Source organism: Aquitalea pelogenes (assembly GCF_041914625.1).
Taxonomy (GTDB): Bacteria; Pseudomonadota; Gammaproteobacteria; order Burkholderiales; family Chromobacteriaceae; genus Aquitalea; species Aquitalea pelogenes.
In genome coordinates, this window is sequence record NZ_JAYSDA010000018.1 from 1 (window position 1) to 81451 (window position 81451).

The following is an 81451-nucleotide window of genomic DNA, read 5'->3' on the forward strand; positions in this document are numbered from 1 at the left end:
CCGATGACCCGCGACGAGCTGAAAGACCTGGCTTGCCTGGGCTTCTCCGCCGACCTGGTGATGCAGTCCTTCTGTCACACTGCCGCTTATCCGAAGCCGGTGGACGTGAAGATGCACAAGGAACTGCCTGCCTTCATCTCCACTCGTGGCGGTGTTGCACTGCGTCCGGGCGATGGCGTGATCCACAGCTGGCTGAACCGTCTGCTGCTGCCGGATACCGTGGGTACCGGTGGTGACTCCCACACCCGTTTCCCGATCGGCATTTCCTTCCCGGCCGGTTCCGGTCTGGTGGCTTTTGCCGCTGCTACCGGCGTAATGCCGCTGGACATGCCGGAATCCGTTCTGGTGCGCTTCAAGGGCGAACTGCAACCGGGCGTCACCCTGCGTGACCTGGTAAATGCCATCCCGCTGTACGCCATCAAGCAAGGTCTGCTGACCGTGGCCAAGGCCGGCAAGAAGAACATCTTCTCCGGCCGCGTCCTGGAAATCGAAGGTCTGCCGGACCTGAAGGTTGAACAGGCATTCGAACTGTCCGACGCTTCTGCCGAACGTTCTGCTGCTGGTTGCACCGTGCATCTGAACAAGGAACCCATCGTCGAATACATGCGCTCCAACATCACCCTGATGAAGACCATGATCGCTGACGGCTACGCTGATGCCCGTACCCTGGAACGCCGCATCAAGAAGATGGAAGAGTGGATTGCCAATGGCGAACTGCTGAAGGCTGATGCCGACGCCGAATACGCAGCCGTGATCGAAATCGATCTGGCCGACGTGAAAGAGCCTATCGTGGCCTGCCCGAACGACCCGGACGATGTGAAGTTCATGTCCGAAGTGGCCGGCACCCCGATCGACGAAGTGTTCATCGGTTCCTGCATGACCAACATCGGTCACTTCCGTGCCGCGTCCAAGCTGCTGGAAGGCAAGCGCGACCTGCCGGTGAAACTGTGGCTGGCTCCGCCGACCAAGATGGATGCGCAGCAGCTGACCGACGAAGGTCACTACGGCGTGTTCGGCATGGCCGGTGCCCGTACCGAAATGCCGGGCTGCTCGCTGTGCATGGGTAACCAGGCACAGGTTCGCGAAGGTGCTACCGTGATGTCCACTTCCACCCGTAACTTCCCCAACCGTCTGGGCAAGAACACCAATGTGTTCCTGGGTTCGGCTGAACTGGCCGCCATCTGCTCCAAGCTGGGCAAGATTCCGACCGTGGAAGAGTACAAGGCCAATATCGGCATCATCAACGAGAAGGGTGCTGAAGTGTACAAGTACCTGAACTTCGACCAGATCAAGGACTACCAGGACATCGCCGCTACCGTGGCTGTGAACTGATCCTTCCCGTGATCGACAAGAACCCCGCCTGGTGCGGGGTTTTTCATTCTTGTCTTATCAGCCGGTGTCATGCAGTTTGCTGGCAAATAAGGGTACAATCGACGGTTTGAATTGCCCTGTTCTGTCTTGTCGCCTGCATGCCGCTGGCGGCAGGCGGTGATGAATGACGAAAGAGGTTGCAGATCGTGTGGTTTGTGCTGGCACTGATGGGTTTGGGTGTGGTGGGGGGGGTTGCCTGGCGCAAGCGGGGAGGGCAGTGGCCTTCGGTCAAGGACCTGCTGCAACAGCGTGGTCGCTTGCTGGGCAGGCTGGATCGCCTGCTGGGCGCCAGTCATGATGAGGAACTGGATATCACCCCGGCTGCGTTTCGCGAACGCAGGCGCGAACCGGTAGCCATTCGCTTCGATCTGCCGCAAGAGCAGCCCGCCACGCCACCGCTGGAAGATTCGCCTGTTGCACCGGTGCTGCCTGACCGTGCGCCAGCTGCAATGGCCCAGGCCACTACGTCGCCGCTGAGTCGGCCTCAGCCTGAAGTTTCGCCCCGCCCGCAAACAGCGCCAACGCGTGCCGCTCCGCCGGCTGACCTGCCCCATGTGGAACTGGAACGTACCTACCGTCGCAGCAAGCCACAGCCCAAGCCAGCGACGGCTCCGGTCAGCGGCAATCTGCCGGTCATCGGTCTGGATGAGCTGCAACACAATATGCATCATGGCACGCGTCGCCGGCAGGCCGAGCGCAAGGCTGGTGCCATGCCGCAGTCTGAAAGCCGTGCGCTGCCGGTGATCGACCCGCATGAAGTGCGCGCCCAGGTCAGTGCCTTGCACAGCAAGCGTCGCAATGCCGAGCCGTCAACGCCCAAACCGCAAGTCATCTTGCAGCCGGTGCGTTCGGCCCCGCTCAAGATCAAGACCCAGACCCCGCCGCCACGGCGCGAAACTCCGCCGGTGGAGCCGCCCATCGTGCGGCACGAGCAGCAGGCCAGAAGCAAGGCCTACGAAGGCTGGATTCGCCCGCCGGAAAGCCGTCCGCCGCAAGCCAAACCCGTCGCGTCTGCCCCGCAGCCAAGCCCTGTGCATGCGCCGGGCTTGTCGCTGGCCGATATCCCGGATGCACCGTCTGCCAGCATGCCCTTGCCTGGCCTCGCCGGGCGCTTGCTGGAGCAGCCGGAGACCCCGCTGGCGATTGAGCCGGATGTTGTCTTGCCGGAAGCTGCCAGCGTCTTTGCCGAGGCAAAAGATGTTGCTGCTGATCAAGCACCTGTCGTCGACGCAGCCATGCCCGCAGAGCTTGCACCGCAGGCCATGGAAGAGGTGAGTGCGGCGCTTGACCAGGTTAATGCTGACCTGGCAGAGCCATTACCGACGGAGCCGGCAGTAACCATGTCTGAGCCGCCGCAGGTCCAGCCTGACGCTGCGCCCATGCCCCATGTCACGCCGGCCGTTTCGTCGGCAGTACTACCGTCAGAGCCGGTAATCCAGCCAGTTTCCCAGCCAGTTATCCAGTCCGTGGTTCAACCTGCCCCGCAGCCAGAGCGGCAGCCCTGGCGCTGGCCGGAGCAAAGACAGCAGGCAGCGCTTGTCGGTACGGCAGCAGCGCTTGGCAGCAGCGCAGCAGCCAGCAGCGCAAGCAGTTTGCCGTGGGCGATGATCAGCGAGCGCACCCCGCAAACCCAGCCTGCAGCGCCGCGTCCGGACAGCACGCTGGTCTGGCACTTGCTGGACGATTCCTCATCAGCGGCTCCGGTTGCAGGGCAGGCTATTGAGTCTGCTGCTGTCGCTGCCGAGAGCACCGTGCAAGTAGAAAACCAGCCAGACTCCATCGCCAGCAGTCCGCTTGATGATGCGGCCTCGCCGTCGCCGCTGGGCACGCAGGCCGATGCGGCCTTGCCCTGGGCGCTGCCTGCCCCGGCGGCGGCACATCGCTCCAGCCTGCCGGTGATTTACGGCGAAGACTGCCTGCCTGGGCTGGATTTGCTGCGGCCGGCCGAAGAAGCCACCACCGTGGTGTCGGAAGACGAATTGCTGGAACGCGGCATCCTGATCGAGGAAAAGCTGGCCGAGTTCAAGGTCAAGGTCAGCGTGGTGGATGCCTATGCCGGGCCGGTAATCACCCGTTACGAAGTAGAACCCGCTGTCGGTGTGCGCGGCAATCAGGTGGTCAACCTGATGAAAGACTTGTCACGCGCACTGGGGCTGGCGTCCATCCGGGTGGTGGAAACCATTCCCGGCAAAACCTGCATGGGCTTGGAGCTGCCCAATGCCAAGCGCCAGATGATCCGCCTGTCGGAAATCTTTTCGGCCGATGTGTTCCAGCAGCCTTCATCACGCCTGACCATGGCGCTGGGCAAGGACATTACCGGTCAGCCGGTGGCCATTGACCTGGCCAAGGCGCCGCACCTGCTGGTGGCCGGTACTACCGGTTCCGGCAAGTCGGTGGGCGTGAATGCGATGATTCTGTCCATGCTGTACAAGGCCACGCCGGACGAAGTGCGCTTCATCATGATCGACCCCAAGATGCTGGAACTGTCGGTGTACAACGACATTCCGCATTTGCTGGCCCCGGTGGTGACCGACATGAAACTGGCCGCCAATGCGCTTAACTGGTGCGTGGGCGAGATGGAACGCCGTTATCGCCTGATGAGTGCGCTCGGCGTGCGTAATCTGGCCGGTTACAACGACAAGGTGCGCGAAGCCGAGGAGGCGGGTCGTCGCCTCACCAACCCGTTCAGCCTGACGCCGGAAACCCCGGAGCCGCTGCACAAACTGCCCTTTATCGTGGTGGTGGTAGATGAATTTGCCGACCTGATGATGGTGGCGGGCAAGAAAATTGAAGAGCTGATTGCCCGTTTGGCACAGAAAGCCCGCGCTGCTGGCATTCACTTGATTCTGGCTACTCAGCGCCCGTCGGTGGACGTGATTACCGGTCTGATCAAGGCCAATATCCCCACGCGGATTGCCTTCCAGGTGTCCAGCAAGATAGACAGTCGGACCATTCTGGACCAGATGGGGGCCGAAAGCCTGCTGGGCCAGGGTGACATGCTGTTCCTGCCGCCGGGTTCAGGCTATCCGCAGCGGGTGCATGGTGCTTTTGTCACCGACGACGAAGTGCATGCCGTGGTGGATTTCCTCAAGCAATGGGGCGAACCGGACTACGTGGAAGGCTTGCTGACCGGCGAAACCGAGGCGGATGAAGAATCCGCCGCGGCCACAGCCAAGGTGCAGGCTGCTACCGAAAGCGACCCTTTGTACGACGAAGCGGTGGAAATTGTGCTGAAAACCCGCAAGCCTTCCATCTCCGCCGTGCAACGCCATTTGCGTATCGGCTATAACCGGGCGGCGCGACTGATCGAACAAATGGAAGCGGCCGGCATTGTCAGTGCCATGGAAAGCAACGGCAACCGTACCGTGCTGGTTCCGCAGCGTGAGTTCTGATTGCACTCAGGAGAACTGGCCAGATCAAGCCGGATAACAAAAAAGGCAGCCGAAGCTGCCTTTTTTCTGCTTGCCTGACCCTGATCAGTAACGACGCTGGCGGGAGCGGGGTTGTTCTTCATCGCGACGGATGCGGATGGGAACCAGCTCGCGTTTTTTCTCCAGCGGGCTGACGAGCATGCCCAGCACAACGGCAAAGGCGGCGATCAGTGCGATCATCAAAATGGTTTCCATGACGTTGCTCCTTTGGCAGTGTGGGGCGTGTTGTGCTGAAGGCTTGATTCATTGTCGACATAAGCTGCCGATTGCTCAAGCAGAATTTGTGGCAATCTGCGATTTTTTCAAGCATTTCCTGATTATTTCTCGGTATCGGCAGTAACACTCCATACATCATCTATAAAGTAGGGCATGAAATCGAATTCTGAGTGCCGGAGACACCTTTGACCGCGCCATCACAAGCACAGCCAGATCAATCCGCCGGATTGTTTTCCAATGTATTCCACCAGGTGGACGCGGCGCTATTGGTACTGGATGAGGCCGGCATCATCACCCTGAGCAACCCGGCGGCCGAGCGACTGTTGGGCATAGCTGGCGATGTCCTGTGCGGCCATCACATCAGCACGGTATTGCTGTGCGAAGCGAAGGCCATGGCATCCGGCGGGCTGCAGCCTGCATGTTCCAGTCAGGCCCGGGATTTGCTGGCGCTGTTTGATGCCGGGCTGATGCCGGGGCATGGCTTGCCTCGTGAATGGGTGGTGGCAGACAGGGACGGCAGCAGGCACATGGTGAGCATTTCTGCATCGCCACTGGCCCAGGGCAATGCCACTGGCCATGTGCTGGTGATTCAGGATCTGACAGAAATGAAACGCATGCAGCAATTGCTGCATCGCCAGCATGCGCTGTTTGCCAACGGGCCGATGGTGGCCTTCTCCTGTAGCCCGTCCAAGCCGCATGAGGTGCAGGAAGTCAGCCCCAATGTGGCGGAAATCCTGGGTTACTTCCCTGAAGACATCCTGCTGGACCCGCTATGGTGGCAACAAAGACTGCATCCGGATGATCAGGCCGCCCTGGCCGATGGCCGCTGGCGGCTGGCGCAAAGTGAAGGGTTTGCCACTTGTCGCTACCGCTTTTTGCATGGCAGTGGCCGCTGGTGCTGGCTGGAAGAGCATGTGCAGCTGTTGCCCGACGATGTGGTGCAGGGCTACTGGATTGATGTCAGCAAGCAGGTGGAAGGCGAAGACCGGCTGGCCAAGATAGCCAGCAATATTCCCGGCATGCTGTTCAAGTACACCATCAACCCCTACGGGGTGGGGCACTTTGTCTATGTCAGCGAGGGCGTGCGCAACCTGTTCGGCATTTCACCGCAGCAGGCCCGGGACAATGCCGAACTGGTAGCGCAGCGGATATTTCCGGACGACTTGCAACGGGTGCGGGAAGAGGGTGAAGCCGCCTTGCGCTATCACCTGCCCTGGATATGCGAGTTCCGCATCCTGTTGCCAGATGGCCGCATGATCTGGGTGGAAGGGCGTGCCACGCCGGAATTGCAGGATGACCAGTCCGTGCGCTGGCACGGGCTGATTTCCGAGATTACCCAGCGCAAACGCACGGAAGAGGCCTTGCGGGAAAGCCAGGAGCGGCTGGACATGGCCATGCGCGGGGCCAATATCGGCTTGTGGGACTGGCATGTGGCGCTTGGCAAGCTGGACTTCAACCAGCAATTGGTGAACATGCTGGGCTACGACTATCACACCCTGCATGACAACCCGTCGCAGTGGCAGGCATTGGTACATCATGAAGACTTGCCCATGGTCCGGCGCAATATCAGTGCCTTGCTCCGGCGCGAGGCCAGTCAGTACCGCATTGAATACCGCGTGATACGTCGTAGCGGCGAGGTGATCTGGGTGCTGGACAAGGGCCAGGCCACCGAGGTGGATGGCAATGGCAATGTCTGCCGCATTGTCGGCACGGTGCAGGACATCACCACCCACAAGCAGGCGCAACGGCTGCTGGAGGATAGCGAAGCGCACTTCCGCATGCTGTTCCAGAACCATGGCGCGGTGATGATCCTGATCGACCCGGAGCAGGGCCGCATTGTCGATGCCAACCCCTCAGCCGAACGCTTTTATGGCTATTCCCATCAGGAACTGGTAGGCATGCCGCTGGGCCGCATCAACCAGATGGCCGAGGAGCGCATCCACGGCACCATTGGTGTTGCCTTGCTGCAGGCGCATAACCATTTCACCTTTACGCATCGGCTGGCCAGCGGGGAATTACGCACGGTCGATGTGCATTCCTCACCGGTTGAATCCGGCGGACGCACCCTGCTGTTTTCCATCATTCACGACATTACCGCCCGGCGCGAGGCCGAGGAAGCGCTGGCCACCCTGCAGCGGCAGTTGCTGGCTATCATCGAGCACTTTCATGGCGCCATGCTGCTGGAGGATCAGTCTGGCGAGGTGGTGCTGGTCAACCACCAGTACTGCGAAATGTTCATGCCTGACATGACGCCAGAGCAGCTGAAAAAGGAAAATCGCCTGCGGGTGGCCGCCCGTGCGGCTTCCTGTTTTGCTCATCCGCAGCAGTTGCTGCAGCGAATGGAAGAATTGCAGCAGACACGGCAGGTAGTGCTGGGAGAAGAGTGGGCACTGAAAGACGGGCGCATGCTGGAGCGCGACCACGTGCCCATTTATGTGGAGGGCAGGCTGCGCAGTGTGCTGTGGGTGTACCGCGACATCACCAGCCGCAAGCAGCAGGAAGAAACACTGCGCCAACTGGCCACCACTGATGCGCTCACTGGCATTGCCAACCGGCGCAGCTTCATGGAAAAACTGGCCGATGAATTTGCCCGCTTCCAGCGTTTCAGCAATCCGGTTGCGGTGCTGATGCTGGATATCGACCATTTCAAGCGGGTAAACGATACCTGGGGCCATGCCGTGGGTGACAAGGTGCTGCACGATTTTGCTGTCATCTGTCAGCAAGTGGTGCGCAAGGTGGATGTGGTGGGGCGTCTGGGTGGGGAGGAGTTTGCCGTCCTGCTGCCCGGCTGCGGTATGGCCGGAGCGCTGGCGCTGGCCGAACGGCTGCGCGAGGCGGTGCGCAGCCATGTCATCCAGGTGGGGGATGCCAGTTTGCAGGTACGCACCAGCATCGGCGTCAGCAGCTTTGCCCGCAGCCAGCAGGACGCCAGTGTCGCCCTGGCATTGGCCGACCAGGCCTTGTATGAGGCCAAGCTGGCCGGGCGCGATCAGGTCCGGGCCTTCGACGGCCATGGCCAGCACTTTCCCCCGTCAAGCTAGGGGGCCAGTAAGGCTCCCCCTTGTTTCAGGCTGCGCATGGCACGGTCCACGCCTTCCAGGGTGAGCGGAAACATGCGCTGTTGCATCAGTTGCTGCATCAGTTGCAGGGACGGGGTGTAGCCCCAGTATTGCTCGGCCACCGGGTTGAGCCAGGCGGCATGGCGGAAGTGGCTCAGCAGGCGCTGCATCCATACCGCGCCGGCTTCCGGGTTCATGTGCTCCACGCTGCCACCCGGATGGCTGATTTCGTAAGGGCTCATGGTGGCATCGCCCACCAGGATCAGCTTGTAATCCCTGCCAAAGGTATGCAGCAGGTCCAGCGTGGACAGGCTGCTGCCTTGCCGCCGCCGGTTGTCCTTCCACACCGTTTCATACACACAGTTGTGGAAGTAGTAGTACTCCAGGTGCTTGAACTCGGTCTTGACGGCGGAGAACAGTTCTTCCACCGCCTTGATGTGGTCGTCCATCGAGCCGCCGACATCAAACAGCACCAGTACCTTTACCGTATTGCGCAGGGTGCGGCGCATGCGCAGGTCCAGCAGGCCGGCCTTGCGGGCGGTGCCGGCAATGGTGGCTTCCAGGTCCAGTTCTTCGTCGGCACTGTCACGGGCAAATTCGCGCAGCCGGCGCAAGGCCAGCTTGATGTTGCGGCTGCCCAGCTCGGCGGCATCGTCGAAATTGCGGAATTCGCGCTTGTCCCACACTTTCACCGCACGGCGATGGCGCGATTCTGCCTGGCCGATGCGGATGCCTTCCGGGTTGTAGCCATAAGCACCAAACGGGCTGGTGCCGCCGGTGCCTATCCATTTGTTGCCGCCCTGATGCCGCTCTTTCTGTTCTTCCAGCCGCTGGCGCAGGGTTTCCATCAGTTTGTCCCAGCCCATGGCCTGCAATTGCTGCTGTTCTTCCGGGCTGAGGAATTTCTCAACCTGCTTGCGCAGCCAGTCTTCAGGGATGTCTTGTTGCAAGTCATCCAGATTCAGCGTCTTGCCTTCGAAGTAATGGCCGAACACCTGATCGAAGCGGTCGTAATGCTTTTCGTCCTTGATCAGCGTGGCGCGCGACAGATAGTAAAAAGCATCCAGGCTGCCAAAAGCCACGTTCTGCCTGAGTGCTTCCAGCAGGGTCAGGAATTCCTTGAGTGATACCGGCAAGCGGGCATCGCGCAGGGCATAAAAGAAATCGATCAACATGATGGATACACGGGTGACAGAGGAAATTTCTGATGCTATTCTGGCTTTAGAGTCGTGGCTCTAAACGACCGTTTGCCGGATGGAACAACACGAGGATAGCACAATGCCTGTCATGCCGATGCCGCCAGACACCGAACAGGGTCTGCAGCAGGCCTATGCCGCCATGCGCCATGCCGCCGACGCGGCAAGGTTTCCCGATCTGGCCACGCGCCGTGGCTGGTTGACGGCGCTGGAACAGTTGATACAACAGAACCGCACTGCCTTGATCGAGGCGGTGAATGCCGACTTCGGCCAGCGCAGCAGTGTGGAAACCCGCTTGCTGGAACTGTTTCCCAGTCTGGAAGAGCTGCGCAGTGCACGACGCCAGCTGGGCCGCTGGATGCGGCCGCAACGCCGTGCCGTTTCGCTGTGGTTCCGCCCGGCGCGCAATCAGGTGATACCGCAGCCACTGGGCGTGGTGGGTGTGGTGGTGCCGTGGAACTACCCGCTGTTTCTGACATTTGGCCCCTTGATTGGTGCACTGGCGGCGGGTAACCGGGTGATGATCAAGATGTCCGAGCTCACCCCGGCCACCGGTGCGCTGCTGGCCAGACTGGTGGCGCAGTATTTCGAGCCGGGGCTGGTGACGGTGGTCAATGGCGATGCGACGCTGGCACAGGCCTTTACCCGCCTGCCGTTTGACCACCTGCTGTTTACCGGTTCCACCGCGGTGGGACGCCATGTGATGCGGGCGGCGGCGGATAATCTCACCCCGGTGACGCTGGAACTGGGTGGCAAGTCGCCCGCCCTGGTGGCGCGCGATGCCGACTTTGCCCGCGCTGCCGAATCCATCGTGGCAGGCAAATTGCTCAATGCCGGTCAAACCTGCGTGGCACCGGATTATGTGCTGGTGAATGCCAAGGACCGTGACCGCCTGCTGGCCATGCTGGATGCCGTTGCCACTCGCGCCTATCCCACGCTGGCGCATAACCCGGACTACAGCAGCATCATCCATCCGCGGCATTACCAGCGCCTGCAACAATGGCTGGACGAAGCCATTGCTGCCGGGGCGACGGTTCGGCAGATCAATCCGGCCGGGGAAGACCTGGCCGCAGTGCGCAAGCTGCCGCTGACGCTGGTGCTGGATTGCCCGGCCCATTGCGCGCTGATGCAGGAGGAAATCTTCGGCCCCATCCTGCCGGTGGTCAGTTATGACCGCTTTGACGAGGCGCTGGAGTACATCAACGGCCGGCCGCGCCCACTGGCACTTTACCTGTTTGATCGCGACCCGGTGCGCATCGACAAGGTGCTGCAACAAACCGTATCCGGTGGCGTATGCATCAATGAAACCATCCTGCACGTGGCGCAGGACGACATGCCGTTTGGCGGCGTGGGGCCTTCCGGCATGGGGCATTACCACGGCTACGAAGGTTTCCTCACTTTCTCCAAGCTCAAGCCGGTATTCACCCAAAGCCGCTGGGCCGGCAGCTGGCTGACCCGTCCGCCATATGGCCGGACGGTGGAATGGCTGCTCCGACTGATGTTGCGAGGCTGACATGCTTACCCGCCGCAAACTGATCAAGACCGGCATGGCCGGCAGTGTGGTGCTGCTGGCCGCAGGCCTGCTGGCCACTCCGCAGGCGGACTGGCCGGCTCACGCCGAACCGGCGCTGCATTTCCTGCAGCCGGTCGATGCGCAAGTAATCCGTAGCATTGCGCCGGTCATGCTGGGCATGTCCGGCCTGCCCGTGAACGACATCGTGCGCGGGGTGGATGTGGCAATAAGCAATCTGCTGCCCGCCATCCAGCAGGAGTTGCGCCAGTTGTTCGACCTGCTGGCCAATCGCTGGGCGCGGCGCTGGCTGGCCGGCGTGCGCAAGCCCTGGGCGCAGGCGACGGACAGCGAGCTGACTGCTTTCCTGCGTAGCTGGCAGCACAGCCCCTTGTTATTGCTGCGCTCGGCGTACCAGGCCTTGCATGCGCTGATCAATGCCGCCTGGTTTGGCAACCCGGCCAGCTGGAGCGCGATGGGGTATCAGCAACCACCACAAATCATGAGTCTGCTGCCATGACGACACCGATGAGCTTGCCCGATCCGATTGCCCAGGGCGTGGCCGACGGCTGGCGCGTGCTGGACGGAGCCACCCGGCAGCAGGACTTGCAACTGCATTGCGACGTGCTGATCATCGGCACCGGTGCCGGCGGCGGCATGACGGCCGAAGTGCTGGCCCAGGCCGGGCTGGACGTGCTGATGGTAGAAGAGGGAGCCTTGCGGACATCGCGCGACTTCCGCCTACTGGAAGCCAAGGCCTATCCCGAGCTGTATCAGGAGGCCGCCAGCCGCAAGACCGCCGACAAGGGTATCAATATCCTGCAGGGCCGTACCGTGGGTGGCAGTACCACGGTCAACTGGACCAGCGCCTTTCGCACGCCTGCCGACACGCTCAACTGGTGGGGTGAACGCTATGGCCTGCACGGGCTGAACCCGCAAGCCATGGCCCCGTGGTTCGACATGGCCGAAGCGCGGCTGGGCATTGCCGACTGGCAGACCGATCCCAACCCCAACAACAGCGTGCTGGAACAAGGCTGTCAGGCGCTGGGCCTCAAGCATGGCCGCATCCGGCGCAATGTGCGCGGTTGCTGGAACCTGGGTTATTGCGGCATGGGCTGTGCCACCAATGCCAAGCAATCCATGCTGGTGACCACCATTCCTGCCGCCTTGCAGCACAAGGCTGGCTTGTTGACGCGGGCTCGCGTGGAGCGGCTGCTTCCCACGGCCGACGGCAAGGCCTTGCAAGGGGCGGAAGGTGTGCTGCTGGCGGCTGATGGCCACAGCCTCACCGGTCGTCGTTTCCGGGTGAGTGCTGGCCATGTGGTGCTGGCGGCAGGTTCCATCGGCACGCCAGCCATCTTGTTGCGCAGCGGCCTGGCGGACAGCCATGTTGGTAAGCGCACCTTTCTGCATCCGGTCGCCATTTGCGGTGCGGTGATGCCGCAGCGCATCGAAGCCTATAACGGCGCACCGCAAACCGTGTATTCCGACCACTTCATGCACACCCAGCCACTGGACGGTCCGCTGGGTTACAAGCTGGAAGTGCCGCCGGTGCATCCCTTGCTGGTGGGGGTGACGCTGTCAGGTTTTGGTCAGAAAACTGCCAGCCTGATGCAGCAACTGCCGCATCTGCATGTGATGCTGGCCCTGCTGCGCGATGGCTTTCACCCGGACAGTCAGGGCGGGGTGGTGCGCTTGCGCGCCGATGGTTCGCCCGAGCTGGATTACCCGCTGAACGATGTGCTGTGGGATGGTGTGCGGCGCAGCTGGCTCACCATGGCGGAACTGCAGTTTGCCGCCGGTGCGCGTCAGGTACAGGTGATTCACGAACAGGCCCCGCTGCTTTCCAGCTGGAAGGAAACGCGGGAAATGATAGCCGGCTTGGCGCTCAAGCCCTTGCTGGCACGTCTGGTCAGTGCCCATGTGATGGGTGGAGCCGCCATGAGCAGTCAGCCGGACAGCGGGGTAGTGGACGAATACGGCCGCCACTGGACGCTGCGTAACCTGAGCATTATCGACGGTTCCATCTTCCCCACCAGCATCGGCGCCAATCCGCAATTGTCCATCTATGCCTTTGCCCTGCGCGCCGCACATCAGTTGCGCGCGGCATTGAAAGCCTGAATTTCTAGAGCAAAAGCCCGAAAATGCCGCGTATCTGGCATTTTCGGGCTTTGTATTGTCTGTCATCCCGTTTTTGCTTCGGTTTGACTGATCAAGCGCAACAACCGGCCATGCAGTTGCAATATACTGAAGTCATTATTGATGAATGAGTGTTCATTACTTCAATGGCATTTTCAGGCAAGTTTTTACCGCTGTGGCTGGGGTTGTCTGTATCGAGTTGCCCGGTGCTGGCAGAATCATTGCAGCAAGCCTGGCAGCAGGCCGAACAATACAGTCACAGTCTGCGCGCCGAAACACGAAAGGTGGATGCCGCCCGCCTGCAAGAGGATGCCGCTCATGCCGCAGCCGGGCCGGCTTTGACGCTGGACGCCGGTGTCAGCCAGCTGGACAGTACGCCGACCGCGCGGCTGGACATCAGCCCGCTGACGCAAGGTCTGGGTGCGCTGGGCCTGCATCTGCCGGCCTCGGTGGATGCACCGCTCAGTAACCGGGATGTGCGCTATGCCAATGCCCGGCTGGGCCTGCCCCTGTATACCGGCGGCAGGCTCACCGCCCTGCAGCAATCGGCTGCGGCAGCAACATCGGCCAGTCGCTACGCGCAGGAGCAGGTACGCCAGGCCTTGCGCCTGCAAGTGGCGGAAGCCTATGTCAATGTGTTGCGCGCGCGCCATGCGGCAGCCGTGGCCAGCCAGTATCTGCACAGCCTGCAAGCCTATCAGCGAGATGTGAACAATTTCTTCCGCAAAGGCGTGGTGGCACGGGGTGATGTGCTGGGGGCAGCGCTGGCGGTGGCGGATGCCGAGCAAAAGCTGATTTCGGCCCGGCAGGCAGAGACGCTGAGCCAGGCTGCCTACAACCGCCTGCTGGGGCGTGACTTCAGCCAGCCGGTGAAGGTGGATGAACTGGAACTGGCCGGTGACGGACGCAGTCTGGCTGCCTTGCAGCAGCGCGCCATGCAGCAAAGGCCGGAACTGGCGGGCCTTGCAGAATGGTCCGAATCCTTACAGGCCACTGCCCGCAGTGTGCGCGCGGAAAGCCAGCCGCAGCTGGGGGTGTATGCTGCCTACAGCTACCTGAACAATCCTTATCTGGTGAATAAGGGCGTGGGTTCGGTCGGACTGGGAGTCAGCTGGAGCGTGTTCGACAGCGGCCTGATCCGCGCTCGTGCCGGCAGTGTCAGCGAACAAGCCAGCGCGGTGCAGGACCAGTTGCAGGAGGCTCGCAGCCTGATTGCGCTGGAAGTGGAGCGCAGCCATAGCCAGCAAATCGAAGCCACAGCCCGCATCCGCGTGGCCGAGGCCGCCTTGCAGTCGGCAGACGAATACCTGGCCATCCAGCGGGACCGCTATCGCAATGGTCTGGCCAATCAGACCGAAGTGCTGGCCGCCGAAGTACGGCGCGCAGACAGCCAGCGCAATCTGTTCAACGCCCGTTACGACCACGCCCTGGCGGTGGTGGCCTTGCAACGGGCCATCGGTGAGTTGTGACATGAAAACAAGCAGAATCGTGATGGCAGGTGTGGTGCTGGCACTGGCCGGGGCGCTGGCTTACGGCATCTGGCAGGCGCGAGACCGGGGCCTGCCGGAAGGATTGATCCAGGCCAACGGCCGACTGGAGGGCGACAGCGTGCTGGTGGCCAGCAAATATCCGGGACGGCTGGAGAGCGTGCTGGTGCGCGAAGGGGATATGGTCAGCAGCGGTCAGTTATTGGCCCGCCTGCATTCGGATGAGGTAACTGCCCGCTTGCGGGCTGCGCAAGCCAGTCTGGCCGCCGCCCGTGCCCAGCAGCAACGTGCTGCTGCGGCTTCGGCCCAGGCGGACAAGGACGCCGCCCGTTTTGCCGACTTGCTGGCGCGCGGCTCGGTAGACCGCATGCATGCCGAGCAGATGCAACTGGCGGCCGTCAGCGCGCGCAGCCAGGCTGTACAGGCGGCCGAGCAAATCCATCAGGCCGAAGCCGCGGTGGCCGAAGCCACTGCCGTGCTGCGCGAATTGCAATTGACCGCGCCTTCCGGTGGCATGGTCAGCAATCGCCTGCGCGAGCCGGGTGAAATGCTGGCAGCTGGCGGCGGGGTGGTGGAACTGGTGGACCTGAACCACCTTTACCTCAAGGTGTATGTGCCGGAAAACCAGATCGGCAAGATCCGCCTTGGCCTGCCCGCGCAAATCAGCACGGATGCCTTCCCCGCGCATCCGTTTGACGCCACCGTCAGTCATATTGCCGCCCGTGCCGAATTCACCCCCAAGGAAGTACAAACGCCTGACGAGCGGGTGAAGCTGGTGTATGCGGTCAAACTCAGCCTGAGCAGCAATCCGCAATTGCGCCTGACGCCCGGCTTGCCGGCCGATGCCGTCATCCGCTGGAAGGAAGGCGTGGCCTGGCAAGCCCCGCGCTGGTAGCCATGAGCGATACCATCATCAAGGCCAGCGGCTTCGGCAAGCAGTACGGTGGCCAGTTTGCCGTACAAGGACTGGACCTCGAAGTGCGCCGTGGCGAGCTGTATGGGCTGATCGGCCCGGACGGAGCCGGCAAATCCAGCCTGATGAAGGCGGTGGCCGGCGTGTTGTCCTACGAGCAGGGCCAGCTGGAGGTGTTTGGCCAGTTGCTGGACAGCGAGCGCCATGCCGAAGCCATCAAGGGGCGCATCGGCCTGATGCCGCAAGGCCTGGGGCAGAACCTGTATGGCGATTTGTCCATCGAGGAAAATGTCGACTTTTTTGCCCGGCTGCGGCTGGTGCCACGGGAAGAGGCCGCTGCCCGCAAGGAACAACTGCTGGCCATCACCCGCCTGGCGGCGTTTCGTCATCGGCCGATGAAGCAGCTATCCGGTGGCATGAAGCAGAAGCTGGGGCTGGTGTGCACGCTGATACACGCGCCACAGCTGATCATTCTGGATGAGCCCACCACCGGGGTGGACCCGGTATCGCGCCGCGACTTCTGGGCCATTCTGGCCACGCTGATCGCCGGGCAGGGCCTGACGGCGCTGGTGTCCACCGCCTATATGGACGAGGCCAGCCGCTTTACCCGCATGAGCCTGCTGCACCAGGGCAGCAAACTGGCCGAGGGCAGCCCGGCGCAAATCCTGCAACGGGTGCCGGGCTGCATCGTGCAGTGCCGGGTGCAGCCGCAGTTGAGCGCCATGCAGCGGCTGACGGCGCGCTGGCCGCAGTGCGAAGCCATGGGGCCGGAGATCCGCCTGTTTGTGCCTGAGCCAGATCAGCCTGTTGCCCGCCAGCAGGTGGTCGATGTGCTGCAAGGGCTGGAGTGCCAGCAGCTGGATGTGCTGGATGCCGAGCTGGAAGACGTGTTTGTCGCCATGCTGGGCGGCAAGCAGACGGGTACCACTGCACCGGACACCATGGCGGCACCGGCAGCACCCGTTTCGGCCAGCCAGGAGCTGGCTATCGAGGCCAAGGGGCTGGTCAAGCGCTTTGGTGATTTTGTCGCGGTGGGCGATGTCAGCTTTCAGGTGCGGCAAGGGGAAATTTTCGGTCTGTTGGGGGCCAATGGTGCTGGCAAGACCACGGCCATCAAGATGCTCACCGGCATCCTGCCACCCAGCAGTGGCAGCGGGCGCGTGGCCGGTGCCGACATGAAGCAGGCCGGTGCGCTGATCAAGTCACGCATCGGTTATATGTCGCAGGCGTTTTCCTTGTATCTGGACCTGAGCGTGGTGGAAAACATCCGCCTGTATGCGGGTATCTATGGTCTGGACCGCAAGGCCCGCGATGTGCGCTTGCAGTGGATTCTGGACATGGCGGGCCTGCATGGTCACGAAAACGATCTGGCCGCCGCCCTGCCCATGGGCTTGCGCCAGCGGCTGGCACTGGGCTGCGCGCTGGTGCATCAGCCACGGGTATTGTTTCTGGATGAACCCACCAGCGGGGTGGACCCCCTGGGGCGGCGCGCCTTCTGGGACATCCTGTTCCGCCTGTCACGGCAGGATGGCGTGGCCATGCTGGTGACCACCCATTACATGAGCGAGGCTGAACATTGCGACCATCTGGCACTGATGTTTGCCGGACGGGTGGTGGCGGATGCCTCGCCGCAGCAGATGAAGCAGCAGGTACTGGACGAGGCCGGCCAGCTGTACCGGGTGTATGCCGACAATGCGGCAGCCCTGGTTTCCCCCTTGCAGGCCGCCGGTTTTGCCAATGTGTCGCCTTATGGAAGTGCCTTGCATGTGCTGACCCCGGATGTGGAGCGGCTGCAACAGGTGCTGCGCGGGCTGGGTGTGGCGCGGCCGCCGCAAGCCCGCCCCATCGCCATGGAGGATGTGTTCGTGCAGCGTGTCAGCCAGCTGGAAGCGCAATCACATGCCACCGGGAGTGCCGCATGAATCTGCAGCGTGTAGTGGCCATTGCAGGCAAGGAATGGCGTGAAATCGTGCGCGATCGCCTGTTCTTCACCCTGGCCTTTGTGGTACCGGCCTTGCTGATGCTGTTGTTCGGCTACGGCCTGTCGCTGGATGTGGAAAACATCCCGTTTGCCGTGGTGGACCACGACCGCAGCGCCGCCAGCCGCGACTATGCCTACCGCTTTATCGATTCGCGCTATTTCCGGTTTCGCGGCTATGCCGGGGATGAGCGCGATGCGGCGCAGTTGATTGGTTCCGGCGCAGTGCGGGTGGTGCTGGTGATTCCGCCGCAGTTTGGCAAGACGCTGGCCCAGGGCCGTCCGGCTGCCATCCAGACCCTGGTGGATGGCAGCTTCCCCAGCCGCGCCATGACCACCAAGGGCTATGTCACGGCCATCAATGCCGCCTTCAGCCTGGCGGCGGTAGCCCAGGCGGTGTCGCATGCCACCGGCCTGTCGCAACAGGATGCTCTGGCGCAGCTGACGCCCATCGCGCTGGAATCGCGCTATCTGTACAACCAGAGCGTGTCCAGTATCTGGTCGCTGGCACCCAAGCTGATCATGGTCATCCTGATGCTGTCACCACCATTCCTCACTGCGCTGGGCGTGGTGCGGGAGAAAGAGAACGGTTCCATCTTCAATATCTATGCCTCCAATGTCAGTCGTGGCGAGTTTCTGGTGGGCAAGCTGGCTCCATATGTAGCCATTTCCAGCGTCAACATCCTGTTGCTGTGGCTGCTGGCGGTATTGCTGTATCAGGTGCCATTCAAGGGCAGCCTGCTGTTTTTCCTGCCTGCCACACTGGTGTACGTGCTTTGCACCACCGGCATCGGCCTGCTGGTGTCTGTGCTGGTGCGCACCCAGGTGGCGGCGATGATTGTCACCATGGTGGTGACCATGATTCCGGCGGTACTGTATTCCGGCCTGATCATTCCCATCGTGTCGCTGGGGGCTGGCGCGCATGTGGTGGCACAGCTGATGCCGGCCATGTATTACACCGAGATCGTGGTGGGCTGCTTCCTGAAAGGGGTGGGGCTGATGTCCTTGTGGCGGCCGCTGGCGGTGCTGGCGCTGTACGCCTGCCTGCTGTTTGCCGCCGGCTACCAGCTGTTCAGCAAGAGGCCGAACATATGAAAGCAGAATGGCAACTGGCCTGGCGGCGCTTTGCCGTCATGCTGATGAAGGAACTGAAGCAGTTGGGGCGTGACCGGGTATTGCTGGCCTTTATCGTCTATGCCTTTACCGCGGATATCTTTCTGGCGGCGTCCGGCGTGTCCTTGTCCCTGAACCATGCCGCCACGCTGGTGCAGGACCTGGACCGCAGCCCGCAGTCCCGCGAACTGCTCTCCCGCTTCCAGCAACCGTATTTCCGTATCGACGGTACGGTGTCGCAGGATGCTGCCGCGCTGGCTGCGCTGGATCAGGGCCGCGCCATGCTGGTGCTGTCGGTGCCGCCGCAGTTTGGTCGGGATCTGGCCAACGGCCGGCCCACCAGCCTGGCCATGCAGGTGGATACCACCAATTCGGTGCTGGGGTTCCTGGCTACCAGCCATGCGCAGCAGATTGTCAGCCAGTACGGGCTGGAAAGTGCGATGCAGCGGCTGGGCATGGGGGAGGCGGCCACCCGCAATCTGCCACAAGTACAGAACGATATCCGTGTCTGGTACAACCCCAATCAGGAAGACAGCTGGTTCATGGGGATATCGGAAATGCTGAACATTGCCACTGTGTTTGCCGTATTGCTGCCCGCGGCCGCCATGGTGCGCGAGAAGGAGCGTGGCACGGTGGAGCAGCTGATCGTGTCGCCATTATCCCCGTTCGGCATCTTGCTGCCCAAGGTGGTGTCGATGACCGGGGTGATTCTGTGTGGCGTGGCGCTCAGCCTGTTCCTGGTGCTGATTCCGGTATTTGCCATTCCGGTAAAGGGCAGTCTGCTGCTGTTTTTTGCCCTGTCCGGCCTGTATGTGTTCACCACCGCCGGGCTGGGGCTGTTTGCCGCCACCATTGCGCGCAATCTGGCGCAGGCAGGCATGCTGTCGATTCTGATTCTGGCACCCATGCTGTTTTTGTCAGGTGCCTGGACGCCGCCGGAAGCCATGCCCGGCTGGCTGCGCGGCCTGATGTTCGCCTCGCCGCTGCATTACTACCTGGACATTGCCTTCGGGATTTTGCTCAAAGGGCAGGGTCTGGCCGACTTACAGAGTGCCATTCTGGGCATGGGCGGCATTGGCGTACTGGTGTTCGGGGCGGGCTTGCTGCTGTTCCGTCGTCAGTTTGATTGAGCCTGACCGGCGGGGCGATAAGCAACAAGGCCGTTTCCATGCGGAAACGGCCTTGTGTTTCACCCGGTTGCTGTTCAGCCGGCGTGGCGTGCCTGCAGTTGCTGGAAGGCAGCCATGAAGTCCGGCTGCACATAAGGCTTGAGCAGTGCCATCACCTGACGTACACCGCGATGGCCGGAAGCCTCGGTAATGGGCGACTTGGGTCGCGAAGTCTGCTCGAAGGCAAACCAGAATTTCACCACCAGCCAGATATTGATGCTGACGGCCTCGATATCTTCTTCGTCCATCTTGAGCAGGCCAAGACGGATGAACTCGCGGAAATGTTCGCCCAGAATGCTTTTCAGTTCGGTATTGACGAACTGGTGGTACTCCGACTGCAACTGCGGGCTGCGCGCCAGCATGCCCGGCAGGTCGTAGAACATGAAGCGGAACTGCCACATCGCGAGGAAGGCGGTGTCCAGATAGTTCACCAGGTCCGCTACCGTCATGTCTCGCTCTTCCGGCACGGCCAGACGCTGATTGATGAAGTCGCGGTACATCAGGAAGATCTGGTAGACGATCTCTTCCTTGTTGCGGAAGTGGTAGTACAGATTGCCCGGACTGATGCCCAGATGAGCCGCGATATGATTGGTGGTGATATTGCGTTCGCCCTGTTCATTGAACAGTTTCAGGCTTTCCTGAATGATGCGGTCGTAGGTCTTGATGCGGGGTTTGCTCATGAGGCACCGAAGCAATGGGGCAAGCGCAGATTATAACTACTGTTTGGAGTTTAAGCTCTAATTATTTGACTGGCTTGCGGTTTGCCCTGCCGTGGCCGTATCGGGATAGCAGGCGGCCATGAACTGATAAATGATGGCCTGCTCGATGCGCTGCCGCTCCTTGGCCGGAATGGCGATACGCAGAATCAGCTGGTAGCGCTTTTCGTCCACCGCCTGCATGCCGATGCGCGGCTCCACCGACGGAGTGTCCACCAGGTAACGTTCGGCCATGCGTTCCATGTGTACCTTGGCGGCTGCCACGTGCTGCTGGCAATGTTCTTCTGCCGCCGTCAGCAACAGGTGCTGGGCGCGGGTAGGGGGAATCTGGTAACCCACCGGCACATTGATGATGTGCATTACATAGTCGCCCATGTAATTTTCCCGGATTACCGCCTGCGACAGCAGCAGGCTATTGGGAAAGGTGAGGGCGCGGCCGGTCATCTGGTGGGCATTGTGCTGCGGCCCTATCTCCATCACCGTGGTGGACAACAGGCCGATATCCACCACCCGGCCGCGAATATTGCCCACCTCGATATGATCCCCCAGGCTGTAGCTGTTCGACGCATGGCGCACCACGAAGCCCGACACGCACAAAATCAGCTCCTTGGTGGCCAGGATCAGCGCCGCGGCAAAGGCCAGCATGGACACCGCGATGGTTTGCAGCTCTTCCGCCCAGATCAGGCCTATCCCGGCCAGGCCGGAAATGAACAGCACATTGCGGGTGGAGACCGACCAGCGACGGCGCTCCTCCACCGGCACGTTGACATTGCTGGACAGGATATGGCCGACCACCAGCCGGATCAGCAGCAGCACGGTCACCAGCATCAGCGAGCGCACGATTTCGTGGCTGTAATCGGTGCGCAGCTGACGTAGCAGGTCGATCAGGTCGGACATGGCGCTGTCAGGCTCAGTCGTTCAGCTTGACCGCGTGTTCACGGGTTTCGTGGAACACGATGTCCGGCCAGCGTTCCTGCGTCAGTTGCAGGTTGACGCGGTTGGGGGCCAGATAAGCCAGGTTGCCGCCGGCGTCGGTGGCAATGTTCATTTGCAGCGCCTTGACGAATTCGTCCAGCTTCTTGCGGTCGTCGCAGGTAAACCAGCGCGCCGACCAGATACTGGCCGATTCAAACACCGCATCCACGCCGTATTCGGCAGCCAGACGTGACGCCACCACTTCATACTGCAGCACGCCCACGGCACCCAGGATCAGGTCGCCGCCGCTGTGCGGCTTGAATACCTGTACCGCGCCTTCCTCGCCCAGCTGTTGCAGGCCTTTTTGCAGCTGCTTGAGTTTCAGCGGGTTCTTGATGCGTACCGAGCGGAACAGTTCCGGGGCAAAGAAGGGAATGCCGGTGAAGGCCAGTTCTTCGCCCGAGGAAAAGCTGTCGCCAATCTGGATATTGCCGTGGTTGGGGATGCCGATGATGTCACCGGCAAAGGCTTCTTCCACAATCTCGCGGTCGTGCGACATGAAAGTCACCACGCTGGAGGCGGCAATGTCGCGGTTCAGGCGCAGGTGCTTCATTTTCATGCCGCGCTCGAACTGGCCGGAACACACGCGCAAGAACGCAATACGGTCGCGGTGCTTGGGGTCCATATTGGCCTGGATCTTGAACACGAAGCCGGAGAACTTGCCTTCGGTGGGGTTAACCATGCGCACGGTGGCGTCACGGTCTTGCGGAGCCGGGGCCCAGTTGATCAGTGCATCCAGGATTTCGCGCACGCCAAAGTTGTTGATGGCGGAGCCGAAGAATACCGGGGTGAGTTCGCCAGCCAGGAATTCTTCCAGATTCCATTCGTTGGAAGCGCCCTTGACCAGTTCGATTTCCATGCGCAGATTGTCCATTTCCAGCGGAAACAGCTCGTCCAGACGCGGGTTGTCGATGCCCTTGATCACTTCGATATCGGTAATCAGCTTTTCGCTGCCGGCTTCAAACAGGATGACTTCGTCGTTCAGCAGGCTGTACACGCCGCGGAAGGTCTTGCCCATGCCGATAGGCCAGGTAATGGGCGCGCAGCGGATCTTCAGCACGTTTTCCACTTCGTCCAGCAATTCCAGCGAATCGCGCACTTCACGGTCGTACTTGTTCATGAAGGTGACGATGGGCGTATTGCGCAGGCGGCAGACATTCAGCAGCTTGATGGTTTGCTCTTCCACGCCCTTGGCAGCGTCAATCACCATCAGCGCACTGTCTACGGCGGTCAGTACGCGGTAGGTATCTTCGGAGAAGTCCTGGTGGCCCGGAGTGTCCAGCAGGTTGACGGTGTGCTCGCGATAATCGAACTGCATTACCGAGGAAGCTACGGAAATGCCACGTTGCTTTTCGATTTCCATCCAGTCCGAGGTGGCAAACTTGCCGCCCTTCTTGCCTTTTACCGTACCGGCCATCTGGATGGCGCCTGAAAACAGCAGCAGTTTTTCGGTGAGCGTGGTTTTACCGGCGTCAGGGTGGGAAATGATGGCGAAGGTGCGGCGGCGCGCCACTTCCTCGGCAATGCGGGACAATTCTGCGGACATGGATTAGGAACAGGCTTGATCTTGAGAAGGCGGTGATTTTACAGGATAGCTGCGCACAACAAAACCTCGGGCGCTGCAAATAGTTTGCGCCGGTTTTTCTTTTTCACATCAGCAGGATAGCGGCACTTGTCACCATGAAGGGCTGTCCGGAGAGGGAAAGCGGGTCGGCAGCGTGGCATGATTTGGTTATCATCAGTGTTTCGCTGCCGGTATTGACCGGCAGGCAGGACAGAACAGGAGCAGGCATGTTTACCGGTATCGTGCAGGGCATGGCCGAGGTGGTGGCCATCGAGGAAAAGCAGGATTTTCGTCGTCATGTAGTAAGGCTGCCGCAGGCATTGACCGGCGGTATCGAGCTGGGTGCGTCCATTGCGCATAACGGCTGCTGCCTGACCGTGACCGAAGTGAATGATGACCTGGTGGCCTTCGACCTGATGGCCGAAACCCTGCGGCTGACCAATCTGGGTGCTTTGCAAGTGGGCGACAGGGTGAATGTGGAGCGCGCGGCGAAATTTGGCGATGAAATCGGCGGCCATGCCATGTCCGGTCACATCATTTGCCTGGCGCGGGTGGAAGAAGTCATCCGTACACCGAACAACTGCACGGTATGGTTCAGCCTGCCGGCAGAATTCACCAAATATGTGTTTGCCAAGGGCTATATCGGTATTGACGGTTGCAGCCTCACCATTGGTTCTGTGGATGGCAACCGCTTTTGCGTGCACCTGATACCGGAAACGCTGGAGCGCACCATCATCCAGTTCCGACAGCCGGGGGATGCCATCAATATCGAGATCGACCCGCAAACCCAGGCCATTGTCGATACCGTGGAGCGGGTGCTGGCGCAGCGTCGGCCGGTGTAGCCCTGGTTTTGCCATGAAATTTCGTTCCGGCGGCTTGATGCCGGACCGATTGGCTCCATGTTCAACAAGATATGCCAAGAGGCAGGACCGTGAACCGGTGTGAAGACGCAACCGCCGGGCTACGGCCAAACAGCTTTCTGTCGCCCGTGCGCAATCGTCGTGCGGCACGCACTCTATAAAAAGGATGCAGCAAATGGTTATTTCTCCGGTGCAGGACATCATTGCCGATATCAAGGCAGGCAAGATGGTGGTGCTGGCTGATGCGGAAGACAGGGAAAACGAAGGCGATATCGTGATGGCGGCCGAGTTCGTCACACCGGAAGCCATCAACTTCATGGCCAAGCATGCGCGCGGCCTGATCTGCCTTACTCTGACCGAGCAGCGTTGCAAGCTGCTGGAGCTGCCGATGATGGCAGCCAATAACGGTACTTCCTTTGGTACCAACTTCACTGTTTCCATCGAAGCGGCTGAAGGCGTCACCACCGGCATTTCTGCCGCCGACCGCGCCCGCACCGTGCAGGCCGCCGTGGCGCGCAATGCCAAGGCCAGTGATCTGGTACAGCCTGGCCATATCTTCCCGCTCAAGGCGCAAAACGGTGGTGTGCTGATTCGTGCCGGCCATACCGAAGCGGCCTGCGACCTGCCGATGCTGGCTGGCCTGGAGCCGGCCGGGGTGATCTGCGAAATCATGAATGACGACGGCACCATGGCGCGCATGCCGGAATTGCTGGAGTTCGCCAAGACTCATGGCCTGAAGGTGGGCACCATCGCCGACCTCATCCACTACCGCAGCCGTACCGAATCACTGGTGGAAGAGGTGGGTCAGCGCCCGGTGGAAACCCCGTTCGGTGCGTTCGATCTGCACGTATTCCGCGACGTCACCACCCGCGAAACCCATCTGGCACTGGTCAAGGGCCAGTTGGACGAAAACGAGGAAACCCTGGTGCGCGTGCACGAGCCGCTGTCCATCATGGATGTGCTGGACCCGACTTCGCGTCCGCATTCCTGGACGGTTCCCGGTGCGCTGGAAGCCATCGATGAAGCCGGCAAGGGCGTGGTCATCCTGCTGTATCGCGATGAAACCGGTGACGACCTGCTGCAGCGTGCGCTGGGGCAGAACGTGAAGCGCTCGCCATGGGATGGCAAAACCTTCGGCGTGGGTGCGCAAATGCTCAAATCACTTGGCGTGGGCAAGATGAAGCTGATGTCGCCGCCGCTGAACGTACCGTCGATGGCCGGTTTCAATCTGGAAGTCACCGGATTTTGTCAGCCTGAACACTTTCATATCGAAATCGGTTAAAATAACCGGTTTTCCGTCATGACCATCCCCTGATGGCGCCGCTAGCCCGGCTGTCAGGGGCTTATCTGATTGCCTTATCTGATTTTTGCCGTGAGGACTCACATGCTTGAAGCTATCCAGCGCATTGCCCCCGATTTCAACGGTCAAGGCCTCAAGGTCGGTATCGTTCAGGCCCGCTTTACCGAAGAGGTTTGCCATGGCTTGCGTGATGCTTGCCTGGCCGAGCTGAAAACGCTGGGTGTGGCCGCCGCCGATGTAACCCTGGCCACCGTGCCGGGTGCTCTGGAAGTGCCGCTGGTGCTGCAAACCATGGCCAAGAGTGGCAAGTTCGACGCGCTGGTGGCGCTGGGTGCCATCATTCGTGGCGAAACCTACCACTTCGAGCTGGTTTCCAATGAATCCGGTGCTGGTGTGACCCGTGTCGGTCTGGACTTCGACATCCCCATCGCCAATGCCATCCTCACTACCGAGAATGACGAGCAGGCTGAAGTACGCATGCTGGAAAAAGGCCGCGACGCAGCCCGCGTTGCGGTGGAAATGGCCAATCTGCACAAAACGCTGCGCGGCTGACCCTTGCGGGCTTGCCGCTCACTTGCTCTTTTTAGGAAACCGATATGAAAACCGCCCGTCGCCGTGCCCGCGAATTTGCCGTTCAGGGCATTTATGAATGGGAATTGAATCCGGATCGTCCGGCTTCGCTGATTGAAAAGCACCTGCGCGAAAACGAATACTTCGCCAAGGCGGATGAAACCCTGTTCCGCGCAGTGCTGTACGGTGTACTGAAGGATGTGCCGCTGCTGTCCGGCCAGATCCGCCCGTACTACGAACGCAACGAAGAAGAAGTCAGCCCGGTGGAACGTGCCGTGCTGCTGATGGCTGCGCTGGAACTGACCCAGCATCCGGAAACGCCGTACCCGGTCATCATCAACGAAGCCATTGAAATCACCAAAACCTTTGGTGGCACTGACGGCCACAAATTCGTCAATGGCGTGCTGGACAAGCTGGCTGCTGATGTACGTGCTGACGAGGTTGCCTCGCAGCGTTCGCGTCGTCAGGGCTGATGACGCTGATGTCTGATGCTGACACCCGCTACGGCGGGTGTTTTTGCATCCAGACCCGGAATCTATCTACATGAACGAATTCGACCTGATTCGCCAGTACTTCACCCGCCCGGCCCCCTCCGCAGTGCTGGGTGTTGGCGATGATGCCGCCATCCTGCGCCCGACGCCGGGCCAGGACCTGCATGTTTCTGTCGACATGCTGGTGGAAGGACGGCATTTCTTTGCTGATGTCAGCCCGCAGGCGCTGGGGCACAAAGCCTTGGCAGTGAATCTGTCAGATATGGCTGCCATGGGTGCGAAGCCGCGCTGGGCTTTCCTGTCGCTGGCCTTGCCGCAGCTGGATGAAGCCTGGGCGCGTGATTTCAGCCGCGGGCTGTTTGCGCTGGCCGGGCAATATGGCGTGGATCTGGCCGGTGGCGACACCACGCGCGGGCCGCTGACACTGTCCGTCACCATCATGGGTGAAACACCGCAAGGCCAGGCCTTGCGGCGCGATGCTGCGCAAGTGGGCGATGATGTGTGGGTGAGTGGTGAGCTGGGCCTGGGTGCCATCGCCGTTGCCGTGCGTAATGGGCTGCTGGCAGACGCTGGCTTGAGTGAGGATGTACTGGCGGCTTGCCAGTGCAAGCTGGATTTTCCGGTGCCGCGGCTGGAGCTGGGGCAGGCCCTGCTTGGCGTGGCGCATGCGGCAGCTGATGTGTCTGACGGGCTATTGGCCGATCTGGGGCATATCCTGACTGCTTCTGGTGTGGCGGCGGAAATCCGGGCCGACAGCCTGCCATCCTTGCCGCAGCTGGAGGCCGAGCGCGCGCGCTGGCTGGACTATCTGGCAGCCGGTGGTGATGATTACGAGCTGTGCTTTACCGCGCCGCAGGCTGCGCGTGAGGCAGTGGAAGCCGCAGGCAAGGCGGCAGGTTGCCGGGTGACGCGTATCGGCCATATCGTGGCTGGCAGCGGTGTGCGCCTGCTGGATGGGCAGGGCGTAGCGATGACATTGAAAAAGGCGGGTTATGACCACTTCGCATAAGCAGGCTCCGGCCTTCCGCCCGGACTGGGCGTTTTTGATGCGCCATCCGGCGCATTTGTTGGCTTTTGGCTTTGGCAGCGGTCTGGCCCGCAAGGCACCGGGCACCTGGGGTACGCTGGTGGCCTATCCGCTGTTTTTCCTGTTGCTGGCACTGGGTGCGGGGCCGCTGCTGATCAGTCTGCTGTGCCTGCCGCTGTTTGTGCTGGGGGTGTGGGCCTGCCAGAAAACCGGCGATGCGCTGGGTGTGCACGATTACGGCGGCATTGTGTGGGACGAGGTGGTGGCCATGCTGTTGGTGCTGGCCTGGGCACCGGCTGCTTGGGCAGGCTGGCTGCTGGCCTTTGCGCTGTTCCGTCTGTTTGATATTGTAAAACCCTGGCCGATAGGCTGGTTCGACCGGCGCGTGCATGGTGGTTTCGGTGTGATGCTGGACGACATCATTGCTGCCGGTTTCGCCCTGGTGGTGCAGGCGCTGCTGGCAAGCTGGCTGCCGGTCTGATTTTTGCAAGGAGAGCTTCATGCGTTGGGATGGCAATCGCGAAAGTGACAATGTCGAGGACAGGCGCGACGAAGAAAGCGGCTCCTCTGGCGGCTTCAGTCTTGGTGGCGGCAGCATAGGGCTGGGCACGGTGGCCATTGGTCTGGTGGCCTGGCTGGTGTTTGGTGCCAACCCCTTGCAGGTGATTTCCGCCCTGAGTGGCGGCGGCCATCAGCAGGTGCAGACCCAGCCGCATCAGCCCAAAGTGCATTCGGCGGAAGAGGAACGCGAGGCCAAGCTGGTGCGGGTGGTACTGGCTGATACCGAAGACGTCTGGGGGCAGATTTTCCAGCAGCGTGGTGGCAGTTACGAGCGGCCCAGGCTGGTGATGTTCAGCAACAGCACGCCCACCGCTTGTGGGCGCGGTGAGTCAGCCATGGGGCCGTTTTACTGCCCGGCCGATCGCAAGGTGTATATCGACCTGGCGTTCTATCGCACGCTGAACCAGCAGCTGGGTGCGCCCGGTGAGTTTGCCGAGGCTTATGTGATTGCCCATGAAGTGGGTCACCACGTGCAAAACCTGCTGGGCATTTCCGGCAAGGTGGATGCAGCGCGGCGTGGTGCTTCCGAGCGCAAGTCCAATGCGCTGTCGGTACGGCTGGAGTTGCAGGCCGATTGCTTTGCCGGGGTGTGGGGTAGTCATGCCGACAAGGCGCGCCACATTCTGGAGGCGGGCGATCTGGAAACTGCGCTCAATGCGGCGTCGAAAATCGGTGACGATACCCTGCAGCGTTCTACGGGCCATGCGGTGGTGCCGGACAGCTTTACCCATGGCAGCAGCGAGCAGCGCGTGCGCTGGTTCAAGCGTGGCTTTGACAGTGGTGATATCGCGCAGTGCGACACCTTTGCGGCCAATCCCTTGTAAGTATTGGTCTGTGGCTTATGCGATGCGCTTAATTGCACGTGCCGCAGGCCGGTCTGCCCCATCTGCTGCGGCTTTGTGGTATTCTTGCGCCCCTCTTGATTGTGACCCGTCACCCATCCAATGAAAGATCCCTGCGATCACTACACTTTTGACCTGATCGGCGGTGTGCAGAAAAAACCTGGACGCAAGCCTCTGGGTGAGCGTGCCATGACGGTGGCCGAGCGCAAGCGCCGCAGCCGCGAGCAGCGCCGTAACCGCCTGCAAGAGCTGTCGGTGACAGTGGAGCTGAGTCGCGATGCGCAGAAGTCGTTGGACAAGATGATCGAGTGGTGGGGGGTGAGCAAGAAAGAAGCGATCAACCGTGCCTTGCAGATTGCCTGCCAGTCGCAAACCGGTCGCACCGGCATGCTGTTTGGTTTTGAACTGCCGCCGGGTGGAAAAAAAGCCTCACGCAAACGGCAAGGCTGATACGGTTCGGGATAGTAAAAAAGGCTGCTCCAGTGGGGCAGCCTTTTTGTTTGGGCGTCAGCCGTAACGTTTTCTGGCTTCGATGGCAAGACCACTGCCGATGCTGCCAAACAGATTGCCTTCCACATGGCGGGCATTGGGCAGCTGGTCCTGCACGCACTGGCGCAGCGCCGGTACGCCGCTGGAGCCGCCGGTAAAAAACACGGTATCGATCTGGCTGGCCTGGATATCGGCATCCTGCAGTAGCTTGTCGATGGTCTTGCCGATTTGTCCCAGCATGCTGGCAATGCTGCTATTGAAGTGTTCGCGCAGCAGTTCGGCATACAGGCCGTCTTCGATCAGTTCCAGGTCAAGGCGGTGACTGTCGTTGCCGGAAAGGGCAATCTTGGCTTCTTCCACCTGCATGGCCAGCCAGTGGCCGGCACGTTCCTGGATCAGCTTGAACAGGCGGTCGAAGGCGCGCGGGTCTTCCACGTCGCGATGAATATCCTGCAAATCCATCCACGCCTTGCGGGTGTAGGCAAAGTTGATGGTGTGCCAGGTCGCCAGATTGAAGTATTGCGCCGAGGGCATTTCGGCATTGTTGCGCAGACGGCTCTTGAAACCGAACAGCGGCATCACGCCGTGCAGGCTCAGTTGCTTGTCGAAGTCCGTTCCGCCGATGTGTACGCCACCGGTGGCCAGGATGTCGGCACGGCGGTCATCCAGCAGGCGGCGCTCCGGCGACAGGCGTACCAGGGAAAAGTCCGAGGTGCCGCCACCGATATCCACGATCAGTACCAGTTCTTCGCGGGTGATGGAGGATTCGTAGTCGAATGCAGCAGCCAGTGGCTCAAACTGGAAGGAAATGTCCTTGAAGCCTACCTGGCGGGCAATCTGGGCCAGGGTTTCTTCAGCCAGAGCATCAGCTTTCGGGTTGTCGTCGACAAAGAACACCGGGCGACCCAGTACCACTTGCTCGAACGGGCGACCAGCAGCGCGGTCAGCACGTTGTTTGACTTCCTGGATGAACAGGGTAAGCAGGTGGCGGAACGGCAGCGCGCGTCCTTGCACTTCGGTCTGGCTGTCGATCAGGCTGCTGCCCAGCAGGCTCTTGAGGGAGCGCATCAGGCGGCCTTCATAGCCTTCGGTATATTCCAGCAATGCCTTGCGGCCAAACACCGAGTGGTCTTCTTCGTAGTTGAAGAAAACAACCGAGGGCAGGGTGATCTTGCCGTCTTCCAGTGCAATCAGCGTGTCTGTGCCGGGGCGCAGCCAGCCAACGGTGGAGTTTGAGGTGCCAAAGTCGATGCCGCATGCCCGCGCAGCGCTGCTTGTATTCATGATTCCATCCCGAAAAGCGAGGCGGGATGGTACGCGGAACCGGCCATTTTGGGAAGGGGCCTTAGGGTGTGTTGCTGTCCGGCGGTGTGCTGGACTCCGGATTTCCGGCAGGTTCGGTGGTGGTTTTGCGGTCCTGCATACGGTGCAGGCCGGTGGCTGCGTGGCGGGCATCGTCTTCGCTGTGCAGGTAGCGACGGGTGGTCTGGATGCTGGCGTGACGCAGATTCTGGCTCACCATCAGCAAGGGGATGCCGGCATCCAGCTGATGACTGGCGGCGGTGTGGCGCAGCCAGTGGGTGCTGGCTTGTATCAGGCGGCTGCGTACCGCTTCGTCAGCGCTTTGGCTGGCGGCGCGTTGAAATATTTCACGGCAGATCAGATAAATGGCCTTGTCGCTGATGGGCTGCAAGGTCTGGTTTTTTTCTCCGGGCAGCTTGCATGCCAGCGGTGTGTCCTCCTGATGCTCCGGCTGTGCGCTCAGTCCCAGGCTGTTTCGATAAGCGGCCATGGAAGTCATCAGTTCGTCAGAAACCGGAATGTCGGCATGGCTGCCGCCCTTGCCCTGTACGCGCCACCACCATTGCTGACGGCGCTGGCTGAAGTCGCCCATTCTGGCCTGTGCAACTTCCTGGCGTCTTGCGCCGGTCAGATAGAGCAGGGTAATCAGCCAGCGCGCACGTGCTGCCTGCTGCTGGTCGCGGCGCGATTCGCCGGGAAGTGTGTCGATGGTGTGCAGGATGGCCTGCCAGCTTTGCTGGTCGAAAAAACGCTCCACCGGCAGTGTTGCTGCCTGTTGGCGCTTGCGCACCAGTTTGAATGGGTTGCCGCGGCGGTAGCCTGCCTCGCTCAGGTAGCTGAACAGTGCGGACAAAATGGTGAGTGCCTGCCGGATGCTGCCAGGCTGCAGTGGGCCGGTGAACGGCTTCCAGTGCGGGTGCTGGCGCGGGCGTGCCGGGCCGATCCAGCGTTCCGGCGGCCATGGGGCTTGCAGAAAGCGTTGGTAGTCCAGCACGTCTTCGCGCTGCACCTGCTGCAATTGCTTGTTGCGGTCGCTCAGCCACAGCAAGAAACGTTCGGTTTCCTTGCGGTAGCTGCGCAAGGTGGCGGGCCGGTCCATGAATTCGCTGAGCCACAGCAGGACGGCCTGTTGGTCGGACTGGGCTGCGATCAGTGGCGGGCTTGCTGGGAGTGCGGGAAGGGTGTCTGGCATGTTGTGCCCGATTCTAGAAGCAGGCAGTGCTTGCGACAAGGATTTTGCATATCAGTCCGGGCCTGGCCTGCTGACCCGGTGATAGCATGAATCTTCCCTGATGGAGTGAGCAAAATGATGCAGCAAACAAATCGGCCGGTCATTTTTATTACCGTGCCTTTGGCGCCAGCCTTGATGGCACAGCTGAGTGCGCAGTTTGACTGCCTGCATGGCTGGGAATTGCAGGACGCCTTGTTGGCGGGTGAGGTGTGGCCAGCGGTGCGGGCGGTAGTTACAACCGGCGCTGCCGGGGCTGCGCGCCAGTTATTGCAGGCGCTGCCTGCTGTCGAGCTGGTAGCTTGCGTAGGTGTGGGGTTTGATGCCATTGATCTGGATTATGCGCGAGAGCATGGTATTGCCGTCACCACCACGCCGGGCGTGCTGGACCACTGTGTGGCGGATACTGCGCTGGCACTGCTGTTGGCGGTGCTGCGCAGGGTGGTTCAGGCGGATCGCTTTGTGCGTGAGGGGTGCTGGTTGCAGGGCGGTTTTCCGCTGGCAAGCAGTCTGTCGGGCAAGCGTTGCGGCATTGTCGGGCTGGGTAATATCGGGCGGGCCATTGCGCGCCGTGCTGAAGCCTTTGATATGCAAGTGAGCTACCACGGCCCCGGTCGCAAGGTGGATGTTGCTTATCCCTACTATGCCGATCTGCTTGAGATGGCTGCTGCGGTTGACGTGCTGGTTCTGGCGCTGCCGGGTGGCGCGGCTACGCACCATGTGGTGGATGGTCGGGTGCTGGATGCGTTGGGGCCGGAGGGCGTGCTGATCAATATCGCGCGAGGTTCGGTGGTGGATCAGGCTGTGCTGGTGGAGCGCCTGCTGGATGGGCGCCTGGGTGGAGCCGGGCTGGATGTGTTCGAGCAGGAGCCGCAAGTGCCCGAGGCATTGTTTGACTTGCCCAATGTGGTGCTGACGCCGCATGTGGCCAGCGCTACCGTGGAAACGCGGACGGCCATGGCCCGGTTGATGCTGGATAACCTGCTTGCCCATTTCTCGGGTCGGCCTTTGTTGACTCCCTTGCGTCTGTCATGAGTCCAATTGCAGTGACTGGCTTGTATTGTGTGCACTTGCCCAGCTATAGATCAAAGGGTGATTGCTTTACATCAAAAGGGTGCAGGGGGTCTGATGAGTGAAAAACCAACAATACTGGTGGTCGATGATGTGCTGATTACCCGGCGCTTGATGAAGGCCGGCCTGTCGCATTGCTTTGAAGTGGTGGATGCGGAAAGTGGCGAGCAGGCGCTGGAGCTGCTGCCGCAGCTGGAGCTGGCGGCAATTGTGCTGGATGTGGAAATGCAGCCCGGGATGGATGGCTTCGAGACCTGTCGTCTCGTTCGGGCGGATGAGCGCTTTGCGCATGTTCCGGTAGTGTTTGTCTCGGCGCGCGAGGCGGTTGAAGACCGTTTGAGCGGCTATGAAGCAGGTGGTGAGAACTATATCGTCAAGCCGTTCTCGGCACTGGAGCTGGAAGCAAAGTTGCGTCGCCTGATCGAGGCGAGCAGCGAGCGGCGGCGGCTGGATGGTCAGGTGCGTGACGCCAGCTCGGCGGCCATGACGGCCATGGTCAGCATGAGTGAAATGGGAGCCTTGCTGGAGGTGATCAAGCAGCTGGGTGCGGCTGGCAGCATGGCTGAGTTGGCTGATGCCCTGGTGGCTGGCTTGCGCCTGTACGGCTTGCAAGGGTGTGTGCAGTTGCGTGCCGGTGCGGGCGTTCTCAATCGCAGCAGCGATGGGGACGCCAGTCCGCTGGAGTTGTCGGTGCTGGAGCATCTGGCGGGCATGGGGCGCATGGTGCAGTTCAAGAATCGCATGATCATCAACTATCCCGAGGTTTCCTTGTTGCTGCGCGACATGCCGGTTGAAGATGAGGATAGATGCGGGCGGCTGCGGGATCATCTGACCATGCTGGTGGAGGCTGTCAATGTGCATGTGGGATCCCTGGCTGTGTTGGCTGCGGCGCGGCAGCGTGACAGGCAGGTGGTGGCTGTGGCCATGCGCATGATACAGACCCTGGGGGAGGTGGATCGGGCGCAGCGGGATAATCAGGTGGCAGGACGTATTGCGCTGGAGGATATTCGTCAGCGTATTGATGAGGCTTGTGTTTCCATGTTGTTGACCAATTCGCAGGAGGTGCTGCTGCATCGAGCGCTGGATGAGGGAATCGAGTCCATGCTGGGTTCTCAGTCAGATACTACCCAGCTGCAGGATCGCCTGTCGCAAATGGTGCAGGAGCTGCGGCAGGTGGCTGGCGTGCATGGTGAATGAGTTTGCTGGCTGTCGATGAGTCGGCTGGGTGGCAGGTGAGGAGTGAGTCCGTCATCGAGGATGAGTAGGAGTGGTAAAGAAAAGCCCGGCGCAAGTCGGGTATTTTTTTGCTCTCTTGGTGGTGGGTGTGTTTTTTAGGGTGGCACGAACGGTATATTCAGGCATTTACTTCCGATAAGTATAGTAATCGGAAAAATATTGCTATGAGTGTATAAATATAATGTAATACGTAATAAATTATGAATGTGCAATTGTGTTATATTGTCTGTATTGAACTGTTGGCGAGGTGGCAAGATGGCAGCTGATATTTATTCCCGTATCAGGCAGGTGGCGTTGGAGCTGGTGGGTGAGGGGGTGTGGCCTACCGTGGTGGAAGTGCGTGCCCGGCTAGGGACCGGTTCCAACACCACCATCAACAACACCCTGAAAGAATGGCGGCAGGATTTTTTGTCGCGCATGGCCAGCTCGTCGCGTCACCCGGATTGGCCGTCTGGCCTGGCCGAAGCGTTTGGCATGATCTGGCAGAAATCCTGCGAGGCGGCAGAGCAGCAATGGGAGGCCGTGCGGGAGGAGGCGGAGGCGGAAGTCGCGAGTGCCAGGCAGGCGCAGCAGGCCATGCAAGTGCAGTTGGAGGGGGTGGAGTCTTCCTTGCAATCCGCCTTGCGAGAAATAGCGCTGCGCACCGAGCATCAGCAGGCTCTGGAGCTAAAGCTGCAGACCTTGACGCAGCAATATGCACAGCTTGAGTCGCGCTGTCAGGGGCTGGAGCAGCAACTGGTACAGGAGCGAGCCGCTGTCCAGCAGGCGAGGCAGGATAGCGATGCGCGCCAGGCTGAAACAGAAGCCCGCCATGAATTGCGCTTGCAGGAAGCAAGGCAGGAGGCGGAGCGGCGTGAGTCGCTGGCGTATGAGCGGCTGGAAGGTTTGCGCTTGCGCCTGTACGAACAGGTGGAGGAAGAACGGGTCACCATGAAGCAGGCGACTGCCTTGCTGAATGAGGAAATGCAGGCCTTGCGCCAGCAAGCGGCACAGGCGGAGCAGCAATGGCGTGAACGGCTGGCAGACCGGGAGCGTGAAGCTGGCAAGCAGCAGGCGCGGCTGGAAATGCTGGAGCAGCGAAATCTGGAGCTGCAAGAAGCAACAGAGCGTCAGCAGGCCATCAATGAGCAAGGCAATGCGCGCTTATTGGCCATGGCCGGTGAGAACGCAAGGCTGGCTGCCGAGCTGTCAGCCGGTGTGGCGCGGCAGGTGACCCGGCTGGCGCAAGCCATGCAAGAGGCGGGGGCTGGGTTGCTGGAGCTGGATGAGGCTGGCAAAGAGGCCTGGCTCAGTCAGCAGCTATCACCTTGATGAGTCGCCCGCTGTAAGAAAAACGGATGCCACGGCATCCGTTTTTTTGATGGTCACCACTCGGAATGCATTCAGAACAAATGTTGCACTGCCTGGCAGATCTGTTCCAGATAGCGGGCGTCGGTGGAGTCAAACTGGTCGAGACTGCTGGAGTCAACGTCCAGTACAGCCACCACTTCACCCCGGCTGTTGTGTACCGGCACCACGATTTCCGAGCGGGCACTGGATGAGCAGGCGATATGGCCGGGGAATGCATCCACGTCCGGCACCACCAGGGTGCGGTTCTGCGCCCAGGCGCTACCACATACGCCTTTGCCGTGGGCAATGCGGGTGCAGGCGATCGGCCCCTGGAATGGTCCCAATACCAGTTGCTGGTTTTTTACCAGATAAAAGCCGGTCCACAGCCAGTCGAATGTGCTGTGCAGGGCGGCGGTCAGGTTGGCCAGCGCGGCAATCTGGTCGTCTTCGTATTGCACCAGGGCTTGTGCTTGCGGCAGCAGTGTCTGGTACTTTTCTTCCTTGGTTTCGCCCTGAATGGTCAAATGTTCAGCCATGTTGTGCTCGGTTGTATTGCAAGGTCGACAGCATAGCAGAATGTTTCTGCCAGAATTGCCAATAAAAAACCCGGCTTGGAGCCGGGTTTTGTGTCAAGCCTTTCTGTGGCTTGTTACATCATGTGCTGACCACCGTTGATGGCCAGGTTGGCACCGGTCATGAAGCCGGATACATCGGATGCCAGGTAGTTGATCAGCCCGGCAATTTCTTCCGGCTTGCCCAGGCGACCTACCGGAATGTTGGCGATGATCTTGTTGCGCACTTCCTCCGGCACAGCCATTACCATGTCGGTCGCGATATAGCCCGGGGAGATTGTGTTGACGGTTACGCCCTTGCGTGCAACTTCCTGTGCCAGCGCCATGGTAAAGCCGTGCATGCCGGCCTTGGCCGCGGAGTAGTTGGTCTGGCCGAACTGACCTTTCTGCCCGTTAATGGAAGAAATATTGATGATACGACCAAAGCCACGCTCCACCATGCCATCCAGTACCGGCTTCACCATATTGAACAGCGAATCCAGATTGGTCTTGATGACGGCGTCCCAGTCATCCTTGGTTTGCTTCTTGAACGTGCCATCGCGGGTGATGCCGGCATTGTTCACCAGTACATCCACGGCACCCACTTCAGCCTGTGCCTTGGCCAGCATGGCGGCGCAGGCTGCGGTGTCGGTGACATCACACTGATAGGCATGGATGTCGTCAAAACCCATGCCCTTCATGTCGGCCAGCCAGGCCTGTTCCTTGCCCGGCTTGCTGTAGGTGGTGATGACGGTGTGGCCGGATTCGGCCAGAGCCTTGCAGATGGCGGTTCCAATTCCGCCCATGCCTCCGGTTACGAGTGCGATGCGTTTTGTCATGATGCTGGCTCCTTGTCTTTGTCGGGGTAAAAGTCGCTGATCTCAGTCTGATGTAATTTTTCTTACCAGAATATGAGTCCTACAAAGAATTGTAAACAGCTTGGATGACAAAACGTTTTATGCCAATTGATTTAACAATTCATTACTCAAACGTTGGAGTAAATCCAGTCTTTGTTGCGCGATCAAGCCATCTGCGGCGGCTTGCTTGACGGCGCAGTCCGGCTCTTTGCGGTGCGTGCAGTTATGAAATCGGCATTGGCCGATCAGCGGGCGCATCTCCGGGAAGTAGTGCAGCAGGTCGCTGGCCTGCAAATGCTTGAGGCCGAATTCCTGCAAGCCGGGGGAGTCGATCAGGTCGCTGCCGGCAGACAGATCGTGCAGGTGATAGAGCGTGGCATGGGTGGTGGTGTGACGGCCGGAATCCAGTGCCTCGGAAATATCACCGATGCGTGCGTTGGCCTCGGGTAGCAGTGCATTGGTGAGCGTGGACTTGCCCATGCCGGACTGACCGACAAACACGCAGGTTTCGCCATCCAGCAGCGGCAGCAGGGGAGTCATGTCCTGCTTGGCTGACAGGGTGATCATCTTGTAGCCAAGCTTGGCGTAGGGCTGCAGTTTTTCCACCAGTGCAGGTGTCTCGGGCAGGTCAGCCTTGTTGATCAGGATGACCGGGTCGATGTCGGCTGCTTCGGCGGCAATCAGGCAGCGGTTGAGCAGTTCTTCACTGGGGCTGGGGACGGCGGCAATCACGAACAGGATGCGGCTGACGTTTGCCGCAATGACCTTGGTTTTCCATTCGTCCTGCCGGTACAGCAGGCTGCTGCGTGGCAGGCTTTCTTCAATGACTGCCTGTTCCTTGTTCTGGATGAGGATTTCCACGCGGTCGCCACAGGCAAAGTCCACGCGCTTGCCGCGGGTGGAGCAGCCATAAGTCTGGCCCTCTGCCTCAACGATGAAACGCCGACCGTGGCTGCGGATGATCTGTCCGATGGCTGCTCTCATGCGCGTCCTTGCAGTGCTTCGGTTTTGGCCGCGCAAATGAAGTCATTCAGGGTCAGGCCGCCGGCATCGTGCGTGCTGAAGCACACCACCACGCGGTTGTAGTGCACCGACAGGTCGGGGTGGTGATCTTCCTGATGGGCAATCCAGGCCAGGGCATTCACAAAGGCCATGGTCTGGTAGTAGTCGGCAAAACGGAAGGTCTTGCACAACTCGATACCCTTGATTTCCCAGTCTGGCAGTTTGGCCAGAAACTGGCTGGTGGTGTTGGCGTCCAGCGGGCTCAGGCCGTGGGCGGTTTCGCAGTGCAGTTCGAGCAGATTCATGTGCTGGCTCCTTTCAGGTGGGCGATGCGCAGGCTCGCCGGTGGGTGGGAGTCGTAAAAGGCGGAGTGCAAAGGGTCCGGGGTCAGGGTGGACGCATTGTCACGGTAAAGTTTCACCAGGGCATCAATCAGATGCTGGGCTTCCGCCTGGCTGGCGGCAAAACTGTCTGCTTCGTATTCGTGGCGGCGCGACATCAGGCTGGACAAGGGTGTCAGCGGGAAGGTGAAGGCGGGTACAGCCATGAAGAACAGGATCAGCGCCATCGCCGTGCTGGGGGTGCTGACACCCAGTGCGGTATAGAACCAGCTGGCATCCAGCAGCTGTCCCAGAATGAAGAGGAAACTCAGCGACAGGGCAAAGGCAAAGCTGATGCGCTTGACGATGTGCTTGCGCTTGAAGTGGCCCAGTTCGTGGGCGAGCACTGCTTCAATTTCTTGCGGTGCCAGTTGTTTCAGTAGTGTGTCGAAAAACACGATGCGCTTGGCGCTGCCAAAGCCGGTGAAGTAGGCATTGCCGTGGCTGGAGCGGCGTGAGCCATCCATCACGAACACACCCTGGCTTTTAAAGCCGGTGCGGGCAAGCAAGGCCTCGATGCGTTGTTTGAGTTCAAGGTCTTCCAGCGGACTGAAGCGGTTGAACAAGGGGGCAATCAGCGTGGGGTAGAGCGCTACCATCAATAGCTGGAAGGCCGACCATACCAGCCACACCCACAACCACCACAATGGTCCGGCCTGTGCCATCAGCCACAGTACCAGCGCCAGCAAAGGCAGGCCGATGATGGCGCCGATCAGGCTGCCCTTGATCAGGTCCAGCACGAACATGCGCAAGGTCATTTTGTTGAAGCCGTAGCGGGCTTCAATGCGGAAAGTGCTATACAGCGAAATGGGCAGGCTGATGGCCGAGCTGATGATGGTGACTGCCACCACCAGCAATATGCCGCCCAGCATGGCGCTGGTATGCAGTTGCTGGATTTGCCGGCTGATCCAGTCCAGCCCGCCGCCCAGTGTCAGGCACAGGATCAGGCCGGTATCGATGACGGCCGACAACAGGCTCAGCCGGGTTTTGGCCATGCTGTAATCGGCAGCGTGCTGATGTTGTTGCAGGGTGATGCTGCCGGCAAAGTCGGCCGGTACGCTGTGGCGGTGGCGGGCGATATGGCGCAGATGGCGCAGGCCCAGCCATAGCTTGAGTGACAGGGTGACCGCCAGTGCGGCCAGAAACAGGGTGCAGAATGCCTCGGTCATGATTTACGCAGGTGGGTTTGCCGCCAGGGCGGCAATGAAGGAAAATACGCAGACACGTAAAGATTGGACAGTATGGCACAAGATCAGAACAACCTCATCTGGCTCGACATGGAAATGACCGGGCTGAATCCTGAAACCGACCGCATCATCGAAGTGGCAATGATTGCCACCGACAGCCAGCTCAACATCCTTGGCCAGTCGCCGGTATTGGTGATTCATCAGCCGGACAGCGTGCTGGACGGCATGGATGACTGGAACAAGAACACTCATGGCAAGAGCGGCCTGATTGACAAGGTCAAGGCGTCCACCCTGACTGAAGCCGAGGCCGAGGCCACTTTGCTGGCATTCATGGCTGACTATGTACCGGCCCGTACCACGCCGATGTGTGGCAACACCATTCATCAGGACCGCCGCTTCATGGTGCGCTGGATGCCGCAGCTGGAAGAGTATTTCCACTACCGCAATCTGGATGTCTCCACCCTGAAGGAGCTGTGCAAGCGCTGGAAGCCGGAAGTCGCCCGCGGTGTGGTGAAGCGCGGCAAGCACGAGGCGCTGGCGGATATCGAAGAATCCATCGAAGAACTGAAGTACTACCGCGAGCATTTCATCAAGTTGTGATGTAGTGTGCGCGCTACAAATGGTAATATGCATTCTGCAAGGGGACGCCAGTCCCCTTTTTCTTGTCAGTTCCCGCCATGCGCCCATGGCGGCCAATGCAAAACCGATTATCCATTTTTGATTGCAAGCCCTTCACGACCATGTTTGACGACAGCAAAGCCGGTATCAATCACAGCCCGATCTGGGCCAAGCTCCACCAGCATCAGCGCGCTACCCGTTTCATGCAGATGCGCGAACTCTTTCATGCAGACCCGCAACGTTTCAAGCGTTTTTCCTTGCAGCTGGATGGCTTGCTGCTGGATTACTCGAAAAACCGCATTACCGAACGGACGCTGGAGCTGCTGATTGATCTGGCTCGTGAGGCGGATCTGCCAGGCTGGATGACTCGCATGCGTGAGGGCGAACGCATCAATGTCAGCGAAAAACGTTCGGTACTGCATACCGCCTTGCGCTTGCCACAGCAGGAAAGCCTGCTGCTGGATGGCGAGGACGTGGTGCCGGCGGTGCATGAGGTGCTGCAGCGCATGCGGGTGTTTACCGACAAGGTGCGCAGTGGCCAGTGGCTGGGTTATACCGGCCAGCCCATCCGTGCGGTGGTGAATCTGGGTATTGGCGGGTCTGACCTGGGGCCGCTGGTGGTGCAGGAGGCGCTGGCTGCCTATTCCCACCCGGATCTGACCGTGCATTTCGTTTCCAATGTCGATGGCCAGCACATTGCCCGTACCCTGCAGCAACTGGACCCGGCCACCACCCTGTTCGTGATTGCGTCCAAATCCTTTACCACGCCGGAAACCCTGCTCAACGCCGAGGCGGCCAAGGCCTGGTTCTTGCGTTCGGCCAGCCAGGCGGACATTGCCCGCCATTTCGTTGCGGTGTCCACCAATGCCGCTGCGGTGTCGGCCTTCGGCATTGATACCGAGCACATGTATGGTTTCTGGGACTGGGTAGGTGGCCGTTATTCGGTATGGTCGGCTATCGGTTTGTCGGTGATGCTGTCCATAGGCTATGACAATTTCCGCGAATTCCTGGATGGCGGCTACGCTATGGATCAGCACTTCTTCGGTGCGCCGCTGGATGGCAACATTCCGGTGCTGCTGGCGCTGATCGGCATCTGGTACAACACCTTCTACCAGGCGCATACCCACGCCATCATGCCTTACGACCATGGCTTGCGCCGCTTGCCTGCCCATATCCAGCAACTGGACATGGAGTCCAATGGCAAGCGGGTGGGGCGTTTTGGCGAGCCGCTGGATTTTGACACCGGTCCGGTCATCTGGGGTGAAGAGGGTGCCAACAGCCAGCATGCCTTCTTCCAGCTCCTGCATCAGGGTACCCGCCTGGTGCCTTGCGACTTCATCGTGCCGATGAACAGCCATTACGGGCTGGAGCAGCAGCATCGCGTGCTGGTGGCCAACTGCTTTGCCCAGTCCGAAGCGCTGATGCGCGGCAAGAGCGAGGCGGAAGTGATGGCAGAGCTGCCGGACCTGCCGGGTGAAGAGCTGGACATGTTGCTGCCACAAAAACTGTTCCCCGGTAATCAGCCTTCCAATACCATTGCGCTGGAGAAGGTGACGCCCTACAACCTGGGCATGCTGATGGCCATGTATGAACACAAGGTGTTTGTGCAGGGGGTGATCTGGGGCATCAATTCGTTTGATCAATGGGGTGTGGAGTATGGCAAGCAGCTGGCGCGGCGCATTCTGCCGGAGCTGGATGCCGCCGCCGTCTCCTCGGCCGAGCACGACAGCTCCACGCTGGGGCTGATTCGCCATTTCAGGAAAACGCATGGATAAGGAACTGAGCACGCTGTCTGCCCGCCTGGGGGCGGCCTTGCTGGCGCGTGGTGAAACAATGGCTACTGCTGAATCCTGCACCGGCGGCATGATTGCTGCCGCGCTGACCGATATTGCCGGCAGCTCGGCCTGGTTTGGCTATGGCATGGTCAGCTACAGCAATCAGGCCAAGCAGGATTTGCTGGGCGTCAGCGCTGCTACGCTGGAAGCGCATGGTGCGGTCAGCGAGGCGGTAGTCCGGGAGATGGCTGCCGGTGCCCGTCAGCGTGCGGCGGCAGACTGGGCGGTGGCCGTGTCCGGCGTGGCCGGGCCGGGTGGCGGCTCGGCGGAAAAGCCGGTTGGCATGGTGTGGCTGGCGGTGGCAGGGCCGGATGGCTACTCACGCGCCTGGGTCAGCTATTTTGCCGGCGACCGTGCTGCAGTGCGACGGCAGACAGTGATTGCCGCATTGAATACCGTGCTGGAGATGCTGGCCGGGCAGCCGCTCAGTGCCTGAGTGACTGGCCAGCCATGCAAAAAGGGAGCCAATGGCTCCCTTTTCCGGCTGCTGACGAAGTGATTTGGTACGGTGGCACTGGACCCGGCAAAGCCGGGCCTTTCGGCTAAGTTATTTCTTCCGCAGCCTTCCCGTCTATTCCCTATCCCCCCGCCCTTTCCCTGAAAGGGAGCCTCGCTTTCTTTTCAGAACGCGAGAGGAGTTTGTCAATAAGCTGAAAAGGGAGCCAATGGCTCCCTTTGCTATTTTATCTGCGCTGATCGGCTGGCAGGCGCAGCCAGTCTGCCGTATGGCGGATCAGCCGGTAAGCCACTGACAGCTGGGCTGGAATGGTGGGCAGGGCATCAATGTGATACCAGCCGGCGTCTTCGATTTCGCCTTCTTGCGGACGGATTTCCCCACCATCGTATTCGGCGGTGAAAGCCAGCATCAGCGAGTGCGGGAAAGGCCAGGATTGCGAGCAGACATAGCGCAGGTTCTTTACCCGCACGCCCACTTCTTCCTGTGTTTCGCGGTGAACGCATTGCTCAAGTGTTTCACCCGGTTCGACAAAACCGGCCAGTGCGCTGTACACGCCAGGAAGGAAGTGCGGACTGCGTGCCAGTAACAGCTCCTGTCCGCGATAAACCGCCACCATCATGGCGGGGGACAGGCGCGGATAGTAAAGCTGGCCGCAACTGGGGCAGTGCTTGCCCTGATCGTGGCTGTGCTGTTGCAAAGGGCTGGCGCAATGTCCGCAAAAACGGTGGGTGTGCTGGAACTGGCGCAGCTGGGCGGCGCGGGCAATGCCGTCGGTCTGTTCCGGCGGCAAGGCCATCAATGCGGCGCGTAAGGGCAGCCATTCGCAGTCGGCAGGTGGAGTGCCAACCAGGTCCGCAGCATACAGATTGCAGCCTTGTTGCTGGTCGATGAACAGGCGGTTGGCCAGCGGCCAGTGCCGGGCTGCATCTCCGGGCAGGGCCTGGTTTTGCAATAGCAGGCGCGGGCCATCGAAAATGCACCAGCGGGTTGGCAGAGCGGGATTGAAATGTTCGGGCAGTTCGAGCGGCATGATGGGGTTTCGGGACGCTAAGCTGCCAGTGTAGCGGCAGACACGGTGGATTGTCTGCTGGATTTCCCCTGCTCAGTCCGGTTGATCGTGCATCCAGTAGTTGCTTTGCCGACGTACCACCTCGGAAAGCGAACCGCTGTCCTGATACACATCGCGCAGCCATTGGCTGTCGGACTGGCGCTTCAGCACCCGCGCACGCAGTGCGGCCAGTTCCGCTTCGCAGCCAAGTGCGACGGCATGTGCCTGCAGCTGGTTCAGGGTACTCAGCAAGTCTTCCTGCACGCTGGTTTGCTGGCCGCTGCCGCTATTGACCAGCACACCGTCAAAGCCGAAACGACAAGCCTGAAAGCGGTTGTAGCTGTAAGTCAGGTAGTGTGCGGGGCTGATGTCATGCCATTCCTGCTCCATGCAGTGCCGGGCCAGCATCTGGGCGTAAGCGGCCAGCAAGGTGGGCGTGACGATGTCCAGCGGGGTGTCGCAGATGCGGATTTCCACCGTACCGTATTCCGGTTTGGGGCGGATGTCCCAGTAAAAGTCTTTCATGCTGGCGACAATGCCCAGTTTCGCCATGTCCTGAAAATATTCATTGAACTGGTCCCAGCTTTCCACGCAGGGCATGCAGCCGGACAAGGGGAAGGCATTGACACTGGTCAGGCGCGAAGTTTGAAACCGGGTGTCCATGCCCTGATAAAACGGTGAGGCGGCGGACAGGGCAATGAAATGAGGGATGTAGCGCGCCAGGTAGTGTCCCAGGCGGATGGCGCTGTCGCCGTCCGGGCAGCCGATGTGAATGTGCTGCCCGTAGACGGTGAATTGCTTGGCCAGATAGCCATACAGTTCCGAAACCAGCTGATAGCGTGCCTTGGGGTAAATCTGCTGCTCGCTCCAGTGCTGAAAAGGGTGGGCGCCGCCACCGGCCAGGCCAAGATTCAGTTTCTCCGCGTTGCGGGTCAGCAGCTGCCGGATGGCTTGCAGTTCCTGCAGCATCTCGCTGCAATGGGTGTGAATGGCGGAGCCGATTTCAATCATGCCCTGGGTGATTTCCGGCTTGATGTCATAACCATGTGGCTGACGGTCGATCAGCAGCAGCAAGTCGTCCGAGCCACGGGTCAGGTTGTAGTCGCGGCGGTTGACTATCATCAGTTCCAGTTCCACGCCCAGGGTCAGTGGTGTGCTGTTGTTGAATTCCAGCATGTCAGTGCTCCTTGCTCAGTTCGCCTGCCTGTTGCAGGGCCAGTCGGCACAGCCAGGGGCCGGCCAGTTCGCTGATGACCAGCACTGCCATCAGGCAGGCCGCGGCGTTGTTTGCCTGTGCGCCCAATGCCAGCGAACCCATGCTCAGCAGCATGGCACTGCCGCCCGACAGCGGGTTGAGTGCCAGCCCCAGCCACAAGCCGCGTCGACGGGTGAGGCAATTGGCGGGTGCCAGTGCAAGCCAGAACAGCATGGCAATGCCGGTACGCAACAGCAGGTAGGCGATGGCCAGCGGCCAATGGCTTGCCAGCGCTTGTGGTTGCAGCCAGGCGCCGGCTGCCACGAAAAAGGCGACAAAGAAAAAGTGACTGCCAGTCAGCAGGTCGGGCTCGCTGATGCTTTCGCCGCCGCGCAAATTGCGGGTGGCCAGGCCAAATACCAGCAAGGCCAGCGATGGTAGTGTGCCCAGCATCACGGCCAGGCCCACCAGCAGGGTGATCAGCCCGAACAGCAGTACAGTGCGGTGCTGGCGCTGATGTCCCAGCCAGTGGTTGAGCGCAATGGCCAGTACGCCGGCCAGCAGGCCCAGCAAACTGGAGCCCAGAATCAGCCAGGCCGGGGTGAGCAGACTGTCTGCTGATGGCTGTTGCCGGAACAGGTGGGCCGAGCCAAGCGCAATGGCAAAGACCAGTAGCGACAGCAGGCTGGACAGGGCGGTGGCCGTGGCCAGCCGGTCGCTGACCTGACCTTCGGCGCGCCCCTCGCGCATCATTTCCAGAATGACGATGGGTGAGCTTGCCATGCCGATGGCGGCCATGGTGGTGCTGGTTTGCCAGTCCAGTCCGGCAAAAACCAGCAATGTATACAGTGCAGCAAATACCAGCAGGCAGTAAGTCAGCGTGCTGAGCAGCAAGGTGCGCTCGGCACGCAGCCAGCGCAAATCGACCCGGCGCCCGCTTTCGAATAGCGCCAGACCCAGTGCCAGATTGACAAACAGGTCGGCGGCACGCAGCAGGTCTTCGTTCAGGATGTGCAGGCTGGCCGGGCCGATGATCAGGCCGATCAGCACATAGCCGGTCATGGCGGGCAGGCGGGCAATGCGATTGGCAATATGGCCGCCCATCACCCCCAGGGTGAGGAGGATGCCAAAGGCGGCCAGCGGGTTAAGGGCAATGTTCTGCCAGGGAAAGTTTGGCATGGGCGTCTCCGTGGTCTGGTGGAGTGGGCTGCACAGGTGCAGGTCAAGGCCGGGAGTGGCGCGGATTGGCAAGGGGTTGGCAGGTGGCGTGTTACAAGGTTTGATTAATAAGGGACTGCTGATGTAGCTGTATGGTTCCTTGCTATTTAAATTTTTATGCAACTGGCTATGTGATCAGGTTGTGGCAGGAAATGAAAAACGGCCCGTATCGGGCCGTTGGCGAGGTGCGCACGGGTGGATCAACGCCGGCTGCGATCCTGCCATAGCAGATAGCCACCCAATGCCATGCCCATGATGCACAGGGCGAGCACATAGCGTGCCGGTGCCAGCGGGTCGTGCTGTTGCCACAGTGTCACCACCATGGGGGTCAGGCCGCCGAAGATGGCATACGACACATTGTAGGAAAACGACAGCCCGGTGAAACGGATGGCTGGCGGGAAAGCGCGCACCATCACATAAGGCACCGCACCGACAATGCCCACGCACAGTCCGGTCAGTGCATATAGCGCATACAGCTGGCTCGCGTCATGCGCGACAGTGGTATAGAAATGATGACTGCTCAGCCCCAGCAGCAGGCAGCCCAGAATGAAGGTTGGCCCGCTGCCCAGTCGGTCGATGATGCGACCGGCCAGAATGCAGCCTGCGGTCAGGGCAATAATGGCCAGGCTGTTGGCCTTCAGTGTGGTGGTGGCCGCCATGCCGAACTGCTTTTGCAAATAAGTCGGTGTCAGCAGGATGACCACCACGATGGCAGCGGACAGCAGCCAGGTCAGCAGCATGGAGACAATGATGGCGGGCTTGTGCTGGTTCAGGACGGTCTTGAGTGGCAACTCTTCGGCCAATGCCTTGCGGGCCTGCATTTCGGCGAAAACAGGGGTTTCTTCCAGCCATTGGCGCAAATACATGGCCACCAGGCCGAACACGCCGCCAATCAGGAATGGCAGTCGCCATGCCCAGTCGGCAATCTGCGCGGGGCTGAAGCTGCTGTTGATGAGCGTGGCCAGCAAGGAGCCCAGCAAGATGCCTGCAGTCAGGCCTGCGGTCAGGGTGCCGCAAGCGTAGCCGGTGTGACGGGCAGGGACGTGCTCGGCGACAAATACCCAGGCACCGGGCACCTCGCCACCGATGGCGGCCCCTTGCAGGATGCGCAAGGCAAGCAAAGCCAGCGGGGCGACAATGCCGATGCTGGCATAAGTGGGCAGCATGCCCATCAGCAAGGTTGGTACCGCCATCAGGATGATGGATAGGGTGAACATGCGCTTGCGTCCCAGCTTGTCACCAAAGTGGGCCATGATGATGCCGCCCAGCGGGCGTGCCAGATAGCCGGCAGCGAAAATGCCGAAGGTCTGGAGCTGACGCAGCCAGTCCGGCATGTCCGGCGGAAAAAACAGCTTGCCGATGACCAGGGCGAAAAACACGAAAATGATGAAGTCGTAAAACTCCAGTGCGCCGCCCAGGGCGGCCAGTGCCAGGGTGCGGTAATCCTGGCCATTGAGAGGGCAGGGTGGGGTGTCCTCAAGCAGGTGCGGGGTGGTCATGCGTATTCTCTTGGTAAATGAACAAGGCGGCCGCTCTGTGGCGGCCTGCGGTCTGCCTGTGGGCAGGGTAGTGAGAATACGAGATAGAAGGAGTCAGGGCAATGCAGCAAGCCGCCGTGCAGTGGTAGCTTGTTGCGTCATGGCGGGTAGTTTGTTGAGTTAATGCATTCAATCAGCCAGATATTTCATGAAAGATGCGCAGAAAATCTTTTGTCATGAATTGCTGTACGGTGCGGCCGTTGTGCTGTGCAAGGCATTCAGTCGCGATAGCTGGTCTTCGGCCTCCTGCATCACGCGCAAAAAGAGTTCAGCCACGCCAGGAATGTCGTCAATCAGGCCTTGCACCTGGCCAATCAACTGCACCCCTTGTTGATGATTGCCTTCTTCAATGGCAAGGCGGATGGATTCGGTGGCTGCGCCAAACAAGGCCAACTGGCGCAATTCCTGCGGTTTTTTCAGCATGCCGCCCAGTGCCACCTTCAGTACCGGCAACTTCAACTTGCGGGCAACGGCGCTGGCCTTCCAGCCGGCCATCAGCAGGTTCATCGGCTTGCGACAGGCGGCGCGCGCGGCCGGGGTGTCCATCATGCGGCACCACAGGCCATCAAAATTTCGCGAATACAGGGTGTCGCTGACACTGCGCTGACGAATCATCTCCTTGCTGGTGGCGTGTACCGGGCTTTCACGGGTCATGGCTAGGCGGCTGCCCATGGCGACGGCATCGGCACCCAGTGCCAGTGCGGCCAGCAGACCGGCCCCACTGCCAAAGCCGCCGGCGGCGATGATGGGAAGCTTGCTCACCTTGCGAATGGCTGGAGTCAAAACAAGCGAAGTGACTTCGCCGCCATGCGCGGCCGCTTCGTGGCCGGTCACCAGCAGGCCGTCCACACCGGATTTCTCTGCCGAGATGGCGTGTTTTTCCGTTACGACGGTGGCAATCACCTTGCCGCCGTAGGCGTGTGCACGCTTTACAATCCAGTCGCCCTTGCCCAGGGAGAAGTTGATCACCGGCACTTGTTCTTCCAGTGCTACCACGCAATTGTCATGTGCGCAGGGCATCATCAGGGTGCAGCCAATGCCAAAGGGTTTGTCGGTCAACTCGCGAATGCGGCGGATGGCGGCGCGGGTTTGTGCGGCATTGAGCGGCCCTGTCGCCAGAATGCCCAGGCCGCCTGCGTTGGCAGTGGCGGCCACCAGTTCGGGGGTGGCGATGTAGCTCATGCCAGGGCAGACAAGAGGCAATTGAATGCCGAAGGTTTCGGTAAATCGGGTTTGCATGATGATGGCCGCCGGGTGGTTTACACTATGGCGCTATTGTTCAGGCTTTTTCCGAAAAATTCAAACGGTTGTTTGATTATGTATATGGTATTGATTGGCTGGCTCTACGTGGTGCTGATGCTGGCAGTGGCACAGAACAGTCTGTGGGCAACATTCTCCATTTTGTTCTTCCTGGGCTTTTTGCCCACCCTGTTTATTGCAAGAATGACACGCCGTCGCCTGCGCAAACGGCAGGAATTGGCGCAAGAGCAGGCAAATCAAGGCAAGGCGCTTGAGTGAGGCGGCTTTGCGGTGCTAGAATCCTGCGTCCTCTGCATTGGGCAGGGGAAACACTACGCACATCCGCGCCAAAGGGTGCCGCCAACGCAAAATGGCGGTTGTCTGCGCGGATGGAGGCTTAACCCTTTAAGGAGTTTTTGCATGTCCACCAACGTTACCATGCGTCAAATGCTTGAGGCCGGCGTTCACTTCGGCCACCAAACCCGTTTCTGGAACCCGAAGATGGCTCAGTACATCTTTGGCAGCCGCAACAAGATTCACATCATCAACCTGGAAAAGACTCTGCCGCTGTTCATCGGCGCCCAGGAATATGTGCGTCGTCTGGCTGCCAACAAGGGCACCGTAATGTTTGTTGGTACCAAGCGTCAGGCGCGTGAGATCGTCCGTGAAGAAGCTGCCCGCGCTGGCATGCCGTTTGTTGATCACCGCTGGCTCGGCGGCATGCTGACCAACTACAAGACCGTGAAGCAGTCCATCAAGCGTCTTGAAGAAAAGCGTGCCATCCTGGAAGGCGCTGATACCGGTTACAACAAGAAAGAACTGTTGGACCTGCAACGCGAAGTTGACAAGCTGGAACGCTCGCTGGGCGGTATCAAGGATATGAAGGGCCTGCCGGATGCCATCTTCGTTATCGACACTGGCTACCAGAAAGGTACCATCGTTGAAGCCAAGAAACTGGGTATCCCGGTAATCGGCGTTGTTGATACCAACAACTCGCCGGATGGCATCGACTACGTTATTCCGGGCAATGACGACTCCAGCCGTGCCATCCGCCTGTACGCTCGCGGCATCGCCGACGCCGTACTGGAAGGCCGCGCCCAGTCGCTGCAAGAAGTCGTAGCTGCCGCCGAAACGGCCCAGGCTGAGTAAGCAGACTCGAAAGGGGGCGCAAGCCCCTTTTTTCAGACCTGATTACCCTTACGTATCGAATACAGGAGTTACAAATGGCGGAAATCACCGCAAAAATGGTTTCGGATCTGCGCGCTGCTACCGGCCTGGGCATGATGGAATGCAAGAAAGCCCTGGTTGAAGCTGAAGGCGACGCTGCCAAGGCTGAAGAAATTCTGCGCATCAAGTCCGGCAACAAGGCTTCCAAGATGGCTGGCCGTCTGGCTGCCGAAGGTATCATCGGTTCTTACGTTGCCGGCGGCGTTGGCGCCCTGGTTGAAGTGAACTGTGAAACCGACTTCGTTGCCAAGGACCCGACTTTCGTTGCGCTGGCCAATGCTGCTGCTCAGGCTGCTGCCACTGCCAACCCGGCTGATGTTGAAGCCCTGTCCGCTGTTGTGATCGACGGCCAGTCCGTTGAAGACATCCGCAAGGCTGCCATCGCCAAGCTGGGCGAAAACATGACCATCCGTCGTTTCGTTCGTTACGAAACCACCGGTACCATCGCTACTTACCTGCACGGTGCCAAGATCGGCGTGATCGTTGACCTGAAGGGTGACGAAGCGCTGGGTCGTGACATCGCCATGCACATCGCTGCTTCCAAGCCGATCTGTGTTTCCAAGGATCAGGTTCCGGCCGAAACCCTGGAACAGGAACGCAAGATCTACACCGCTCAGGCTGCCGAATCTGGCAAGCCGGCCGACATCGTCGCCAAGATGGTTGAAGGCCGCGTCAACAAGTTCCTGGCTGAAGTGACCCTGGTTGGTCAGCCTTTCGTCAAGAACCCGGACGTGACTGTAGAAAAACTGCTGGCTGAAAAATCTGCTTCCGTAAATGCATTCGCCATGTTTGTTGTTGGCGAAGGCATCGAGAAGAAGGTTGTAGACTATGCTGCTGAAGTGGCTGCTGCTGCCAAGCTGTAAGTCTGACAAGACTGTATGATCGAACGGCACCCTGCCTGCAGGGTGCCGTTTTGCAAACTGAATGCCCCAAACACACCCAACTCGAGGTTACCATGAGCCAAGCTCCTTCCTATAAACGCATTCTGCTCAAGCTGTCCGGTGAGGCCCTGATGGGCGACGATAACTACGGCATCAACCGCTCGACCATCGAGCAGATTGTCGGTCAGATCAAGGAAGTGGTAGAGCTGGGCGTACAGGTTGGCATCGTGATTGGTGGTGGCAACATCTTCCGCGGCGTCTCCAGTGCTGCCAGCGGCATGGACCGTGCCACGGCCGATTACATGGGTATGATGGCCACCGTGATGAATGCGCTGGCGCTGAAGGATGCCATGGGCAAGGTGGGTGTGGTGGCGCGTGTGCAGTCTGCCCTCACCATGCAGCAGATTGCCGAGCCCTATGTGCGTGGCAAGGCCATGCAGTATCTGGAAGAGGGTAAGGTGGTGATTTTTGGTGCCGGTACCGGCAACCCCTTCTTCACGACAGATACCGCCGCAGCGCTGCGCGGCATGGAAATGAATGTCGACATCATGCTCAAGGCCACCAAGGTGGATGGCGTGTACACGGACGACCCGAAGAAAAACCCGGATGCCGTACGCTATCAGACCCTGACCTTTGACGAAGCCATCGGCCGTAACCTGAAGGTGATGGATGCTACCGCTTTCGCGCTGTGCCGCGACCAGCACCTGAACATCAAGGTGTTCAGCATCTTCAAGCAAGGCGCACTCAAGCGCGTAGTGCTTGGCGAAGATGAAGGCACGCTGGTACACTGCTGAGCTTGATGAATACCAAGGGGCGGAAACGGCTGGAAGCCGCTTTCCGCCTTGTTTTTCAAAGTACCGATTTTTGGAGCAAGCATGATTAATGAAGTCAAGAAATCCGCCGAGCAGAAGATGACCAAGTCTCTGGAGGCGTTCAAGACCGACCTGACCAAAGTACGTACGGGTCGCGCCCATACCGGCATTCTTGATCATGTCATGGTCGACTACTACGGTAGCGACGTGCCGGTAAACCAGGTAGCCAATGTCAGCCTGATTGATGCCCGTACCATCGGTGTACAGGCATGGGAAAAGAACATGGTGGCCAAGATCGAGAAAGCCATTCGCGATTCCGATCTGGGTCTGAACCCGGCTTCCATGGGCGACATCATCCGCGTACCGATGCCGATGCTGACCGAGGAACGTCGCCGTGACCTGATCAAGGTGGTGCGTAGCGAGGCTGAAGGTGCTCGCGTGGCTGTGCGCAATATCCGTCGCGATGCCAACAACGAATTCAAGAACCTGATCAAGGACAAGGCCATTACCGAGGACGACGAGCGCCGCGGCCAGGACGACATCCAGAAAATGACCGACAAGTACATCGCCGAGATCGACAAGGCGCTGGCGGCCAAAGAAGCGGACCTGATGGCGGTATAAAGGAAATAGCCTTGTTTGGAAGCTCCACCAAGGACGTGCCGGAGGTGCGCTGCGTACCCCGGCATATCGCCATCATCATGGATGGCAATGGCCGCTGGGCCAAGAAGCGTTTCCTGCCGCGGGTGGCAGGGCACAAGAAGGGCCTGGACACCGTCCGTGAAATTGTCACCACCTGCAAGGAATTGGGGGTGGAGTACCTGACGCTGTTTGCCTTCTCCACTGAAAACTGGCGTCGTCCGCCGGATGAGGTGAGCTTCCTGATGGACCTGTTCATCCGTGCGCTGGAAAACGAAGTCAGCAAGCTGCATGCCAATAATATCCGCCTGCGGGTATTGGGCACGCGCGAGCGCTTCAGTCCGGCGCTGGCCGAACGGATCCAGGCGGCGGAAGACAAGACGGCAGGCAATGACGGGCTGGTGCTCAGTATCGCTGCCGATTATGGCGGCCGCTGGGACGTGCTCAATGCAGTCAATGGCCTGATTGCCGATGGTGTCACTGAGATCACAGAAGAAAACCTGGCTTCCCGCCTGTCCACCCACTGGGCTCCGGAGCCGGATCTGTTCATCCGCACTGGCGGGGAGCAGCGCATCAGTAATTTCCTGCTGTGGCAACTGGCTTATTCCGAGTTGTATTTCACTGATCTGCTGTGGCCGGATTTCAACCGTGCAGCACTGGATCAGGCACTGGACTCCTACCGCTCGCGCGAGCGCCGTTTTGGCCGCACCAGCGAGCAGCTGCCTGAACAGCAGCGCAGAAACTGACCCCTCATGCTCAAGACCCGCATACTGACCGCTCTGGTGTTGCTGCCGCTGATGCTGGCCGCGTTGTTCGTGTTTCCGGCGGATGCCTGGGCCGCTTTTTCCTGGCTGATCATCCTGTTGGCCCTGTGGGAATACGCCCGCATGACGCCCCTGCGCGGCATGGCCAAGTGGGGGTATCTGGGCTTGAGCACGGCTTTTGCCGGTGTTTCCTGGTGGCAGGGCTGGCAGATGCCGCAGGCTGCACACCTGCTGGCGCTGGTGTTCTGGTTGCTGGTGATGCCCTTGTGGCTGGCCCGTCGCTGGACGGTAAAGTCCCCCGGCGTGGCCGCCGTGCTCGGCTGGGTGTTGATGCTGCCGGCCTGGTACGGCTTTCTCGAGTGGCGGCCGCAGGCTGATGCCAGCCATGCGCTGACCTTGCTGGCCGTGATGGGCCTGGTGTGGGTGGCGGACGTGGCCGCTTACTTCTCCGGCAAGGCATTCGGCAAGCGCAAGCTGGCACCTTCCATCAGCCCTGGCAAAAGCTGGGAAGGCGTGTACGGCGCGCTGGTGGGCGTGGCTGTTTATGTGGTCATTGTCAGCCGCCTGGGCTGGATTTCCGTCGGCCTGCCAGTGTGGGCGCTGGTATTGCTGGCCTTGCCGCTCACTGCGGTCAGCGTTTGTGGCGACTTGCTGGAATCCTGGTTCAAACGTGCGTCAGGCATCAAGGACAGCAGCAAGCTGCTGCCTGGCCATGGCGGCGTTTATGACCGAATCGATAGTCTCATTGCCGTTCTGGCAGTCAGCAATGCGCTGCGCGTGCTGGGCGGGCTGTAAGCACATCTCATGAAACCTCAAGGCATTGCAGTTCTTGGGGCAACCGGCAGCATCGGCGTCAATACGCTGGATGTGGTTGCCCGTCATCCCGAGCGCTACCGCGTGGTGGCGCTCAGTGGTCATCATCAGGTCGACCGTCTGTTTGAACAGGCCTGCCGTTTTTCTCCCCTTTATGTTGTCGTGGCGGATGCTGTATCTGCCAATGATTTGCAAGGCCGCTTGCAAGAGCAAGGCCTGGCTACCGAAGTGTTGCATGGCGCAGCAGCGCTGGAGCGTGTGGCCAGCTTGCCTGAAGTGGATGTGGTGATGGCAGCCATCGTCGGGGCGGCGGGCTTGCCTTCGGCCATGGCGGCGGCACGCGCAGGCAAGAAAATATTGCTGGCCAACAAGGAATCGCTGGTGGTGGCCGGTCGCCTGTTCATGGAGGCAGTGCGCGAGCATGGTGCCACCTTGTTGCCGGTGGATAGCGAACACAGTGCCATTTTCCAGTCCTTGCCGCATGATTACGCCGGCAATCTGGATGCTTCCGGCATTCGCAAGATCATTCTCACTGCCTCGGGTGGGCCCTTCCGTCAGCACAGTGCCGAAGACTTGCTGCACGTCACGGTGGAAGATGCCTGTCGTCACCCCAACTGGGTGATGGGGCGCAAGATTTCCGTGGATTCGGCCAGCCTGATGAACAAGGGGCTGGAAGTCATCGAAGCACACTGGCTGTTTTCGGCTCCGCCGGAGCGTATCGACGTGGTGGTGCATCCGCAGAGCGTGATTCATTCCATGGTGCAGTACCGTGATGGTTCGGTGATGGCGCAGCTGGGTTCTCCCGACATGCGTACCCCGATTGCCTGCGCACTGGCATGGCCGGAACGCATCGAGGCTGGCGTCAGCTCGCTGGATTTCTTCAGCATGGGAAATCTGAGTTTCGAACAGCCCGATCTGGCTCGTTTCCCCTGTCTTGGGCTGGCGTTTGACTCGCTGCGCAGCGGCGGCGACGCCCCAGCAGTACTCAATGCAGCCAATGAAGTGGCGGTGGCGGCCTTCCTGGAAGGGCGCTTGCGCTTTGTCGATATTGCCGCCGTGGTGGATGCCACGCTGGCTGGTGTCAGCCTGTCACCCAGCACCTCGCTGGCTGCCTTGCTGGACAAGGATGGTGAAGCGCGTCGCTTTGCCATGAACAAGGTGGGTTCATGCTGACATTCCTGGCATTCCTGGTGGCCATCGGTGTGCTGGTCACCTTTCACGAACTGGGTCATTACTGGGTAGCACGCTTGTGCGGGGTGAAAGTGTTGCGCTTTTCGGTAGGTTTTGGTGCGCCTTTGTATACCTTCCGCCGTGGCGATACCGAGTGGGCCATCAGCCCCATTCCGCTGGGTGGCTATGTGCGCATGCTGGATGAGCGCGAAATGGATGTTGCGCCGGAAGAGCGCCATCTGGCATTCAATACCCAGTCGGTTTACAAGCGCATGGCCATTGTGGCGGCTGGCCCGCTGGCCAATCTGGTGCTGGCCGTGCTGTTTTACTGGTTGGTGATTGCTGGTGGTGTCACACAACTGCTGCCGCAAATCGGCACGGTCATCACCCCCAGTCTGGCCGCCACTGCAGGCTTCCAGCCTGGCGACCGCGTGTTGTCGGTGAATGGGCAGAAGGTGGATGACTGGCAAGGCCTGCGCCTGGCGCTGGTGGATGCGGTAGGCAGTGGCGATGTGCCGCTGCGCCTGCAGGTGAAGACTGCCCAGTCGGCCACGGTGCTGCGCAGTATCGACCCGGCCCAGGCGGATGAAGACACGCTCAAGGCGCTGGAGCAAGGTAATCCCGGCTTCATGCCCATGCGCTATCTGCCTGCCATCGGCGGTGTGGAAGAGGGTGGTGTGGCGGCGCGAGCCGGGCTGAAAGCAGGGGACAAGCTGATTGCCGTGGATGGCAAGCCGCTGGCCAGCTGGGATGCCTGGGTGCGCCTGGTGCATGAGAGCCCGGGCAAGGAGCTGCTGATCCGCATACAGCGTGATGGCAAGCAGCAGGATATCAAGCTGCGTCCGGCTACCGTGGCGGATGGCGACGTGATGATAGGTCGTATCGGTGCAGCGCCGCTGCTGGATGCCGCCTGGATGAAACAACTGGCATTTACGCACAAGCCCGGCGTTGCCGAAGCGGGGGTGGAAGCCTGGCGCAAGATGACCGACACCGCCTGGATGAGCCTGAAGTTTCTGGGTCGCATGGTGATTGGCCAGGCGTCGCTGGATAATCTGTCCGGCCCGCTGACCATTGCCAGCATTGCCGGGCAGACTGCCCGCGAAGGCTGGAGTCCCTACCTGGAATTTCTCGCGCTGATCAGTGTCAGCATCGGTGTGTTGAATCTGTTGCCAATACCTGTGCTGGATGGCGGGCACTTAATGTATTATGTCGCGGAGCTGGTCAAAGGCCGCCCGCTGAGCGAGCGTGCGCAACTGTTTGGACAGAAGATCGGATTCATCCTGCTGGCGTCGCTGATGCTGTTTGCTGTGCTGAATGATATCAGCCGCCTTTTTGGGGGTTAAAACAAACCTATGAAATTGAAATTACTCGCGGCCGCTGTGCTGGGCATGACTACGGCAACAGCTGTTTGGGCTGCGGATCCGTTCGTGATCAAGGATATCCGGGTTGAAGGCCTGCAACGTACCGAAGCCGGTACGGTCTTCAACTACCTGCCGGTCAAGGTGGGCGATACATTCAATGACGAGAAGGCACGTGAGTCCATCAAGAGCCTGTTTGCCACCGGCTTCTTTGATGATGTGCGAGTGGAATCGCGCGATGGCGTGGTGATTGTCGCCGTTGCCGAGCGACCGGTGATCACCCAGCTCAACATCAATGGCGCCAAGGAATTCAGCAAGGATCAGCTCAAAAAGGCCCTGAAGGACAACGGCTTTGCCGAATCCCGCATTTTTGACCAGGCCCTGCTGGACGGCGCGGTGCAGGAACTGAAGCGTCAGTACTACAGCCGTGGCAAGTATGCGGTGGAGATTACCCCGCAAGTTACCAAGCTGGAGCGCAATCGCGTGGCCGTGACGCTGGACATCACCGAAGGGGTGACTGCCCAGATCAAGGACATCCATTTTGTCGGCAACAAGGCATTCAGCCAGGACAAGCTGCTGGATGAGATGTCGCTGACTTCCGGTGGCTGGTTCTCCTGGATAACCAAGGACAACCAGTACTCCAAGCAAAAGCTGACTGGCGATCTGGAGAAGCTCAAGGCCTTCTACCAGAACCAGGGCTATCTGGAATTCAATATCGAATCCACCCAGGTATCCATCAGCGCCGACAAGCAGCAAATGTTCCTGACGCTGAACATCAATGAAGGCAGCAAGTTCACCGTTGCCGACATCAAGCTGGCTGGCGACCTGAAAGTGCCGGAAGCCGAGCTGCGCAAGCTGATTACCGTGAAATCCGGCACTGTGTTCGACAATGAAAAGGTGACCGAAAGCGTGAAAGCGCTGAGTGACCGTCTGGGCAATGAAGGCTACGCCTTTGCCAACGTCAATGCCTTGCCGGACATCAATCGCGACAAGCAGCAAGTCGGCTTTACCTTCTTTGTGGATCCGGGTCGCAAGACCTATGTACGCCGCGTCAACATTGCCGGCAATACCAAGACCCGTGACGAAGTGGTACGCCGTGAACTGCGTCAGCTGGAAGGCTCGGTATACAACGCCGCCAATGTGAAGCGCAGCAAGGACCGTGTCGAGCTGCTGGGCTACTTTGAAGATGTAAACGTGGAAACCCCGGCGGTCGCGGATGCGCCAGACCAGGTGGACATGAACATCTCCCTGAAGGAACGCGCCACCGGCAGTATCTCCGCTGGTGTCGGTTTCGTGCAGGGTGAAGGTATCCAGCTGTCGGCCAGTGTTTCGCAGAGCAATATTTTCGGCTCCGGCAAATACATGTCCTTCGGTATTTCCAATGGCTCGGTGAACAAGAATGCCACCTTGTCGTTTACCGACCCGTACTTCACCGCCGACGGTGTAAGCCTGGGTTACGACCTGTACCACCGCGTGTACAAGCCGTATAACAGCTCGTCCTCCAGCACCACGCACTACAAGACTTCCACCGATGGTGCCGCCATGCGCTTTGGCGTGCCGGTGACGGAAACCGACCGCATCAACTTCAGCCTGGGTCTGGAGCAGACCAAGGTGGGTACCTGGAGCGACAGCCCCACCCGCTATCTGGACTTCGTCAACAAGTACGGCAGCAACAACCTGTCGCTGATCGGTACTGCCGGCTGGGGTCGTGATACCCGTGACAGTTCGCTGTGGCCGACCCGTGGTGCCAACATCAAGGTACAGGCCGATGCGGCGCTGCCGGGCGGCGACCTTGAGTGGTACCGCCTGACGCACTCGCAGCAGTGGTTCTTCCCGCTGTCCAAAACCTTCACCCTGATGCTGAACGGTGAAGTGGGTTATGCCAACGGTTATGGCAAGACTTCCACCTTGCCGTTCTTCCAGAACTTCTATCTGGGTGGTCTGGGTTCGGTGCGTGGTTACGACTCCAACAGCCTGGGTCCGAAGGATGCTGCTTCCGGCGACTATCTGGGTGGTACCCGCAAGATGGTGGCCAATGCCGAAATCCTGTTCCCCTTCCCGGGGATGAAGGACAACAAATCGGTACGTGCCAGCGTATTCTTTGACTCCGGTACGGTTTGGGATAGCACCGTCAGCGGTAGCACCCCGAGCAGCGAACTGCGTTACTCCACCGGTGCGGCCGTGACCTGGCTGTCCCCGCTGGGACCGATGAAGTTCAGTCTGGCCAAAGCCCTGCGCAAGAAGGAAGGCGACAAGTACCAGAGCTTCCAGTTCCAGCTGGGTACCGTCTTCTAAACCGAAAGAGGCCTGAACATGAAATCTACTTTCAAGTGCTTGATTGCCGGGCTGGCCATGGTCAGCCTGCAGGCCTCGGCCGCAGACTTCAAGCTGGGGTTCGTCAACATCGAGCGGGTATACCGCGAGGCGGCACCGGCGATTGCCATCCAGAAAAAACTGGACAAGGAATTTGGCGACCGCCGTGCCGAGCTGAATAAAATGGCAAAGCGAGCCAAGGAGCTGGAAGGCCTGCTGGCCAAGAGCACGCTGTCCATTGATGACCGCAAGCGCTACGAGCGGGAATATGCCGGGCTGGACCGCGACTATCAGGCCAAGGCCCGCGAGTTGTCGGAAGACTTCAACCAGCGTCGCAATGAAGAGTTTGCTTCGGTACAGGAGCGTGCCAACCGGGTGCTGCGCCAGATCGCCGATCGCGAGCAATACGACCTGATCCTGCAGGATGTGGTTTATGTCAATCCTAAGTACGACCTGACCGGTAAGGTGCTGAAGGAACTGGAAAAATAATCCTGGCTAACTGTTACGGGAGAAGCCGACCCGGGGTCGGCTTTCATTTTTGATGGCGTACACACTTTCTCATCTCGTGGCCAGCCTGGGTGGTGTGCTCAAGGGCGAAGACCGTACGGTCGAACGCCTGGCACCGCTGGATGTGGCGACCGCGAGCGATATTACCTTTCTGTCCAATCCCAAGTACCGCAAGCAGCTGGACGGATGTGCCGCCGGTGCGGTGATTGTTTCGCCCAAGCTGGAAGCAGAGCTGGACCCGGCACGCTCCTGGATTGTGGTGGATGACCCCTATCTGTATTTTGCCAAGGTGGCAACCTTGTTCCACCCGCCTGCACAGCCGCAGCCCGGCATCCATGCCAGTGCGGTGATCGGCGAGGGCGCTGTCATTGCTGTCAGCAGCGAAGTACGCGAACACGTCAGCATTGGTGCCGGTGTCGTGATTGGCGAGCGCTGTATCCTGCACCCCGGTGTGGTGATTGGTGCTGGTACGGTACTGGGCGATGATGTGGTTCTTTATCCCAATGTCACGGTTTACCATGGCTGCGTGCTGGGCAATCGCGTGGCCGTGCATTCGGGTAGTGTGATCGGGGCGGACGGCTTCGGCCTGGCATGGGCCAAGGATCAATGGTTCAAGATTCCGCAAACCGGCCGTGCCATTCTGGAAGACGACGTCGAAGTGGGTGCCAATACCACCATCGACCGTGGCGCGCTGGCAGACACCATCATCCGGCGCGGGGCCAAGATCGACAATCTGGTGCAGATTGCCCACAACGTGCAGATTGGCGAACATACCGCCATCGCCGGTTGTGTCGGCATTGCCGGCAGCACCACCATCGGCGCGTATTGCACGGTGGGCGGAGCGGCCATGTTTGTCGGCCATATCGAAGTGGCAGACAAGACGCATATCGGCGGCGGCACGCTGGTGTCGAAGTCCATCCGCCAGCCGGATACCTACGCTTCGTCCTACCCGCTGCAAACCATGAAGGAATGGCTGGGCAATGCCGTTCATGTAAGACATCTGGACGATCTCGCCAAACGGATAAAACAACTCGAACGCGAGATCGGCATGCTGAAAGAAAACAAGGACAATACAAATGACTGAACACGCCGTAAACATTGATGTACGTGAAATCATGAAGTGCCTGCCGCACCGCTATCCCTTCCTGCTGGTGGATCGCGTGACCGAAATGGTGCCGGACACCCGCATCAAGGCGCTGAAGAACGTCACCATCAACGAACCCTTCTTCTGCGGCCACTTCGAGCAGTATCCGGTCATGCCGGGCGTGCTGATCATCGAAGCGCTGGCTCAGGCTGCCGGCATCCTGGCCATCAAGAGCCAGGGCGAACGTGCGGAAAACGAGCTGTACTTCTTTGTCGGCATCGACAAGGCCCGCTTCAAGCGCCAGGTGGTACCGGGCGACCAGCTGATTTTCGAAGTGGAGCAAATCACCGTGAAGCGCGGCATTGGCAAATACAATGCCCGTGCACTGGTGGATGGTCAGGTGGCTTGTGAAGCCGAAATCATGTGTGCCAAACGCGAGGTCTGAGCATGGCCATTCATCCGACAGCGATTGTCGATCCCAAGGCAAACATTGCCGCTGATGTGGAAATCGGTGCCTATTCCATCATTGGCCCGGATGTATCCATTGACAGCGGTACCTGGGTAGGTCCGCACGTGGTGATCGAAGGGCATACCAGCATCGGCAAGAACAACCGCATTTTCCAGTTCAGCTCGCTGGGTGCCATTCCGCAGGACAAGAAGTACGCCGGTGAACCTACCCGGCTGGAAATCGGCGACAACAACACCATCCGCGAATTCTGCACCTTCAATATCGGTACCGCGCAGGATGTGGGCGTGACCCGTCTGGGCAACAACAACTGGATCATGGCTTACGTGCATCTGGGCCATGACTGCCAGATCGGCAACAACACCATTTTTGCCAATAACGCCACGCTGGGCGGCCACGTGCATATTGGTGACTGGGTGATCCTGGGTGGTTTCACCAGCGTGCACCAGTTTGCCATCATCGGCGATCACGCCATGACCGCCTTTGCCAGTGCGGTGGCGCAGGATGTGCCGCCCTACGTGATGGCGCATGGCAACCGTGCGGTGCCGGCCGGCATCAATGCCGAAGGCCTGAAGCGTCGTGGCTTCACCCCGGAGCAGATCCGCCGGGTGCGTAATGCCTACAAGGCCCTGTACCGTCAGGGTCTGCAATACGATGCCGCCAAGGAAGCCATTCTGGCCGAAGCACAGCAAGGCCATGTCGAGCTGGAACCGTTCACCCGCTTCTTTGCCCAGTCCGAGCGAGGCATCATCCGCTAACCATGTCTGAACCCTTGTTCAAGCGTAAAGGCGCGCTCAAGGTAGCCATGGTGGCTGGCGAGGCCTCCGGCGACCTGCTGGCGGCTCACCTGATGGAAGCCTTGCAGGCAAGACACGCCGATATCGAATTTGCCGGTATCGGCGGCCCGCGCATGGAAGCGCGGGGTTTTGTCAGCCACGCGCCGCAAAGCCGGCTGGCGGTGATGGGCTATGCCGAAGTGCTCAAGCGCCTGCCGGAGCTGCTGCGTATCCGTCGCACCTTGCGTGACCGCCTGTTGGCCGAAAAGCCGGATGTCTTCATCGGTGTCGATGCACCGGACTTCAATCTGGCGCTGGAAGCCGCACTGAAGAAGCAGGGCATTGCCACCATCCATTACGTCAGCCCCTCGGTATGGGCATGGCGGCTGGAGCGCATCTACAAGATAGGCCGTGCCGTTAATCGTGTGCTGTGCCTGTTTCCGATGGAGCCGGCCTTGTATCAGCAGGCCAAGGTGCGGGCGGATTTTGTCGGCCATCCTCTGGCCAGCGCAATTCCGATGGCCCCGGACCAGCAGGCCATGCGTGAACAGCTGGGTTTGCCGCGGCAGGGGCCCATTTTCACCCTGATGCCGGGCAGCCGCAAAAGCGAGCTGGAATTCATGGCGCCGTTGTATATCGAAGTGGCCCGCATGCTGCTGCGCGATTACCCCGATGCCACGTTCCTGGTGCCGCTGGCTACCCGCGCCACCATGGATCAGTTCGATCAGCTGCTGACCCGTCACAAGGCCTGGGACTTGCCGCTGCGCAAGTTGTTTGGGCACGCCCAGATGGCAATGATTGCCAGCGACGTGGTGCTGGTGACCAGCGGTACTGCTACGCTTGAAGTAGCATTGACCAAGCGGCCGATGGTGATCAGCTACAAGCTGTCCTGGCTGACCTACCTGCTGGTGAAACGCAAGATCAAGCTGCCTTACGTCGGCTTGCCCAATATCCTGTGCGGACGCTTTGTAGTGCCGGAACTGCTGCAAAAGGACGCCACCGTAGCAAAACTGACGGCGGAAGTGAAGCGGCTGTACGAAGACAAGGATGCGCGGGCCGAGATGGTGCAGACGTTTACCGACTTGCATCAGTCATTGCTGGCAGATACGGCCGGGCTGGCCGCAGCAGCGGTATTGCAGGAGGCCGGATGTCAGGCGAGGCCTGCATGAGCACCGAGCTGATTGCCGGTGTGGATGAGGCCGGGCGCGGTCCTCTGGCCGGTGCGGTATTTGCCGCTGCGGTCATTCTGGACCCGGCCCGCCCCATTGCCGGGCTGGCGGACTCCAAAGTACTGAGCGAAGCGCGGCGCGATGCGCTGGCGGTGCAAATCAAGCAGGATGCACTGGCCTGGTGCATTGCCAGCGCCAGTGTCGAGGAAATCGACAAGATCAACATCCTGCAAGCCACCATGCTGGCCATGAGCCGAGCGGTGGCCGGGCTTGCGGTATCGCCGGGCAAGGTGTTGATTGACGGCAACCGCGTGCCAAAGCAGATTACCCTGCCTGCCGAAGCCATCGTCAAGGGCGACGCCAAGGTGCAGGCCATTTCGGCGGCCTCCATTCTGGCCAAGACAGCGCGAGATGCCGAACTGGTTGCGCTGGATACCCTGCATCCGCAATACGGTTTTGCCCGCCACAAGGGCTATCCCACCGCCGAGCATCTGGCGGCACTGGAGCAATACGGTGCGCTCGCCGAGCACCGCAAGTCTTTTGGTCCGGTCAAGGCCTGGCTGGCACGCCAGCAAGGTCAGCTGTTCTAGGCCGCCACGCTGTGACCGACGTGGCCAAAACCTGCTTTCCCCCGGTAGTGGATGCGCACACCCGGCTGCTGATCCTGGGCTCGCTACCCGGCGATGCCTCGCTACAAGCCGCCCAGTATTACGCCCATCCGCGCAACCAGTTCTGGCGTTTGCTGGAACAGGTGCTGCAACAACCCCTGATTGCATTGCCCTATGCCCAGCGTCTGGCATGCCTGCAAGCGCGCGGTGTCGGCCTGTGGGATGTGGTGGCCCAGGCGCAGCGGCAGGGTAGTCTGGATACTGCCATCCGCGCAGCCAGCCACAACGACCTCTCCACCTTGTGCATGGGCCTGCCGCAGTTGCAGGCACTTGCCTTCAATGGCGCAACGGCAGCGCGCATCGGCAGCAAACAGCTGCACGGTGACACTGCTTTGCTGCCGCGTCTGACGCTGCCATCTTCCAGTCCCGCCCATACCATGCCTTTCGCACAGAAGCTGGAGCAATGGCTGCCATTGCGCAGTGTGCTGATGCCCGGCTGAAACCGGCAGGCATCTGCGTCTGACGCAGGTTTTGCTTGAAGTCGGCGCTTGGCTGTGATGTTCTGTGCCATCTGGCCAAGCCGCCTGCCTTATCTGCTACAGGAGCATCCATGCGTACCGAACATCATCCGCTACTATCCCCCAGCCTGGGTACCCAGCGCAGCATCACCAGCTTTCACTTCGGACCGGCAGGCGGCAGTGGCGGCTGGCCGCGCAAGGTGTATATCCAGGCCAGCCTGCACGCCGGGGAAATTCCGGGCATGCTGGTGGCTCACCTGTTGCGCCAGCAATTTGCCGATCTGGAAGCGCGTGGGCTGTTGCAGGCGGAAATCGTACTGGTGCCGGTGGCCAACCCCATCGGCCTGGCGCAGCAACTGCATTACCAGCCGCAGGGGAGGTTTGATCTGGCCAGCGGTGAAAACTTCAACCGCCTGTACAGCGAACCCTCCGCGCAAGTCATTCCGCACCTGCGTGAACAATTGACGCAGGATGCCGATACCAATCGCAGCCTCATCCGTCAGGCCTTGCGCAAGGCCATTGCCAGCGAGCCGGTGCATACCGAGCTGCAAAGCCTGCGCCAGACCCTGCACCTGCTGGCGCTGGACGCCGACCTGGTGCTGGACCTGCACTGCGACTTTGCCGGTGAAGTGCACATTTACTCGCATAGCGAACACTGGCCACTGGTGGAAGACTTGGCGGCGCACCTGCAATGTGGCGCTTCGCTGCTGGCCGATGAATATGGCGTGATGCCGTTTGATGAAGCCATCTTCCTGCCCTGGGCCAGGATTCGCGCCGCCTTGCCACAATTCCCGGTGCCGTTTGACAGCGTGGCAGTCACTGTCGAACTGCGGGGTGAGGGCGATGTCGATTACCGGCTGGCCGGGCAGGACAGTCAGGCCATCCTGCATTATCTGACCGGTCGTGGCGTGATTGCCGGTGAGCCGGTCGCACCGGCACCCTTGCCGTACCCGGCAACCCCGCTGTCCGGTTCGGAAACCCTGATTGCCCCGCATGCCGGGGTAATCGTGATGCGGGCTGAGCTGGGCAGTGTGGTGGCAGTGGGTGATGCCATCGCGGATGTGATCGACCCGATTGCCGGCACCACTACCACCTTGCATGCCGGAACCGACGGCATGTTCTATGTGTTTGCCCGCCATCCCTATGTGGTACGTGGTGGTACGGTGGCCAAGATAGCTGGCCGGCATCCGCTGAGTGAACGCAATTTGCTGGGGGCATGAACTAGTTGCCAAAGGCCATGAAGGCAAGCCACAAGGGCTGATTTGTCGTGTTTTCCGTACCAAGGCATGGCTGGATGATGCAGTTCATGCCCGAAAACTTGCAGTTTGCTGCCGCTTGCACTGATATTGGTAGTGTCTGGCATCCAGCAAGAGAGGAGGATAAGCATGAGTCGTTATTGCATCTGGTTTGTCACCCCGGACGACACGGTCATGCGGCGTGCCGAGGTGGCCATCAATGGCAGCATCCATTGTCATCAGGTACTGGAAGAAATCGAGGCGCAGCTGGCTCTGGATTGCGGGCTCAGTCAGGTGATGATTGTGGACTGGAAGCGATTCGAACAAGTGGAAGCCCAAAGCGCGCCACTGGCGCGGGCAGTGGCTTGAGTTTGCGCCGGACTGCTCCTGCCTTGGAGTGACCGGTCCTAGTTCGTCAGAGGGAAGAAACGGGATTGGCCTGCATGCTATCATGCGGCCCATCCCTTTTTATTTGGATCTCGCCATCATGTATGTGCTGGGCGTAGCAGGCTATTCAGGCAGTGGCAAAACCACCTTGCTGGAGAAACTCATCCCGCTGCTGTGCGCCGCTGGTGTGGATGTCGCCGTGATCAAGCACACCCATCACGACGTGGACTGGGACCAGCCCGGCAAGGACAGCTGGCGTCACCGCGAGGCGGGTGCTGCCCAGGTGTTGCTGGCCGGTGCCAGGCGCCGCCTGCTGGTGCAAACCATGCCGCAGGGCAATGATGCGCCACTGGCCGAACATGTGGCCGCCTTGCGCCCTTGCGACCTGGTATTGGCTGAAGGCTTCAAGCATGAGGCCATTGCCAAACTGGAAGTCTACGACCCGGCACTGGGACATGCGCCGTTGTTCGTGCAGGATCCGGCCGTGCTCGCGGTGGTGACGGATGCGGCGCAGCCAGACTTGCCACCCACCGCATTGCCCCGCTTTGGGCGGGATGATGTCGAAGCCATTGCCCGTTTCATTCTTGCCTTACTGGAAAAACATCAAGATGCTCACCGTTGATCAGGCCCGTGACTGGCTGTTGCAGCGTGCCCAGCCCGTACGTGCTACCGAAACCCTTCCGCTGCTGCAGGCGCTGGGCCGCATTCTGGCCGAGCCGGTACTGGCCGGCCTTGACGTGCCGCCGCAGGACAATAGCGCGATGGATGGCTATGCCCTGAACAGTGCAGATGGCAATGGCCCGTTTGCCGTTTCGCAGCGCATACCCGCCGGCACCCAGCCGCAGCCACTGCAAGTCGGTACGGCGGCGCGCATTTTTACCGGCGCGCCCATTCCGGCCGGGGCTGATGCGGTGGTGATGCAGGAAATGGCCGAACTGCAGGCGGATGGCCGGGTGCTGTTCGGTCAGACGGTGAAGCCGGGCCAGAATATCCGCCGCGCGGGCGAAGATATCCTGTGCGGTGTCACCGTGCTGTCTGCCGGGCAGTTGCTCAGTGCTGCCGATCTGGGGTTGGCTGCTTCCATTGGTGTGCCCACGCTGACGGTGTACCGCCCCTTGCGGGTGGCGGTGTTCTTTACCGGCGATGAACTGACGGAGCCGGGCCAGCCGCTGCAAGCAGGGCAGATTTACAATTCCAATCGCTATTGGCTGGTGCCGGAACTGATGCGGCTGGGCTGTGAAGTGACCGATCTTGGCATCGTGCCGGATTCGCTCAGCCGCACCCGCGAAATCCTGCAGGATGCCGCCGGGCTGGCCGATGTCATCATGACTTGCGGCGGGGTGTCGGTAGGCGAGGAGGACCATGTGAAGGCGGCGGTAGAGGCCGAGGGTAGCCTTGATCTGTGGAAAATCGCCATCAAGCCGGGCAAGCCGCTGGCCAGCGGCAAGGTAGGGCAGGCCGGTTTCATCGGCTTGCCGGGTAATCCGGTATCCGGCTTTGTCACCTATCAGGTGCTGGTAAAACCCTATCTGCAGCGCTGTGCCGGTTTGCAGCAAGATGACATCCAGCCCGCGGCCCACTATCCGGCCGGCTTTGCCTGGGAGCGACCGGACACCCGGCGTGAAGAGTTCCTACGGGTGAAACTGGTACGGCAAGACGGCCAGTGGCAATTGCAGCGCTATCCCAATCAGGGCTCCGGCGTGCTTACTTCCTGCGCCTGGGCGGACGGTCTGGTACGGCTGGCTGCCGGCCAACAGGTACAGCCTGGCGACATGCTGGCCTTGCTGCCCATTTCCGGCTGAACATGCCCACTCTGCATTTTGTCGATGGTGCCGGGCAGCTGTTGGCTGCCGTAGAGGCACAGCCCGGTGATGTGCTGCTGGATGTTGCCCGTCTTTCGGATGTGCCTTTGCATTGGCGCTGCGGCCAGGGCACCTGCGGCACCTGCAAGGTGAGCATTCGTCATGCTGACCCTCAGCAGCCAGTCAGGCTGACGCGCAAGGAGCGCAATGTGCTGCTGCGCGCCGGTTTGATTGATGCCGCACAAGCTGCACAGGAAAACTGGCCGGATGTCTCGTCAGGCTGGCGGCTGGCCTGTCATGTGCCGGTGGGAGAGCAGGACTGGCAGGTGGTCTGTCCGCAGGACTGAACACGGGTTTGCATGGCAAAAACAAAGCCACGATCAAGGTCGTGGCTTTGTTCATTATTGTTTTTCATTATTGTGGGCGGGCATGTCAGCTGGATGCCGGGCTGACCACATTGCGCCCGGAGCGCTTGGCAATATATAGCGCGCCATCGGCTTCTTCGTAAATGCGCTGGGCCGTGTCATCGGGCTGTGGAACGCGTGCCGCCACACCAATACTGCAAGTCACCTTGTGCAAGGGGCTGCCATCATGCGGCAGGTCCAGGTCTTCCAGCCGCTGGCGGAAGGTTTCTGCGGCATCCACTGCTTCCTGCATGCTGGTGCCAGGCATCAGTACGCCAAACTCTTCCCCGCCCAGACGGGCAGGCAGCACCCCTTTGCGCTTGAAAGTGTCTTGCAGTACATGGGCCACCCGCTTGAGGATCATGTCGCCGGCATAGTGGCCGTACTGGTCGTTGTATAGCTTGAAGTGGTCAATATCCAGCAGGATGAAGGCCAGCGGCTGGCTGGCATTGCGCTGCCTGTCAATCGCCGGAATGAACACCTCGTCAAAATGACGCCGGTTCGCCAGTTGGGTCAAGCCATCGGTAGTGGCCAGTGTTTGCAGGCTGGCTTGCCGCTCGATGAAACGGGCAAAACCGCAAACCAGCAGCACCAGCATGCAACTGACCGGTGCAAACCAGTAGCGGGCAAGCAGCAGCCCGGCAATGCTGATCAAGGCTGGAATCGCGCTTGCAGCCGCATAAGCCTGCAAGGCATTGCGGCGGCGGCCCCAGGGGGAGAGCAGGTAATCCAGCCCCAGCACCAGCAGCAGGCTGAACAGGGCTTGCTGGGTCAGGGTAAGCGGGCGAATCAGGCTGCCATCCTGCAAGCCGCGCAGCAGATAGGCGTTGATCACCACACCGGGCATGCTGCCGGCTCCGGCGGACAATGGGGTAGTGTGCATGTCGCCCAGCCCGGCGGCGGTGACGCCAATCAGCACGATGCGGTTGCGGAACAGTTCCGGGTCGGTGTTGGCCAGGGCGTCGATATACGACAGCCGCTGGAAAGGCTCGGCCCCTTTGCCGTAGGGCACCATGATTTCATCACTGCGCACCCAGGGTTCGTCACGGCTATGCACCAGCGTGCCAGCACTATTGGCCGGTTTGCCCTCGGCTACGTCCAGAACCGCACGGGCAAAGGCCGGGTAGTCGGCACTGCCCAGCCCGGCATGCAAATAGCCACGACGCACGATGCCGTCATCGTCCCGTTCGAAGTCGGTATGGCCCAGACGGTTGGACGCTGCGGCAAACAGCGGCAGCGGGCGGGTTTCGGTCAGCACGCCGCCGCTGTTTTCCGGAAACACCGGGCTGACTACCTTGCCGTTGTCGTGTATGGCACTGGCCAGTGCCTGGTCCGGGCGGCTGCTGCTGAGCGTGCTTTCTGCCAGTGCAATGTCCAGACCCACGGCCTTGGCCGATTGGAGCTGGCGGATCAGATGAGCGTGCAGTTCGCGCGGCCACGGCCAGTTGCCCATTTCCGCCAGGCTGCGGTTGTCCACTTCGATCAGGATGGGGTCGTCAGCTGCTTTGCCCAGCGGGCGCTGGCTGATTGCAACATCATAAAACCAGTTGTCCAGACGTTGCAGCGCGCCGCTCAGTACCAATAGCAAAACAACTGCTCCGGCCAGTAGCGGGAGCAGTTGTTGCCATGGCGGCCTGCGGGCAGGCGGCGTGGATGGGTCAACAGGCATGGTCAGTGCAGCTGGATGATTTCGTTGGCCTCAATGGCGTGATAGCCCGCCTCGCCATGGATTTCCAGCTGTGCCAGAAACTGTCCTTTGGGAAGCTGGGACAGCGGCCAGCTCGGCTGACTGGCAGTGTTGCGGTAAACCACGGTCTGGCGGTCGGCCTGAGCCAGCAGGGTCAGGGTATAGCGTGCGTCCTTCACCGGGTAATGCCGTGCCAGTAGCACAGGCAGCGCCGGTTTCAGAGAGGAGAACACACCCTTGGACAGCAGGGACTGGATTTCGCTGTAGGGGCCGGGCTGGCCCTGGCCATCCACATGCGCCACACGCCAATACCATTGGCCGTCCTCAGGCAAGGTCAGCTTGCTCTCCGGGGTAGTCAGCAGCAGGGTTTGACTGATCTGGCTGAAATCCGGCTGGCGCGACAGCTGCCATTGCACCGGTCGTTCCGGGCTGGCGGTGGTGTGCAGGCTGAAAGTCTGGCCGCGGATTTCCTGCGGGCTGGCGGTTCCCAGTAGCAAGGGCGGTGTCGGGTAGGCCTTGAGCTCGAAGGTCTTGCTGCTGTCGTAGCCTTCCAGTCCGTGGGAATTCCTGGCCCGTGCGGCCAACTGGTACTGACCGTTGGCGGGCAAGGACAGGTAGAACTGCGGCCCGTTGACCGTGCGTTCGGATAATTGCTGGCCGGTGCTGCCCGGGCCATTGATCTTGACCCGGTAGGCCACGGCTTGCTGGTCTGCTGTCCATTGCAGCAGCGGGGGATTGAAACTGCTTTGGGCCGGCAATGGGCTCAGGTCCGGCGCGGCGGGCAGTGCTTCCGGCGCGGTCGGTTTGGCGCCTTGCTGGGTCGTGGTGCCGAATCCAGCCTGCACATCTACCTTACCGCCTTGCTGGCCACCCACATTCACCTTGCCGCGCAGCACTTCGGTGGCGGTGCTGTCGGTTGACTCGGCGCTGACGCGGAATTCCGTGCCACGCACGGTAGTCACCGCAGACGGCGTGCGGATCTGGTAGCGTCCGGGCATCAGGATGTTGGGTATCACCGAACTGCCGGCATTGCCCTTGTCCAGGCGGATTTCGGTTTTGGCCGAACCGGTGCTGGGGTAATAGATTTCGGTTTGCAGCTGGGCGCTGGAATTGGCACCCATCAGCAGGGTGGAGCCGTCTTCAAAGCGCAGCTTGAGCATGGCGTCGTTGCCGGTCTGGAAGCGGACGCCCTTGGGATAGCGTGTTTCCTTGTTGATTGGCAGCGGCTGGTTCTTGCTGTCCTGTGCGGTGACCTCACCGGAGAATTCCTCGATACGGGCGCTGGAGGGCTGCTGTTTCACCCAGGGGTAGGGCACGCGCACACGGCTGCCGGGTGTCAGCCGGTAAGGGTCGGCAATATGGTTCAGCTTTTGCAGGCGGGGAACATAGGCGGGGGATGCCAGGTGCTGGTCGGCCAGTGACCACAGGGAGTCACCGGATTTGACCTGATACTCCCAGTAGGCACTGTCGATGCCGGAGACGGCATGGGCTTGCATACAGAGCGCGATCAGGCCGGAAAGCAGAATGATTCTCATAAATACGGTCGGGAAATGGCGCACAAAACGCAGAATATCTGCATAGTAAGCCCCTGACGAGGGATTGCAACCAAGCGCGGCGGCTTTTTTTCATTTATTTGAAACTATTAAAAAAAACGGGCCAATCGGTAAGGATTGGCCCGGAATGTCGGTACTGCACGGAGCTGATGAAGAAATGCTTTCTGCTTAGCTGGTACGCAGTCGCTCGCTGCGGCCCCGCAACCATTCCAGCGTCAACAGCAGCAGGATGGAGAAGCCGATCAGCAAGGTAGCCGCCGCCGCAATGGTGGGGCTCAGGTTTTCGCGAATGCCGCTGAACATCTGGCGCGGCAGGGTGGCTTGTTCCGGTCCGGCCAGGAACAGGGTCACCACCACTTCGTCAAAGGACGTGGCAAAGGCGAACAGGGCACCGGAAATCACGCCTGGCGCAATCAGCGGCAGGGTGATGCGGAAGAAGGTGGTGATGGGCGAGGCACCCAGGTTGGCCGCCGCACGGGTCAGGTTGTGGTTATAGCCCTGCAGGGTGGCGGTCACGGTGATGATGACAAACGGCACGCCCAGCGCAGCATGTTCCAGAATCAGCGTGGTGTAGCTGTTGTCCATGCCCAGCGGGGCAAAGAAAAGGTAGCTGGCCACGCCGACAATCACCACCGGCACCACCATCGGCGAAATCAGCAGGAACATGATGATGCCCTTGCCACGGAATTCGCCACGGGTGAGGCCGATGGAAGCCAGGGTGCCCAGCACCATGGCCAGCACGGTGGCGGCCGGGGCCACGATCATGCTGTTCTGCAAGGAGCGGATCCACTCCGGTGCGCTGAACAGGTCCTGATACCAGCGGAAGGAGAAGCCGGTCAGCGGGTACACCAGGAAAGAGCCTTCGTTGAAGGACAGCGGAATGATCACCAGTACCGGCAGGATCAGGAACAGCAGGGTCAGGCCGCTGGTAATGCGCAGAACGTAGTGCCACACCTTTTCGATGGGCGACATGGTCGGGTTCAGCATGGTTATGTCTCCGTGAAGGGTGAGGGTTAGCCCAGGCGCAGGCTCTTGGCGCCTACCAGCCAGTTGTAAACGATGTACAGGATCATGGTGGCTGCCAGCAGCAGGCCGCCCAGTGCGGTTGCCATGCCCCAGTTGATCGAGGTGTTGGTGTAGAAGGCCACGAAGTAGCTCACCATCTGGTCGTTCGGGCTACCCAGCAAGGCCGGGGTGATGTAGTAGCCGATGGACAGGATGAACACCAGCAGCGCACCGGCACTGATACCGGCCACGGTCTGCGGGAAGTACACGCGCCAGAAGCTGGCGAACGGGTGGCAGCCCAGCGAGATGGCAGCCTTCATGTAGCTTGGCGAAATGCCTTTCATCACGCTGTAGATGGGCAGGATCATGAAGGGCAGCAGGATGTGCACCATGGAGATGTACACGCCGGTGCGGTTGAACACCAGTTGCAGCGGGTGATCGATCATGCCCAGCCATTGCATGGTGGAGTTGATCAGGCCGCCCGATTGCAGCAGGACGATCCAGGCGGCAACGCGCACCAGCACCGAGGTCCAGAACGGCAGCAGTACCAGGATCATCAGCAGGTTGCTGGTACGGGTGGGCAGGTTCACCAGCAGGTAGGCCAGCGGGTAAGCCAGGGCCAGGGCGATGGCGGTGACTACCAGGCTCATCCAGAAAGTACGGGTGAAGATGTCCAGGTAAATGGCCTGGTCCGGCGAGGAGCGGCTGATTTCGCCCAGGTCGTCCACGCGGTGGTCCATGGCGGCCAGCAGGTAGAACGGGGTCTGGGTGCTGGTGTTGCGGCGGATGGCCTGCCAGTAGGCCGGGTCACCCCAGCGCTCGTCCAGATTGGTCAGCGCTTCCTTGTAGGATTTCGGGGCCGGGTCCATCGGCAGGGCGCGGGCGGTTTTGTTGAGCAGGCTGCGGTAGCCGGCTACTTCCATGTTCAGGCGTTTGCCCAGATCGCCCAGTTTCTGGTCGTCATGAGCTTGCTGGATGTCTTGTGCCGCAGCGGCATATACCGCTTCTGGCGGCAGGGCACGGCCGCTCCAGCTGGAAATGGCCTTGACCGTGTGCGGCATGGCGTCAACCACTTCGGGGTTGTTGACGCTCTTGAACAAGAGGCTGGTAATGGGCAGCACGAATACCAGCAGGATAAACAGCACCAGCGGCAGAATCAGCAGCTGCGATTTCAGCTTGTTCATGCGCTCGGCGCGGGCCAGCTTCTGTTTCAGCGAACGGCCGGCCTCCGGCAGGGTGGCTGCGACAGCGGTGGTGGGTGCAGAGGAAGCGGTCATTCTTCCGGCTCCGGATCAGGTAAGGGGTGAAACCCCCTGGGGATGAACCCCCGAGGGGGCGGACCTGCTGCCGGCAGACATCACCGGCAGCAGTCATGCGTGTTGCAGCTGCTTACTTGGCAGCCCAGGCGTTGAAGCGTTGTTCCAGCGATTCGCCGTAGTCAGCCCAGAAAGCCACATCCACGGCTACGCCGCTCTTGATGTTCTGCGGGGCGGTCGGCAGGTCGGCAACCAGCTGCTTGTCCAAGAGCGGTACGGCTTTCTTGTTGGTCGGGCCGTAAGCAATGTTCTGCGAGTACACCTTCTGGTTTTCCGGCTTGCTGGCGAAAGCGATGAACTTCAGCGCAGCGTCCTTGTTCGGGGAACCCTTCGGAATGGCCCAGGAATCGAAGTCATACATGCCGCCGTTCCAGACGATCTTCAGGTTCTTGCCTTCCTTCTGGGTGTTGGCGATACGGCCGTTGTAGGCCGAGCTCATCACCACGTCGCCGGATACCAGGTACTGCGGCGGTTGTGCGCCGGCTTCCCACCACTGGATGTTCGGCTTCAGCTGGTCCAGCTTCTTGAAGGCGCGATCAACGCCAGCCGGGGTGGCCAGTACCTTGTACACGTCTTTCGGTGCCACGCCGTCAGCCATCAGGGCCACTTCCAGGGTGTACTTGGCACCCTTGCGCATGCCGCGCTTGCCCGGGAATTTCTTCACGTCCCAGAAATCTTTCCAGCTGGTCGGGCCAACCTTCAGCTTGTCGGCGTTGTAGGCCAGTACGGTGGACCATACGAAGATGCCCACGCCGCAAGTCTGGGCAGCGCCCGGTACGAAATCAGCCTTGTTGCCGATCTTGCTGTAGTCCAGCTTTTCGAACATGCCTTCGTCACAGCCACGAGCCAGTTCCGGGGACTCTACTTCCAGTACGTCCCAGGACACGCTCTTGGTGTCGACCATGGCTTTGACCTTGGCCATTTCGCCGTTGTATTCGCCGCCAACCACCTTGATGCCGGTGGCCTTGGTGAACGGAGCGTAGTAGGCCTTTTCCTGGGCTGCCTTGTTGGCACCACCAAAGGAAATTACGGTCAGGTCAGCGGCTTGGGCAGCCTGAGCGCAACAAGCGGCCACAACCGCCAGCGAAAGAGCTTTCATGCATTTCTTCATTTGATAGTTCTCCATATTGTTTTGGGACTACAATTACACGCACTCACTCGCACGCACTCATTCAGCCAGTTCGACAGGATCGAGCGCTCTTACGTGTTCTACATTCCAGCCCAGGGAAATCACGTCGCCCACGGACAGTTTCGGGTCCAGGGTGGCGATGGGCTGTTTGACGATGAAACTGGAGTTGCCACAGGCTTCCAGGCGGATACGCACATGGTCACCCAGGTAAATGAATTCGCGGATACGGCCGGAGAAGCGGTTTTGCTCCTGCTGCACATTCAGGTTGATGCGCTCCGGACGGATGGACAGCGACACCGGTGCGCCAGGGGCGGCATCGTGAATGGCCATGGCTTCCACGCGCTCGCCGTTTTCCAGGCCCACGGTACAGCGTTCGCCTTCGCGGCTGATCAGCTTGCCGTGCAGGCGGTTGTTTTCGCCGATGAAGTTGGCCACAAAGGTATTGCGCGGGTGTTCGTACAGGTTTTGCGGGCTGTCGATCTGCTGGATTTCACCCTGATGGAACACGGCGACGCGGTCGGACATGGTCAGTGCTTCGCTCTGGTCGTGGGTCACGTACACCACGGTCACGCCCAGACGTTCGTGCAGGTGCTTGATTTCCATCTGCATGTGTTCGCGCAGTTGCTTGTCCAGTGCGCCCAGCGGTTCGTCCATCAGCACCAGTTGCGGTTCGAATACCAGGGCGCGTGCCAGGGCCACACGCTGTTGCTGGCCACCGGACATCTGGCCGGGGTAGCGGTTGGCAAACTTGTCCAGTTGCACCATGGACAGCGCGCGCTTCACGCGTTCGGTGACGTCGGTCTTGTCCATGCCGCGAACCTTGAGCGGGAAGGCCAGGTTTTCGGCCACGGTCATGTGCGGGAACAGTGCGTAGTTCTGGAACACCATGCCGATATCGCGCTTGTGCGGCGGTACGCGGTTGAGCGAGCGATCACCCAGCATGATTTCACCGGCGGTGGGGGTCTCGAAACCGGCCAGCATCATCAGGCTGGTGGTCTTGCCGGAGCCGGACGGTCCCAACAGGGTAAGGAATTCGCCTTTGCGAATGTCCAGGTTCAGATCCTTGACGATCAGGGTCTCGCCGTCGTAGCTCTTTTGTACGTTCTTGAAGCGGACCAGGATGTCGCTTGCACTCGTTTCAGCCATGACCACTCCTGTTGTTTAAATGGTGATGACTGAATTGTAAAAACCGGATGACAGCCGGGATATCGGCCAGCGGCGGATTTTGCTGTCAGGATATTTGCTGATGTCGTGTAGGGCGATTCCTACAAGACATCAGCATCAGCTCTGCTGCATTGCGGCATCAGACAGCACTCAGTATCTGCTGCAGGCTGCCATATAAGGCAGCGGCATCCACCGGCTTGTGCAGCAGTAATGCGCCGCTGGATTGTGCCTCGCGCAAGCGATTGGGCGCGGTGTCGCCGGTCATGATGATGGAGGGCAGGGTGCGTCCCAGCTGCTGGTAAATCTGCTTGAGCACCTGCTGGCCGGTCTGGTTGCCGCGCAGGCGGTAGTCGGCAATCACCACTTGCGGCTGGAAGCTGTCCAGGCAGTCCAGCGCCTCGTCAGCGCCTTCCACCGTAAGAATGCGACAGCCCCAGCAACCCAGCAGCGCTTCCATGGCCGAGCGCACCGCGTAGTCGTCATCAATCACCAGAATCGGCACCGCTTGCAATGGCAACTGGCGCGGTGCGCTGCTGACGGCTTCCTCCATGGTGACCGGGCCTGCCAGCCGCGGCATGGTCAGGCGGAACACCGAACCGCGGCCCGGGCGGGATTGCAAGCCGACGGTCAGCCCCATGGTGTGGGCCAGGCCGCGCACGATGGCCAGCCCCAGGCCCAGGCCCTTGCGCCGGTCACGTTCCGGGTTGCCCAGCTGGTGGAATTCGCGGAATACCTCTTGTTGCTGGGCGGCAGGAATGCCGATGCCGGTATCCCAAACCTCGATCAGCAAATGCTCGCCACGCTGGCGACAGCCAATCAAAATGCCACCGCTCTGGGTGTAGTTGATGGCATTGCTGATCAGGTTGCGCAGGATCAGCTCCAGCAGGCTGGGGTCGGTATACACCTGTACCGCACTTTCCCTTACCCGGAACACCAGGTTCTTGCCATTGGCCAGCGGTGCGAATTCGCATTCCAGCTTGTACAGCACACTTTGCAAGGCCAGCTGGCGTGGCCGGGCTTCGATGACACCGGCTTCCAGCTTGGAGAAGTCCAGCAGGGTGTCCAGCATTTCACAGGCGGCGGAGGCCGAGGCCTCGATATGTTCCAGCAGCTCGTCCTGCCTGGCATCCAGTGCCGTGGTTTTCAGCGTGGCCAGAAACAGGCCCAGTGCGTGCATGGGCTGGCGCAGGTCGTGGCTGGCCGAAGCCAGGAATACCAGCTTGGCGCGATTGGCTTCTTCCGCCTCGTGCAAGGCCTGGGCGGCGCGGCCGGTTTGCTCGCGCAACTGGTCCACCAGTTCGCGGTTTTCAAAGCGCAGTTCGATGGAGCGGCGCGCCACGCGGGCGTAGTTCAGCGCAAAAACCAGTAACACCACCAGAAACAGCGGCACGCCCAGAAACATGGGCAGGTAGGCGAGGTTGCCAGTGGCCAGAAACACCCCCCATACCGGCAGGATGGACGGAATGAAAAAACTGACCGCCACCGGCAGGCAAGGCGAAAAAATGGCCAGCGCTGCCGCGCTCATGCCGGCAATCATCGACAACAGGCTGATGGCGGTGGGCGGGAAGTTGAGGTCCATGTACAGGCCGCCGGCGATGCCCCACAGGCTGCCCAGTACCACCAGCAGCATGGTCATGGCGCGGGCATAGCGCGGCGCATTGGCTTCGGACAGACGGTCCGGCAGGTAAAAGCGGCCAAAGTGTCCGGCAGCACAGCCGGCTCCCATCAGCGCCGACCAGGCCAGGATGCCCGGATTGCCGGTGCTGATGAGCACCCCCAGGGCCATCAGCAAGGACGCGAGGAAACAGCCCAGCATGGCAATGCCGAAGCTGTGGTCGATCAGCTCCATTTGCGCTGCCAGCAGGCGCGGCGGGTCGAAGCGTGGCAGCCAGCGCATCAGCGCATTACCTGTACCAGGCCACGACGCTGGGCTTCCAGCACCGCCTCGGTACGGCTGTACACGCCGAATTGTTCCAGGATGGCGGCCACATGCACGCGCACGGTGTTTTCCGACAGGCCCAGGCTATTGGCAATGGCCTTGTTGGACCGGCCCAGACACAGCTCGCTGAGTACCTCCAGCTGGCGCGGCGTCAATTGCGAGCCGCGGCCTGTCGCCTTGGCCGGAACCGCGTCGGACAGTGCCTCACCACGCAGGCATCGCTCCAGCGCCTGGTCAATCTGTTCGACACTGGCGGACTTGGTCAGCACCCCGGCAATGTCCGGCGTGGTGCTGGCCTGCTCCGGGCTGGCCGACAGAATGATGATGCGAGCGGACTGGAAATGCCGACGCAGCACGTGAATGCCATCAAGGCCGTTCAGGCCCGGCAGTTGTATGTCCAGCAGGATGATGTCCACCGGCGTGCTGCCAAACTGGTGGATGGCATCCATCACGGTGCCGGCTTCGAGAATGTCGGCGACTTTGTCATTGTTTTCCAGTACCAGGCGCAAGCCGGTACGGAACAGGGCGTGGTCGTCAATGAGAAGCAGTCTGGCGCTGAGCATGATTAGGTTGTGATCTTGGTTGTAGGAGCAAGGCCAATATGGTCTGACTTTCAATCAATATTATTTTCTGTTTTTCCAGTGAAGCGGTAATCCAAAAAGACTAGGTCTAACAGAAAAGACTATTTCTTGCGTCTGATACCGATATGACAATACCCCGGCTTTGAAAAATGCGTGGTGAATCGCAAGGTGATGCCAGATTTCTGTGCTAGCAGAACGGTAGCAAATCCGCAATCCACCGGTTATGGCGATGCAGGGCAAGCACATTAAGCAAGCTGCCGATTAACGTCAATCACCGCGCCAGGTTCTTAGCAAATTCAAAAAATACTAATGATTGGGGTTGTCATGTTCGGGTGGAAGTTAAAAAGAAGCACGGTGTTGCTGTGGCTTGGCCTTGGGGCGCTGGCAGAACAGGTGATGGCGGCCAGCGATATCGATGCGGCCAGTCGTCAGGCAGATCTGATCCAGCAGCGTCAGCAGCAGCAATTGCAGCAAGACCGGGAGCAAGCACAGCGCGCTATCGCACCCGGTGGGGCGGACCTGAAAACGCTGGTGCCAGCACCTGCTGTCCCTGCCGAGCTGACACCACAATGCCATACCATTCAGCACATTGTCATCCGTAATCGTCCGCATTTGTCTGCCGCGGTCGTGCAGGAAATCGATGCACGATATGCCGGCCACTGTCTGGGGGTGAATGAAATCACCCAGATCATGGGTCTGGTGACGCGGGATTACATTGAACGCGGTTATGTCACTACCCGGGCTTATTTACCGGCTCAGGATCTGCACACAGGCACGTTGTTGATTGATGTGGTGGAAGGGGTGATAGAGCAACTCAAACAAGACGACGGTGCAGCACGCCTGCCGCTGAATACCAGTTTTCCCGCTGGAGCAGGGCAATTACTGAATCTGCGTGACCTTGAGCAGGGCATCGACCAGCTCAATCGTTTGCAATCGAATAATGCCACGCTGGATATCCAGCCCGGCAGCCAGCCCGGTGGCAGCAATGTTGTCATTCATAACCAGCCAAGCCGCCCGGTGCATTTGTTTGTCTCTTACGATAATCAGGGCAGCGTGAGCACAGGGGCCAATCAGGGCGCGGCAGCCTTGACGCTGGATAATCTGGCCGGTCTGGGTGAAATGTTTACCGTTACTCATCGGGAATCCATTCCGGTGAGCAACAAGGAGCATTATTCGGCATCTGACGACTTCAACCTGTCGTTGCCCTATGGCTACAACACCTTCTCGCTGGATGTGAATCGCTCCCGCTATATCAATGTGCTGAGTCTGCCCAGTGGTGCGCAACAAACGGCAGAAGGCAATAACAAGATCAGCACCTTTGGCTGGAACAGGGTGGCATATCGCGACCAGGTGTCTCGCTTGACGTTTGGTGCCGGGCTGACCACCAAAGATGCCCGCAATTACTTTGCCCAGCAGTTTCTCAGTGTCAGTAGCCGCAAGCTGAGCGTGCTGGATTTGAAAGCATCGTACTCCACCGCCATCCATAACACGCAGTGGTCACTGGACCTTGATTACGCCCGTGGCCTGGCCGAATTCGGTGCCATGCACGATGCGGGCATCCTGCCGGGTGAGCAGCCGCATGCGCAGTTCCAGAAAGTCACTGCGGACCTGCGCGTCCACTTGCCATTTGACCTGCTGGGCAAGGCATTCAGTTACGACAGCGAAGTGTTTGCCCAGCAAGCCTACGACACGCTGTATGGCTCTGAGCAACTACTGATTGGCAGCATTTATTCGGTGCGCGGCTTCGTCAATAACAGCTTGTCCGGTGATACCGGCTATTACTGGCGCAATGATCTTTCCATGGCGCATCAATTCCGCATTGGCGGAGAAACCCTCAACGGCAAGATTTATGCCGCACTGGATACCGGCTGGGTCAGCAACAGGAACCCGGACTTGCAAGGCGGCCGCCTTACTGGCGCGGCCATTGGCCTGCAACTGCGTTGGCGTGGCCTTAGCTGGGATCTGTTCCGCTCTGCGCCCGTTGCCAAACCAGCCACTCTGTCTCGCGAACCAGCGCAAACCTGGTTCCGCGTCTCTGCTGCATTGTAAGGATTCAAGCCATGAACAAGATTTATCGCCTGGTATGGAATGCCAGAAAAAACTGCTGGATGGCAGCAGCAGAAATCGCCCGCAGTGCTGGCCCGCGTGCGGCCACCGTTCGTAGTGCCGCCATGCTTTCGTTATTGGGTAGCAGCCTGCTGGCTCAGGCTGCCACCCCGCAGCCCAGTGTGACGCCGACCGGCGGCAATACCCGCAGCTATACCGTGGCCAACGGTGCCACCGTAGTGGATATCGCCACCGCTAATGCAGCTGGTGTTTCCAGCAACCAGTACACTCAGTACAACGTCAATAGCCAGGGCCTGGTGCTCAATAACGGTAATACCAGTCAATTGTCGCGTCAGTCGCAACTGGCCGGGCAGGTGTACGCCAACGTCAATCTTGGCAATCAGGCTAGCCTGATTCTCAATCAGGTAGTCAGTACCAGCCGCAGCACGTTGGCCGGTTTTACCGAAGTGCTGGGCGGCAAGGCCGATGTGGTGGTAGCCAATCCAAACGGTATTAGCTGCTCGGGCTGTGGTTTCATCAATACAGACCGGGTGACACTGACTACCGGTTTGCCGGTGTTTGGCGGCAATGGCAGCCTGGCCGGTTTCAATGTCAGCCAGGGTGATATCCAGATCAACGGCAGCGGCATTAATGCCTCTACCCAGCAGATTCTCGACCTGGTCAGCCGCTCGGTATCCATCAGCGGTCAGGTCAACGTGCCGGATTTTGGCGTGTATGCCGGCCCCAACCGCTGGGACTACGCCAGTCGCCGGGTTACCGGCAGCGTCACACCCAGCGGCAATGCGCCCAGCTACGCCATTGATACCGCTGCCCTTGGTGGCATGTATGCCAACCGTATCTTTCTGGTGTCCACTGAGGCTGGAGTGGGGGTACGCATGGCGGGCAATGCAGCAGCCAATGGCGGCGACTTTACGCTCAGTAGCAACGGTAGCATTCAGTTGAGTAGTCAATTATCTGCCACCGGCAATGTGGCTGTCAGCGCAAACGGCAATGCCAGTTCATTACAGTTGAACGATGCCAGCATCAGCGCCGGACAAGACCTGACGCTGAGTAGCCAGGCCGGTAGCAGCCTGGTGGGCGGTGCGCTGTATGCCGGGCATGACTTGTCGCTTCAGGCCGCCGCGCTGAGTGACAGTGCCGACACCAATTCACAGCTCAATAATAATCAGCGTTTTGCCGCTCACGACCTGAACCTCGACATTACAGGCAGCGGCACGCTGGATGGCACGCAATGGGGCAGTGGTAACGGCAACTGGCAGGGAGGGTTTGCTGCCCTGACCATCGGCAACCAGGGTGCCACACTGTACGGCAGTCAGGGGATGCAACTTGTCAGCAGCAGTGGCGACCTGGCTCTGGGCAAGGCGCAAATCAAGACTGCTGGCGATATCAGCCTGCAGGCCGCAGGGGCTATCACAACCGTCGCAGACACAGCGCAAGGCATTGAAAGTACTGCTGGCAATCTCACTGTGCGCGCGGCCAACGGCTTCGACAATGCGGGCAGCATCAGTGCCGACACTGGCAGCATCACGCTGCGCGCAGGCAATGGCAGCCATAACAGCGGCACCCTGTTTGCTGGGGCTAATCTGGACATCGCCGATACCACTGGTCATGCCGGTGCCAGTTTCAGCAACGATGGCACCGTACAAAGCAATGGCAACCTGCTGCTACAAGCGAGCACTGCCAGCAACAGTGCCAGCGGCTGGATACAGGCGGCGGGCTACAGCAACCTGCAACTGGCCAGCCTGAACAATGCCGGTAGCTGGCTGCTGTCCACGACCAATGGCAGTACAGCCGACAACATCAGCCTGAGCG

General features: G+C 60.2%; 75 protein-coding genes. 49 read left to right on the top strand and 26 right to left on the bottom strand.

Annotated features, from left to right (window positions below; all coding sequences use genetic code 11):
• Together ACE3SE_RS14145 and ACE3SE_RS14150 are read left to right on the top strand one after the other, a co-directional pair.
• Positions 1–1332 (top strand): bifunctional aconitate hydratase 2/2-methylisocitrate dehydratase (locus ACE3SE_RS14145; RefSeq protein WP_374556171.1); only part of this gene is annotated, 1332 nt, incomplete at its 5' end.
• 185 nt (positions 1333–1517) lie between these two features.
• Positions 1518–4763, top strand: a complete 3246-nt coding sequence (locus ACE3SE_RS14150; RefSeq protein WP_374556173.1) for a DNA translocase FtsK — start codon at positions 1518–1520, stop codon at positions 4761–4763.
• 84 nt (positions 4764–4847) lie between these two features.
• Here ACE3SE_RS14150 and ACE3SE_RS14155 read toward each other — a convergent pair whose 3' ends face one another.
• Positions 4848–4997 (bottom strand): hypothetical protein, encoded by a 150-nt coding sequence (locus ACE3SE_RS14155; RefSeq protein ID WP_156156867.1) that lies wholly within the window; start codon positions 4995–4997, stop codon positions 4848–4850.
• 206 nt (positions 4998–5203) lie between these two features.
• On the opposite strand from ACE3SE_RS14155, the gene ACE3SE_RS14160 reads away from it, so the two are divergent.
• Positions 5204–8059: a sensor domain-containing diguanylate cyclase gene (locus tag ACE3SE_RS14160; protein ID WP_374556175.1), complete on the top strand. Its 2856-nt coding sequence runs from the start codon at positions 5204–5206 to the stop codon at positions 8057–8059.
• Here ACE3SE_RS14160 and ACE3SE_RS14165 read toward each other — a convergent pair.
• Positions 8056–9252, bottom strand: a complete 1197-nt coding sequence (locus ACE3SE_RS14165; RefSeq protein WP_374556177.1) for a vWA domain-containing protein — start codon at positions 9250–9252, stop codon at positions 8056–8058. The genes ACE3SE_RS14160 and ACE3SE_RS14165 overlap by 4 nt on opposite strands.
• A gap of 103 nt (positions 9253–9355) precedes the next feature.
• Between ACE3SE_RS14165 and ACE3SE_RS14170 the strand changes: the two genes are divergently transcribed.
• The 8 genes from ACE3SE_RS14170 to ACE3SE_RS14205 all read left to right on the top strand — a co-directional run bounded on the left by ACE3SE_RS14170 (position 9356) and on the right by ACE3SE_RS14205 (position 19543).
• A complete protein-coding gene (locus ACE3SE_RS14170) occupies positions 9356–10786 on the top strand; it encodes a coniferyl aldehyde dehydrogenase (protein WP_374556179.1) in 1431 nt (476 codons plus the stop codon).
• 1 nt (position 10787) lies between these two features.
• Complete coding sequence (locus ACE3SE_RS14175; RefSeq protein ID WP_374556181.1) at positions 10788–11303, top strand: hypothetical protein; 516 nt, start codon at positions 10788–10790, stop codon at positions 11301–11303.
• Entirely contained in the window at positions 11300–12904 is a 1605-nt protein-coding gene (locus ACE3SE_RS14180; RefSeq protein ID WP_374556182.1) for a GMC family oxidoreductase, read from the top strand. The genes ACE3SE_RS14175 and ACE3SE_RS14180 overlap by 4 nt, the downstream gene beginning before the upstream one ends.
• Positions 12905–13128: 224 nt before the next feature.
• Positions 13129–14391 carry a TolC family protein gene (locus ACE3SE_RS14185; protein WP_374556184.1) on the top strand — a complete coding sequence of 421 codons (1263 nt, stop codon included), beginning with the start codon at positions 13129–13131 and terminating at the stop codon, positions 14389–14391.
• A 1-nt stretch (position 14392) separates the two neighbouring features.
• Complete coding sequence (locus ACE3SE_RS14190; RefSeq protein ID WP_082086284.1) at positions 14393–15304, top strand: HlyD family secretion protein; 912 nt, start codon at positions 14393–14395, stop codon at positions 15302–15304.
• 2 nt (positions 15305–15306) lie between these two features.
• A complete protein-coding gene (locus tag ACE3SE_RS14195; RefSeq protein ID WP_374556187.1) occupies positions 15307–17244 on the top strand; it encodes an ATP-binding cassette domain-containing protein in 1938 nt (645 codons plus the stop codon).
• Positions 17241–18395, top strand: coding sequence for an ABC transporter permease (locus ACE3SE_RS14200; RefSeq protein ID WP_374556189.1), 1155 nt, complete (start codon positions 17241–17243; stop codon positions 18393–18395). Before ACE3SE_RS14195 ends, ACE3SE_RS14200 begins: the two co-directional genes overlap by 4 nt.
• Complete coding sequence (locus ACE3SE_RS14205; protein WP_374556191.1) at positions 18392–19543, top strand: ABC transporter permease; 1152 nt, start codon at positions 18392–18394, stop codon at positions 19541–19543. Before ACE3SE_RS14200 ends, ACE3SE_RS14205 begins: the two co-directional genes overlap by 4 nt.
• Positions 19544–19617: 74 nt before the next feature.
• Here the strand turns inward: ACE3SE_RS14205 and ACE3SE_RS14210 are convergent, their stop codons facing one another.
• The 4 genes from ACE3SE_RS14210 to ACE3SE_RS14225 all read right to left on the bottom strand — a co-directional run bounded on the left by ACE3SE_RS14210 (position 19618) and on the right by ACE3SE_RS14225 (position 23066).
• Positions 19618–20262 (bottom strand): TetR/AcrR family transcriptional regulator, encoded by a 645-nt coding sequence (locus ACE3SE_RS14210; protein WP_374556193.1) that lies wholly within the window; start codon positions 20260–20262, stop codon positions 19618–19620.
• Positions 20263–20319: 57 nt separating this feature from the next.
• A complete protein-coding gene (locus ACE3SE_RS14215) occupies positions 20320–21195 on the bottom strand; it encodes a mechanosensitive ion channel domain-containing protein (RefSeq protein WP_374556195.1) in 876 nt (291 codons plus the stop codon).
• Between the two features lie 13 nt (positions 21196–21208).
• Positions 21209–22819 (bottom strand): peptide chain release factor 3, encoded by a 1611-nt coding sequence (locus tag ACE3SE_RS14220; RefSeq protein ID WP_045844971.1) that lies wholly within the window; start codon positions 22817–22819, stop codon positions 21209–21211.
• Positions 22820–22922: 103 nt separating this feature from the next.
• Positions 22923–23066 (bottom strand): hypothetical protein, encoded by a 144-nt coding sequence (locus ACE3SE_RS14225; protein ID WP_374556197.1) that lies wholly within the window; start codon positions 23064–23066, stop codon positions 22923–22925.
• Between ACE3SE_RS14225 and ACE3SE_RS14230 the strand changes: the two genes are divergently transcribed.
• From ACE3SE_RS14230 to ACE3SE_RS14265, 8 genes are all read left to right on the top strand, one after another.
• Positions 23065–23679 (top strand): riboflavin synthase subunit alpha, encoded by a 615-nt coding sequence (locus ACE3SE_RS14230; protein WP_374556199.1) that lies wholly within the window; start codon positions 23065–23067, stop codon positions 23677–23679. The genes ACE3SE_RS14225 and ACE3SE_RS14230 overlap by 2 nt on opposite strands.
• A 184-nt stretch (positions 23680–23863) precedes the next feature.
• The gene (gene ribBA, locus ACE3SE_RS14235; protein ID WP_374556201.1) at positions 23864–24979 is read left to right on the top strand and encodes a bifunctional 3,4-dihydroxy-2-butanone-4-phosphate synthase/GTP cyclohydrolase II; all 1116 of its coding nucleotides are present in this window, start codon (positions 23864–23866) and stop codon (positions 24977–24979) included.
• 102 nt (positions 24980–25081) lie between these two features.
• Positions 25082–25549, top strand: a complete 468-nt coding sequence (ribH, locus tag ACE3SE_RS14240; protein WP_045844974.1) for a 6,7-dimethyl-8-ribityllumazine synthase — start codon at positions 25082–25084, stop codon at positions 25547–25549.
• A 44-nt stretch (positions 25550–25593) separates the two neighbouring features.
• Positions 25594–26040, top strand: a complete 447-nt coding sequence (gene nusB, locus ACE3SE_RS14245) for a transcription antitermination factor NusB (protein ID WP_045844975.1) — start codon at positions 25594–25596, stop codon at positions 26038–26040.
• A gap of 70 nt (positions 26041–26110) precedes the next feature.
• Complete coding sequence (gene thiL / locus ACE3SE_RS14250; protein WP_374556204.1) at positions 26111–27067, top strand: thiamine-phosphate kinase; 957 nt, start codon at positions 26111–26113, stop codon at positions 27065–27067.
• The gene (locus ACE3SE_RS14255; protein WP_045844977.1) at positions 27051–27566 is read left to right on the top strand and encodes a phosphatidylglycerophosphatase A family protein; all 516 of its coding nucleotides are present in this window, start codon (positions 27051–27053) and stop codon (positions 27564–27566) included. The genes thiL and ACE3SE_RS14255 overlap by 17 nt, the downstream gene beginning before the upstream one ends.
• A 19-nt stretch (positions 27567–27585) precedes the next feature.
• Positions 27586–28470 (top strand): KPN_02809 family neutral zinc metallopeptidase, encoded by an 885-nt coding sequence (ypfJ, locus tag ACE3SE_RS14260; protein WP_374556206.1) that lies wholly within the window; start codon positions 27586–27588, stop codon positions 28468–28470.
• Positions 28471–28590: 120 nt separating this feature from the next.
• Complete coding sequence (locus ACE3SE_RS14265) at positions 28591–28938, top strand: hypothetical protein (RefSeq protein WP_045844979.1); 348 nt, start codon at positions 28591–28593, stop codon at positions 28936–28938.
• 57 nt (positions 28939–28995) lie between these two features.
• Here the strand turns inward: ACE3SE_RS14265 and ACE3SE_RS14270 are convergent, their stop codons facing one another.
• Together ACE3SE_RS14270 and ACE3SE_RS14275 are read right to left on the bottom strand one after the other, a co-directional pair.
• Entirely contained in the window at positions 28996–30261 is a 1266-nt protein-coding gene (locus ACE3SE_RS14270) for an Hsp70 family protein (RefSeq protein WP_374556208.1), read from the bottom strand.
• A 61-nt stretch (positions 30262–30322) separates the two neighbouring features.
• Entirely contained in the window at positions 30323–31471 is a 1149-nt protein-coding gene (locus ACE3SE_RS14275) for a tyrosine-type recombinase/integrase (protein WP_374556210.1), read from the bottom strand.
• A 117-nt stretch (positions 31472–31588) separates the two neighbouring features.
• Between ACE3SE_RS14275 and ACE3SE_RS14280 the strand changes: the two genes are divergently transcribed.
• The 3 genes from ACE3SE_RS14280 (at position 31589) to ACE3SE_RS14290 (ending at position 35125) form a co-directional block, all read left to right on the top strand.
• The gene (locus tag ACE3SE_RS14280; protein ID WP_374556282.1) at positions 31589–32542 is read left to right on the top strand and encodes a 2-hydroxyacid dehydrogenase; all 954 of its coding nucleotides are present in this window, start codon (positions 31589–31591) and stop codon (positions 32540–32542) included.
• Positions 32543–32635: 93 nt separating this feature from the next.
• Entirely contained in the window at positions 32636–33775 is a 1140-nt protein-coding gene (locus ACE3SE_RS14285; RefSeq protein ID WP_374556212.1) for a response regulator, read from the top strand.
• A 294-nt stretch (positions 33776–34069) separates the two neighbouring features.
• Positions 34070–35125 (top strand): DNA-binding protein, encoded by a 1056-nt coding sequence (locus ACE3SE_RS14290; RefSeq protein ID WP_374556214.1) that lies wholly within the window; start codon positions 34070–34072, stop codon positions 35123–35125.
• A 71-nt stretch (positions 35126–35196) separates the two neighbouring features.
• On the opposite strand, the gene ACE3SE_RS14295 is transcribed toward ACE3SE_RS14290, so the two are convergent.
• From ACE3SE_RS14295 to ACE3SE_RS14315, 5 genes are all read right to left on the bottom strand, one after another.
• A complete protein-coding gene (locus ACE3SE_RS14295; RefSeq protein ID WP_374556216.1) occupies positions 35197–35679 on the bottom strand; it encodes a GAF domain-containing protein in 483 nt (160 codons plus the stop codon).
• Between the two features lie 113 nt (positions 35680–35792).
• A complete protein-coding gene (gene phbB / locus ACE3SE_RS14300) occupies positions 35793–36533 on the bottom strand; it encodes an acetoacetyl-CoA reductase (protein ID WP_045844985.1) in 741 nt (246 codons plus the stop codon).
• 117 nt (positions 36534–36650) lie between these two features.
• Entirely contained in the window at positions 36651–37535 is an 885-nt protein-coding gene (gene rsgA / locus ACE3SE_RS14305) for a ribosome small subunit-dependent GTPase A (protein ID WP_374556218.1), read from the bottom strand.
• Positions 37532–37858 (bottom strand): 4a-hydroxytetrahydrobiopterin dehydratase, encoded by a 327-nt coding sequence (locus ACE3SE_RS14310; protein ID WP_052693713.1) that lies wholly within the window; start codon positions 37856–37858, stop codon positions 37532–37534. Before ACE3SE_RS14310 ends, rsgA begins: the two co-directional genes overlap by 4 nt.
• Positions 37855–39102, bottom strand: coding sequence for a M48 family metallopeptidase (locus ACE3SE_RS14315; RefSeq protein ID WP_374556221.1), 1248 nt, complete (start codon positions 39100–39102; stop codon positions 37855–37857). Before ACE3SE_RS14315 ends, ACE3SE_RS14310 begins: the two co-directional genes overlap by 4 nt.
• Before the next feature lie 72 nt (positions 39103–39174).
• Between ACE3SE_RS14315 and orn the strand changes: the two genes are divergently transcribed.
• From orn to ACE3SE_RS14330, 3 genes are all read left to right on the top strand, one after another.
• Entirely contained in the window at positions 39175–39720 is a 546-nt protein-coding gene (orn, locus tag ACE3SE_RS14320; protein WP_062788904.1) for an oligoribonuclease, read from the top strand.
• A gap of 140 nt (positions 39721–39860) precedes the next feature.
• Positions 39861–41513 carry a glucose-6-phosphate isomerase gene (gene pgi, locus ACE3SE_RS14325; RefSeq protein ID WP_374556223.1) on the top strand — a complete coding sequence of 551 codons (1653 nt, stop codon included), beginning with the start codon at positions 39861–39863 and terminating at the stop codon, positions 41511–41513.
• Positions 41506–42009 (top strand): CinA family protein, encoded by a 504-nt coding sequence (locus tag ACE3SE_RS14330; protein WP_374556225.1) that lies wholly within the window; start codon positions 41506–41508, stop codon positions 42007–42009. The genes pgi and ACE3SE_RS14330 overlap by 8 nt, the downstream gene beginning before the upstream one ends.
• Positions 42010–42256: 247 nt before the next feature.
• On the opposite strand, the gene nudC is transcribed toward ACE3SE_RS14330, so the two are convergent.
• The 5 genes from nudC to ACE3SE_RS14355 form a co-directional block, all read right to left on the bottom strand.
• Positions 42257–43060, bottom strand: coding sequence for an NAD(+) diphosphatase (gene nudC / locus ACE3SE_RS14335; protein WP_374556227.1), 804 nt, complete (start codon positions 43058–43060; stop codon positions 42257–42259).
• A 72-nt stretch (positions 43061–43132) separates the two neighbouring features.
• On the bottom strand, positions 43133–44254 hold the full coding sequence (locus tag ACE3SE_RS14340; RefSeq protein ID WP_374556229.1) for a YbdK family carboxylate-amine ligase: 1122 nt from the start codon (positions 44252–44254) through the stop codon (positions 43133–43135).
• A gap of 1 nt (position 44255) precedes the next feature.
• A complete protein-coding gene (locus tag ACE3SE_RS14345) occupies positions 44256–45452 on the bottom strand; it encodes a cation:proton antiporter (protein ID WP_374556231.1) in 1197 nt (398 codons plus the stop codon).
• A gap of 239 nt (positions 45453–45691) precedes the next feature.
• Positions 45692–46990: an MFS transporter gene (locus ACE3SE_RS14350; RefSeq protein WP_374556233.1), complete on the bottom strand. Its 1299-nt coding sequence runs from the start codon at positions 46988–46990 to the stop codon at positions 45692–45694.
• A gap of 213 nt (positions 46991–47203) precedes the next feature.
• Positions 47204–48268 (bottom strand): NAD(P)H-dependent flavin oxidoreductase, encoded by a 1065-nt coding sequence (locus ACE3SE_RS14355; RefSeq protein ID WP_374556235.1) that lies wholly within the window; start codon positions 48266–48268, stop codon positions 47204–47206.
• On the opposite strand from ACE3SE_RS14355, the gene ACE3SE_RS14360 reads away from it, so the two are divergent.
• The 22 genes from ACE3SE_RS14360 to ACE3SE_RS14465 all read left to right on the top strand — a co-directional run bounded on the left by ACE3SE_RS14360 (position 48233) and on the right by ACE3SE_RS14465 (position 67141).
• The gene (locus ACE3SE_RS14360) at positions 48233–48547 is read left to right on the top strand and encodes a hypothetical protein (protein WP_374556284.1); all 315 of its coding nucleotides are present in this window, start codon (positions 48233–48235) and stop codon (positions 48545–48547) included. The two genes, ACE3SE_RS14355 and ACE3SE_RS14360, sit on opposite strands and share 36 nt — an antisense overlap.
• A 141-nt stretch (positions 48548–48688) precedes the next feature.
• Positions 48689–49417: a 30S ribosomal protein S2 gene (rpsB, locus tag ACE3SE_RS14365; RefSeq protein ID WP_045844997.1), complete on the top strand. Its 729-nt coding sequence runs from the start codon at positions 48689–48691 to the stop codon at positions 49415–49417.
• A gap of 74 nt (positions 49418–49491) precedes the next feature.
• A complete protein-coding gene (gene tsf, locus ACE3SE_RS14370) occupies positions 49492–50358 on the top strand; it encodes a translation elongation factor Ts (RefSeq protein ID WP_045844998.1) in 867 nt (288 codons plus the stop codon).
• Positions 50359–50450: 92 nt separating this feature from the next.
• Complete coding sequence (gene pyrH, locus ACE3SE_RS14375; RefSeq protein ID WP_045844999.1) at positions 50451–51170, top strand: UMP kinase; 720 nt, start codon at positions 50451–50453, stop codon at positions 51168–51170.
• Between the two features lie 81 nt (positions 51171–51251).
• Positions 51252–51809, top strand: coding sequence for a ribosome recycling factor (gene frr, locus ACE3SE_RS14380; RefSeq protein WP_045845049.1), 558 nt, complete (start codon positions 51252–51254; stop codon positions 51807–51809).
• A gap of 11 nt (positions 51810–51820) precedes the next feature.
• Positions 51821–52570: an isoprenyl transferase gene (locus ACE3SE_RS14385; RefSeq protein ID WP_374556239.1), complete on the top strand. Its 750-nt coding sequence runs from the start codon at positions 51821–51823 to the stop codon at positions 52568–52570.
• Between the two features lie 6 nt (positions 52571–52576).
• Complete coding sequence (locus ACE3SE_RS14390; RefSeq protein ID WP_045845001.1) at positions 52577–53383, top strand: phosphatidate cytidylyltransferase; 807 nt, start codon at positions 52577–52579, stop codon at positions 53381–53383.
• A 9-nt stretch (positions 53384–53392) separates the two neighbouring features.
• Complete coding sequence (gene ispC / locus ACE3SE_RS14395; RefSeq protein WP_374556241.1) at positions 53393–54574, top strand: 1-deoxy-D-xylulose-5-phosphate reductoisomerase; 1182 nt, start codon at positions 53393–53395, stop codon at positions 54572–54574.
• Positions 54568–55914 carry an RIP metalloprotease RseP gene (gene rseP / locus ACE3SE_RS14400; protein WP_062788910.1) on the top strand — a complete coding sequence of 449 codons (1347 nt, stop codon included), beginning with the start codon at positions 54568–54570 and terminating at the stop codon, positions 55912–55914. The genes ispC and rseP overlap by 7 nt, the downstream gene beginning before the upstream one ends.
• 9 nt (positions 55915–55923) lie before the next feature.
• Positions 55924–58224 carry an outer membrane protein assembly factor BamA gene (gene bamA, locus ACE3SE_RS14405; protein WP_374556244.1) on the top strand — a complete coding sequence of 767 codons (2301 nt, stop codon included), beginning with the start codon at positions 55924–55926 and terminating at the stop codon, positions 58222–58224.
• 18 nt (positions 58225–58242) lie between these two features.
• Positions 58243–58731 (top strand): OmpH family outer membrane protein, encoded by a 489-nt coding sequence (locus ACE3SE_RS14410; RefSeq protein ID WP_131360284.1) that lies wholly within the window; start codon positions 58243–58245, stop codon positions 58729–58731.
• Positions 58732–58783: 52 nt separating this feature from the next.
• Positions 58784–59833, top strand: a complete 1050-nt coding sequence (gene lpxD / locus ACE3SE_RS14415) for a UDP-3-O-(3-hydroxymyristoyl)glucosamine N-acyltransferase (RefSeq protein ID WP_374556246.1) — start codon at positions 58784–58786, stop codon at positions 59831–59833.
• A complete protein-coding gene (fabZ, locus tag ACE3SE_RS14420; RefSeq protein ID WP_045845007.1) occupies positions 59826–60278 on the top strand; it encodes a 3-hydroxyacyl-ACP dehydratase FabZ in 453 nt (150 codons plus the stop codon). Before lpxD ends, fabZ begins: the two co-directional genes overlap by 8 nt.
• Before the next feature lie 2 nt (positions 60279–60280).
• Positions 60281–61057 carry an acyl-ACP--UDP-N-acetylglucosamine O-acyltransferase gene (lpxA, locus tag ACE3SE_RS14425; RefSeq protein WP_062788913.1) on the top strand — a complete coding sequence of 259 codons (777 nt, stop codon included), beginning with the start codon at positions 60281–60283 and terminating at the stop codon, positions 61055–61057.
• 2 nt (positions 61058–61059) lie between these two features.
• Positions 61060–62244 carry a lipid-A-disaccharide synthase gene (lpxB, locus tag ACE3SE_RS14430; RefSeq protein WP_374556248.1) on the top strand — a complete coding sequence of 395 codons (1185 nt, stop codon included), beginning with the start codon at positions 61060–61062 and terminating at the stop codon, positions 62242–62244.
• Positions 62241–62834, top strand: a complete 594-nt coding sequence (rnhB, locus tag ACE3SE_RS14435) for a ribonuclease HII (RefSeq protein WP_374556250.1) — start codon at positions 62241–62243, stop codon at positions 62832–62834. Before lpxB ends, rnhB begins: the two co-directional genes overlap by 4 nt.
• A gap of 20 nt (positions 62835–62854) precedes the next feature.
• Positions 62855–63352 carry a DNA-deoxyinosine glycosylase gene (locus ACE3SE_RS14440; protein WP_062788940.1) on the top strand — a complete coding sequence of 166 codons (498 nt, stop codon included), beginning with the start codon at positions 62855–62857 and terminating at the stop codon, positions 63350–63352.
• A 110-nt stretch (positions 63353–63462) separates the two neighbouring features.
• Positions 63463–64590, top strand: coding sequence for a succinylglutamate desuccinylase/aspartoacylase family protein (locus ACE3SE_RS14445; protein WP_374556252.1), 1128 nt, complete (start codon positions 63463–63465; stop codon positions 64588–64590).
• Positions 64591–64755: 165 nt separating this feature from the next.
• A complete protein-coding gene (locus ACE3SE_RS14450) occupies positions 64756–64974 on the top strand; it encodes a hypothetical protein (RefSeq protein WP_045845011.1) in 219 nt (72 codons plus the stop codon).
• A gap of 118 nt (positions 64975–65092) precedes the next feature.
• A complete protein-coding gene (gene mobB / locus ACE3SE_RS14455) occupies positions 65093–65614 on the top strand; it encodes a molybdopterin-guanine dinucleotide biosynthesis protein B (RefSeq protein ID WP_374556254.1) in 522 nt (173 codons plus the stop codon).
• Positions 65601–66794, top strand: coding sequence for a molybdopterin molybdotransferase MoeA (locus ACE3SE_RS14460; protein WP_374556256.1), 1194 nt, complete (start codon positions 65601–65603; stop codon positions 66792–66794). Before mobB ends, ACE3SE_RS14460 begins: the two co-directional genes overlap by 14 nt.
• A gap of 2 nt (positions 66795–66796) precedes the next feature.
• Entirely contained in the window at positions 66797–67141 is a 345-nt protein-coding gene (locus ACE3SE_RS14465) for a 2Fe-2S iron-sulfur cluster-binding protein (protein ID WP_374556258.1), read from the top strand.
• Between the two features lie 85 nt (positions 67142–67226).
• Here the strand turns inward: ACE3SE_RS14465 and ACE3SE_RS14470 are convergent, their stop codons facing one another.
• The 8 genes from ACE3SE_RS14470 to ACE3SE_RS14505 all read right to left on the bottom strand — a co-directional run bounded on the left by ACE3SE_RS14470 (position 67227) and on the right by ACE3SE_RS14505 (position 77554).
• Complete coding sequence (locus ACE3SE_RS14470) at positions 67227–68867, bottom strand: CHASE2 domain-containing protein (RefSeq protein WP_374556260.1); 1641 nt, start codon at positions 68865–68867, stop codon at positions 67227–67229.
• Positions 68868–68869: 2 nt separating this feature from the next.
• Positions 68870–70420, bottom strand: a complete 1551-nt coding sequence (locus tag ACE3SE_RS14475; protein ID WP_374556262.1) for a FecR domain-containing protein — start codon at positions 70418–70420, stop codon at positions 68870–68872.
• Between the two features lie 186 nt (positions 70421–70606).
• Positions 70607–71425: an ABC transporter permease gene (locus tag ACE3SE_RS14480; protein ID WP_045845016.1), complete on the bottom strand. Its 819-nt coding sequence runs from the start codon at positions 71423–71425 to the stop codon at positions 70607–70609.
• Between the two features lie 26 nt (positions 71426–71451).
• Complete coding sequence (locus tag ACE3SE_RS14485) at positions 71452–72720, bottom strand: ABC transporter permease (RefSeq protein WP_062788920.1); 1269 nt, start codon at positions 72718–72720, stop codon at positions 71452–71454.
• Between the two features lie 112 nt (positions 72721–72832).
• Positions 72833–73858 carry an ABC transporter substrate-binding protein gene (locus tag ACE3SE_RS14490; protein ID WP_233160791.1) on the bottom strand — a complete coding sequence of 342 codons (1026 nt, stop codon included), beginning with the start codon at positions 73856–73858 and terminating at the stop codon, positions 72833–72835.
• Positions 73859–73927: 69 nt separating this feature from the next.
• Positions 73928–75034 (bottom strand): ABC transporter ATP-binding protein, encoded by a 1107-nt coding sequence (locus tag ACE3SE_RS14495; protein WP_045845019.1) that lies wholly within the window; start codon positions 75032–75034, stop codon positions 73928–73930.
• A gap of 157 nt (positions 75035–75191) precedes the next feature.
• Positions 75192–76949, bottom strand: a complete 1758-nt coding sequence (locus ACE3SE_RS14500) for a hybrid sensor histidine kinase/response regulator (protein ID WP_131360261.1) — start codon at positions 76947–76949, stop codon at positions 75192–75194.
• Entirely contained in the window at positions 76949–77554 is a 606-nt protein-coding gene (locus ACE3SE_RS14505; protein WP_374556266.1) for a response regulator, read from the bottom strand. Before ACE3SE_RS14505 ends, ACE3SE_RS14500 begins: the two co-directional genes overlap by 1 nt.
• 372 nt (positions 77555–77926) lie before the next feature.
• Between ACE3SE_RS14505 and ACE3SE_RS14510 the strand changes: the two genes are divergently transcribed.
• Together ACE3SE_RS14510 and ACE3SE_RS14515 are read left to right on the top strand one after the other, a co-directional pair.
• Positions 77927–79621, top strand: a complete 1695-nt coding sequence (locus tag ACE3SE_RS14510; RefSeq protein ID WP_374556268.1) for a ShlB/FhaC/HecB family hemolysin secretion/activation protein — start codon at positions 77927–77929, stop codon at positions 79619–79621.
• Positions 79622–79632: 11 nt separating this feature from the next.
• Positions 79633–81451, top strand: a 1819-nt coding sequence (locus ACE3SE_RS14515) for a two-partner secretion domain-containing protein (protein WP_374556270.1), incomplete at its 3' end; no start/stop codon positions are given.

Excerpts from the sequence above, each read along its gene's own strand:
- ACE3SE_RS14175 (WP_374556181.1), top strand. The coding sequence starts at position 10,788 with ATGCTTACCCGCCGCAAACTGATCAAGACCGGCATGGCCGGCAGTGTG.
- pgi (WP_374556223.1), top strand. The coding sequence starts at position 39,861 with ATGTTTGACGACAGCAAAGCCGGTATCAATCACAGCCCGATCTGGGCC.
- ACE3SE_RS14495 (WP_045845019.1), bottom strand. The coding sequence starts at position 75,034 with ATGGCTGAAACGAGTGCAAGCGACATCCTGGTCCGCTTCAAGAACGTA.
- ACE3SE_RS14285 (WP_374556212.1), top strand. The coding sequence starts at position 32,636 with ATGAGTGAAAAACCAACAATACTGGTGGTCGATGATGTGCTGATTACC.
- ACE3SE_RS14390 (WP_045845001.1), top strand. The coding sequence starts at position 52,577 with ATGCTCAAGACCCGCATACTGACCGCTCTGGTGTTGCTGCCGCTGATG.
- rseP (WP_062788910.1), top strand. The coding sequence starts at position 54,568 with ATGCTGACATTCCTGGCATTCCTGGTGGCCATCGGTGTGCTGGTCACC.
- ACE3SE_RS14480 (WP_045845016.1), bottom strand. The coding sequence starts at position 71,425 with ATGCTGAACCCGACCATGTCGCCCATCGAAAAGGTGTGGCACTACGTT.
- bamA (WP_374556244.1), top strand. The coding sequence starts at position 55,924 with ATGAAATTGAAATTACTCGCGGCCGCTGTGCTGGGCATGACTACGGCA.
- ACE3SE_RS14290 (WP_374556214.1), top strand. The coding sequence starts at position 34,070 with ATGGCAGCTGATATTTATTCCCGTATCAGGCAGGTGGCGTTGGAGCTG.
- ACE3SE_RS14450 (WP_045845011.1), top strand. The coding sequence starts at position 64,756 with ATGAGTCGTTATTGCATCTGGTTTGTCACCCCGGACGACACGGTCATG.
- tsf (WP_045844998.1), top strand. The coding sequence starts at position 49,492 with ATGGCGGAAATCACCGCAAAAATGGTTTCGGATCTGCGCGCTGCTACC.
- ACE3SE_RS14500 (WP_131360261.1), bottom strand. The coding sequence starts at position 76,949 with ATGCGCTGGCTGCCACGCTTCGACCCGCCGCGCCTGCTGGCAGCGCAA.
- phbB (WP_045844985.1), bottom strand. The coding sequence starts at position 36,533 with ATGACAAAACGCATCGCACTCGTAACCGGAGGCATGGGCGGAATTGGA.
- ribH (WP_045844974.1), top strand. The coding sequence starts at position 25,082 with ATGCTTGAAGCTATCCAGCGCATTGCCCCCGATTTCAACGGTCAAGGC.
- ACE3SE_RS14215 (WP_374556195.1), bottom strand. The coding sequence starts at position 21,195 with ATGTCCGACCTGATCGACCTGCTACGTCAGCTGCGCACCGATTACAGC.
- ACE3SE_RS14340 (WP_374556229.1), bottom strand. The coding sequence starts at position 44,254 with ATGCTGGAATTCAACAACAGCACACCACTGACCCTGGGCGTGGAACTG.
- ACE3SE_RS14200 (WP_374556189.1), top strand. The coding sequence starts at position 17,241 with ATGAATCTGCAGCGTGTAGTGGCCATTGCAGGCAAGGAATGGCGTGAA.
- ACE3SE_RS14350 (WP_374556233.1), bottom strand. The coding sequence starts at position 46,990 with ATGACCACCCCGCACCTGCTTGAGGACACCCCACCCTGCCCTCTCAAT.
- ACE3SE_RS14355 (WP_374556235.1), bottom strand. The coding sequence starts at position 48,268 with ATGCAAACCCGATTTACCGAAACCTTCGGCATTCAATTGCCTCTTGTC.
- ACE3SE_RS14265 (WP_045844979.1), top strand. The coding sequence starts at position 28,591 with ATGAAAGATCCCTGCGATCACTACACTTTTGACCTGATCGGCGGTGTG.
- ACE3SE_RS14205 (WP_374556191.1), top strand. The coding sequence starts at position 18,392 with ATGAAAGCAGAATGGCAACTGGCCTGGCGGCGCTTTGCCGTCATGCTG.
- ACE3SE_RS14270 (WP_374556208.1), bottom strand. The coding sequence starts at position 30,261 with ATGAATACAAGCAGCGCTGCGCGGGCATGCGGCATCGACTTTGGCACC.
- lpxD (WP_374556246.1), top strand. The coding sequence starts at position 58,784 with ATGGCGTACACACTTTCTCATCTCGTGGCCAGCCTGGGTGGTGTGCTC.
- ACE3SE_RS14445 (WP_374556252.1), top strand. The coding sequence starts at position 63,463 with ATGCGTACCGAACATCATCCGCTACTATCCCCCAGCCTGGGTACCCAG.
- ACE3SE_RS14170 (WP_374556179.1), top strand. The coding sequence starts at position 9,356 with ATGCCTGTCATGCCGATGCCGCCAGACACCGAACAGGGTCTGCAGCAG.
- ACE3SE_RS14475 (WP_374556262.1), bottom strand. The coding sequence starts at position 70,420 with ATGAGAATCATTCTGCTTTCCGGCCTGATCGCGCTCTGTATGCAAGCC.
- ACE3SE_RS14220 (WP_045844971.1), bottom strand. The coding sequence starts at position 22,819 with ATGTCCGCAGAATTGTCCCGCATTGCCGAGGAAGTGGCGCGCCGCCGC.
- ACE3SE_RS14345 (WP_374556231.1), bottom strand. The coding sequence starts at position 45,452 with ATGCCAAACTTTCCCTGGCAGAACATTGCCCTTAACCCGCTGGCCGCC.
- ACE3SE_RS14155 (WP_156156867.1), bottom strand. The coding sequence starts at position 4,997 with ATGGAAACCATTTTGATGATCGCACTGATCGCCGCCTTTGCCGTTGTG.
- ACE3SE_RS14190 (WP_082086284.1), top strand. The coding sequence starts at position 14,393 with ATGAAAACAAGCAGAATCGTGATGGCAGGTGTGGTGCTGGCACTGGCC.
- ACE3SE_RS14330 (WP_374556225.1), top strand. The coding sequence starts at position 41,506 with ATGGATAAGGAACTGAGCACGCTGTCTGCCCGCCTGGGGGCGGCCTTG.
- ypfJ (WP_374556206.1), top strand. The coding sequence starts at position 27,586 with ATGCGTTGGGATGGCAATCGCGAAAGTGACAATGTCGAGGACAGGCGC.
- ACE3SE_RS14485 (WP_062788920.1), bottom strand. The coding sequence starts at position 72,720 with ATGACCGCTTCCTCTGCACCCACCACCGCTGTCGCAGCCACCCTGCCG.
- mobB (WP_374556254.1), top strand. The coding sequence starts at position 65,093 with ATGTATGTGCTGGGCGTAGCAGGCTATTCAGGCAGTGGCAAAACCACC.
- ACE3SE_RS14210 (WP_374556193.1), bottom strand. The coding sequence starts at position 20,262 with ATGAGCAAACCCCGCATCAAGACCTACGACCGCATCATTCAGGAAAGC.
- ACE3SE_RS14465 (WP_374556258.1), top strand. The coding sequence starts at position 66,797 with ATGCCCACTCTGCATTTTGTCGATGGTGCCGGGCAGCTGTTGGCTGCC.
- lpxA (WP_062788913.1), top strand. The coding sequence starts at position 60,281 with ATGGCCATTCATCCGACAGCGATTGTCGATCCCAAGGCAAACATTGCC.
- ACE3SE_RS14460 (WP_374556256.1), top strand. The coding sequence starts at position 65,601 with ATGCTCACCGTTGATCAGGCCCGTGACTGGCTGTTGCAGCGTGCCCAG.
- rsgA (WP_374556218.1), bottom strand. The coding sequence starts at position 37,535 with ATGAGAGCAGCCATCGGACAGATCATCCGCAGCCACGGTCGGCGTTTC.
- ACE3SE_RS14275 (WP_374556210.1), bottom strand. The coding sequence starts at position 31,471 with ATGCCAGACACCCTTCCCGCACTCCCAGCAAGCCCGCCACTGATCGCA.
- rnhB (WP_374556250.1), top strand. The coding sequence starts at position 62,241 with ATGAGCACCGAGCTGATTGCCGGTGTGGATGAGGCCGGGCGCGGTCCT.
- ACE3SE_RS14195 (WP_374556187.1), top strand. The coding sequence starts at position 15,307 with ATGAGCGATACCATCATCAAGGCCAGCGGCTTCGGCAAGCAGTACGGT.
- ACE3SE_RS14255 (WP_045844977.1), top strand. The coding sequence starts at position 27,051 with ATGACCACTTCGCATAAGCAGGCTCCGGCCTTCCGCCCGGACTGGGCG.
- ACE3SE_RS14505 (WP_374556266.1), bottom strand. The coding sequence starts at position 77,554 with ATGCTCAGCGCCAGACTGCTTCTCATTGACGACCACGCCCTGTTCCGT.
- ACE3SE_RS14225 (WP_374556197.1), bottom strand. The coding sequence starts at position 23,066 with ATGCCTGCTCCTGTTCTGTCCTGCCTGCCGGTCAATACCGGCAGCGAA.
- ACE3SE_RS14315 (WP_374556221.1), bottom strand. The coding sequence starts at position 39,102 with ATGACCGAGGCATTCTGCACCCTGTTTCTGGCCGCACTGGCGGTCACC.
- ACE3SE_RS14230 (WP_374556199.1), top strand. The coding sequence starts at position 23,065 with ATGTTTACCGGTATCGTGCAGGGCATGGCCGAGGTGGTGGCCATCGAG.
- ACE3SE_RS14280 (WP_374556282.1), top strand. The coding sequence starts at position 31,589 with ATGCAGCAAACAAATCGGCCGGTCATTTTTATTACCGTGCCTTTGGCG.
- ACE3SE_RS14295 (WP_374556216.1), bottom strand. The coding sequence starts at position 35,679 with ATGGCTGAACATTTGACCATTCAGGGCGAAACCAAGGAAGAAAAGTAC.
- ispC (WP_374556241.1), top strand. The coding sequence starts at position 53,393 with ATGAAACCTCAAGGCATTGCAGTTCTTGGGGCAACCGGCAGCATCGGC.
- ACE3SE_RS14310 (WP_052693713.1), bottom strand. The coding sequence starts at position 37,858 with ATGAATCTGCTCGAACTGCACTGCGAAACCGCCCACGGCCTGAGCCCG.
- ACE3SE_RS14470 (WP_374556260.1), bottom strand. The coding sequence starts at position 68,867 with ATGCCTGTTGACCCATCCACGCCGCCTGCCCGCAGGCCGCCATGGCAA.
- ACE3SE_RS14490 (WP_233160791.1), bottom strand. The coding sequence starts at position 73,858 with ATGAAAGCTCTTTCGCTGGCGGTTGTGGCCGCTTGTTGCGCTCAGGCT.
- nusB (WP_045844975.1), top strand. The coding sequence starts at position 25,594 with ATGAAAACCGCCCGTCGCCGTGCCCGCGAATTTGCCGTTCAGGGCATT.
- pyrH (WP_045844999.1), top strand. The coding sequence starts at position 50,451 with ATGAGCCAAGCTCCTTCCTATAAACGCATTCTGCTCAAGCTGTCCGGT.
- fabZ (WP_045845007.1), top strand. The coding sequence starts at position 59,826 with ATGACTGAACACGCCGTAAACATTGATGTACGTGAAATCATGAAGTGC.
- orn (WP_062788904.1), top strand. The coding sequence starts at position 39,175 with ATGGCACAAGATCAGAACAACCTCATCTGGCTCGACATGGAAATGACC.
- lpxB (WP_374556248.1), top strand. The coding sequence starts at position 61,060 with ATGTCTGAACCCTTGTTCAAGCGTAAAGGCGCGCTCAAGGTAGCCATG.
- frr (WP_045845049.1), top strand. The coding sequence starts at position 51,252 with ATGATTAATGAAGTCAAGAAATCCGCCGAGCAGAAGATGACCAAGTCT.
- ribBA (WP_374556201.1), top strand. The coding sequence starts at position 23,864 with ATGCAGCAAATGGTTATTTCTCCGGTGCAGGACATCATTGCCGATATC.
- rpsB (WP_045844997.1), top strand. The coding sequence starts at position 48,689 with ATGTCCACCAACGTTACCATGCGTCAAATGCTTGAGGCCGGCGTTCAC.
- ACE3SE_RS14180 (WP_374556182.1), top strand. The coding sequence starts at position 11,300 with ATGACGACACCGATGAGCTTGCCCGATCCGATTGCCCAGGGCGTGGCC.
- nudC (WP_374556227.1), bottom strand. The coding sequence starts at position 43,060 with ATGCCGCTCGAACTGCCCGAACATTTCAATCCCGCTCTGCCAACCCGC.
- ACE3SE_RS14165 (WP_374556177.1), bottom strand. The coding sequence starts at position 9,252 with ATGTTGATCGATTTCTTTTATGCCCTGCGCGATGCCCGCTTGCCGGTA.
- thiL (WP_374556204.1), top strand. The coding sequence starts at position 26,111 with ATGAACGAATTCGACCTGATTCGCCAGTACTTCACCCGCCCGGCCCCC.
- ACE3SE_RS14410 (WP_131360284.1), top strand. The coding sequence starts at position 58,243 with ATGAAATCTACTTTCAAGTGCTTGATTGCCGGGCTGGCCATGGTCAGC.